This is a genomic window from Streptosporangium sp. NPDC051023, from assembly GCF_040689595.1.
Lineage (GTDB): Bacteria > Actinomycetota > Actinomycetes > Streptosporangiales > Streptosporangiaceae > Streptosporangium.
Genome location: NZ_JBFBCE010000002.1, coordinates 1 through 111,848, shown reverse-complemented (window position 1 = coordinate 111,848; position 111,848 = coordinate 1). Strand labels below are relative to the sequence as shown.

Below are 111,848 nucleotides of genomic sequence, written 5' to 3'. Positions count from 1 at the left end.
GTGCCGCTGGTCGTCGCGCTCGGCTACGGAACCTCCCTGATGATCCCGTACGGCCCCATCACGGTCGTGATGTGGGGCGCCTCCGCGATCGCCCTCGGCTCCCTCGGCGTCAAGATGCTCCGCATGAGCCGCGATGAATGGGTGTCCTACTACCCCACCGCGACCCCCGCCGCGAGCGCCCCAGGCCCGTACGCGAACACCACCGCCTGACATCCTCCCGGCCCCCAAAGGGGCCGGGATTCCCGGCCGAAATCGGGTGGTTCACGTTCACAGCCCCGCGGGTGGGGCAGCGCGGTAACCCCCAGGAGTCGCGGGGAGGCCGGAAGGCTCCGTCGCCCCCAGGAAGGCTCCACCCGTCAACAAGGACCCGTTACCCCGCGAGAGGGATGGCGGGTCCTCCCGCAGGTGGACGCCCCGGGAGGGGACGGGTCCCTACGATTTCCCGCAGAACCCGCCAGCCCCCCAGAGAACCCGCCAGACCACCCGGAGAACCCGCCCGGCCACTCCGCCGGAGCGTTTCCGACAACCTGCCCGGCCCCCGCCCGCCCCCCGAGACCTATCCGATCGCGGCTCCGGGCCGCACCACGCCCGACTCGTACGCGAAGACCACAGCCTGAGCCCGATCCCGGAGATGAAGCTTCATGAGAACCCGCGCCACATGGGTCTTGACCGTGGCCTCCCCGACGAAGAGCTCCCCGGCGATCTCGGCGTTGGTCAGGCCCCTGGCCAGGAAGCGCAACACCTCCAGCTCGCGCGGGGTGAGCTCGGCGAGCTGCGGCGGAGGCGCGGGATCGTGACGCCCCGCGAAGGAGGCGATGACCCTGGTGGTGACGGCCGGATCGAGCAGGGCGTCGCCGCCGACGACGACGCGGATGGCCTCGACGAGCTGCTCGGGCGGCGAGACCTTCAGCAGGAAGCCGCTGGTCCCGGCACGAAGCGCGGCGTAGAGGTTCTCGTCGGTGTCGAAGGTGGTCAGCATGACGACCTTCGGCGGGTCGGGCCAGTCGAGGAGCTGCCTGGCCGCGGTGAGGCCGTCCATGCGCGGCATGGAGATGTCCATCAGCACGATGTCGGGGCGGGTGCGGCGGGCCACGGCGACCGCCTCGAGCCCGTCCGGAGCCTCCCCGACGACCTCCATGCCCGGCTCGCTCTCCACGACGAGCTTCAGCCCGGCGCGGACCATCGCCTGGTCGTCGGCGATCACGATACGGATGCTCATCTCTCCCCCTCCTCTGGCCGTTCTCCGGCCACACAGACCCGCCACGTCACCGGTTCGCGTGTCACCGGCTCATTTGATCCGCTCATCGGCGAACACCTCCTGGTGGGAGATCGGCAGGGACGCGTGAACGCGGAAGCCGCCCTCGGGGCGCGGGCCCGCCTCGAACCTGCCGCCGAAGAGCGCGGCGCGCTCACGCATGCCGACGAGGCCGTTGCCCGTCGACAGCTCGGACGGGGCGCCGCCGCCACCGTCCAGGACCTCCAGCTCGACGCGGTCGACATGGTAGGTGACCGTGATCCGGATCTCGGACTCGCTCGCGTGCTTGACCGCGTTGGTGAGGGCCTCCTGCACGATGCGGTAGGCCGACAGGTCCAGGCCTGGCGGCAGCCGTACCGGGTCGCCGACGGTGTCGAGGGTGATCCGCAGACCGGAGGAGACGAGCGTGCTCACCATGCCGGACAGCAGGTCGAGACCCGGCTGCGGGATGGCCTCGTCGAGCGGCATGCGCAGCGCGCCGAGCATCACGCGCAGCTCGTCGACCGCCTCACGGCCCATCCGCTCGATGCCGAGCAGCATCTCCTCGCTCGCGCTGCCCGTACGGCGCAGCACCCCCGCCTGCATGACCATCATGCTGACGCTGTGCGCGACCACGTCGTGCAGTTCGCGGGCGATACGGGTCCGCTCCCGGGCGACCGCCTCCGCGGCCTGGCGTTCCCTGTCGCGTTCCAACTGCACGGTGTGTGCGGCCAGGCGGTGGACCCTGGCGGCGTAGGCGTGCACGGCGAGACCGGTCAGGTAGGCGGCGCCGAAAATGACCGTGAGGAAGATGACCTCGTCAAAGGGGAGCCAGCGGTGGTCGACGGCGCCCGAGTCGAAGACCAGGACGCCGGTCACGGCCCAGGCGAGGCCCGGTTTGAAGGGCAGCTCGGCGGCGACGGTGTGAAAGACGATCAGCAGGGAGGCGAGCTGCCAGGTCTGGCAGCTCTCGTAGCCCTGCCGGTGCCAGACGTACTGGGCGAGGATCATCAGGATGAAGACCGCGACCGGCGACCGGCGCCGGTACCACACCAGCACACCGGTGACGAGCGCCTGGCCGATCCACCACAGTTCCGGGGTCTCGGTCGCGCCGTGCTCGGTGGCGACGGTGAACGCCTCCAGCGTGCCGAGGGCGATGATCGCGAGGCCGATCAGGAGGTCGGCTCTCGGCACCGCGCGGAGGTGCCGGGTGACCGACGCGACGCCGAGGTGCCGCAGGGACGACGGCGTGCGGGCACGTCGGCCGGACGGCACCCTGCGGGGGTGCCGGAGGAGGGGAGAGGGAACCGCCATGCGGGGAGACTAAACCCTCGCGTCCTTCGTGCATACAGGACAAAACGCCCAGACAAGTGGCTTACAAGTGGGTCACAAGTCAGGACGTCCCGAAGGACACGCTGCGCACGAATCTGTTGGCCAGCGTGGCGTCACATGTGCCCGGTGCGCAGAAATAGATCATAAGGGCGGGTTCGTCCGGTCGTTCCACCGCCCAGCCCGTGAAGTCCAGTTTGCCGCCGCGCTGCGGATCGGTGATCGACCCCTCGATCCGTACGGCAGGCTCCCCGCCCACCCGCACCTGGACCACCTCGGAGAAGACGTTGACCGTGCCCGGCAGCGAGGACTGCAGGGTCTCCTGCAGTTGCTGGGCCCCACTCCTGGGGTCGAGGGTGTCGAGGGTCTGCGCGTAGATTCCGGTCGCCTCCGCCGGGGAGCTCTTGATGATCTCGTTGACCGCCGCCCAGTCGGCGGTGACCGGTGTGCCGAACAGCGCGTCGAACTCCTCCGCCTTCGGCGACGTCACCACGAACACGTCGGCGTGCGGGCGCAGGGTCCAACCGCCGGGATGCTCGAAGGCGATCGGCACGGCGGACGAGCCTGGGTACGAGGTCCACGCGTCACCGCCCCGCAGGACCGTGGCGAGCACCGCGACCAGCGCGACGACGGCCGCGACGGCGACCCCCGCGCCGATGAGGATGCCCCGGCCTCCCCGTCTGGGCGCGCTCTTCCTCCGCTCCCTTTTCTCCCGCTTCGCCGCGTGGGTCTCCTCGCCCCTCGTCTGCTGGGCTGAGGACTGGGCAGGGGGCTGGGTGAGCTGGTACGACTGGCCGCTGATCGCGTCCCGCAGCTCGGCGACGAACTGCGTGCAGGTGTCGTAGCGCTGCTCCGGCGCCTTGGCCAGCGCCCGCATCATGACGCCGTCGACCTCGAGCGGAAGCTCGGGCCTGAGCGTGCTGAGCGGGGTCGGCGCCTCCGCCAGGTGCGCCCACAGGAGCGCGATCTCGTTGTCACGCTGGAACGGCAGCCGCCCGGCCAGCGCCTCGTAGACCACGCAGGCCAGGCCGTACTGGTCGCAGCGGCCGTCGATGTGCTCCTTGTTGATCTGCTCGGGGGACATGTAGCGAGGGGTGCCGATGAACTGGTCGGTCTGGGTCAGCCCGGAGATCGAGGTGCGGTGCTTGGTGATGCCGAAGTCGGTGAGGTAGGCGTGATCGCCCTCGGTGTGGCCCGCGATCAGGATGTTGGCGGGCTTGACGTCGCGGTGGATCAGGTCGTGCGCGTGCGCGGTGTCCAGCGCCGCCGCCACCTGGGCGAAGATCCGGTTGACCTGGCTGATCGGCATCGGCCCCCGGTCGTAGAAGAGGCGGCGCAGGTCGGGGCCGTCGACGTAACGCATCGCGATGTAGAGCGTGCCGTCCTCCGCCGAGTCGGCCTCGTAGATCGGGATGATGTTGGGGTGGTCCATGCTCGCGACCGTCCGCGACTCCAGGACGAAACGCTGGCGGAAGCGGTCGTCCTCACCGAGCAGCGGGTTGAGGATCTTCAGCGCCACCCTGCGGTTCAGCCTGGGGTCGACGGCGAGGTAGACCACGGCCATGCCGCCCTTGCCGATGAGGTCCTCGACGTAGTATCCGGCCACCTCCTGGCCGATCAGGGCTCTGTCGTTGGGAGCCATCACGTCTCCGACGGGTGACCGCAGTAGCCGCAGAAGCGGTGCGCGGGACCCAGCCGCATCCCGCACGCGGTGCAGTACTTCTGCACGACCTCGGTCGGCTTGGTGCTGGTGTCCCGGACCGCGGGAGCGGGCCCGCCGTCCCGCGCGGCCGGTCCGGCCCCGGGATCGCGCGCGACCAGCACGGGCTGACCCGGCTGACCGGGCTGACCGGCCCGACCGGGCGAGGTGGACGAAAGCGGCGAGGAGGGCGTCACCTTGGGCAACGCGGGGAAGGAACGGCCGACCACGACCGTGAGGTCGGCCCCCTCGTCGAGCAGCGGCCGCCGGGGCACCGGCGGAGGGCCTGGCGGGGGCGGCGTGACCGGCTCCTCCCGCCGCTCCGGCTCTGGTTCCTCCTCCGCGGCTCCCCTCCTGCGCCAGAGCAGGAACGCTCCAGCCAGTACGGCCAGCACCAGCAGGCCGCCCGCGACGAGGAACGGCCACAGGGGAAGCCCGGCGCGAGCGCCACGAGCGGCGGCGTCCGCCTTCCTGGCCCCCTCGTCCTCCGCGGTGCCACGTTTCTGCTGGGCCGTCTTCAGGTGGGCCGCGGCCACGGTGTGCCCGGGGTAGAGGTCGAGGACGCGCTGGAAGGCGGGCACCGCGTCGCCGTAGTAGTGGGTGTGGAAGCGGGTCAGCGCCTGCTCGAAGGCCGCGTCGATCGGCCCTCTCCTGGGCGTGACCTTGGCCTCGGCCAGCGCCTTGGTGATCTCCCGCACGCCGATCATCCGGGCGTCGTTGCCACCGCCGACCAGCAGCCCGACGACCTCGCCCTTCTTGTCCTCGATCACCGGGCCGCCGAGCAGGCCCCTGTCGACGAGCGCGCCCAGCTTCTGCGGCTCGTCGACCTTGCCCTGCGGGTCCCTGAACTGCCTGCCGCCCTCGCCCGCGCCTCCGGCCCTCAGGTGGCCGATGTCCACGGTCTCCTGCAAGCCCGCGGCGGGCCGCCCGGTGAAACCGGCGACCGCGACCGGGGAGGCGTCCTTTTCCGGCACCTGGGCCGCGAGCGGCGCCGTCGGCAGGCCCGCGCTGCCGTCGGCACGGCCGACGGGCATCAGCACGGCGGGACTGTCCGGCTTGTCTCCCGCGCGGACGACCTCGGCCTTGAACCCCTCCTCGTCCGGCGGGGAGATGTTGGGGAAGACGCGGATCTCGGTGGTGACGTCGATGATGCAGGTGGCCGTCGGCAGCTTGGGCGGGTAGCACTCCTGCAGGTGGTGGTTGAGCAGACGGTCCTTGATCGTGTGCCGCTCGAAGTCCTCGGGGATCTTGACCTTGTGGTGCTCGGCGAAGATCTTGTTGGCGGCGTAGACCGCGACGTCCTTGTCACTCTTGACCACCCGGGTGAGGGTGACGATGCCGCCCTCGGGGTTGACGACGGTCCCGGTGCCGTCGCCGATCGGCACCTCGTAGCTGCGCTCCACGTGGACCAGCTCGCCGATGTGGTCGAGCAGGGTGATGTCGACGTGCGCCTTGGCCTCGACCCTGACGACCGCGGGAGTCACGAGGTCGGTGATGCCGCTGGGATGCTCGTGTGCCAGCGCAGGGGTCGTCACGGCGGTCGCGAGAGCGAAACCGCCGAGGAGCGCCAGAGCCAAAACGAACCGCCGCATAGCCACTCCATAGGGGGGATAAGGACAAGCGTGGCAACCGTAGTGCAGAAGTCAATAGAACAGCACACGGATAAGCGTTTGATAGACGAACAGTCGCCGTTTGGCCAGCGCACACGGCGGAAGATCCATCGGGCGCGGCGGCCACGATGGGGTCGCCAGCCGACAAAACGTCTATATCGGACAGTCCTTCAGGGGAGGAGAAGGCCTCCGGAGGCCGGAGCGGTCACGGCCTCACAGGCGACGGCCCTGTGACGTCACAGACGATGGCGGGCGTGCGGACGCCGGGAGTCATACCCGGCGGCCGAGCACGGAGAGGTGAACGTGGAGGGATGGGAGACGAGAGCACGCGCGGAGAGAGGCGGCCGATCAGCCGCGAGGACGCACCAGCACGGCGGGATCGAAGCTGAGCTCGAACGGGGCGACCAGATCGGCCGGTTTGCCCGCGGCGTGCTTGCTCGCGAGTTTGTAGTCGTCTCCCACGAGCTCGAGGACGTGCAGGCACGGCCCCTCCGACAGCTCGACCCGCCAGTACAGCTCGATGCCCGCCGCCGCGTAGGCGGAACGCTTCATGTGCCTGTCGCGCATCTGAGTCGTCGGGCTGACGATCTCGACGGCCAGCAGGATGTCGTCTGGCGTGAACATCAGCTCCGTCTCCGCGACGGCCTCCGTGGGCACCACAACGAGGTCGGGGATGAAGAAGTCGCGGGGACCCACCCGGAGGTTGACCTCCTGCAGCGGCTGGAACTCCGGCGGCGCGGCGTCTTCGAGAATCCGCGCGAGACGGAGACTGGCGAACTGATGCAGGGGGGTTGGAGAGGGACTCACCAGTAGGCTCCCGTTGAAGAGCTCGTAGCGGTTCCCGTCGTCGGGAAACTTGAGCAGGTCGTTGACGGTGAACGGCGGCTCTCCTGGAAGAACCGTCCGCCTGGTCGTCGGCTCCGTCGTTGCCATCGCGGTCACCTGCTCAGTATCGGGAGTCTCGCCTCCGTCCACATGCTACTTCCCACAATTCTCTAACCCGAAGTAACCGCTCCATCACGATTCACCCAGTCGCGGGTGCCCTGCCGTACGGCGGCGTGCACCGCGCGGGCGACGCGGGCGCCCCAGGTCGACCTGGGACCGCCGAACAGCTCCTGGGGGCCCTCGTCCCGTACGGCCACGCAGACCGCGTCGGAGGCGGTTCCCGTGCCGGGGAAGCCCTCCTCGGCCAGCGCCTGTGTCTTGGCCTCGGTGACCGTCATGACGGCGTTGACCAGGGCCGCGTCGGTCATCGCCACCGGGAGGGCGACGATGATGTTGATCGTCCCCGGGAGATACATGGGTGCCAGCTCGGGGTCGGGGACGCCCTCGGGGGCCGCGGCCCAGGTGGGGACGCGCAGGCCGACGGTCACCGCCGCCTCGACTCCCCCGTCGGCCGCCGTGGTGAACCGGTCGACGGAGGCCGCGGTCAGCATGCCGACGCCGGGGCCCGGCGGAGCCAGCTCCAGCAGGTGCTCGACCGGGTCCATCCGCGAATAGCCGCCGACCACCTGGGCGTTGAGGACCCACTCGACCGGACCGATGCCGCCGCCGACCATCGCCGAGGAGATCGCCCGCCAGCCGGGGCCGAACTCCCACAGCAGTGAGGCCAGCCTGGCCCCGTCCTCCTCGCGGTGGCTCAGCCTCATCGTCTGCTCCGAATGTTCGTCCGCCTGCCGGAAAGATCCATTGTGCGCCTGAGGACTCCCCGACCCGCCCCGATCGTGGAGAGCTCGCCACTCCGCCCCCGGCGGCGATCCGGGCCCGCCGCCCCTCAAGGACGCTCCAGGTGGACCTCTGGCCTGCCGCCCGTGCCGGTCGCCATGCGGACCCGGGCGCCGAAGTGCTCGCCGATCAGTTCCTCGGTCAGGACCTCGGCCGGGGTGCCCGAGGCCGCCGCGCCGCCGTCCGCGAGGAGCATCATCGAGTCGGCGTACTGACCCGCGAGGCTCAGGTCGTGCAGGGTCGTGACCACGGTCAGCCCGTCGGCCAGTCTGAGACGGTCGAGGAGTTCGAGGACCTGCTGCTGGTGTCCCAGGTCTAGGGCCGTGGTCGGCTCATCGAGCAGGAGTACGGGCGCCTGCTGCGTCAGTGCCCTGGCGAGTACGACCCGCTGGCGCTCGCCGCCGGACAGGTTGCCGAGCGCGCGCGAGGCGAACGAGGACAGGTCGAGCCGCTCCAGCACGGACGCGGTCACCTCCCGGTCCCGGCGGCTCTCCCTGCCGAGATTGGGAATGTACGGCGTGCGGCCCAGCAGGGCGTAGTCGAAGACGGTCATGTCGCCGGGAAGCGCCGGGGTCTGCGGGGCGTAGGCGAGCAGGCGGGCCCGTTCTCTCGGCTTGAGCCCGCGCACCGGCATGCCGTCGACGAGCACGTCGCCGGAGTGGGGAAGCACCCCGGCCAGCGCTCTGAGCAGCGTTGACTTGCCCGCCCCGTTGGCCCCGATGACGGCGAGCCAGTCGCCGCCGCCGACCTCGAACTCGACGCCGGACAGCACGGTCCGCGTCCCGAGGGCGACGGTGAGGCCCCTCACCTCGACGCGGCTCATGTGTCCACCCGCCTGGTCAGGCGGAGCACGGTCACGAAGAACGGCGCCCCGACGAAGGCGGTGACCACGCCGATCGGCAACTCGGCCGGAGCGATCACGGTCCTGGCGATCAGGTCGGCCAGGACCAGGAAGGCGGCCCCGCCGACCAGCGAGAGCGGGAGCACGACCCGGTACGACCCTCCGGCCAGGCGGCGGACCACGTGCGGGACGACGATGCCGACGAAGCCGATGAGCCCGCTGACCGCGACGGCGGAGGCGGTCGCCAGGGAGGCGGCCAGCAGCACGACGAGCCTGACCTTCGCGACGTTGAGGCCGAGGCTGGCCGCCTCGTCGTCACCGACCGACAGGACGTCGAGCAGCCTGCCGTACAGCAGCATGACCGCCACGGAGACCAGAGCGTACGGCAGGACCAGCCAGACCTGCTCCCAGCCGCCGCCGACGTTGCCAAGGATCCAGCTGTAGACACGCTGGAGCTCCTCGACGTTGAGCTGCTGCAGGAAGGTCTGGATCGCGGTGAGGAAAGACGTGACGGCAACCCCGGCCAGGACCAGGGTTGCGGTGCCGCTGCCCCGGCCCGCGACGTTACCCAGCGCGTAAGCGAGCAGGACGCCGCCGATCGCCCCCGCGAACGCGGCGGCCGGCACGAGGAGGGAGTTGCCGTCGCCCGTCGTGAACACGATCGCCGCCGTGGTCGTCAGGCCCGCTCCGGCGGCGGCCCCCAGCAGGTAGGGGTCGGCCAGCGGGTTGCGGAACACGCCCTGGTACCCGGCCCCCGCGCAGGCCAGCAGCCCGCCGACGATCGCGGCGAGCAGCACCCTGGGCACCCTGAGCTCGAACAGCAGCGCCCGCTCGACCGGTGCCAGTCCCGAGTCGATCGAGACGAACGGCAGCCAGTCGAGCAGTTGCAGCGCCACCTTCTGCGGCGCTATGTCCGCCGCGCCGACCAGCAGCGCGGCGAGCATGCTCGCCAACAGGACGCAGCAGGCCACGAGCGCGGCGAGCGGGCCGAGCCTGGTCGCCCGCGGCGGGCTCAGCGGTTTCGCCCGCGACGGGCCGGGCCGGGACACCCCGGGTCCGTGCCCCGCCGAGCCTTCAGCCGTGGCGGCAGGGGCTCCTGGAGAGACGGAGGAAGGGGAGAGGTCGGTCACTTAACTCTTCGCGGCCTTCTTGACGGCGTCGCCGACCTGCTCCGCGAGGTCGGCGATCCGGGGACCCCAGCGGGAGGCGATGTCGTCGTCAAGGGCGACGACCCGGTCATTCTTGATCGCGGAAAGTCCGGACCAGCCGGGACGCTTGGCGAGGGTCTCCCTGGACTGGCCGCAGCACTTGGTGTCCCCGAGGAAGACGATGTCCGGGTCGGCCTTGGCGACGAACTCGGCGGAGAGCTTGGGGTAGCCGCCCGCCGCATCGGGAGCCTTGTCGGCGATGTTGGTCAGGCCGAACAGACCGTAGATCTGGCCGATGAAGGTGGTGGAGGTCGCCGAGTAGGGCGTGTTGTCCAGCTCGTGGTAGTAGGTGAGCTTCTTGTCCCGGGGGGCCGCGGCGGCGATGGCCTCGATCCGCTTCCTCATCCCGGTGGCGACCTCCTCGGACTTGGCCTTGTTACCCGTGGCCGCGCCGAGGTCGGTGATCTGGTCGTAGGCGTCGTCGAGCTTGGTCGCGGCGGGTTCGAGCAGCACGGGGACGCCGAGCGTGCCCAGCTTGGCGACGATGCCGTCGATGTCGTTGGCGAGCACGATCAGGTCGGGCTTCCTGGCGACGATCGCCTCCACGTTCGGCTTGAAGCCGGACAGGGTGCTCTTCGGCGCCTCCGCGGGGTAGTTGGACTGGTCGTCGGCCGCGACGACCTGGGGGCCCGCGCCGACGGCGAAGAGTCCCTCCGTCGCGGTCGGCGACAGCGAGACGATCCGCTCCGGCCTCCTCTGGATGACGACCGGGCCGTTGCCCGCCTGCACCGTGACGGGGAATCCCGCCGCCCCGGAGGATCCCGCCGTGGACGCCGGGGAGGGCGCCGCCGAGGTCGCGGTCGTGATCTGGGCGGTCGCGTCCTGGGGGGCGGGCGAGTTCTGACCGCATCCGGCCAGGCTCAGCACACCGAGCAACGCGCCGATGAAGGCGGTACGTACGGGCCTCACGCGAGGTCCTTTCGGTCATCGGAACAGAGAGACCCGGAAGGGACGAGGGTCACCCTTTTCCACGAGGGTTGACGACGTCGGCACAGCGGAAGGCGACCTGGCTCGGTCCCCGGGCACTCGGCCCTGGCACCATGACAGTTGCGGGACAGCGCCGGACTCACACCGGACTTCGCTACGCGCTGCACGTCAGACAAACGCTATCAATCCCCTTGCACAGCTCAGCGTCAAGGTTCGGACACCAGGTTTTCACCAGGTGTGCACCTCACCAGAACACGGCAAAGCCACGCAGGCACCCCACCGCACAGCGCGCGGACGGGGCCAAACTCTTTAGCCGAGCTGCCGTTCCGCGGCGGCGATGATCTCCTGTAGGCGCAGGCCGTGCGCGGCGTCGAGGGGATGGCCGCCACCGCGTTCGACGGTCTCGGCGAACTCGGCGAGCATGACGGCGAAGACGTCGGAGCCCAGCCGGCCCCCGTCGATGTGCTCCCTGCCGAGGCGGCCGTAGACGTCCACCTGGGAGGGGGGCGTCTCGCCCGGGACGCTCATGCACAGCGAGGCCTCGCTGACCGCGCCCGTCTCGTGTTCCAGCAGCAGGCCGACCCAGCCCCGCGGGTTGCCGTGGGCGCGGACCTCGGTGACCCGGCCGAGCGCGGCGTCCAGCATGTCGATCATGTGCGGGCCGACATCGAGGATCGCGCCGCGCTCAAGGCGCCACGGGGTGGCGAAGTCGCCGCCGAGCATGGATCCCGAGACGCTGACGGCGTGCCCTCCGAAGGGTTCGAGGGCCGAGACCCTGGCCAGGAACGCCCTGGTCGCCTCCGAGTAACGCCAGGTGAGAACCATCTGGGAGGGCACGCCCGCCTCGGCGACCGCCTCGGCCAGCCGCCGTGCCCCGGCCAGGTCCGCGGCGAGCGGCTTCTCCAGCAGCAGCGCCTTGCCCGCCCTCGCGGCGAGCACCCCCAGCTCGGCCTGTACGGCGGGCGGCACGGAGAACGCGACCGCCTCGCAGTTGTCGAACAACTCCTCGATCCGCTCGAAGACCGGGACGCCGAATCTGGCGGCGGCCGCGGGACGCCGGGCCCACACGCCCACCAGGCGCGTGTCCGGTCCGGCCGCCAGCATCGGCGCGTGCACCATCTCCGCCCACGGCCCCGCGCCCACCAAACCCACAGATATCGTCACTGCCCCAGCTTCTCACGGCTCCCTTCCCCGATCGCGCGTTCACCTGCGGAGCGTCGTGTCCCACCACCATGCCTCACCGGGGCGTCCGCGTCCGCACCTCCATGCGCCCGCCGGGGCGGGCCGTACCGGCAGGGCGCGAGAGGGGCGGTGCGGGCCGTACCGGCATGATGGGTCCCAATGAACGAGATGATTCTGCTGAGGCACGGCGAAACCGAGTGGAGCAGGGACGGCCGCCACACAGGCCGCACCGACCTGCCGCTGACGGACAGGGGCGAGGACCAGGCGCGGGCGCTCGCGCCGCTGGTCAAGGACATGTCCTTCGATCTGACCCTGGTCAGCCCCGCCCTGCGGGCCCGCCGTACGGCCGAGCTGGCCGGGCTGACGGCGTACGAGATCGACCAGGACCTGTGGGAGTGGGACTACGGCGGCTACGAGGGCATCACGACCCTGGAGATCCGGCGGACGCGTCCCGGCTGGTACCTGTGGCGCGACGGGGTGATCCCCGGTGACGCGGAACATCCCGGCGAGAGCGCGGAGCAGGTCGCCGCGCGCGCCGACCGGGTGGTCGCCAGGGCGAGCGCCGCGGACGGCGAGGTCGCCGTGGTGGCCCACGGGCACTTCCTGCGGGTGTTGTGCGCCCGGTGGCTCGGCCTGCCCCCACAGGACGGCAGGCTCTTCCGCCTGGACACCGGAACCTACTCCAGGCTCGGCTTCGAACACGGCGAACCGGTCGTGCTCACCTGGAACTCTCCCGCCTGAATCGGGAGCGGGACCTGCCTGGGCGGGGACGTCGGCGGCCCGGGACCGGGCCACGACAGATAAGACGCCCCGCTCGGGTGTGAGCCTCCCTCAGGCGGCCGTCACTCCGGGCTGCGGCCCGCGGCCGGTCAGCCATTCGAGAACCCTGCGGTGACCGCGGCAGGCCTCTTCGAAGTGGCTCCACCGCCAGTAGCGGGGCTGGTCGCGTACTCCGGTGACCCATGTGCGGTAGGACACCGGAGTGGTCGCACCGTCGCCTGTGGCCTGCGAGGCGACGCCATAGGTGCGGATCACAACGCGACCGCCCGGTGCGAACAGCACGTCGTCGGCCACGGGATACAAGGTCATCTGGTCGAGCATGGCGTGAGCCCCCATTCGCTGTTGGCTCACACTCTTTCCTGCCGACCCGCTCCCCGAGTTACGTCATCGGCGCACCGAGGTTAACCACTCGGCCGCGATGTAAAAACGGCGTTACACCGTAAGGCTGTCGAACTCCCCGTCTTTCACCCCGAGCACCAGCGCACGGATCTCGTCGCGGGTGTAAATCAGTGCCGGACCCCCGGGAAAGCGGGAGTTCCGGACCGCGATACTGCCATCGGGCAGTTCGGCCAACTCGACGCAGTTGCCCGTCGAGTTACTGTGACGACTCTTCCGCCAGCTCGCCTCGGCCAGGTCCGTGGCGGGCATGCCGTTGTAGGTGTGCTTCATTTAGATCTCTCTGAGAAGGTCGCCGAGGATCTCGGCGGTGCCCCCAGGCGTGGTGCTTTCCACGCACAGCTGCTCCATAGCCGTGAGGTATGGATCGATGTCCTCACGTTTGTCCAGGTAAAGGGCACCCCAGAGCTGCTCGACATAAACGACGTCCGACAGGTCGGACTCGGGAAACCGCAAGATGCTGAACGCACCCCCCTCGGCTGCGTGCATGCCGAACCGGAAGGGCATCACCTGGAGGGTGATGTTGGGCAGCGAGGCCACCTCCAGCAGGTGCTGGAGTTGTTCCCGCATGATCTCCCGTCCTCCGATAGGACGCTTCAGGGCCGCCTCGTCGATGACCGCCCACAGGCGCGGGCTGTCCTTCTTCGTCAGACGCTCCTGACGCTGCATGCGCATATGCACGCGACGCTCGATCTCCGCCTCCGGCACGTCCGGGTAGCCCAACCGGATGACGGTGCGCGCGTAGGCGGCCGTTTGCAGCAGGCCGGGAACGAACTGCACCTCATAGGTGCGGATCACGTTCGCCGCCTCCTCCAGTCCCACATAGGTGGTGAACCAGTTCGGCAGGAGATCGCCGTATTTGTGCCACCATCCGGGGGTGTTCGCCTCGCGGACCATCTCCAGCAGGCCGCGCCGTTCCGCGTCATCGAGCACGCCGTACAGGGTGAGCAGGTCTTCCACGTCTCGTGTCTTGAAACCGACACGGCCCAGCTCCATCCGGCTGATCTTGGACTCCGAGGCCCGGATGTGGAATCCGGCCACCTCGCGGGGAAGTCCCTTCTCCTCACGCAGGCGACGCAGGCTTGCGCCGAGCATGATGCGCCGAACGGTGGAACCGGTACCGGGCGGGTCCATGGACACGTGGTTGCTCCTCGCTCGCTTTCCTGATCGACAGTCTGTCACTTCGCGGCACAAGATTCCTAAGCCGCGGACAAGATCCCCTTTCTGTCCTGATTGCCGAATTCATGGGTAACCGTAGCGGTTGCACACACCTTATGCACGTGCATTCGCTCTTGCACCTGCACGGGAGTTTGCACCATGATGATCGCTGTGCAGTCCGCCCAAACCGCGCTCTCCCGAACCTCCTGGACGGCGCTCGACTGGTGGCCCCCCGTCGGCTGGTGGCCCGATACGGCTCGTGACCTCCTCTCCGGGTCGACGGCCATGGCAAGCGCCACCTTCGTGCTGCCCCCGCAGGCCGAGTCCGTGCACTCGGCCCGCAGTTTCGCGACGGGGACGCTCACCGGTTGGAAGCTCACCGAGCTGAGCGAGAACATGGAGCTGGTCGTCTCCGAGCTGGCCACCAACGCCTTCAGGCACGGCCTACGGCTTGCCGAGTCGCGCGCGAAGGAGCCGATCAGGCTCTCGCTGCTGCGCCGCGGAAGCCTGGTCGCCTGCGCTCTCAACGATCCCGGATCGGGCTTCCCCGCGCTACGCGATCCGTCACCCCTGGACATCGGCGGGCTCGGACTGCACATCGTCGAGTCGCTGAGCGTGCGCTGGGGCTGGGCACCCCTGGCGCCTTATGGCAAGATCGTCTGGGCCGTTCTCGGATAGCGGCTCCAAAGCACCCGTCCCGCGCGGGCAACTGATCCTCCCTGGAAGGCGCCGCCTCTTCCCCTCACCTGGCGCCGATCGGTTCCCGGGGCCCGCCACGTACCCCCACGGGCGGCCCCGGGGCCGGTCAAAATCCGCAAGGACATCCCGAGAACATCGCCGGAACCAGTCGCATTCTGCGCGGTGCATCCCGTCAGCAACGCCCTCTGCATTACCGTGGATGTTTATGGCTCACGGAGAGTCCCCGCGCGAGATTCCTGCAGAGAGCTGCGAGATGGACGATCACCTGCTCGGCTGGTTGAAAACCCTCGACGAAGAACGGCTCACCCGGGTTCTGGCCAACCGGCCGGACGCCATCGCCCCGCCCTGGCCACGTCGCCTGGACACCCTGGCACAGCGGCTGAGCGCCGGACCCGCGGTTTCCGCCGTCCTGCGCGGTCTTCCGCTGCCCTCCCTGGAGGTCGCGCAGGCGGCGCTGGCCCTGGGCGACGGCGTCGACCTCGAGGCGCTGGCCCGGTTCATGGGCGTGCCGGAGGCCGAGACGGCCCCCTGGGTCGACCTGCTGTTCGACCATGCCCTGGCCTGGCCGGACGACGAGGGACGGATCCGGATCGCCGGAGGCGTCGCCCGCTGGTGGACGGCTCCGTGCGGTCTCGGCGAGCCGCTCACGCACTACCTGAACTCGTGGACGGTCAGCGCGGACGCCCTGCGCGCGCTGGCCAGGACGCTCGGCCTGCCCAACGGCCAGAAGCGCCAGACGATCGCGAAGATCACCGAGGTGCTCTCCGATCCGGGACGGCTGGCCGCCCTGCTTGAGCGGGCCCCGAAGGGGACGAGACAGCTGCTCGACGAGTTCGCCTGGGACGGCCCCGCCCGCGACGTCGACGGCGGCCGGTTCGTGCTCCCCGGCTCCCCGCAGAAGTGGGCGAGCGACCACGGGCTGCTCTTCCGGCCGGGCTGGAACGCCGCCGAGATGCCCAGGGAGGTGGCGCTCGCGCTGCGCGGCCCCGACTACCACCCTCCGTTCACCCCCGCCCCGCCCGACCTGGCGACCGTCCCCGTCGACCCGGAGGCCGTCGACCACCTGATGACCCTGGCGGCCCCGCACGTGGTCGAGCGCTGCGCCGCGATGCTGGAGAACACCGCCAAGGTCCCGTTGCCGCTGCTGAAGGCGGGCGGGGTCGGGGTGCGCGAGGTGCGCAGGCTGGCCAAGGACACCGGCTGCGACGAGGACGAGACCCGACTGCTGTTGGAGATCTGCGCGGTCGCCCGGCTGCTGGCCTGGGACGACTCGGCGGGCGGACTGGTCCCGACCGAGAAGTTCGACCGATGGCGGCTGGACGACGCGGCGGCGAGACTGCGGGTGCTGCTGTCCGCTTGGTGGCGGATGGAGCGCTCTTCGCTGCGCAGGGTCGACGGCAAGTACGGCACGGTGCTCGGCGACGACCCTGCGGGGACCATGGTCGCCAGGGCCAGGCGGGCGGTGCTCGGCGTGCTGGCCCGCCTGCCCGCCAGCACGGCGTGCGCCGACCGGGCCGGGCTCGTCGGGTCGGCACACTGGCACGCCCCGCTGCTCGACCAGCCGCTCCTGGGCGAGTGCGCCCCCGCCGTGCTCGAGGAGGCCGGGATGCTCGGGCTGATCGCCTACGACACGATCACCGACCTGGGCCGCGCGCTGGCCGCCCTGCAGGCCGCGGGGGACGAGAACGACGACTCGACGCCGCTCGTCGAGAACGACCCGGCCCTGGTCGAGTGCTCGACCAGGGCGCTGGCCAGCGTACGGCGGAGCGCGCTGTTCGGCGCCGACCTCACCGCCGTGGTGACGGGCCCGCCCTCCGCCGAACTGGCGGAGCTGCTCGACCGGGCCGCGGACCGCGAGTCCAGGGGCGCCGCCTCGGTGTGGCGGTTCAGCCCGGTGAGCGTGCGGCGGGCGATGGACGCCGGATGCTCGGCGGAAGACCTGCTGGCCGACCTCGCCGAGGTCGGCACGGTGCCGCAACCCCTGGAGTACCTCGTGCGCGACGTCGCCAGGCGGCACGGCGAGGTCACCGTGTCCACGGTCGCCTGCATCGTGCAGGCCTCCGACCCGGTGCTGCTGGCCGAGATCGCCGGGCACCGGCGCCTCGGCAGGCTGGGCCTGCGGCTGCTCGCGCCGACCGTGCTCGCCAGCGCCATGCCCGCGGGCAAGACCCTGGCCGCGCTGCGGGAGAACGGCTACGCCCCGGTCCCGATCGAGGACACCGGGGAGATCACCGTCCGCCGCGCCCGGATCGAGGAACCTCGAGGCGGCCGGCTGATCCTGCTGCCCGGCGGCCGGGTCGCCGAGTTCGAGCAGCCGCCGTACTCCCTGTTCGAGACCCCGCCCGACCCGCACGAGCACGCCCAGCGGCTGCTCTCCGCCGAGGGCGACGCCGCCCGGCAGAACGGCAGGACATGGGCGGTGATCGGCCGCATGGCCTCCCGGCTGCCGACGGCCCAGCAGTCGCTGCTCGGCTTCGTGGTGGACCGTGGAGTGCGGGCGGCGATCACGCTGACCGACGGTCTGACCGCGACCATCAGCCACGGCGAGCTGCACAGCGGGATGCTGGACGCCTGGTGCGAAGAGGCCGGAGACTACCTGGAGTTCCCCCTGGCCGACATCGTCGAGGTCCGCGGCGCCTACGCCTGAGTACGGGCGAGGAAGCCCTCAGCCCAGGGCCAGGGTCCGTATCGCCTGCCTGGCGCGGGCCTCGCCGTACTCGGCGACCAGGGCCGTCACGTGCTCGGCGGACAGCGCGGCGAGCACGGCGTGGGCGAGGGGGCCCGCGTCGCATCCTGGGCGGGCCTCGACGAGCATGATCGTCACGTGGCGGTGCCAGAACCGGTAGGAGCCGATGCGGTATCGGGCGCCGGGGCTCGCGGTCTCCGACATGCGGACCAGGTCGAGGTGGCCCAGCAGGTAGTCGACGTAGGCCTCGACGAACGCGGCCAGCCGTTCGGCGCCCCCGGCCCCGGGGCCGAGCGGGGCGGGGCCGGTCAGGATCGCCTCCTGGAGCTCGCGCTCCCGCTCGTCCAGGAGCGCGACGGCGAGTCCCGACTTGTCGCCGAACCTCCGGAAGAGGGTGCCCTTGCCCACCCCCGCCGCGGCGGCGACCGCGTCCATCGAGACGCCGTCCACGCCCTTCTCCCGGAACAGCCTCGCCGCGGCGGCCAGCACCTTCAGGCGGTTGCGCGCGGCGTCGGCCCGCTCCTTCTGAGGCTCGTCCAGCAGCATGCGCAGCGACTCGGTTGACGAAGCGGACTGCGGTCCGTTAGATTCCAGATCACTCACATAAACGGACTATAGTCCCCTTAGGCCCTGGAGGCCAGCCATGACCACATTGATCACCCGCGACGAGCTGAAGGCCGCGATCGAGGCGGGCACCGTCGTCGTCCTGGACACCCTCGGCGGCGACTACTACGCGCAGCAGCACCTGCCCGGCGCGATCGCCCTGGTCGAGAGCGAGGTCGCCGAGCGCGCCGCCGAGCTGCTCCCCGACAGGGACGCTGACATCGTCACTTACTGCTCGAACGCCGCCTGCGGCAACAGCGAGGCGGTGGCCAGGCGGCTGACCGCGCTCGGCTACACCAACGTCCGCAAGTACCGCGACGGCATCCAGGACTGGGCCGAGGCGGGGCTGCCCGTCGAGTCCGGCGTGCCCGCCCTCTGACGCCTCCGACGCCCGTGCGAACGCCGGACGCCCCGCTGCCGGGACGTCCGGCGACACGGGCCGCCGCCGGACGCCGGGGACCTTTCGAGGGTTCCTCGACGTGTGAGGCTCAGTCCCTGACCCCGCAGCGCCGTACGGCCAGCAGCGCCAGCGCCCTGCTGACCTCCCGCAGCTCCCGCAGCTCGACCCGCTCACGCGGGGCGTGGGCCAGCCGCACGTCGCCCGGCCCGTAGTGCAGGGCGGGGATGCCGCCCGCGGTGTACAGGCGCAGGTCGCTGCCGTACGGCGCGGCCGTCTCCACGGGGCGCGTCCCCGTCACGTCGGCCACCGCGGCGGCGACCTGGCCCGGCAGCTCGTGCCCCGCGGGCACCCGCCCACTGGCGAACTGCCCGCCCGGCCAGCTGACCGCGGGAGGATGCTCCCGCAGCCACGGATGATCCAGCTCCGCGACCACCGTCTCCAGGGCGAGGCGGGCCACCGCCGGGTCCTCGTCCAGGCGCACGCCCAGCCTGCCCTCCGCGACGAGCAGGTCGGGCACGCTGCTGGCCCAGTCTCCCGCGCGGACCGTGCCGATCTCGATCGGGTACGGCAGCGGGTTGCCGGTGAAGATCGGATCGGGGTCGCGGTTGCGGTCGGTCTCGAGGCGCCTGATCGCCTCGAAGACCGGCCAGAAGACCTCCAGGGCGTTCACCCCCTCGTAGCGGGTCGCGCCGTGGGCGGCCCGTCCCGCGACCTCGATCCGGAACGTCAGCGCGCCCGCGGTCGCGGTGATGATCGTCCCGCCGGTCGGCTCGGTGATCACCGCCGCGTCGCCCCGGTGGCCGCGGGCCAGGGTGGCGAACGCGCCGAGGCCGCCGTCCTCCTCGCCCGCCACGCAGTGCACGGCCAGCGGTCTGGCGAGCCGTACCCCGGATCTGCGCAGCGCGGCGACGACGGCGAGGTTCGCCGCGAGCCCGGCCTTCATGTCGCAGGCTCCCCTGCCGTGCAGGACGTCGCCGCTGATCCCGGCGCCGAAGGGGTCGGCCCCCTCCCACCTGGCCGGGTCGCCGATCGGCACCACGTCCACGTGCCCCTGCAGGACGAGCGCGGGATCGCCCTCGCCCTCGGTGACGCCGACCACGCCGTAGGCCTCCGTACGCGGGGCCTCGGTGCCGGGGAAGCCGGGGGCTGCCCTGAGCGCGTCGAGGTCGAGCCGCCAGAGGTCGACGTCCAGCCCCGCCTCGGTGAGGAACCTCCCGCAGCGGTGCTGCAGCTCCGACTCGGCGTCGGTGCCGGTCACGCTCGGCACCCGCACCAGCTCGGCCAGCAGCGCGACCGTCTCCCCGTCGTCGAGGGCGTCCAGCACCCTCGCCTCGGTGTCCGGCAGGCCCTCCGGCGCTTTCTCCGGCATGTTCCTAGCCTTCCAGGGCCACCCTGCGGGCCAGGCCGAGGGGGAGCCCGCCGGAGCCCGCCAGTGTGTCGTGGAAGGCGCGCAGGTCGCCGCGCCCCGCGGCCAGGTAGTCGTCGCGGATGCGGTCGATCTCCAGCGCGCCCGTGAGGTAGGACGGTGCCTGGGTCGGCCACGCGCAGTAGCGGTTGACCTCGCCCGTCGAGGTTCCCGGCGTGAGCGACGACTTGGTGGTCATGAACTCCTCTGCCTCCTCGATGCTCATGTCACCGCAGTGCAGCGAGGTGTCGACGACGATGCGGGCGGCCCTGAAGAGGCGGAAGTCCAGGTGGGCGAGTTCCTGGGCGGCCGTGGTGAAGTAGCCCTGCTCCCGCATGACCTTCTCGACGTACAGGCCCCACCCCTCGACGAAGTACGGCGTGCGGAACAGCTTGCGGGCCTTGCGCGGGCTGCCCGCCAGCCAGGACAGGTGCCAGTGGTGACCCGGGTAGGCCTCGTGGACGGCGATGGAGGGCATCTGCGCCCTGGCGTTCGTGCGCAGCCGCTGGCGCACCTGCTCCTCGGTGAAGGAGTCGGGCGTGAAGGGCACGAAGAAGTGCCCGACCCGGGAGGTGGACAGGGGCGGGGGCTGCATGTAGGAGGCCACCGCCAGGATGGGCCGCTGGAACTCGGGCGACGGCACCACCCGGCACTCCTCGCCCTCGGCGAACGTCACCAGGCCGCGCTCGCGCACGAACTCCCTGGCCCGCTCCGTCTCGGACTCGTACTCGGCCCGCATGTCCTCCAGGGTCGGCGCGTGGTCGTCCTGGAGCGCGGTGATGGCCGCGTGCCAGTCGTCGGAGCCGCCGGGCAGCCGCCGGGCGACCTCGCGCATCTGCGCGTCCAGCTCCTCGTAGGCCGTCTGGCCGCGCTTGAGCAGCTCGCCGGCGCCGTAGCCCAGCATCTCGCGCTCGCGCAGCAGCGTCGAGTAGAGCTCCTCGCCCATCCGCCAGGTGCCCGTCGCCTCGAAGCCGTCGAGGAATCCGACCAGCTCGTCGAAGGCCGCGGCGGCGGGCTCGGCGGCCTCGGCGAGGCGGGCGCGCAACCGCTCGTCGCCGACCTGCCCGGGAACCGTCTCGGTGAGGAAGCGCCGCGCGGTCCGCGCCTGGCCCAGGCCACGCTCGACCAGCAGCCCCGCGGCCAGCGCCGGGTCCAGGTTCGCGCGGCAGGCCGCGAGGACTCCCGGCACCTCGGCCAGCCGCGCCACGGCCGCCTCGACCAGTTCGGCCTCGGGTGCGAGGCGCTGCAGGAACGGGCTGAACATCGAGGCGAAGATCGCTCCGACGTAGACGGAGGGGTCGCGCCGCCAGGTCGGCCAGGCCTCGTAGGCCAGGGCGCCCCGCAGCGTGGACATGACGAGCCCGCGGTCGATCTCCTCCTCGAAGCTCTCCGCCTCCCCGCTGTCGCCCACCGCCTGGAAGCGCTCAAGCCAGCTCCGCGACTCCCGCTCCCTGGCGAGAATGCCCGCCTCGGTGAAGTCGCCCAGGGTCCGGTCGTAGCCCTCGGCTCCGAGAAGGGTCGCCTGGATGGGGTTGGCCGCCAGATGCCAGCTGAGGAAGTCGCTCACGAGCTCAGAAGACGTCATAGCGGGAAATCCTACTTTCCGCGCCACGGGGGTTATCAATGCCTGCCGACGCGTCTCCCGCCCCCGGAACAGGCGTGGTCATCCGCGTGCCCCCAGGCCTCTCCGGACGGGGCCTCGCGTCCCCGGGTTTCCTGGACTTGCGACATCAGCCGGTCCGGTGGCGCCGTTCCCATAAGCTTCTACCGTGGGTGACCCGAAGTTCGAGATCCAGATGCTCCACGACCGTGTCATGGTCAAGATCGAGCAGGAGTCAGAGGAACGGCGCAGCACCGCGGGCATCGTCATCCCGGCGACGGTGAAGATGGCGAACCGGCTCGTCTGGGGTGAGGTCTGCGGCGCGGGTGCGAACGCCCGGTCCGTCAAGGTCGGCGACAAGGTCCTGTTCAATCCGGAGGACCAGTACGAGGTCGAGGTCCACGGGCAGCTCTACCTCGTCATGCGCGAGCGCGACCTGCACGCCATCGCCACGCCGCAGACCGACAACGGCACCGGCCTGTACCTCTGACCTGCAGCGTGACCTTCCGCCGGTCTTCCGCGCTCGCGGCCCGTCCCTCGCGGCCGGATCACGGATCGGGCCCGCCCGCGCCTCCTCGCGGTCCGGTCACCGCGAACGAGAGGGCATGGGCGGGCGACGCCGGGAGTCTCTGGGAGCTCGCCCGCCGGGGCGGTCAGCTACGGGTGTAGCTCAGATAGATCTTCTTGTTCCAGTCGGCGGCGGAGACGTCGGCCAGGACCCGCAGGCCCTTGCCCTTGACGTCGACCACCACGGCCCGGTAGCCGCCCGAGCTGGGCACGACGGCGATGAAGCTCCGTTCGTCCCACCAGCCGAGCAGAGCCTTCGGCTTGATGTTCACCTTGAGCGCGAGCTTGCCGGAGCTCCGGTCCCAGACGCAGACGTCCTCGGTGTAGCTCGCCGGGCACCAGGTCATCAGCCCCTTCCCCGAGGGGGAGAAGACGTCCTCTCCCCCGGCGGGGGCACCGGTCTTCGCCAGAGTGCGCCTGACCGCGCCGTCCTGGCCGTAGAAGCGGACGCCCCCCTGGTAGGCGGCGATCAGCTGGGCGTTGTCCGGGGTCCACCGGAATCTCGCGGTCTTGTCCACCCCGGAGACGGTCACGGTGCGGGCGGTCTTCGCCGTCGCGTCGACGATCACGAACCCGGTGGTCTCCCAGCCGGTCCCCACCTTCCGCTGGGCGGTCAGAACCACCTTGCGGCCGTCGCGGGACCAGTGGGCGAAGTGGGCGACGAGCGGCTTCTGGACGGTCTGGACCTTGACGGCCTTCGCCGCGACCAGGTCGGCGAGCAGCACCGAGTCGTGCCCGGAGCTGTAGGAGCTGGGGATCGCCAGCGCCTTGGCCCCTCCGGGCGCCACCGTGATCTCCTGGTATCCCGTCTGCTTGGCGAACGCGTCGCCCCTGCGCAGGTAGGCCAGGTTGTCAAAGGTGTAGGAGGACACCGTGAAGGGGTCTCCGGGGCTCTCACGGACGGTCACCCTGGTGTCGGGCAACGTGACGTCTGCGGGCAGGGCGGCATGGGCGGCGGTCGGGGCCAGCACGGCCAGACAGGCCATGGTGACAGCGCCGCCGAGCAGTCGGTGAATCCCAGAAGTCACAGGCACGGCCGCAGCTTAGGGTGGGAGGTCGTCATAGCTTGTGATCTATAACGAATCGGTTGGCCTGACAAGGGCGATCGGGTACGGCCACCGCCCGCCGTACCGGATCATGAGTTCCCGGCGGTCCGCATCCGCCGGGAATCGTCTCGGTGTTCGCGATCCGGAAATCGACGGCCGACGCGATCCTTGACTTCCGACGTCAGCGACCGCTGCCCGCGACGCGTGTTCGGCACCTGCCGGAGACGCCGAACCTGCCGACTGTGTCGAGGAGGAGGCGTTCGAGCCGGAAAAGGGCAATCTCGGACACCGAGAGGTCAGACGGTGGTGAAGCCGAGACTTTCCAGCAGGACGTAGACCCCCGTTGAGGGATCCCTCTTCAGGATCGGGCAGCGGTCGTCGTGGGGCACTCGCCCACCGTCCGTGCCGACAGGGGCAGGACCGCAGAACCCGCTCTCGCAACGCCCGTCCAGGCTCCGGGCCAGCCTGATCGCCTGACCTATGCCCGGCAGGAGGGCGTTCTGCCGGGCCGGGTCTTTGAGCCGCTTGTTCCCGTCCGGGGCGTAGTTCGCGAACCCGGTGACCCCCTGGAGCCTGGAGACCAGGAACTCGCTCTTGCCTCCCTGCCCGGCAGGACAGCCGCGAGCGAAGTGCAGCCAGAGCCACAGGTCGAAGGAGGGATGGGAGAAGGCGACCTTGATCTTGTTCTTTCTGGCGAGGGTCACGGCCTGCTCGATGTCGAAGTGCTCGTCCCGGTCGAAGATGACCCAGACGTTCTCACGCTCGGCCTTGTAGAGCTCTTTCTGCTTCTCGACGGCGTATTCGACCGCACCGAGGGGCTTGAAACCCTTGGACCTGGTGTACGGGTTGATGTGAAAACGCTTCTCCCTGCCGAAGCGATCTTCGAGAAACCTGAGGTAGTCGCCCTCGGTCTCCCCCTCGCACACGACGGTGACGACCTTCTGCGCACGGTTGACACCCAGCCTGCGGCCGGTGGGCACGTCGCCGGGGATGACTCTGCGGGAGCTCACGCGCTGTACTCCCACCGCTCGGCACGCACACCGTCGTCCGGTGTGTAGGTGATCGCGTCGGCGACGTCGCCGTCGTGCACCCGCGGGATGCCCCCGTAGGCACCGGACAGGTAGCGGCGGGCGAGGGGCTCGTCCTTGCGGGGCCTGGCGTCGGTGAGCGGATAAAGCTCGGAACGGCCTCCGGCCGCCTTCTCGGTGATCCACACCTGGTCGCGGTCGAGAGGCTGCTGGGGATGGAGACCGCTGATCAGCGTCACGTCGTGCAGGGTCGCGACGAACTGGGCGTGACGCGGATTGGCCTGTTCGTTCTGGAAGGTACGCACCACCTCGGCGGCGAGCAGCGGATGCAGGCAGGCGTCGAGTTCGTCGACGAGCAGGAGCGCTCCCTTGTCCAGGGCCTCCAGCATCGGTCCGATGAACGCGAACCACGACTGGGTACCGGCGGACTCGTCCTGGAAGTCCATGTCGATCGGCCCCGAGATCCCCTCATGGATGAGGCGGATGCGTGGCACGCGCCCTTCGTGCTCGACCTCGGCGCCGACGATCCCGAGATCGGCGACCTTCAGCAGGCTCACGATCTGCCGTCTGCGGACCGGGTCGCGCAGCATCGACGCGGTGAACCTGCGGCGTGCCTCCTGGTCATGGCTCAGGCTGACCCACCAGAAGTTGCCCCGGAACCAGTCCCGGATCGGAGAGAGCTGCGGATGGTCGTAGTCGGCGGCGACGGTGAGGAAGAGCGCGGTGTCCTTGGTCCGGGGGACCAGGCTCTCCTTCGCCCCCTTCAGCCCCTCTCCCGGGAAGCGGAACGGCTCGGCGGTGTCGGCCTCGCGCTCGAACCAGACCTGTCTGCGCGCCTGGCCGCCCGGGTAGGCGTGCAGCCACTCGGCCTCCACTCGCTCGTCGGAGACCTCGAAGCCGTAGACATAACGATCGCCGTCGAGGACGAAGTCCACCTCGTAGTGCGAGGTGCCCAGCCGCGCCTCCAGGTCGAGCATGAACGGCTCGCGCGGCACCGGACTGCGGTGTTGCCAATCGTCGGCGACCGAGCCGGCCGACCACCGGTCGACCGAGTGCAGGACGGCCTGCTGCATCCAGCGCATGGCCGTCAGGACGTTGGACTTACCCGATCCGTTGGCACCGTAGACCACGGCGGCCGGGACGTAGGCGAGATCCGGCTCCTCCAGCAGCCCCGCCCGTCTCGCCGACCCCTGGTTGAACTTGGTCGCGGTCAGATGCAGCTCGAACTCGTCGCGGAAGGACCGATGGTTGGCCGCTTTGAATCTCAAGAGCATGGAGAGCTCCCTAGTACGGGTATCGGATCCATACTAAGAGGTTCTATGCAGGAAACTCACACAACTCGCCACTCAATCCGCATGATGTCTGAGCTCATCCGTACGACGGGATACCGAAGTCCTAGGTCCGCGACCGTCGCCCGTTGTTCGATGCCTTCGGCGGGGACGCGGTGGAGCTGTTCGCCGAATGGGACGCCGACTACTACGACTTTCCCCTGGAGGGCTGGGAGGCCGTGGTCGAGCGGATCCCCGAGCCGGTCTCACCGATGGAAGCCCGGCCGGGCTCGTCGCTCGACCATCCTCAGATCTCGCGACCGTCCTTCTTGATCGCCTCCAGGAAGGCGCCCCACCCGGAAGGCGAGAAGAGCAGGGCCGGACCCGCGGGGTCCTTACTGTCACGCACAGCGACGATCCCGGGAAGATTGCTGGCCACCTCGACGCAGTTTCCGCCGTTGGTGCTGCTCAGGCTGGACTTCCGCCACTCGGCTCCCGTCAAGTCCATTACGCGACCATCCTCGCTATCAGCTCCAGCGACGCTCTCTGCGGGAGTGCCTCCGCGCGAAGGGCGTCGAACACGTACGTGACTGTCTCGATGTCCTCACGGCGCTGGACGATGTGGCCGTGTGCCGCCGTTTCCAAGTAAACGACATCCACCCCGTTCCGGAAACCCGCAATGACGAAGGCCCCCGCAAGCCCCGGGTGGGCGGCGGTCTCCTTCGGAACGATCTGGATCGTGATCTTAGGTTGCCCGCCCAGGTCGATGAGCCGGGCGATTTGGTTCCGCATGACTTCGGGGCCGCCTATGGTTCGGTGCAGGACTCCTTCGTCGAGCACGATCCAGAGCGCCGGCGGATCACTTCGTTCGAGAATCGCCTGCCGCTCGATCCTCGCGGCCACCATCTCCTCGATCTGCTCCGGCGAATCTCCGGGACGACCTCCCAGAAGCATCGCTCTGGCGTAGGCCTCCGTCTGGAACAACCCCGGGAGCACCATGGGCTCGTAGCCCTTCAAGCTGGTCGCCTCGCGTTCGAGTTCCACGAACGGCCGGAACCATGTGGGATACGCCTCCCGGCTCAGGAGTGGCCACAGCCGGGTCAGTGCTCCGCCGGTCTCCAGGGCCTCGTCGCACCGGGCGGTGAAGTCGCGCGACGGGACGCGTTTGGCGGTCTCGATCATCCCGACCAGGGCGATCGAGTAGTTGATCTGCTCGCCCAGTTTCTCCTGGGACCAGCCTTTCTCGGCTCGGTAGCGTCGCACCTCGGCGCCGAAGAACGCCAGGGGGCTCGCGCTCGGGTCGAGATCACGCGGTGCGGGCATCGCGCTCTCCTTCGACTGCACGCTCGGGGGAAGCGGATCCGAACTCCAGAACCAGTTGGCACCCCACATGCGATTCCGTGTTCGGTCACTTACACACCGTAGCGTCACATGTTCACAATGTGAAGGGGGATTCCGAACACCGGGGAACTCCCCCGACAGCGGGGCCGCCCCCGGGACGGTTCCGCCCGCCGTACGACATGGTCGCGCCGACCACGCGCCGGTCTCCGGCGGTCACGGTTCCACACGGTCACACAGATCCCGGCGCCCCTTCCCACCGCCGGAACGTCATGGCCGGTTCGCTACTCCCCGTGTTCGCCGGTCTCCATCGTGGAGGGCATGAACCCACCCCCGCGTGGCCTGGGCGGCCTGCGCCCCTACTGTCCCTCACCGTCCCCCTCGCCGGAGGCGCAGCCGTCGCCCGACGACCGCTGGGCCATCCCCGCCGTGGGAGCCGCCGAGCGTCTCAAGCACGCCTTGGCCGACCTCTGGGTGACCGCCGACGTCCATCTGGGCTTCGGCGTCGCGCTGGTCAGCGTCTGGACCGACCTGCTCGTCCTCACCGACGGCCGGTGCTTCCGCTGGTGGACCGGCGAACTCGACCGCAAGGGCAACCGCGTCTACGCGTACTGCTCGGCCGACTCCCCCGTGACCGCCGCCCACGACGTCGCCAAGGTGCGCGAGATCCTGCGGGCCCGGCGTCCCGAACGCGGCACCCCGCCCGCCCATCCGGTGTGATCGCCCGCGTCGGCCACACTCCCCGGAAACCCCGATGGGCCCGGCCGATCCGGGCGGTCGATCGGGAAGGGCGGAGGGGCGCGGGCCAGGCGACCGGACCGGAGTTCGCGCAACCGGAGGGCCCCGCATCGGGCGGCTCGCATCCATGGGCCGGACGGACCCGGGCGGCGCGGCGGAATGTCAGGAGGACCGGGAAAACCCGGCCAGGAAGACCCCCGGCCGGGACACGCCTCGGCCCTGGGAGGGGCCCGGCTCGGGAGGGTTCCGGCCCGGGAGGTTCCAGGCCGGGAGGGTTCCGGGCTGAGAGACCGGCGCCGAGGCGACCGGGGCAGCCCGGAGGTTACCGGGTTAGAAGTAGCCCGCGCCCGTGACGGTGACCGGGGCGTCGCCGACGTTCTTCAGCCTGAACCGGACGCACTCCGGAGCCGGGGAGTCGGTGGCCGCGACGTAGGCGGCGTGGTCGTTGGCGGGGATGGCGACCTTGCCGATGGACCGGCCGCGGCAGTTAATGATCTTCACCTCCGTCGGTTCGGTGTTGTTCTCCAGCTTGACCAGCACGTGACCCTTGTAGGGGGCCGTGGGGGCGAGCTGGGGGCTGAGGAAGGTCGCGTCGCCGGGGTTCACGGTCGCGCTCAGGTTCACGCTGTCGGCGTTGGCCGTACCGGCCATGACGACCACTCCGGCCGCGACCAGCGCGACCATCGAGGGCAGGGTGCGCATCGAGCGTCACTCTCCTTGGTGTCCTTGGGGATGAGACGCAGAGGACACTACGGAGGGTCACGCATCGAAAGCTTCACGTGACCGTCGGTCTCGGGTAAAGGATCGAGTGCGGCGTCAGCGGCTCAGGAAGGCGCGGGCCTCGGCGATCAGGTCGAAGTGGAGGCTGAGCCTGAGGCCGTAGTAGATGATCGTCAGGGCGGCCAGGGCGGCGACGAGCACCACCAGGACCTTGACCGCCCAGTTCTGGCGCCCGAGCCAGACGGTCCAGGCCGCCAGCGTCCGCTTGCCGAACTCCAGGAGGCGGTGGGCCCAGTGGAACTCGGTGGCGAGCACGGCCAGGCCCGCGAAGACGACCAGCCAGCCGGGCCCCGGGAAGGGGATCATGATGAGGCCGACGGCCACCAGCGCGGAGCCGATGACGCCGATGACGATCTTGAGGGTGAGCCGTCCCGCGCTGGTCGACCTGATGCCGTCGAGCCAGCCGTGGATGCTCGACCGCCGGGCCGCCTCGTCCTTCAGGACGTCGGCGTCGCCGGTCTCCAACGAGCGCCCGGACTCGTCACGGGCACCCCGCACCTCGTCTGAGATAGCCACACACTCCCCTGGCCTGTCGGTTCCACCTAAGAATGCCTAAGAATATGGTTGCGCGTCCCATCTGCGGTCATTGTGCGGCACATGACACGCTTACGATCTGGTCACCCGGATGCGACCGGTCGCATCCGGGGGAAGCGGCCCCTCGATGAGGTGCCGGTCGGTGGAGATCCCGGACCGCCGTTCTCCGATGATCCTTCGGCCGGTTTCCCGCGGTCGCCGAGCGGCGGGGAGTCACCGCGGACGGTCCCGGATGTCCCGCACACAAAGGCGTTGAGGCTCACGCGGCGGGCCCGCGCCTGTCAATGGTTTGAAAACGCAACCGACAACCACAAGGTAAAACCCTGTGGACTTGGGTGATTTTCACACCAAAAGTGGGTTAATGTCCGTTCATGTCTGAGGCTCCACTTGTCAAGACCGTCAGCGTCAGGACTGTCAACGGCCCCTGCGCCGTGTCCGCCATCGGCGGATCGGTCCTGCCTCGCGAGCACCTCCGCACCGACCTGCGCTGGGCGGCGGGCGCCCCGTCCGACCCGCACCGCTGGCTGGACGAGGAGGACGCGGTCGCCGGAGAGCTGCGCGAGCTGCGCAGGTCCGACGGGCTCGGCCTGGTGGTCGAGCTGAGCTGCATCGGCACGGGCCGTGACGCCGCAACCCTGTCCAGGGTCGCGGCGTGCAGCCGGGTCGCCGTCATCGCCGGAACCGGGTTCTTCGCGGGCCCGTTCAGCCCCTCCTGGACGCTGAACGCCGACGTGGACACGCTCACCGCCTACCTGATGGACGAGATCGACGACGGCCTCGACGGCACCGGCTCCCGCCCCGGCGTGATCGGCGAGATCGGCATCTGGGGCGAGGAGCCGACCCCCGCGGAGGAGCGCTACGCGATGGCCGCCGCCAGGGCGTCCCTGGCCTCCGGCCTGCCGGTCGCCGTCCACCACCGTGGCGGCCTGGTCCTGATGGAGATCCTGCTCTCCGAGGGCCTGCCCGCCCACCGGATCAGCGTCGCCGACGCGGGAACCGACCCGGTGACCGCACGCAAGATCGTCGAGTCCGGCGGCTACGTCTGCCTCGCCTCCCTGGGCGAGGACCGGCTGCGCGACGCGCTGGACCTCATCGAGGCCGGACACGCCCGCAACCTGCTGCTCAGCAGCGGCCTGTCCCGGGTCTCCGAGATCGAGCGGTACGGCGGCGCGGGCTACAGCCACCTGTTCCGCACCTTCCTGCCCAGGCTGCGCGAGGCGGGTGTCGGCGAGGGCACCATCCACATGATCACCCACGACAACCCCATCCGCTGGCTGACCTGCACGGAGTAGGCCATGTCGATCAAGGTCGCGAACGCGCCCGTCAACTTCGGAATCAAGCGGGCCGACGGTGCCCTGCCCAGCCCCGACCTCCTGCTCGACGCGCTGGCCGAGGCCGGGTACGAGGGGGTCGACTCGGGGCCGATCGGCTATTTGGGCACCGGCGGCGGGCTGCGGGAGCGGCTGGCCAGGACCGGGATGGGCCTGGCCGGAGGCCAGGTCGACCTGCGCTACGACGACGAGGACGCCTTCGCCGCCGGTTTGGCCGGGCTGTACACGGCGCTGGCGGTGTTCGCGAGCGTGCCGGTCGCCGACGGGCGTTTCGCTCCCCGGCTCACCCTCGCCTGTCCTCCCCACCCGAGGAGGTTCGCGCAGGGAGTCGCCCCCGGCCTGCCGGGTGAGGCCTGGATCGACTTCGCCGCGCGGGTCCAGGAGGCGGCGGACCGCTGCCGGGACCGCGGCCTCGAACCCGTCTTCCACCACCACCTGGGCACGCTCGTCGAGACGCCGGAGGAGGTGGAGAGGCTGCTCGAACTCACCGACGTCTCGCTCTGCCTGGACACCGGCCACTTCTGGCTCGCGGGCGGCGACCCGGTGATCGCGCTTCGGCACTGGGGCGACCGGATCAGGCAGATCCACCTCAAGGACGCCAGCAGGCGGGCGCGTGACCGGGAGAGGGCCGCGGGCGGCGACCTGGCGGCGGTGATCGCGGGCGACGCCTTCCCCGCCCTCGGGGCCGGGGAGGTCGATCTGCCGGGCGTCCTGCGCGAGCTGCGCGGCTACGAGGGCTGGCTGGTCGTCGAGCAGGACGCGCCCTGCCCTGGTCAGGACATCGGGCGCGTGTTGGCCGACCAGCGCGCCAACCGGATCTGGCTGAGCGCCCACGGCCTCTGAGCACCCGGAGCCCGCACCCGCGCCGGCCGCCCGGTGCCGATCAGCACGGTCGGCGTGCTCTTCCCTGGGCCCGCACCCGCACGGGCCGCCCGGCTACGCGCAGGAGGAGACTCCCTGGCCCGTTCCCGAGCACGCCGGAGCGTGGTCACGCGACCGGATCATCAGGCGCGAGCCGGGCCCTCGGGCCGCCGCCACGTCGTCGGGGTTGGCCAGCGCGCAACGGTCCAGGGACAGGCAGCCGCAGCCGATGCACTCGGTCAGGCCGTCGCGGAGCACCTGGAGCTGCCTGATCCGATCGTCCAGCTCGCTCTGCCACTCCGCGGACAGTCTCGCCCAGTCCTCACGGGTGGGGGTCCGTTCGTCCGGCAGGGCGGACAACGCGTCCTGGATGGTCCTGAGGGGGATCCCGACCCGCTGCGAGACCCTGATGAAGGCGATCCTGCGCAATGTGTCACGGGTGAAGCGGCGCTGGTTGCCCGCCGTACGGCGGCTGCGGATCAGGCCTTTGGCCTCGTAGAAATGCAGCGCGGAGACGGCGACCCCGCTACGCGAGGAGAGCTGGCCGACGGTCATCTCCAGGTTCTTGGACACGTTCCACCTTAGCTTGACCTCGACCGGGATTGAGGTTGCACGCTGGGATCATGACCTTCACACAGGCAGAGCTCGACTATCTCTCGGGCCAGCTCCTCGGGCGTCTGGCGACCGTCGGCTCGGACGGCATACCGCAGAACAGCCCGACCAGCTTCTCCGTCGACCCGGAGACCGGCACGATCGACATCCGCGGCTTGGCGATGGGCACGACCAGGAAGTTCCGCAACGTCAGGGAGAACGGCAGGGTCGCCTTCGTCGTCGACGACATCGCCTCCCACAAGCCCTGGAAGGTCAGGGGGGTGGAGATCCGCGGGGTCGCCGAGGCTCTCGAGGACGTGGATCCGCCCGCGCCCTACCTGAGCCGGGAGGTCATCCGCATCCATCCCCGGCGGATCATCTCCTGGGGGCTCGACCCCGGTCAGGAGGGAATGAGAGGCCGTGACGTCTGACCCCGGGCCCGCCGTGCCCCTCAGGCCCTCTCGGGCCCCCTCGGGCCGCCGAGAGAGGCCTTGAGGAGGTACGGCGCCGCGTGAGCGCAGGTCCTGGTCGCCCGCCCACGGAACCGTCCGCGTGGGCGACGCGGAAGGTGACAATGGGCGCATGACGAGAGCACTGGTGCTGGGCGGCGGCGGTATCGCGGGGATCGCATGGGAGGCGGGGATCGTGACCGGCCTGCGGCGGGCGGGCCTCGACCTGGGAGAGGCGGACCTGGTCGTCGGCACCTCCGCGGGATCGGTGGTGGGGACACTGATCACGACCGGGGCCGACCTGGAGGACGTGGTCGGCGTGCAGGCCGAGGCGGAACAGGCCGCGGCGGCTCCCGTGCCCGACATGAAGGCGGTCATTGAGGTCTTCGGCCTGCTCAACGACGCGTCCATGGATCCGGAGGAGGCCAGGCGACGGGTGGGCGCGCTGGCCCTCGGGGTCGGGGACACCGGGGCCAGGACGGAGACGATCGGCGAACGGCTGCCCGTGCGGGAGTGGCCGGAGCGCCGCCTGCTGGTCACGGCGGTCGACACCGCGACCGGCGAGTTCGTGGTCTGGGACCGCCATTCAGGGGTCCCTCTGGTGTCCGCCGTCGCCTCCAGTTGCGCGGTGCCCTGCGTCTTCCCGCCCGTGAGGATCAACGGGCACCGCTACATGGACGGCGGGGTGCGCTCGGTGACGAACGCCGACCTGGCTGCGGGTAGCTCGGCGGTCGTCATCGTGGAGCCACTGGCCCACCTCGACGCCAGGCGGCGTCTCGAGACGGAGATCGCCGCGCTCGGAGACGCGGCGGTCGCCCACGTGGCACCCGACCAGGCCTCCGTCACCGTTTTCGGCGCCGACATCCTCCACCCGGCCCTCTGGCGGCCCGCCTTCGCCGCCGGTCTCGCCCAGGCGCCCGGCACGGCGGAGGCCGTGGCCAGGGTCTGGCGGGTCTGACGTTCGTGGGAGGGGACGGGCGGCCCCTGGCGGGCCTGGCGGGCCCGGCGGGTCCGGCGCCGCTGTGGGTGGTCAGCGGGCCGCCGGGGGCGGGCAAGTCGACCGTCGCGGCCGCCTTGCTCTCCCGGCTCGACCCGGTGCCCGCGCTGCTCGACAAGGACACCGTCTACGGCGGGTTCGTCGAGGCGGCCCTGCAGGCGCACGGGCGTGACCCGGGTGAGCGGGAGGGGCCCTGGTACGACGAACACGTCAAGCGGCACGAGTACGCCGGGCTCACCCGCCTCGCCAGGGAGATCCGCTCCCACGGGTGCCCGGTGATGCTCGACGGGCCCTTCACCTCCCAGGTGCACGACGCCACGCTCTGGGCGCGCTGGGTCGCGGAGCTCGGCGGGGCGCCGGTGCTGCTGGTCTGGGTCAGGTCGGACGGCCCGACCCTGTGGGCCCGGCTGCGGAGCAGGGGACTGCCCAGGGACACGGGGAAGCTGGCCCGCTTCGAGGAGTATCTGAGGGCGATCCGGGTGGACGAACCACCCGCCGTGCCGTACCTGGAGATCGACAACCGCCTCGGAGCACCTCCCCTCCGTGATCAGATCGTTACTATTCGGGAGGCAATAGAACGCGCGTCGCGGCCGAGATGACGATGTGATGTAGGTCACGGCCCGGAATGGCGGCCCGCCCGGTCAGAGATCGGGCTGACAACGGGACATCCGTCCGGGCCCATGTCAGGGCACCCGGTAAACACCGGAGGGCGGGACGCCACAGCCCACCGGGACCGCCGCACGCCACGGCCGCGCACCACAGCCGGACATCCGGTGGACACCCGATGGATACCGGGGCCCGGTGTCAGCCGCTCCACCCCCCACCGGTGAGGACCGAGGACGTAGGCGGCCCCGGCCGCCTTGAGCCATCCCGCCTCGGTCAGGGTCTCCAGGCTGCGCCGTACGCTCTCCTCCGGCAGAGCGGTCGCGTGGATCACCTCGTCAGCCGTGGCGGTCCCGCCGTCGACGGCGAGCATGGCCACCGCCTCGTAGACGCGGGTGTCCGCGTCGGACAACGCCTGGACGTCCCGCGGACGTTCCTCGCTCATGTGCGCCTCCCATCCGGCCCGGGCAGATCTTCCACTTCCCGCCCACACCCTTCCCCGGCCCCTACGGGGCCCCTGGCGGCCCCTGCGGGCCTCTCACGCCCCTGTCGCGCCTTCCCGCTCCCTGACAGCCCCCCTTACAGCTCCGGGACAGTCACGGCCTCCTGACAGCGCGTCTAACGGCGCCGCGCGCCGTCGCGCAGCCGTTCGGGGTCGACGTCCCGCTCGGGATGGCGGCGGAGGTACTCCCGCTCGAGTTCCTCGGTGCGCGTGGTGTGGTTGGCGAGCGCCTCCGCGGAACCGTGCAGGAACGTCTCAGTCCGGGTAACGTGCAGATGTCGCAGCTCACGGAGCAGATCTTCCTCGGCGAGATCCTTCGGATCGATTCCCATCGTCATATGGGACCGCCTACCCCGTCAGAGCTCCAGCGCACCTCTTCGCATCATCACTTCTGTCGCGTTGGAACGCTTTCACGAAATTGAGTCAGATTTCGTGACTAGTTTGCATTGCGGCCATAACGTCTTAGCCTTACCTTCCCGGTATGGATCTCGAGCTCCGACACCTCAGGATCGTGCGCGCGGTCGCAGAGGCCGGGAGCGTCACGAAAGCTGCCAGCCACCTCGGGCTGGCACAGCCCGCGCTGACCGCGCAGCTCAAACGGATTGAGCGAGTGCTCGGGGGAGCTCTTTTCGAACGCGACCACAATGGCGCGCGACCAACACCTCTCGGGGAACTGGTGCTGTCCAGGGCGATGGTGCTGCTGCCCGCCGCCCGGGAGCTCCAGGAGGAGGCGGTCAGGTTCGCCAACGCCAACGGCGACATCCCCCGCTACCGGCTGGGCGCCACCAACGGGCCCATCCTGGGGGGGCTGGTCGACCGGCTCGCCACGGCGTGGCCGTCGACACCGGTGAGCACGTACACGTCGTGGTCGGCCAGAGAGCTGACGACGATGGTCATGCTCGGCCGGATCGACTTCGCGCTCATCGGCGCCTGCGGGGAGAGCGCCCCGCCGGTCGAGGGGCCGGTGGTGTGGCTGACCGTGGGAATGGACCCGGTCTTCGTCCTGCTCAACGAGGACCATCCCCTGGTGGATCGAAAGGAGGTGACACTGGCTGAACTGTCCGGCGAACGATGGGCCGTCACCCCGGGCGACAGTTGCTTCGGCGACTGCTTCGCCACGGCGTGCGCCCGAGCGGGCTTCACGCCGCAGACCATCTACGAGACGGACGTGGCGACGTGCATGCATCTGGCGAAGGTCGGCCGCGCGGCCGTACTGTGCCAGGCGACCTTCCAGCCCACGTCGGGAGTGGCGATGGTGCCGCTCGCGGACGCGCCGCTGCGATGGAGGCAGCTACTGGGCTGGCATCCGGAAGGGCCGGGTGCGCGAGCCGCCGCCTCGATCGTCGAGCACGCCAAGGCCGCCCACGCGGACGCGGTACAGCGCAGCACCCGCTACGCCTCCTGGCTGGCAGAGAACCCACGTTTCGGCACCGCTCCGTGACCCGGCGATGAGGCATTCCACGCGGACCCTGCGGCGACCCCGTCTCCCCCGCGTTCACCACCGCTCCGGCCCGAACGGCCGGACGACAGCCCCCGTGACCACCACCGAACGCCGCCGCCCCTCCCAGAGGGACGGCGGCGTCCTGACGTCCGGCGGGCCTCCCCGTGCCGGAGGTCAGGACGCCGCCCGAAGCCACGCTCCGAGGTCATCGAGGTCGTGCCCCGGGACCGCGCCCTGAGGTCATGCACTGAGGTCACGCACTGAGGTCGTGCTCTGGGACCGCGCCCCGAGGTCGTTTCCTGAGATCGTGCCAGGTCAGGCCGGATCAGGCCGGGGCGGCCCGGCGCGCCGACTTCCGGACACGGTGTCGTCGTGTCCGGAAGTCGAGAACAATGGATGGGTGAGCGAGCTTCTGACGTTGAGCGAGGGCGCGGTGCTGACGCACCTGGCCACCAGGGCCGAGTTGGCGGCGGGCGCGCTGAAGGCCGTCGACGACCTGCGGCTGTGGGCGCGTCTCGCCGACGGCGACGGAGTGCCGTTCGCGGGAGGCGGGGTGGTGCGCACCGTGGTCGAGGCCGGCGAGCCCAGCCTGACCGGCCCCGAGGGCTGGCTGGCGGCGGTGCGGCCGGAGGACGTGGTCGCGCTGCGCCTGCGCGAGGGCAGGCTCGAACTGTCGACGACCACGCTGGCGGACTTCTCCGCCGAGCGGGCGATCCGGGTCACCGAGGAGTTCGCCGAGCAGGCGCTGGAGGCGCTGCGCGCGTTCGCCGAGGGGCTCGAGCCGAGTCCCGGGGTCTCGATCGACGTCGCGGTCCTGGAGCTGCTGATGAAGGCCCCCGAGACGTTCTCCGACCCGCTGCCGCCGCTGGCCCCGCTGCTGCGCGGGACCTCGCTGGAGGTACGGGGCGGCCGGGTCGGCATCGTGGGCGCGCCGTGGGACACCGAGTCGGTCGCGGGCCTGGCCCCGCTGGACATCGTCAGGCTGGCCCTGGTGCGCAGCACCCTGCGCGCCTACGAGGAGGGCGCCGACCTGTCGAAGGCGATCACCTACCTGTCCCGCTCAGAGACGGTGCTGGCGCGGATCGCCGACGAGGTGGAGCGTGAGCCGCTCTCCCCGGCCCTGGTCGAGGCCCTGCCGCGCACCGAACCCGCCGCGCTGCTGCTGGCGGCCAGGTCCGCGGAGGGCGAGGGCCGGTCGTTCGAGGCCGCCGGGCTCATCGCCGAGGTTCTCGCCCTCTCCCCCGGCCTCGCTCCCGCCGAGCGGGACGCGGCCGAGTACGCCGCGTGCCGTACGAACCCGGCCGACCCGCTGCCCGTGCGGGCGGCGCACCTGTTCCGGCAGCTCCTCGCCTACGGCTACCGTCCGGCCCGGCGCCGCTTGATCGACGACCTGGTCGCGCTGAGCATCCGGGTGGCCGAGCCCGCCCTGGCGGACCTGGCGTTGTTCGAGAACGACGTCGTCGGCGAGTTCCTGGACGCGCGCGGCGAGTGGCTGCGCGAGGACGAGGCACGGCTGCTCGAGTCGTGGCGCAGGACCCCGCTGCGTCTGTGGGAGATCCTCGGCGTCGCCGGGGACGAGATCACCCTGCGCGAGGCGGGAGACGAGGGGCGGGAGCCGGTCACCCTGGCCGACGAACTGCTGCCGAGCCAGGCCAGGGCGGGCGATCTGATGCTGACCAGGCTGCTGGACGACGGGACGGGGCCGCACGTGTTCGGCCATCCCTTCAAGGTGGATCCGGCCCGCCGGGACGAGATGCTCGCCCTGCTCTCCGATCCCGTCGACCCCTACGCGGTCGCGGCCTTTTTCAGGCGTGCCGCCCGTCCCGAGCCTCCCCGGTGATCCCCGGGGAACGCCGTCCGCGCCCTTCCCGGACGACGTCCCGGCTCGCGGCAAGCTCCCGGCGACGACGCCCGTCCCGCGACGGGCTCCATGACGGCGTCGCGCGCCACCGGGACGGTCCCCTTATCGGTTAATACCAGCCACTGTTGTCACCGCTCCGCCACCTGTAGCACTGCCGCCTCGTCATGGGATCGTTGTACTGCCAGCAGGGCTTCACAGCCGAGAGGTGGCCGGAGGCGACGCTCCCCTGCGGCAGGGGCGCGGCGCTCGCGGACTGGGCCGACATCACCATGGGAACGGTGAGGGCGGAGGCCACCAGCGCACCGGCGGCGAGAGCGTTCCTGAGACCGGTCATGAGATCACTCCATGTCGCGTCGGTTGCGTGCCGGACGGCGCCCGTGCCCGCGTAACGCAGAATCGATTTCACGGAGACGCCCGAACAGCGTAAACACGAATACCACGGTAGTTGGGCGGAACTTCGACGGTCATTCCAGAGAGACCAAAGGCATCTGTTCGACAGAATTACTTTCCACTCCACAGCGGAAACCGAAAATAATCAGTCGACCACTCTCTGCTACACTGCTCCTCCAAGCACCTGTTTTCCAGAGGTTCAACCTCGCCCGGAAACCGTATTTCCCGGTAGATCCTCACGGAATGATCACCTCAATTACCGGTAGTCGCCGCGAAAAAGAATCCGGCCCGGCGTTCCCGCCCCGGTCGCCAGGCGTGTTTTCCCGCTTTCCGCCGGGCACCGCCGCACGCTCCTTCTCCGCGTTCTCCGTGCCCGTCCGGCCGGGTGGGAAGAGGGCGGAGCCGTACGGCGAAAGCGGAGGATCGGGTCACATGGCCGCTCTGGCGGCGGCGATCAGGTTGGTCGTCGACCGTCCTGAGACCTGGGGCAGGATCACGGTCTTGCCCCCCGTCCTGCGCACGGTCTCCGCCTCCGGCATGTCGATCGCCGCGTAGTCGCCGCCCTTGACCCAGACGCAGGGGCGCAGCCGCTCGATCACCCGGGCGGGGGTGTCCTCCTCGAAGACCACGACGGCGTCGACGCACTCCAGCGCGCGGAGCACCTCGATCCGGTCCTGCTCTCCGACCATGGGGCGGCCAGGCCCCTTCAGGCGTCGCACCGACTCGTCGGAGTTGAGGCAGACGACCAGCGCGTCGCCCAGCGCCCTGGCCCGGCGCAGCAGACTGACGTGACCGGCGTGCAACAGGTCGAAACAGCCTCCGGTCGCGATGAGCCTGCCCCCGGTCGCGCGGACCGCCTCCGCGACCTCCAGCGCCGTGCGCACCCCGTCCGTGAGGCCGGACGAGGACAGCCTGAGCGCTGCCGCTCCCCCGCCCTCCACGAAGCGTGCCGCCTCCCCGACTCCGGAGACGACGGCCTCCTCGACGGTCGCCCCCCCGCTCAGGGCAAGCGCCGCGGCTCCGGCGAACCGGTCGCCGGCGCCGCAGGTGTCCTGGCCCGCCGGGCGGACCGGCGGTGGCACCCGTACCGACCTGCACTCCCGTTGTGCGAGCACGGCTCCTCTCGCGCCCAGCGTGACGGCGACCGCCTTCGCGCGCAGGGCGCCCACGAGATGGCAGGCCGCCTGGTCGGGCGAGACGTACGGCCTGCCGCCCAGCACCCGCGCCTCCGCCTCACTCGGCGTGACCAGGGAGCAGTCAGGCGGCGGGACAGGGCCGCGTGGATGCGGGTCCCAGACCAATGGCGCGGCCAGTTCGCGCAGGGCGCCACCGAGCACCCGGGCCACCCCGAGCCCGTAGTCGGACACCAGGACCGCGCCCGCGTCCCTCAAGAGGTCGGCGATCCGGCGGGCCTGGCCGCTCTCGACGGCCGTTTCCGCCCGCCCATCACCGGTGTCGACCCGCAGCAGGGTCTGCCCACGCGCGCGCACCCTGGTCTTGGTCGTGGTCGTGCCCGCCATCGGCAGCCTGACCACCTCGACCAGCCCGGACAGCAACCCCATCACGCACCTGCCAGGCTGGTCGTCGCCGACCGCGCTGACCAGCACGACCTCCGCGCCCGCCTGGGCGGCGAGCATCGCGGCGAGACCGGCCCCGCCGGGCCTGCGGTGCTCGCGGCCGTCCGCGACGACGGGGACGGGGGCGTCGGGGCACAGGCGTTCCGCCTCCCCCTCGACGTCCACGTCGAGCAGTGTGTCCCCCACGACGACGATCGGCCGGGCGCTCATCGGAGGGCCTCCTCTCCGGCGTCACGGAGCACGGGTGTCCTCCGCCCCGGGCACGGGCCCGCCTCTCGTCTGTACCACCATAACTACCGAGCGAAGCGTGTCCGGAACAGTGCGTGAGGGAAAACTCCTGCTAAGAGCACCGAATATCGCCGTACGGCACCTGCTGGAACCGCACGCCGTGGATCAGCCGTCCAGCCTGACTCCGGCGGATCAGCCGTTGTTCTGCGGGAGGATCGGGCCCTCACTGGCCTGGACCAGGACGAAGCCCTGTCCCTGGAACGCGAGCTGCGCGGCCTCGCCGCTCCCGCGTCCGATGAGCGCCCCGGCCTTGAAGGTGCGGTTGACACCGACCCGGAGGCCCGCGCTCCAGCACACCGCGGACTGACTGTCGGCGAAGGTGGGCATGCGGGAGGTGTCGAGCAGCACCGGTGCGCCGTGCGCGGTCACGGCGACCCAGCCGGTGCCCTGGACCGTGGTGTTGAACAGCCCGCCGGTGGCGATGCCCGCGCCCTGCACGCGCTGGATGTCCCAGGTGAGCTGCGGGTCGAAGGCCAGGAGGTTGGTCCCGTTGACGGTGAGCGCCTCGTTCTCCAGGTAGAACAGGTGCACGTCATCGGCGTTGTCCGCGAGGAAGAGCGCGCCTTGGCCCCGGACGCGCATCAGGGGCGCCCCCTCACCGGTGACCATCTTCTTCAGGAACCGCCCAACGCCTCCCGACCCCTCGTAGTCGAAGTCCATCTGGCCCTGGAAGGCGACCATCGACCCCTGCCGCGCCAGCACCTCTCCGTTCAGATGCACGCGCAGCATCTTGGAGTTCTGCAGGGCGAAGTGGCCGGGCACCTGACCCTGGTCCATGTTTCCGAAGAACGAGCTACGCACGGAAGATGCCTCTCAGCGTCGGGGGAGTTACAACGGAGGTGACGCACGGGACAGCGGAGGAGTTCCCCACGGCGGAGCGTCCGGACGCGGGACGCGTCCCCTGAAATCACGCCGGCGGAGCCGGGAGAGCCGACGTCCCGAGCAGGCGCAGGCTAGCAGGCGCGGAACGAGACCGCCCGTATATCCCCTGATAACCAGATGAACCTACACAAAATCTGCACGGCGGTTCGCTACCCTGCCGCTTCATGATCAAGTCAAGATGGGTGGGCGTGCCGGTCTGGCTGGTGCTCGCGCCGTTCACGGCGTGCGCGCCGCGGTACGACTACAAGGCACAGTGCTGGGCCGACGGGCTGGCCGCGCTGCCGAGAGGAGGCGACCGGCTGCACGTGCTCGCGGGCGATTTCAACGCCACGCTCGACCATCCGCCGATGCGGGCCCTGCTGGGCGCGGGCTACCGCGACGCCGCGGACGTCACCGGGCGCGGGCTGACCCCGACCTGGCCTCAGCAGGGATGGGAACCCGTGCCCGGGGTGACGCTCGACCACGTGCTCGCCGACTCGGCGATGGCCGTCGGCGCCTTCGGCGTCTACGCCCTTCCCGGCACCGACCACCGTCCCGTCTTCGCCGAACTCACCCTGCCCCGGTAGGGCACGGAGCGCGATGCCCGGAGGCATCCTTCCCGTCCGCCCCCCTGACGCCGGATGACACTCTCAGGTCATGCCGCCGGACGGCGACGCCTCCTATCGACAGGACCGGAATCGCGATTAATGATCGTAAATAATCGCGGCTGCCATCGGGGCAGCACCTCGTCCAAGGAGATGACTTGACCGCCGAGATCGCGGACTGGCTGTTCCACACCATCAGGCGTGAAGTCACCGGAGCCGAAACCCTCGCCGCGGAGACCGACCTCGTCGCCGTTCTCGGCGAGAGGACCCTCGGCCTCGGGGAAGGCGGGAGGTTCATCGACCACATCCGGTCGAACAGCGAGGCGAAGATCAGGATCGTCGAGTTGTTCACCAGGAACCGCGCCGTCCTCGACGGCTTCGAAGACCGCATCCGCGAGGGCGGGAGCCTCACCGCGGGTGAGGCGCACGCCCTGGCCGTCGCCGCCATCCGGGACGAGGTACTGTCCGAGGCACTCGCGGAGACCGCGTACGGCTACCGCCTCCGTCCCGGCTGGAAGGAGGAGTGGAAGCCCTGATCCCCGGTCCCGGCTCCCCCGCTCAGGCCCCTGCCTGCGGGGGAGAGCCCGCCGCCCGCGGGGCGCCGCTAGGAGAACGCGTAGCACTCGACCTCGGCGCGCCGGTACGTCAGGCCACCCTCGACCGAGCTCCGCACGCACCGGCGCTCGGCCGGGCTGAGCGGCAGCGGGCCGCACACGGCGACCCCGGAATATGCACGGCAGTCGAGGTTCGGGTTGGCCTCGCTGGAAACCTCGTAGTTCTCCCTGACCGTGGCACGGCAGTCGGCCCTGCGTTGCCCGGTGTTGGCGTACCCGCACTGGTTGAGGAGCGTTTGGTACTGAGCTTCACTCACCGGTGTCTTCTTGTCGCTTGGCTGCGCCTGCGCCGTGGTTCCGGTGGCGACGAGCCCAGCTGTGGTGATCATGACGAGCGCCACTGCGGCGATGATGCGTTTCATGATGGCCCCCCTGAACCAGCCCCCTGGATCCACAGTATCCGGCGCAAGGCAAAGAACATTCCGGGCATGGGGTGCCCGGAGAAACGGACCGGCGAGCCGCCGCACGGTCAGCCGGTCCGGGCGGGGACGGCGTCGCTCTCCTCCACGGGCCGCTCACCGGACTCCTGGGCAAAGGGCTCGCCGGAACGCGTGCCGCCCGACGACGCCGACCAGGCCCGGCGCGGCGCCCGTGGTGTGCGAGCCCCGCGCGGCGCGGGCGCACACGGGGACGTAGGGTTACGGAACCGCCCCGCGGACGAAGAGACGCCGGGCGGGCACCGGGGACGGAGCGGGAGGCGGGACATGGGCGAACGTCCTTACGTGCTGCTCAGCTGCGCGATGTCCGTCGACGGGTACATCGACGACGGCACACCGGACAGGCTTCTGCTCTCCAACGAGGAGGACTTCGACCGGGTCGACGCGCTGCGGGCGAGCTGTGACGCGATCCTGGTCGGGGCGAACACCGTCCGCCGCGACGACCCCAGGCTGCTGGTCAGGTCGCGGGCCAGGCGGCGGGAGCGTGTCACGCGGGGCCTGCCGCCCTCTCCCGCCAAGGTGACGCTCAGCACGAGCGGGGACCTCCCGCCCGCCAGCCGTTTCTTCACGACCGGCGAGGCGGAGAAGATCGTTTACGCCGCGTCGCCCGCGTTCGCCGAGCTCGCCGGGCGCCTCGACGGGGCCGCCTCCGTGGTCGACGCGGGAGACCCCCTCGACCTGGACGGCGTCCTGGCCGACCTGTCGGGGCGAGGGGTGCGCAGGCTGATGGTCGAGGGCGGCGGCTCGGTCCACACCGCGTTCCTGCTGGCAGATCTGGTCGACGAGCTGCAGCTCGTCGTCGCGCCGTTCTTCGTCGGGGATCCCGGCGCGCCGCGATTCGTCCACGACGGCGAGTTCCCGCGAAACTCCCGCAGGCGGATGGACCTGACGGACGTCCGGCGAATCGGGGACGTCGTCCTGCTGCGCTACCTGCTGCGGTGAGGGCCCCCGCGTCCCGGATACGCTTTCCCGAACCTCCCGAACCTCCCGAAGCCGACGAGGTCCCGGATCTCCGTACCCGAGGAGGGCGATGAACGACCACGACTGGCTGCGGCTCGCGTGTGACCTGGCCTGGCTCTGCCCGCCGTCCCCCGCCGCCTTCTCCGTGGGGGCCGTGGTGGTCGCCGCGGACGGGCGGGAGATCTCCCGCGGATACTCACGGGAGACCGACCCCCACGTGCACGCCGAGGAGTCCGCGCTCGCCAAGCTCGCCCCCGGCGACCCCGGCCTGCGGGGGGCGACCGTCTACAGCAGCCTGGAGCCGTGCAGCGTGCGCCGGTCCCGGCCGCTTCCCTGCAGCAGACTGATCATCGGCAGCGGCGCCTCGCGGGTCGTGCTGGCCTGGCGGGAACCCCTGTTGTTCGTGGACTGCCACGGCGCGGAGGACCTCGAGGCCGCGGGCCTCACCGTGGTGGAGATCCCGGAGCTGGCCGAGGCCGCGAAGGAGCCGAACGCGCACCTGCTCGCCGGGGGACGGGCCTGCTGACGTTCCCGGGAGCGGGGACGGCTACGACCTGATCGCGGCCCGCGCGCGGGCGAGCCGTACCGCGGAGGAGAGCGTGTCGATGTCGTAGGCGCCCTGGTGCCGCCGCCCGTTGACGAAGAACGTCGGCGTGCCGGAGACGCCGCTCAGGTCGGCGGAGTCGACGTCCTCGGCGACCCTGGCCGTGCCGACGTGCGCCCACAGGTCGCGGTGGAACCGCTCGGCGTCGAGTCCCAGTTCCTGCGCGTGGCGTAGCAGGTCGGACGGCTTGAGATCGCCCTGGCTCGTGAGCAGCCGGTCGTGCATCGGCCAGAAGGCGCCCTGCGCCGCCGCGGCCTCGGCCGCCTCAGCGGCCAGTTGCGCGCGCGGGTGCACGTCGTTGAGCGGCAGGTGCCGCCAGACGTAGCGGAGGTCGCCGAAGTCGGCGAGCAGGTCGCGGACGATGGGTTCCGCCTGGCCGCAGTACGGGCACTCGAAGTCGCCGTACTCGACCAGCGTCACCGGCGCCTTCTCCGGCCCGCGTACGTGGTCGCGGTCCGGGTCGACCGGGACCGCCAGGTCCACGATGGCCTCGGACGTCCCCAGCAGTGCGCGGATCCGCGCGGGCTTCGGCAGGAGCGCGGTGGCGCGGGAGAGCACCCAGGTCAGGGCGGACGCGCAGAGCGCCGCACAGAGCACGCCGACCTTCGCCTCCTCCAGCTCGGCACCGCGGAACGCGATGGTCGCGACGAGCAGCGAGACGGTGAAGCCGATGCCCGCGATCGTGCCGCCCCCCACGACCGTCGCCCATCCCACCGGGGGCCGCAGGCGCCCGCCGCTGAGGCGGGTGACGAGCCACGCGGTGCCCGCGATGCCGATCGGCTTGCCCAGCACGTAGGCGAGCAGAACGCCGAGCGTGATCGGCGAGGTGAGGGCGCGTGCCATGAGGTCGCCGTCGACTTCGATCCCGGCGTTGCAGAGCGCGAACAGCGGGACGATCACGTAGCTGGTCCACGGGTGGTAGAGCCGCTGCAGCCGATCGTTCGGCGAGATGGCCGACGCGAGCCCGACGCGCACCGAGCGTTCGAGCTCGGGGGTCGGTTGCTCGCGGAAGAGCCGGAACAGGCCGCTCGCCCGCTCGAGGTCGGTGCGCGCCGCGGGGTAGGCGTAGGTCAGCAACCCCATCGCCAGCCCGACGACGAGCGGATCGACGCCCGAGGCGAAGAGCGCGACCCACGCCGCCATGCCGAGCAGCATGTACACCAGCCCGTAGTGCACGCCGAGGGCACGCACGAGCAGAACCACGGCGAAGATCGCGAGCGCGGCCAGCAGTGCGGGCAGCATGATGGAACCGCTGTACACGGTCACGATCACCGCGAGCGCGACGATGTCGTCGACGACGGTGACGGTGAGCATGAAGACGCGCAGGCGGTCCGGGAAGCGCGACCCGACGAGGGCGAGCATCCCCAGCGCGAACGCCGTGTCCGTCGACATCGCCGCGCCCCAGCCGTAGGCGGAGGGCAGACCCGCGTTCACGCCGAGGTAGACCGCGATGGGGACGGCCATCCCGCCGACTCCGGCGAGCACCGGCAGCGCGGCCCTGCGTCGCTCGCGCAGTTCGCCCATGTCGAATTCGCGGCGCGCCTCGAGCCCGACGACGAAGAAGTAGAACGTCATCAGCCCGCTGTTCACCCAGCCGCGCAGGTCCTGGGACAGGATCGCGTCTCCCACGCTGATCGCGAGCGGGGTCCGCCAGAGGGCCTCGTAGCCGACAGGGGCGACGTTCGCCCAGGTGAGCGCGGTGAGCGTCGCGGCCAGCAGAACCGCGGAGCTGCCGGTCTCGGTGCGCAGGAAGTCACGCAGCGGCGTCTGGAGGTTGCGCGCCCAGGCCGTCCGCCCGGAAAAAGATGATCTGGGTTCTTGCGATCCCGTCATCCGGTAATTCTGTCCCATCGAGAGAACGGCGCCGCGGCGCCCCACCCCCTGAGGTCCGCGCCGGGAGGAGGCCTCCCGGTGACCGGCGGATCGAGCGCGTCGATCGAGGACCGCCTTCCGGGCGAGGTCCTTTCGGGTTACAGTGAATCCAGTTTTCAAACTAACTGCTGCCCGCACGAGGCCGCCCGAAGGAGACGCCCATGCGTGACGCCGTCATCGTGGAAGCCGTACGCACTCCCATCGGGAAGGGCAAGCCGGGCGGCACGCTGGCCTCGGTCCACCCGGTCGAGTTGCTCGCCCGCACCCTCGACGCCCTCGTACGGCGCAGCGGCGTCGACCCGGAGCTCGTCGACGACGTGATCGGCGGCTGCGTCGACCAGGTCGGCGAGCAGGCCATGAACACCACCCGCTACGCCTGGCTCTCCGCGGGGTTCCCCGAGTCCGTCCCCGCGACGACGGTCGACCGGCAGTGCGGATCCTCCCAGCAGGCCGTGCACTTCGCCGCCCAGGGCGTTATCTCCGGGGCATACGACCTGGTCGTGGCATGCGGGGTCGAGTCGATGAGCCGGGTGCCGATGTGGTCGAATGTGCCGCCCGGCACCGACCCCTTCGGGCCCGGCGTCGCCGCCCGCTACCCGGAGGGGCTCGTCCCACAGGGCGTCAGCGCCGAGCTGATCTCCGCGAAGTGGTCGATCAGCCGGGAGCGGATGGACGCCTTCGCGACCACCTCGCACCAGCGGGCCGCCAGGGCGCACGCGGACGGACTGTTCGCCGCCGAGCTGGTCCCCGTGCGGACGGACGCGGGTGAGGTCACCACGGACGAGACCGTACGGCCGGGCACGACCCCGGAGGTGCTCGCGGGCCTGCGCCCCTCCTTCGCCGACCCCGCTCTCGCCGAACGCTTCCCGCAGATCGACTGGTCGGTCACCGCAGGTAACAGCAGCCCTCTCAGCGACGGGGCGTCGGCCGTGCTGATCGCCTCCGGCGAGACCGCGGCCAGGCTCGGACTGCGTCCCCTGGCCCGGCTGCACAGCTTCGCCGTGACCGGCTCCGACCCGCTGCTCATGCTGACCGGCGTCATCCCCGCCACCGAGAAGGTGCTGCGCCGCGCCGGGCTCCGCCTGGAGGACATCGACCTGTTCGAGGTCAACGAGGCGTTCGCGAGTGTGGTCCTGGCCTGGCAGCAGGAGACCGGCGCAGACCCGGCCAAGGTCAACGTCAACGGCGGCGCCATCTCGCTCGGTCACCCGCTCGGCGCCAGTGGCACCCGCCTGATGACCACCCTGGTGAACGCCATGCGTCAGCGCGGTGCCCGCTACGCGCTGCAGACCATGTGCGAGGCGGGCGGCCTCGCGAACGCCACCGTCCTTGAGGCCCTTTGACGAGCACCGACGCTCCCGCCAACCCGGCCCGCAGCCCCCGCGAGCCCGGCCGCCGTCCCGGCCCGGCTCCCGCGTCGGCCCGGGTGGGGTCCCGCCTCAGGCCAGACAGCGCAGGGCGGCTCTGATCCTGCGGTCGATCGGGTAGTCGTCGGGCAGCCTGCCGACGGTCGCCTCGACGAAGACGGAGACGGGCAGTTGGACGCTCGTGTCGTAGGCGTGCACCCAGATCCGCTCCGCCGTCGGCTCGACCTGGGCGTGCGAGCCCTGCTCGCCGAGCACGAAGACCGCGACCCTGGCCCGCCACCAGGCGCGCTCGTCCGCCTCCTCCTCAGAGACGGGCGCTTCCACGTCGTCGGCATGGGTCGCGTACTCGGAGTCGTAGTGGAAGGTCTGCAGTCCGGCCGGGTAGGGCCCGGCCAGGGTCTGCAGCAGCCCGTCACGGCCGAGCGCGCGCATGCGCGCGCGTGTCTCGCCATTGGCGCTCCGCCACTCCTGGAGCACCTGCTCGACGGGCAGGTGCCTGCGGCGGCGCACGCACCAGTCGTTGAAGGCGTTGAAACCGCCCTCGACCCCCTCGCGTTTGAGCATCGCGGAGAACCCGTCGAGGTCGTCGTCGAGGCAGGCGTGGTTGTACAGTTCCTCTCCCGCCAGGTGCCCGAGAACGTCGCGTACCGACCAGCCCGCCGCACGGGAGGGACGGCTCCAGCCCTCCTCGTCGAGCCGGGAGAAGTGCCGGTCCAGACGGTCCGCCTCGGTGTCGAAGATGTCGAAAGGGTCGAGACCCGGCAGGGGGTCCTTCGATGATGAGCTCATGCCAGGAGCGATACCCCGCGGGCACCACGCGCAACAGCGCCCCCCGCAGCCCGTCACACGGGCGTGTTGAGAGGTTCAGCCAGGTCAGCGGGGTTTCAGCCAGGTCAGCGAGGCGAGGTGAGGTATGCGACGCTGGCGCGCGAGAGCTCGTCCCGCAGCTGCCCGACCGACCTCGGCAGGCCCTCTCCGCCGCCCAGGCTGTGCGCGGTGAGGAAGCTGCCCAGGCACATGTGGAACACCGTGAGCAGGGCCGCCTCTGGGTCCTCGTGCCGGATCTCATCCTCGTTGCGGAGCACCGCCTCCCTGAACGAGGCGAAAAGCCGCTCGCGGGCGCGGAACTTGCGGGTCTTGAGCCGCTCGTCGTCCGTCGAGTGCTCGGCGAGGGGGTGTACGGCCTGGCGGGCGATGTCCTCGGACAGGCAGGTGACGAACGCGCGCACCACGTCGGCCAGGGCCATGTCAGGGTCGCGCAGCCGTTCGGCGAGGTTCTCCTCGAGGTGGGTGAGGACCATGTCCCTGACCGCCCGCATCAGCCCCTGTTTGCCGTCGAAACGGCCGTAGATCCCGCCGATGGAGATCCCCGAGGCCTCGGAGATGGCGGCCATCGTGAACCCGTCGACGCCGTCGCGCGCCAGCACGGTCCTGGCCGCGTCGAGGATCTGCAGGGCGGAACGACGGCTGCGACGCTGCTGGGGCTCCTCGAGAAGGCCCTCGTGCAGACCGGGCAGCCAACTGCCTCCCACGTGGTCCTCGTGACCGTCTTCTCCCTGGGCGGTCTCCTGGCCTCCCGACATGCCAATCCCCTCCGCCCACCGTGAAAAATGCGAGGGTCGTCGTGAATCCTCAGGGCACCCTCACCACGGTATCAGGATCCGAAGCCTCGTTCTGATGTGCGCCGCGTGGCCCGAGGGGACCGGGGACAACGCCCTGTCCGCAGACCTCAAGGCCCACCGTCCGCAACTGGGACAGCACCCGCTCGTCCGGGATCCATCCGAGCCCGTCGCGGCCCTCGGCGGCATTGATGGCGGCCCCGAGGGGAGTCGGCCAGCCCCGCAACGCGTGCACGATGGTTCGCAGAGTCTGCAGCGTCGTGACGGCCGCCTGCCAGCCGTACGCCGTGGCGACACACCCGACCGCCCTGCCCGCCAGGTAGGGCCGCGCGTCGTCCCTGAGCTCCTCCGCGTAGTCGAGGGCGTTCTTGACCAGGCCGGAGACCGACCCGTGGTAGCCGGGAGAGGAGACGATCACGCCGTCCGCCGCGCGCAGCGCCTCGACCAGGCGCAGGCCGGAGGTTCTCGCGGGGCGATCGGGATCGTACATGGGCAGCCCGGCGAGATACTCCGCGCCGAACAGCTCCGTGCGGGCACCCGCCGCCTGCGCGGCGTCGAGCGCGACGCGCAGCGCGGTCTCGCTTGAGGAGGAGGCGCGGAGCGTGCCACCGAGCCCGACGACGAAGGGGGGCATCTTCAATGTCTCCTCGGCTCAGCGGGGTTTCCGACCGGTCGTGCGGGACAGGACGCCCCTGGGCCGTGACCGGGCCGCAGCGCACCGTCACCAATGCGAATCAATATTCTTCTTCGAGTATCCGGCGACCCTCTCCCACCGTCAAGGTCGCGTCGCCCCCTTCTCCGATGAGCCTCAAACCTTGACCAAGAATCCGAATACGGATTTTACTTATCTCGATGCGCGAGTACGGCTCTCGCGTGGCAGGCCCCCCGGACGGTCACCTCGACGTCCGGGAAGAGGCCCCCTGAGCCACGCGACCGCGGGCCGGTTGACGATGTCCCGGCTCCGCGGCAGGCGCATATCGAAGATCCGGATTCGGATGCTCGTCGGCGGTTTTCGACCTTAGGACAGGAGAAGTCATGAGTGTTCAGCAAGGCGGGGCGTCCCTGGGCGCCACCGGGGCGGAGGAGAACGGCGGGGGCGGCGAGGGCGGCGCGGGCGCGATGGAATCGCGCATCGCCGAACTCGCCCACAGGGCCGCGGCCCTGCGCAGGGAACTACCGGACAGCGCCATGGAGGCCGACGCGAAGAACATCGACACGGCGTACGGGATGCGGCGGCTCTGGGAGGAGGGCCTGTTCGCCTTCTGCCTCCCCCTGCGGTTCGGCGGGGTGAACGACGCCAGGGTCGAGCTGTACACCGAGGACCTCTTGAAGATCATCCTTGACATCATGGCGGGTGACTCCTCGGCCGGGATGAACTTCGTGGTCCAGACGCTCACCACCCTGGAGATCTTCAGGGAGGGCAACACGCTGCCCGAGGCGACGAAGGAGGAACTGGCCCGCCTGATCCGCGACGAGGGCGTCAGGTTCTGCGCCTCCAACTCCGAGGCGGGCTCCCCCGGCCCCGTGACGGCCAGGCGCGTCGAGGGGGGCATCGTCGTCAACGGCACGAAGGCGTTCAACAGCAACAGCGGCGGGGGCGGGTGGGCCGACGTCGGCCTCACACTGGAGGGGAGGAAGGGGCGCTACAACGCGCTCCTCCCCCTCGACCAGCCCGGCGTGACCATGAAACACGACTGGGACACCATGGGCCAGCGGGGCACCCACAGCCAGACCATCGTCTACGACGAGGTGTTCGTCCCGGACGGCTACCACTTCACCTCGAACGGGATGCCCCCGCTCTACCTGTCCTACGTGTTCCTCCTGCATGCGACGATCATGCTCGGGCCCGGCCTCGGCGCGTTCGACGCCGCCCTGGACTACGTGAGGAAACTGGACCGGCCGAGCTTCCCCGAGTTCGAGAGCGCGGCGGAGGACGTCCTCCTCCGCCGCCGCATCGGCCACTGCGCGGTCGACCTGCAGTCGGCTCGCGCCTTCCTCCTGCAGACCGCCCGCAAGATCGAGCAGTACGGTCCCGAGGGGGACACGACGGAGCTGTTCGTCGAGGCGTTCGGCGTCAAGGTCGCCTGCATCAGGGCGGCGCTGGCCGTCACCCAGGAGATCTTCGATCTCACGGGCGCGCGCAGTACCGCCAACAGGTACAGGTTCGACCGTTTCTGGCGCAACGCCCGCACGTTCGCCACCCACGACCCGACGGACGCCAAGGAGGTCTGGATCGGCGACTGGTACCTCAGCGGCAAGGAGCCGCCGATGGCGGCGATGCTCCGCGTCTGAGGCCCCGGGTTCGGGGACACGGGCGCGGGGTCCGGGGCACGGGTCCGCGCCCGATCCCGGCGGCTCCAGGGCGCGGGAACGGCGGCTTCCGAATGCGGAAGCCGCCGCTTCCGGGTGCGGAGACGACGGCCGGGCACGGAAACGGACGGGAAGAGCGCGGCCGATCTCGGTTCACAGGCGGACGGGTGTTGTTGTGAAATATGTTTAGCTGGAGCGAACAAAGCGGCGCGCCGCTCGACGGAGGAGGGCACCGGTGAGCATGTCGGAGTACCAGAGCGGCGAGGGACCGGGGCTCAACGACGGCGTCGGCGCCCGCATGCGGCGTTTCCGCAAGGAGCGCGGCCTGACGCTGCGCGGTCTCGCCACCGCCTCCGGGCTCTCGATCGGATTCCTGTCCCAGGTCGAGCGGGGCATCTCCGCCATCGGCCTGACCGCGCTGAACGGCGTCGCCACGGCTCTCGACCACAGCGTGGCGGACTTCTTCGGCGACGAGCCCGACAAGGAGAAGCAGGCGACGGTCACCCCGTTGCCGAGCCACTTCACCCTCACCCGCTCCGCGACCGCCGCCACCGAGTACATCTCGGGCCAGCAGACCTACCGCATGCTCTCCGTCCGCGGCCAGAACCTTGTCCTCGAACCACTGCTGGTGCACATCGCCCCCGGAGGCAGGCGGGAGGACTCCTACGGCCACGCGGGCGAGGAGTTCGCCTTCGTGCTCGACGGCGAGCTGCTCTACGAGGTCGACGGCGTCGAGCACCGCCTGTACGCCGGTGACAGCGTGCACCTGAGGTCCACGGCCCCGCACAGCATGTACAACGACACCGACCGGGTCACCACGGTCGTCTCCGTGGTGACCCCGCGACTGTTCTGACGGCGGGGACGCGGTTGAGCGCTTCGACAGGCGCCCGCTTGCCCTTCCACACCGCGCCTGTCCCTCTGGCCTGCGCCTGCCCTCTGGCCGGGGCCTGTCCCGGCCCGGCGGCCGCCGTCCCGGCTCAGTGCCTGCGCGCCAGCCTGGCCGCCACGGCGACGGCGGTCAGCGCGCCGAGCGCGCCCGCGATGACCGCCCTGTGCTGGCGCGTGATCCGCCGCTGGACCTCGGCGTACGGCACCGTGCTGAAGGAGACCAGCTCGTAGCGGGACACATAGCGGCCGGGCAGCAGCCGCTCAAGGCCGTGCTCGACGCGTTTCTGCAGCAGGAACGACCTGGAGGCCACCTTGTCCCGCATCTCGACGAAGTTGGCCAGCGCCAGCTCGGCGATGGTGTCCGCGTGCTCCTTGCGGCGGGAGCCGTACCTGGCGAGTGCCTCGGGAAAGTCGTCCCCGGTCTCCTCAAGGCACCGGTCGAGCTCGACGCAGTCCTCGAAGCCACAGTTGGCGCCCTGCCCGTAGAAGGGGACGATCGCGTGGGCCGCGTCGCCGAGCAGGCCGACCACCGCGTCGGCGCCGCGCACCTGCCAGGGGGCGGCCCGCATCGTGACCAGGTGCCCGATCGGGTTGTGGGCGTAGTCGTCGGCCAGGTCGGGCATGAGCGCGCGGGCGTCGGGGTAGTTGGCGGCGAAGAACCTCTCGAACCGCTCGGCGGTGTCCAGATCCTCGAAACTGCCCGGCCCCGACTTCGGCCAGAACAGCGTGCAGGTGAAGGACCGGTCCGGGTTCGGCAGGGCGATCATCATGGCCTGGCCGCGCGGCCAGATGTGCAGGGCGCCCGGGTCGAGGGCGAACTCGCCGTCGCGCGCCGGGATCGTCAGTTCCTTGTAGCCGTAGTCGAGGTACTGCTGGCTGAAGTCGAACCCGGGCAGGAGCTGCAGCCTGCCGCGGACCGCGCTGTAGGCGCCGTCCGCCGCGAGCACGACCGGGGCGGTGGCCGTCACGGGCCCCGCGGGCGTCTCGAAGTCCATCCGCCCCGAGTCGACGTCGAGGCCGGTGAGCCGGTGCTCGAAGAGGGCCCGCACGCCGGGCAGCGCGAGGGCCGCATCGAGCAGGGTGCGGTTCAGCTCGGAACGGCTGATGGAGTTGATGGACCGCCGCCCGTCCGCGCTGTAGGGCTGGAAGCTCAGTGCGCCGTCGGGGGCGTGCATCATCCGCCCTGGCATCGGCAGCGCGGCCTTCATGACGGCCTCGTCCAGACCGACGCGGCGCAGCGCGTCGATTCCCCGCTCGGAGATCGCCAGGTTGATCGAGCGACCCCGTTCGGGGGCGGCCTGCCGCGGGTCGGGCCTGCGCTCGTACAGGGTGACCGCGTATCCGCGGCGGGCCAGGTAACAGGCGGTCAGGCAGCCGACCAGACCGGCGCCGACCACCGCGACCTCGTGACGGGATCTCATGGATGGCTCATCTCCCCGGCGAGGGTCTCGGACACCCGCCGGCAGTCATGGAAGGTGGTACACGGCGCCGAGCACGAGGCTCGGAAACGGAAGGGGAGAAAACGAAAGGGGGAGGAAAGGCACGGGCGCGACGGCGCGGGCCGTCACATCGCCGTCCTGGCCGACCACAGCTCCGGGAAGACCTCCCGGCGCAGGCTGCGCTCGAGCCAGCTCAGCCCGCTGGACCCGCCGGATCCCGGTTTGGCTCCCATGGACCTGCGCACCGCCATGAGGTGCCGGTACCGCCAGTCGGAGAAGCGCTCCGACAGATCGGTGAGGGCCTCGCCGAGGCTCCACAGCTCCTCGCCTGGCCCCTGCTCGGCGTAGACCGTGACCCAGGCCGCCTCGACCAGCGGGCTGGGAACGTACTCGGCGGCCGGGTCCTGCCCTGAGGGGATCTCGAAACCCCTTCTGGCCAGCAGGGACAGCACGCTGTCGTAAAGGCTCGGCTTGCCCAGCGCGTCGAGGAGCTCGCCGTAGACCTTCGGGGCCCGCCGGTGCGGGCGCGTCAGCGCCTCCGACTTGTTGCCCAGCAGGAACTCCAGGTGCCGGTACATCGCCGACTGGAACCCCGAGGCCTCGCCCAGCTCGTCGCGGAAGGAGTTGAACTGGGCGGGGGTCATCCAGCCGATCGACGCCCAGGCCGCGTTGAGCGCCTCGAAGTGACGCACACTCCTGCCGATCGCCGTGGTCGCCCCGGCCACGTCGTCCTCGTCGAGCAGTCGCTGGGCGAGCGTCCACTCCGAGCGGAGCAGCCCGAAGTAGAGCTCCATGACCTGGGTGGTCACCAGGAACGCCCGTTCCTCAGGGGCGTCGGTGATCGGCCGCTGAAGGTCGTGCAGGACCGCGGTGCCGACGTAGTCGTCGTAGGGGGTCCCGGTCTCGAACTCCAGGGTCGGCAGGCCGTGGTTGGCCACCGCCCGGTCGGCGCGTTCCCGGCCACCGATCGCCCTGACCTGCCGGGCCACCGAGCCCTTGATGCGCCTCGTCGTCATGTCGCCTCCTTCTTTCAGCTCTATGTTCACGTCTACGGAACTTTTCTGAAATCGGGAGTATGAGGCGATTAGGGCTTCCGGCTTTAAGTCCGGAAGGTTATCGGCGGATCAGGCTTCGATGTGACGGAACGTAACCTCCTCCTGCTCAGCGGGCCACAGCGCGGGGAGAACGGTCGAGCAGCGGCAGTACGGCGGTGCCGAGCAGCTCGACGCCGCCGTCGTCGGTGAGCCCGTGCGGCGTGCCGAACTCCACGCGGCGCACCCCCGCGTCGATGAGCGCCTGGGCCTGCGCGGCGACCCGCTCCGGGTCGCCGGAGAAGGCGAACAGGTCGAGCAGGTCGTCGGGGATCAACCGCCCGGCGTCCACGTGCCGCCCGGCGTCGACAAGCTCCTTCACCCGGGCCAGCAGGTCGGCGGGAACCTCGGCGGTCGGGTCGAGGTCGGCGACGACCGCGAGATACATGGCGACCTCGGTGCGGGCCTTGGCCCGTGCGGCCGCCCCGTCGGTGTCGACGACGGTCACCGCACCGAAAACCAGGCCGATGTCCTCGGGGTCGCGTCCCGCCCGCGCGGCGCCGTGCCCGACCCGCCCGCGGATCACCGGGACCATGGCCGGGTTGGCGCTCCCGCCGACCTTGATCTCGTCGGCGATCCGCCCGGCCAGCGCCGCGCCCTTCGGCCCCCACGCGCCGAGCAGCAGCGGCGGACGTGGCCTGTGCACGGCGTAGCGCAGCGCGGTGCCCGGGGCGAGACGGAACATCTCCCCCTCGAACCCTTCCCGGTCCCCCGCCAGCAGCAGATAGACCACCTTCGCCGCCTCGGCGAGCGCGGTCAGCGGCCTGGGCTGGGCGATACCGACCGCGCCGAGCCAGGTGCCCCGGGCCAGCCCGAGGTAGGCCCTGCCGTGCGAGGCCAGGTCGAGGGCCGCGAGCTGCCCCGCGATCTCGTACGGCGCCGCCGAGTAGGGGTTGAGACAGGCCGCGCCGAGCCGTACCCGCTCGGTGGCCGCCGCCATCTCCAGCAGCGGGAAGATCGGCGGCTGGTACATCAGGTCGCCGAACACGCTCAGCACGTCGAAGCCGTGCTCCTCGGCACGGCGCGCGAGCCTGGCGTAGTCGCCCGCCCGCTTGTCGCTCTGCAGGCCGAGGCCGATCTCGGCAGCGGTCATCGGGACTCCTCAGGTCAGGTCGGCGGAGTTCATCCGGCGGCGGCGGGTCCGCTCGACCCGCATCACCAGCCGCTCCTCGGGGTCGGGGCAGGTGAACAGGGAGTCCTGGGCCAGCCAGTCACCCGCGGCGAGGTCGCGCTGCTTGGCCGCGAGGAACGGCAGGACCGAGGCGAGCGCGTACACGCAGAAGTGCTTGCCGTCCGGCAGCCGCAGGTGCGCGCTGTTCTCCAGCTCGAAGCAGTCGCCGACCTCCATCCCGCAGACGGACCTGCCCTCGATCCGGTCGACCACGACCCGCAGGTCGTACAGTTCCATGTCACCGTCTTCCACGGCGCCTCCTTCAGGATCCGAGCAGTTCGGAGTGGTGGTGCACGATGAGCCACTCGCCGCCCGTCCGCCGCAGCACGTCGGTCACCCGGCTGTACTCGGCGGGACCGTCGGACGGCTCGGCGACGAGCACGTAGCGGGCGACCCCGGTGTCCCCCCACGCGTCGATCCGCTTGTCCTGCGCGCACAGCCGGGCCAGGGCGGGGCGGGCGCCGGAGCGGTCGCGCTCCTCACGATAGGCGTCCAGCTCGGCGCGGGTGCGCAGCGGCCCCGGCAGGTGGCTCTCCCAGGTGGTGACCTCGGCGTGCAGGTGGCCGTCGAAGCGTTCACGGTCCGCCTGAAGGAACGCGTCGTACATGTCGTCGATGCCCGCGGCGATCGCCTCGGCATCGGTCGCAGCATCGGTCGTCGTGTCGGTCACGCTGGCGGTCACGGTGGAGGTCACGGTGGAGGTCCTCGTTTCGGGCACGTCGGCGGCGTGGTTCGGGGCGTCAGACATGGGTTCCCTCTCCGGCCCTGTCGTCGCGGACGACCCGGCCGCCCTTCATCACCCAGCGGATCGTGCGGAAGGCCGAGGTCGCGGCCAGCGGGTCGGCGTCCATGGCGACGAGGTCGGCGTACCGCCCCGGCTCGACGGTGCCGATGTCCTGGTCGGCGCCGAGCCAGCGCGCCGGGCCGAGGGTGCCCGCGTACAGCGCGCGGGCCGGACCGAGGCCGCCCTCCGACATGTACTCCAGCTCCCGCACCGTCGCGCTGGTCCCCTCGAAGTCCCAGAACGGCGGCATGTCGCTGCCGAGCAGCACCTCGACGCCCGCCGCGAGGGCCATGGCGTAGCTCTCCAGATGCCGGGGGCCCGCCCCGAGGGAACGGCACTGCATCCACTCGGGCACGCCAAGCTCGTCGAAGAACTCCTTGCACCTGGTGACGAGCAGGGTCGGCACCAGGGCGGTACCGCGCTCGGCCATCCTCGCCACGACCTCGGGGGTGAGCTGGTAACCGTGCTCGACACAGTCGAGGCCCAGCTCGACGGCCTCGGCGATCACCGAGGCGGGACCGGCGTGCGCCGTGACCTTACGTCCCCAGGCGTGCGCGGTCGCGATGACGGCGGCCATCTCGTCGGCGAAGAGCTGCGGGGTTTCGATGCGCTCGTGCTCCCCGGCGATCCCGCCGGAGATCATTACCTTGATGAGGTCGGCGCCCGCCTTGACCTGGGTGCGGACACCGCGTCTGAACCCGTCGGCGCCGTCGCACTCCAGGGTGTCCGACCCCTCGTGGCCGTGGCCGCCGGTGCAGACCAGGGCCTGTCCCGCGGTGAAGATGCGCGGCCCCGTCGCCATGCCCGCCTCGATGGCGCGGCGCAGGGCGAAGTCGGCGTGGTCCTTCTCCGCGACGCACCGCACGGTGGTGACGCCGCAGTGCAGGGTGCGCCGGGCGCCGTCGGCCATGTAGAGGGCGAGTTCGTGGGAGGTGAGGCCCTTGACGCTCTCCCCTCCCCTGCCCGGCAGCGACAGCGACAGATGGGTGTGCATGTTGACCAGGCCCGGGGTGACGTACGCGCCGCCCAGGTCGATCTCGGTCGCGCCCTCGGCCTGCCGTACGACCTCCTCGCGGGGTCCGGCGAGCACGATGCGATCCCCCCTGACCAGCACGGCCGCGTCGGTGACCGGCTCAGCGCCGTCAGCGCCGTCAGCGCCCTCCGCGGCCCTGCCGTCGGCCACGGTGCAGTTGACGATGACGAGGTCGTTCATCGCCCGTCCTCCATGGCGGCCCCGCCGGGCCGGAGCGCCGGGTGACGGAAGGAAACGGGTGATCCCGGGCCGTCCGGGCGAGCGAAGGCGGGCATGGCAGTCCTCCAGAGGCCGCGAGGGAACAGGCCGTGGGGTGGGCGGCTCGTCTCCTGTGACGGCCCACCTGACCTGCCTATGCCGTTTGTTCTATCAGACATGAGTTTCATGAACAAGAGATGACCCCTGTTCACCAGCGGAATCGCTGCTGGTAACGGATATCGATCACTCCACACACCGGCTCCCCAGGAGTTGTTCACCGAATTTCACAGAGGCGTCAGGCGGAGGCGCCCGGCGCCCTCCGACGACGCGCCGTCCCCCGCCGGATGCTCGGCACCACACAAAAGCCGGATGCTTGGCACCACGCAAAAAGGGCAAGCGGCTAACACAGGGACTCCCGACCGGGAAGGACTCGCACACATGACCAAGCGGCAGAGGGTCGCCGTCGTGGGAGGGGGGTTCGCGGGCTTCACCGCGGCACGCGCCCTTTCCAGGATCGCCAGAGGCGCGATCGAGATCGTCCTGATCAACCCGACCGACTACTTTCTCTACCTGCCACTGCTGCCCGAGGTCGCGGCCGGAATCCTCGACCCCCGCAAGGTCGCGGTCCCGCTGTCCGGCAGCTGCCCCGGAGTGCGGCACCTGCTGGCCACCGTGAACTCGGTCGACGTGCGCAACAGGCGGCTGCGCTGCACCGACGCGGACGGCGGGCGGCGTGACCTCGGCTACGACCGCCTGGTCCTCTCCGTCGGCAGCGTCAACAAGCTGTTGCCCATCCCGGGAGTCGCCGAGCACGCGCACGGTTTCCGCAGCCTCGCCGAGGCCCTCTACCTGCGCGACCACCTCATCCGCCAGATCGAGCTCGCCGACGCCTCCGACGATCCGCGGGAGCGGGAGGCGCGCTGCACGTTCGTCGTCGTCGGCGCCGGGTACACCGGCACCGAGGTCGCGGCGCAGGGGCAGTTGCTGACCCTGGACGTGCACCGGCACAGGCCCGGCCTGCGCGACCGGCCGATCCGCTGGATCCTGGCCGACCTGGCCCCGCGCATCCTGCCCGAGCTGGACGAGCGCCTGTCACGGACCGCGCACCACACCCTGGCGGAACGCGGGGTCGAGGTTCGCACCGGCACCAGCGTTGCCGAGGCGACCTCGGACGGGGTCAGGCTGTCCGACGGGGAGTTCGTACCGACCCGCTCGCTGATCTGGTGTGTCGGCGTACGGCCCGACCCCCTGGTGGAGTCGCTGGGGCTGCCGACGGAGAAGGGCAGGCTGCTGGTCGACGAGTACCTCAACGTGCCGGGCCACCCGGAGATCTTCGCCTGCGGGGACGCGGCGGCGGTGCCGGACCTGACCAGGCCCGGCGAGTACACCGCGATGACCGCCCAGCACGCGAGCCGCCAGGGCACACGCGCCGCGCACAACGTCGCCGCCTCGTACGGCAGGGGCGAACGCGAGCCGTACAGGCACCACGACCTCGGGTTCGTCGTCGATCTCGGCGGGCTCAAGGCCGCGGCGAACCCGCTGGGCGTGCCGCTGTCCGGCTTTCCCGCCAAGGTGGTCACCCGGGGGTATCACCTGCTCGCCGTACCGGGGGGCAGGGCGCGCATCGCGGGGAACTGGCTGCTGGACGCGCTGCTGCCGCGCCAGACGGTACAGCTCGACCTGGTGCGCGGACAGGCGGTCCCCCTCGCCTGCTCCGCCCCGCAGGACGACAAGAGCCAGGAGGACGGCAAGGAGCGGCCCAGCCGGACCGCCTCCCCTGCCGTCGGCGACCGGAGGCGTGGCATCAATTAAATGACCAAATAAGGAGATCTGGTCAAACTTCTACGACGCCGGGGGCGGAGCCATGGAGCAGCGGGCCAGAAAAGCGGGACGCCCTCCCCGGGACGCCACCCACCGGCTGGAACGCGCGCACCGCATCCTGGACACCACCGCCGACCTGATCCTGCGCTGGGGATACGACAAGACCACCATCGAGGACATCGCCCGGCGGACCGGGATCGCCAAGGGCACGATCTACCTGCACTGGCGGACGCGCGAGGAGCTGTTCGCCGCGCTGCTGCGCCGGGAGCGGGCCGAGATGCTCTCCGAGGTACGGCGGCGCGCCGAGGACGGCCCCGGCAGGCTCGGCGACCTGCTCGGGCTGCTCGCCTCCGAGCTGATGAGCAGGCCCATGATGCGGGCGAGCGTCCTCGGCGACTCGGAGGTGCTGGGCAAGCTCGTCCACGTCAAACGCGACGGCGAGGCGGGCGACGAGCTGCGCACGGGCCTGGGGGCCTACCTGGAGACGCTGGCGGAGCACGGAGGGGTGCGGACCGACCTCTCCCCCGCGGATCGGGTGACCTCACTCGTCTCCGTCCTCTACGGATTCCTGATCGTCTCCCGGATGCTGCCGCGGGACTACCGGCCGCCGGACGAGCGGCTGGCGGAGCTGCTCGCCGCACGTGAGATGCCCCGGGAGACCGCGGAGGAGATCCGCGAGGCGTACGCGCGGCTCGGCGAGGACGTGCCGGTCGCCGTGCGCTCCTCCGCGACGGCGGAGGACCTTCCCGGGATGTCGTTCGCCGGGCAGCAGGACACCTACCTCAACGTGCGGGGCGACGGCCTGTGCGCGGCGGTCAAGCGCTGCTGGGCCTCGCTGTGGACCGCGCGCGCCATCGCCTACCGGGCGGGAAACGGCGTGCCGCACGAGGACGTGGCCCTGGCGGTCGTGGTCCAGGAACTGGTGCCCGCCGACGCGGCCACGGCGGAGGAACTGGCCCGGCTGTGGGAGGAGGAGCTGCTGCCGTACTTCGTCGAGGCCTGCCAGGTGCTGGAGGCCGCGGGACGCCAGGGCGGCGGCTCCCTGGTCTGGACTCGCGACAGGCTGCGCCGGATGGTGGGCGAGATCGACGCGGAGACCATGCTCACCGGAGCGGGCTCGGACGGGGAGCTGGCCAGTCTCGGGCCGATCATCGGCCTGGGGAGGCTCGCCAGGGGCGAGATCGACCGGGAGGAGTTCGCCCGCGACTACGGGCACCGCGGCGCGCACGAGTTCGAGGTCTCCATCGCCAGGCCCGGTGAGGACCAGGGGTGGATCGACGCGCAGCTGGCGAGCCTGTCCGATGGCAGGCACCGCGCCGACACGCTGTTCGCCCGCCGGCGGGAGGCGAGCGAGGCGGCGTGGCGGCGGTTCGAGCGGCGCGACCCCCGCAAGGCCGCGAAGACGCGGCTGCGGGTGCACCGGTGGAACGGGATCGTCCGCGACCGGGAGACGACCCGCTCCGAGGTGATCCGCGCCTTCTGGGCGCTGCGCGCCTTCGTCCGGCGCGCCGGGGAACTCACCGGTCACGGCGACGACCTGTTCTTTCTGTCGATCCAGGAGACCGTCGCCGTGCTGCGCGGTGACGAGAGGCCGCCGGCCGAGGTCGCGGTCAGACGGGCGACCTACGAGCGGTACGCGGCCCTGCCCGCCTACCCCACGCTGATCGTCGGCCACTTCGACCCGGTCCGCTGGGCCGCCTCCCCCGACCGGCGCGGCGACATCTTCGACGCCAGGGGCAGCGCTCCGGTGAGCGAGACGGTTACCGGCTTCGCGGGCGCGCCCGGCGTCGTCGAGGGCGTGGCCAGGGTCATCGCGGGCCCCGAGGACGGCGCCCGGCTCGCCTCCGGCGAGATCCTGGTGACGACGCTGACCAACATCGGCTGGACCCCGATGTTCCCCCGCGCCGCCGCCGTCGTGACCGACATGGGCGCGCCCCTGTCACACGCCTCGATCGTCGCGCGCGAGCTGGGCATCCCCGCGGTGGTCGGCACGGGGAACGCCACCATGCGCCTGCGCGACGGCGACAGGATCAGGGTCGACGGCGAGCGCGGCACGGTCGAGCTCCTGAGCCCCTCTTACTCGTCCCCGAGCCAGAGGTCGGGGCCGAAGACCTCGTAGTGGATGTCGCGGGGCGCGACCCCCGCCCCGATGAGCTGGGAGCGCGCCTGCCGCATGAAGGGCACGGGACCGCACAGGTAGGCGACCGCCCCCGGAGGAACCTCGACACCGGTCAGGTCCATCCGTCCTTGGCGGGCGCCGTCCCCGGCCCCCTCCTCGTACCACAGGACACTCCGCGCCGTGGGCAGCGCCCCGACGAGTTCCTCGGTGTCCCGGCACAGCGCGTGGCCGTCCGGGGAGCGGTCGGCGTGCAGCAGCAGGACATCGCGCGCCGACCCGGTGGCGACGAGGTTCTCCAGCATCGCGGTGATCGGGGTGCAGCCGATGCCCGCGGAGACGAGCACGATCGGGGAGTCGCCGTCCTCCAGGGTCACCTCGCCGAACGGCGCGGACAGGGTCAGTTCGTCGCCGACCCGCACGGTCTCGTGCAGCAGGGTCGAGACCTCGCCCTGCGGGGTTGCGCCGCCGCGTACCCGCTTGACGGTGATCCGCCGGAGCCCGTCCCGCTCACCGCCGGACAGCGTGTACTGGCGGAGCTGGTGCACACCGTCCGGCATCCGCACCCGGACGCTGACGTACTGACCGGCGAGCGCGGGCGGGACCGGTTCCTCGCCGAGCGGACGCAGCTGGAAGGAGACCACGTCGGCCGTCTCCTCCCGACGCCCGACGACACTCCACTGCCGCCAGGTGCGCCCCTCCTTCGCTCCGGCCTCCGCGTAGATGCGGGCCTCCAGGGCGATCAGCGCACCGGCCATCAGCCAGTACACCTCGTCCCACGCCTCCGCGACCTGCGGGGTCACCGCGTCGCCGAGCACCTCGGCGATGGCGCCGAAGAGGTACTTGTGCACGATGACGTACTGGTCCTGGGTGACGCCGACGGCGGTGTGCTTGTGCGCGATGCGGGCGAGCAGTTGGTCGGGACGCTCGTCCGGCCGCTCCAGCAGGGCGGTGGCGAAGGCGGCGATGGACCCGGCCAGCGCCCTGCGCTGCTCGCCGTTGGCCTGGTTGCCGCGATTGAACATGCCGTCGAGGAGTTCCGGGCGGTCGGCGAACATCGTGGCGTAGAACCGCGTGGTGATGGCGTCGAGCGAGGCGCCGACGACGGGCAGCGTGATACGGACGATCTCGGCGGACTCCGGGGAAAGCACGTGGCCTCCAGGTGCGGGGATGGAAGGGGACGGAGGGGTTAAATATGCATCTGATATGCAAATTAACGTCCGTACCCGCTCCCCGCTGAGAGCCGAAAGCCACCTTCCCTAGGGACGAAAGTCCTTCCCCGCGGACTGAGCCTTCTTCGCGGCCTCCTGCGCGGCCTCCTGCGCGGCCTCCTTCACCGGCCCGAGGAGGACGAGGGCGGGCCCGGTCGGCGAGGCGATCAGGGAGTCCACGGTGACCGAGTCGAGTGAGACGAAGAACGCCTCCCTGGCCTCGGCGAGCGCGGTGCGGAGCCTGCAGGCCGCCCGCAGCGGGCACGGCGGGTCGTCCTCACAACCGACCAGGTCGCCCCCGCCCTCCAGCTCACGGACGACGCCGCCGATGGACGCGTGCCGTCCCGTGCCGGTGAGCCGTAGCCCGCCTCCGCGCCCCCTCCTGGTCTCGACCAGTCCCAGCTCCCCCAGGCGCGCGACCGCCTTCGCCGCGTGCGTGTACGGCACGGCCAGCGCTCCGGCGACCGAACGAGTCGTGAGCAACTCGTCATCACGCGCCACGGCCAGCCGCATCACGATGCGGAGCGATATGTCGGTGAAAGCGGTCAGGCGCATGCTCTCACCGTAGGCCGTCTCCCGAGATCAACCGTATGGGGAAGCGATCCACCCCTCCCCTCGGCGGCATCGCCCCGCGCCCCGATCGCGTGAGCGCCCCCGCCCCGAAAAGCACGGGACAGGGGCGCTCACGCGGACGAGGCGGGGAACGCGTCAGCCGGTGAGACGGTCCCAGACCTCCCTGTCGCGCTCCGGGGTCCAGATGGCCGGAGCCTCGCCGTGCAGTTCCTCCCAGGCTCGCTGGGTGTCGAAGACCATCGCGTGCTCGAACACCGGCATCCCACCGTAGATCGGGAGCAGCGCCTCACGAGCCGCCACGTATGCCTGCTCGACGGTGCCACCGGCCGACTTGACCTTCTCGACCGCCGTCATCAGCGTGGTGAGAAACTCACGGGTGAGCTCGATGGCGCGCAACGAGGCCTCCCTGCCGTGCGCGATCTCACCGCGCCCGCCGACCAGGATCTCGATGTCGAGCGTTTTGACGCGGTCGAGCGTGGTGGTCATCCACTCCCGGTGGTAGGCGTCACCGGTGTAGACCGCCGAGCCGTTCTCCACCAGGTCACCGGCGAAGAACACCTTGGACTTGGGAACGTAGGCGTAGATGTCGCCCGAGGTGTGGGCCCTGCCCGTCCAGGCCAGCTCGACCGTTCCCCTGTCACCGCCCAGCTCGATCGACATGTGGTCGTCGAAGGTCAGCGTGGGCCAGGTGAGCCCGGGGATGCTCTCCTGACCGGCGAAGAGCCGGGGCATCCGGCCGAGCTCCACGGCCCAGTCCTGCTGGCCTCGCTCCGCGATGAGCCGCTTGGTCTCGGTGTGGGTGATGATCTCCTGCGCCTCGAAACCCGCGGCTCCCAGCACCCGGACCGCGTGATAGTGCGACAGGACCAGGTAGCGCACCGGCTTGTCGGTGTGCTCACGCAGCTGATCCAACCAGCGCCTGGCCATCACCGGCGTGGCCCGGGCCTCGAAACAGACGAGGAAGTCCTCGCCCTCGATCGCGCCCACATTCGGGTCTCCGCCGGTGGTGAGCGCGTAGACGCCGTCGGCGAGGACTTCCAGGGTCTCTGTCTTCTCCGCCGTGTCGCTGGTCGAGGCGAATGGCTTGGCCACGGTGTGCTCCTCTTGTTCGTGATCGTTCTCGGAAAACGCCGGTCTCGTCGGTGCGGGTGTCAGGCTTTGCGGAATCCGTCCAGGGCGTCGGCGTCCCACGCCATGCCGTGGCCTGGCCGGTCCGGCGGGGTCGCGACACCGCCGTCAACGGTCAGGGTCTCGGTGAGCACGTCGTCGATGAGCGGGAAGTGCTCAATGTAGGCGCAGTTGGGCACCGCGGCCGCCAGGTGAACGTGGAGCTCGGGCAGGAAGTGCGGGGTGAGCACGGCTCCGAAGACCTCGGCGACCGCGCTGATCCGAAGCCACTCGGTGACGCCGCCGACCAGGGGCACGTCGGGCTGCAGAACGGCCGCCGCCCCCGCGCGCAGGTAGTCGGCGAACTCGAACCGTCCGTGCAGGTGCTCGCCCACCGCGACGGGAACGCTCGTCTGGGCGGCGAGCCGCGCGTGACCGGCCAGGTCGTCGGAGGGCAACGGCTCCTCCATCCAGAAGACCGACAGCTCCTCCAGCCTGCGGGCGAGCCAGAGCGCGGTCGGCAGGTCGAGCCTCTCGTTGCAGTCGACCATGATCCGCACGCTGTCTCCAAGCGCCTCGCGGACCGCCCGCACCCGGGCCACGTCCTCCTCCGCCCTGCGGGCGCCGACCCGCAGCTTGACCGCGTCGTATCCCTCGGCCAGGTACAGTCGCGAGCCCTCGACCAGTTCGTCGACCGTCATCTGGTGGGTCGACCTGCCGCTGCCGTAGACGGGCACGACGTCGGTGTGCGCGCCGATGAACCGGTACAGCGGCAGCCCGGCACGGCGGGCGCGCAGGTCCCAGACCCCGATGTCGGCCGCGGACAGGGCGGGCAGCGCCATGCCCCGTCCCAGGCGGCGGGTCGCGGCGGCGATCTCGTGCCAGCGCCTGGGCCACTCGTCGAGCGGGGCGCCCACGGCCCTGTCCCTGACAAGACCGGTGAGCAGGGCGTAGAGGCCCTCGGCGCCACCGGTCAGCGCGTAGGTGAAGCCGGTGCCCGTCGCGCCCTCGTCGTCGGAGACGGTGACGTGCAGCAGATCCACCTGGGTCGCGCCCGAGCCTCCGCGGCCCGCGCCCAGCGGGATCCGTGCCCAGGTCGTGCTCAGGTCGGCGATACGTGGACGGCTCACAGCACCTTCTCCGTCCAGCCGATCAGGGCGTCCGCCATGATCTCGGTCAGCTCGGGCTGGCCGTTGAGATAGTGGCGGCCGCCTTCGACGGGGGTGAGGGCCTTGTTCTCGTGCGGCACCGCGTCGTAGAGCTGGCGGGCGTGGGAGGGGAAACACGCCTGGTCCGCGGTGCCGTAGATGACGTGAACCGGCACGTCGACCGTGGCCAGCCTGGCCGGGCCGTCCCCGTTGGAGGTGCGGATGGACCACTGTGACAGCCACGAACGCAGGCTGGTCAGGTGTCCGAGCGTGGTCGGCTGCAGGTTGGCGGTGTGGGGTTCGCCCCACAGCGTGCCCCGCGCCCTGTCGGACGGATCGATGGACAGGTCCGTGTTACGGGGGTCCGCGCAGGTGGCGTGCACCGTCAGCGGCAGGTCGGTGACCCTGCCCCCGGTCTGCTCGGCCAGCAGCTCCAGCCTGGCGACGACCCGGTCGGTGATCCGCTCGTTGCGGTCGCGCTGCGCCCGCCGGTAGCGGGCCAGCCAGTCGGCGTCGTACGGCGGACCGTTGCGGGGATCGAACATGTCCAGCTCGGCGTCGCGGTCGAACGGGTCGTCCTCGTCGCGCACCGCGGGGTCGAGCCACTCGACCAGCAGGTTGGCCCTGCCGGGATGGGCCATCAGCATCACCAGCGCGTCCGCGGGCGGCAGGTACGCCTTCGTCAGGTCGGGGCCGCCGCCGTACGGGGAGGAGGTGATGGTGGGGTTGCGCGCCTGCTCCTGGTAGAGCGCCACCAGGCCCCCGCCGCCCGAGTTGCCGACCAGCACCACCCGCCGGTACCCCTCCCCTCGGAGATGGGCGACGACGGAGGCGATGTCCAGCACGCAGTTCTCCAGCAGCAGGACCGAGTCGTTGCCGAGGTAGCGAGTCGTCATGGCGACGGCGTCCACCCCGCGCGCGGCCCAGGCGTCCAGCGCGTAGTGGCCGAGGAAGTTCGACGACGGGTGGAGCACCACGACCGCCACGTCGGCCAGTCTGCCGGGGTTGGCCCGCACCCGGGAGCACCACAGCACGCCCGCCATCCTCGCCACCCCGGAGTAGACCTCTGAGGCCACGGCCGCTGTCCCTATCGGAACCGTGAGGAGTTCCCGCTCACCCATGTCCTAATCGTTCCTTCCACTTCGTGAATCGTCGCGTTTCGCCTGGCAGAGGGCATCGGCCCGGAGTCCGGGCGGGGCACGGAGGCTTCGCGGCGAGTCACCGATTAACGGTTGCCGTAACCATTTATCGAATTTTGCTCACTGTAGCGCACTCCCCCGGCGCACACCCCTCCCCCCGGCCGCCGATTTCGCGACCGGCCTTGACAGCGGCCCCGGTCGGTTCCGACGATGCGTCTGCGGGATAGCGCAAAATACGAACACAACAACCGACTATCGGTTACGGAGGTAGCATGGCTACCGAGTCACAGTTGCCCTCGCTCAACGAGATCCTCGCGGCCAAGGCCGCGTCGGTGCAGCGGCCAGAGGAGGCCAAACAGGCCATCAACGAGGCGTTCGCCGAGATCGAGGCCGCGGGCCTGGTTCCCGGCATCGAGATCGGGGAGAGTGCGCCCGACTTCGTCCTGCCCAACGCGGTGGGAGAGAAGGTCAGGCTCTCGGAACGGCTCGCGGAGGGACCCGTCGTACTGATCTTCTACCGCGGGTCCTGGTGCCCGTACTGCAACCTGGAACTGGCGGCCTATCAGAGGGCGCTGCCGGACTTCCAGGCGGCGGGAGCACGCCTGATCGCCGTGAGCCCCCAGGTTCCCGACGACGCGCTGTCGATGCAGCAGAAGCACAATCTCGCCTACGACGTGCTGTCCGACGTCGACCAGGAGGCCCTGAGCGCCTTCCGGATCCGCTTCGAGCTGCCCCCGGAGGTCAAACCCCACCTCCTCGACGAGACCGTCGCCTCGCTCGCCAGGCAGCAGCCCGACGGGCGATGGAGCCTGCCGGTGCCCGCGACCTTCGTCATCGACTCCGGGGGCGTCGTACGCGCCCGATACGTGTCGATGAACTACCGCACCCGGATGGAGCCCTCCGAGGCGCTCCGGGCCGTGCGGGACATCGGGGGAAACACCGCCTGAGCCCTCGCCCCGGATCCGCGGGCCCCTCGGGGCGGTGAACCGAACGGTTCACCGCCCCGCATCATTCCGGTTGCCGTTTGTACCGCCTCTTGACAGGCCAGATGGCCCAAAGCACGATAGTCGCACTGCATAACCGAATATCGGTTATCGATACTCTCTCTTCGCCGTCGTGTTCCGCCCCGATCCCCCACAGTCGACGTGACCTCTACTGCCCGGGCCGCGTGCGCCCAATGGACGCGCACCCCGCACCGGCACGAAAGGGGATGTATGCCCTCCCACAAGACCCGCCTCGCCGCCGCTCTGGGCGCGGCGACCCTGACGCTCACCACCCTCGGCGCCTGTTCGACCAAGACGGAAGAAGCCGCAACGGGTGCCTCCGGCGGCCTGGCCACCGGCCCCGGGGTCGACGACACGGCCATCAACCTCGGCATTCTGACCGACATCACCGGACCGTTCGCCGCCATCGACAAGCAGCAGAACCTGGGCGTACAGCTCTACTGGGACGCCAAGAACGCGGCCGGAGGGGTCTGCGAAGGCCGCAAGGTCAAGCTGGTCACCCGCGACCACAGCTACGACCCGCAGAAGGCGGTCTCGCTGTACTCGGACATGTCCGAGCAGGTGCTGGCCCTGCAGATCACCGTCGGTTCGCCGACCACGCTCGCGGTGCTGCCGAAACTGGAGCAGGACGGCATGCTCGCGGTGTCGATGGGCTGGTCACCGAGCCTGCGCGACAGCGCGTCCATCGTCATCCCCGGCACCACCTACGACATCGAGATGGTCAACGCGGTCGACTACCTGATCGACCAGAAGAAGCTGGCCAAGGGCGACAAGATCGGTTACATCTACCTCAAGGGCGACTATGGCGAGCCCGGCCTGAAGGGCGCGACCTTCGCGGCCGAGGCCCACGGCATGACGGTGGTCAGCCAGCAGATCGACCCCAGTGTCAGCGACCTGTCCGGGCAGGTGAAGCAGATGCGCGACGCCGGGGTCAAGGCGCTGTTCCTCAGCGCGGCGGGACGCCAGGTCTCCTCGGCGGTCGCGGTCGCCGACGTGGAGGGGCTGCACGTGCCCATCGTGGTCGCGTCGCCGGGCTTCTCCCCCGAATCGCTGTCCACCGCCGCGGGCAAGGCCATGGAGGAGCGCATGCTCGTGGTCAGCTCCGTGGCCCCGTTCTCCGGTGAGGGCACCGGACCGGCCAAGGTGCGCGAGCTGTACGCCAAGGCGGGCACCTCCTCCATCACTCCGAGCCTCTGGACGACGCTGGGGTACGGCGCGGCCAGCGTGATGGACCAGGCCATCACCCAGGCGTGCGCCAACAAGGACCTGACCCGCGCGGGCCTGTCCAAGGCATTCCGCCAGAAGGGAAGCTACGACACCGAGCAGACCACGGTGCCGCTGGACTTCTCCAAGCCCGGCCTCTCACCGTCTGCCCAGACCTTCGTCATGAAGCCCGCCAAGGACGCCGAGGGCGGCCTGAAGCTGGTGGAGAGCGGCTACACCGGCGCCGACGCGAAGACGTTCCTCGCGCGATGACCGAAGTCCGTTCAGGCGACCGCCTGCTGTCGGTGCGCCACGTCGCGGTGCGTTACGGGGACGCCGTGACCGCGCTGCGCGACGTCAGCGTGGACGTCCGCCCCGGCGGCATCGTCGCGGTGCTCGGCAGCAACGGCGCGGGAAAGTCCACATTGCTGCGCGCCATCTCGGGTGTCCTGGCCCGCCAGGCGGGCCGGATGACCGGCGGCGAGATCTGGTTCGACGACGCGCGCGTGGACGGGCTGGGAGCCGAGCGGCGGGTGAAGTCCGGCATCGTCCAGGTGCCGGAGGGACGCCGGATATTCCAGCGGCTCACCGTGGAGGAGAACCTTCGCGTCGGGCGCTACGGCAGGAAGGGAAAGCGCGACGGTGACCTGGACCGGGTCTACGGCCTGTTCCCCGTGCTCGGCGAGCGGCGCGGACGGACCGCGGGCCTGCTGTCCGGTGGCGAGCAGCAGATGCTCGCCATCGGACGGGCACTGATGGCGGAGCCTCGGCTGCTTCTGCTCGACGAGCCGTCCCTGGGCCTCGCCCCGAAGATCATCGATCGGATCGTGGATCTCCTCCGTGAGATCCACCGTCAGGGAACCGCGATGCTCATCGTCGAGCAGAACGCGGCGGTGGCACTGGAACTGGCCGACTACGCCTACGTCCTCGCCGTCGGCGAGGTCGCGATGGCGGGCCCCGCCGCCCGGTTGCGCGGCGACGACCGGGTCCGCCGCCTGTATCTGGGCGGAGAGGCGGAACAGGACCCCGGCGGCGCACCTCGACCGGAGGCCGGTGCCGGGCCGGGCGAGGTGTACGCCGAGCACACCGCATCCAATGCCGGACCCATGAGAGGAGATGCTCCATGACGGTTCGGGGAGCGCGGCTCCAGGTGCGCGACATCACAGTACGGTTCGACGGCGTGGTGGCACTGGACGCCGTCGCCTTCACCGCCGAGCCCGGTTCCATCCACGCGGTCATCGGCCCGAACGGAGCGGGAAAGTCCTCCCTGTTCAACGTGCTGTCCGGTATCTACCGACCGGCGCGGGGCAGCGTGCTGGTCGACGGCGAGGAACTGGTGGGCCGGGCGCCGCATCGGGTGGCGGCGCTCGGCGTCGGCCGAGCCTTCCAGAACGGCTCGATGTTCGCCGGGCTCACCGTGGAGGAGAACCTCCTGCTCGGCAGGCACCGCCTCGGGCGCGGCGGCGTGCTCGGGGCGGGGCTGCGACTCCCCCACGTCAGGCGCTCGGAACGGGAGTCACGCGCCAAGGTACGCGCCGTGGCCGAGTTCCTCGGAGTCGACCACCTTCTCCCGCTGCCCGCGGCCGAGCTGCCCTACGGCGAGGCCAAACGGGTCGACATCGCGCGGGCACTGGCCACGGAGCCCCGGCTGCTGCTCCTGGACGAGCCCGCGGCCGGCATGCACACCCACGAGAAGGTCGCCATCCGCGACACCATCCGCCGCATCGCCGCCGAGCAGGCCGTCACGGTGCTGCTCGTCGAACACGACATGGGATTGGTGATGGGCATCGCCGAGCAGGTGACCGTCCTCGACTTCGGGCAGGTCGTCCTGACCGGGCCACCGGAACGGGTTTCGACCGACGACCGGGTGATCGCCGCCTATCTCGGCCGTGCCGGTGCGGCCGAGAAGGAACGTTCCCGGTCGCGGGCCCGGCCCTCTCCCGCGCTCGAGGCCCCAGCGCCCGAAGCCTTCTCACCAGAGCCGCCGAAACCCTAGGAGCCGGTATCCATGACATATCTGTTCTCGATGCTGGTGGAGGGCGGGTCGATCGGTGCCGTTTACGCGCTGGTCGCGCTCGGCATCGTCGTCGTCTACAAATCCTCCTCAGTGGTCAACTTCGCCCAGCCGAGCCTGCTGATGCTGGGCACATACGTGGTCGCCAGCGCCCACAGCCTGCACGGCCTGCCGTTCTGGCTGGCACTCTCGCTGGGCGTCGCGGTCACCGCCGCGCTGGCGGTGCTGATCGATCGCGTGCTGATCAGCAGGTTCAGGAAGACCAACGCCGTGGTCGCCGCGAGCATCATGACCATCGGCCTGGACATCGTGCTGGTGACCGAGACCGACCGGCGCATCGGCTCGCAGATCCTCACCACGGGGGATCCCTGGGGGAACGACGTCACCAGGTTCCTCGGCATCGGTGTCGCGGAGGCGCGCATCGCCGCGCTGGTCATCGGTGTTCTGCTCCTGGTGCTCTTCCAGTTGTGGTTGCACCGCAGTGACTTCGGTGTGGCGATGCGGGCCACGGCGGAGGACCCGGAGACCGCGTCGTTGATGGGCATCAGGCTGGGCCGGGTCTCGGCGACCGCCTGGGGCATCGCGGGTGCTCTGGCCGTGTGCGCGGGGCTGTTCCTCGTGGCCTACCCCAGCCCGGGCCTGGACACCTCGGTCGAGGCGGTCGCCCTGCGCGCGCTGCCCGCCGCCATCATCGGCGGCCTGGACTCGACCGCGGGCGCCATCGCCGGCGGGTTGCTGGTCGGGCTCAGCGAGGTGCTGGTGCGGGGTTACGCGGAGCAGCTGGCCTTCCTCGGGCGGGGCTTCGAGGACGCGGCGCCGTACGTGCTGATGCTGGTGGTACTGCTGGCACGGCCCTCCGGTCTGTTCGGGCACAGGGAGGCGGTCCGTGTCTGACCTCAACCTGTCCGGCACGACCGTGTCCGGCCTCAGCCCGTCCGGTACCGTCGCGTCCGGTCCCTCTGTGCCCTCCGTCCCCGGCTCCGCCGTGAAGGGCGGGGCCGGTCCGGCACCGGGCGCCCGGTGGCGGCGACCTGTCGCGGCGCTCGGCGCGGGTGTGATCCTGTTCGCGATCCCGCTCTACGCCGACCGTTTCTGGCTCAACCTCGGCGCCTTCGCGTTCGCCGCGGCGGTGGGCGCCATCGGCCTGATGATCCTGCTCGGGCGGGTCGGCCAGCTCTCGCTCGCCCACTCGTTCTTCCTGGCGGTCGGGGCGTACGGCTACATCTGGCTGGCCTCTCCCGCGTCGGAGAGCACCTGGGGCCTGGGACTGCCGACGCTGCCCGCCGCAGTGATCGCCGTCGTGCTCGCCGGGCTCGCCGGGCTGGCCTTCAGCCCTCTCGCCGGGCGCCTCAAGGGCATCTACCTGGGAGTGGCCTCGCTGGCGCTGGTGTTCATCGGCCAGCACGTACTGTTCACGGCCGAGCCGCTCACCGGCGGCTACAACGGCCGCGAGGTGCCACCGCTGACGGTGGGAGCGTTCCAGGTCCTGGGGTCGGAGCCCGGACTGTCGCTGTTCGGCGTGCCGCTGCGTCAGGCGGAGCGCATGTGGTACACCGCGCTGATCGTCCTGATCCTGGCCACGGTCTTCGCCGTACTGGTACTGCGCAGCAGGGTGGGACGGGCGTTCGCGGCGATCCGCGACGGAGAGGTGCACGCCGCGGCACTCGGCGTGCGGGTGGCGCATTACAGATCTGTCGCCTTCACACTGTCCAGCGTGTACGCCGGGATCGCCGGGGTACTGCTCGCCCTGCTGTTCCAGCGGGTGGTCCCGGAATACTGGGACCTGATGCTGTCCCTGGAATATCTGGCGATGGTGGTGATCGGCGGCCAGGCCTCCGTGGCGGGCGCCGTCGCGGGCGCGGTGTTCGTCTCGTCGCTGCCCCTGCTGCTGCAGCGCTACAGCGACCTGGTGCCGGGAATGAGCGCGACCTCGGACTTCGGCCCCGCCTACGTCGCCCAGATCCTCTACGGCACGCTGGTGGTCGCCATCCTCTTCTACGAGCCCAAGGGGCTGGCGGAGGTGGCCCGCCGCGCGCGCCGGGCACTGGGGGGCCGGGCCGCGTCCACCCCCCGCTGAAGCCTGAAGCCCTGCTGAAGCGCTGCCTCGACTGAAGGCCTCCGACTAAACCCGTCCCAGTCGGAGGCCTTCAGCGCGAAAGGCCCTGTGGCGCAAAAAGCCACAGGGCCTGAAAGCGTGCGGGGGTCGCTCAGATGCCGATGCCGACACCGCGGGCCCAGGACCACGGATAGTCCGGATCCTCCGCCTCCTCCGCGCCCGGACCGAGGTCCAGCGGCCTGAAGGTGTCGACCATGACGGCGTACTCCTCGGTGCGGGTGGCCGACAGGCTCTTCTCCGCGCTGCCGGGCTGCGGGCCGTGGATGTAACCCGCGGGGTGCAGGGATATGGACCCCATCCCGACACCCGTGCCCGCCCTGCTCATAAAGTCACCGCCGCAGTAGAACAGGACCTCGTCCGAGTCCACGTTGGCGTGGTTGTAGGGCACCTTGACGGCCCCGGGGTGATAGTCGAACAGCCGGGGAACGAAGGAGCAGATGACGAAGCCCGGCCCCTCGAAGGTGACGTAGGTGGGCGGCGGCAGGTGCAGCGCGCCGGTCGAGGGGGTGTAGTCGCGGATGGAGAAGGCGTAGGGATAGTTGTAGCCGTCCCAGCCGACCACGTCGAAGGGGTGGTAGGCGTAGGCGTAGCGGGTGACGCCTCGGCGGTGCCGTACGAAGACCTCTGCGGGTCCCTCCGCCGACGTCAGCTCCTCGGGGCCGCGGATGTCGCGCTCGTTGTACGGCGAGCCGTCGAGGAACTGCCCGAAGGGCGACATGAACCGCTTGGGCGGCCGGATGTGGCCTCCCCCGCTGGCGGTCACCACGAACAGCCGAAGCTCGTCATCGACCTGCGCCCAACGGTGGGTGGTCGAGGTCGGGATCACCACATAGTCGCCCTCGCCGACCTCCAGCCTGCCGAAGGGGGACTCCAGTACGGCGGTGCCCGCCTCCACGTAGACCAGCTCGTCGCCCACCGCGTTGCGGTAGAGCGGGCTGTCACCGTCGGCCGCGACGTAGGAGATGGTCACATCGGAGTTGCCCATCAGCACCTGGCGGCCCAGGACCGGGTCCCCGCCCCGCTTGAGGTCGTGCGTCCGGAAGTGCCTGGGCAGCAGCGGGTCGTTGGCATGCAGGGCAACCGCGCCGTCCGGGTAGCTGTCCGCGGCCGTGATGACGGTCGGAAGGTTGCGGTGGTAGAGGAACGACTGAGTCCAGCTGAACCCCTCCTCCCCCTGCATCTCCTCGTGGTAGAGCTCGCCGTCCGCGCCTCGGAACTGGGAGTGCCGCTTTCGGGGAACCTCGCCGAGGCGTCTGTAGTAGACCATCGCCGCTCCAAGCGTGAGTTCTATTATCGGTTGCATAGACCGTATATCGGCGATCCTCGCGCACCCTTTGGGGCTTGTCAACGTCGTCGGGGTCCCCCAGCACAAAGAAGGCCCCGGAGCCGACGGGCTCCGGGGCCTTCTTCTCTGGCGCCTTGTCTCAGGCCAGCGACGCCTTGTCTCAGGTCAGCGCGAGGGCGATACCGTTCGCCAGGGCGATCACTTCGCGGGCGAGGGACTTCTCGTCGTGCTTGCGCTCCTTGGGGATCACCACACCGACACTGGCGTCACACCAGCCGTTGACCAGGATCGGTGCGGCGATCCCGGTGAAGTTCGGAACCAGCTCACCGGTGGTCACGACGTAGCCCTGACGGCGACCCTGAACGACCTTGTCGTCCTCCCCCTGCACCGGGGGACGACCGGCCAGGATGGCGATGCCGGTGGCGGCGGTGCCCAGCGGGTGTCGCGAGCCGGTGCGCAGGCCGATGTGGAAACTGGCTCGCTTGGGCTCAACGGAGGCCAGGGTGACCGCGCCGTCCCCGTCGGCGACGTGCATGACGGCGGTGGCGTCGAGCCGCTCCGCGATCTCGGTCAGCAGCGGCCCCGCGACCACCAGGAGGTTCTGTGAGACATGGCGGGCCAGGCTGAACAGCCCCATGCCGAGCAGGTAGCGCCCCTCACGGTTACGGCGGACGAATCCCCTGCGCAGCAGGGTCACCAGCAACCGCGCCGCGATGGAGCGGTGCACGCCGAGCCTGGCCGCGGCCTCGGTCGGCGACAACCCCTCGTCCGCGTCCGCTTCCGCCAGGATTTCGAGCAGGCGCAAACCACGGTCGAGAGTCTGAGCGATCTCACCCGGTTTTGCTGCTTCCTCGGCCACGGTGTCACTCCCCAGAGACAGGGCGGCGCACTTTCTGACCGCCAGTCAAAAATCGGCGTATGCGATCGATTATCGCCCTTCACGCCCGCCAATGCCAATACGGCCGTCCGCGCGCCTCCATGATCGCGCACCCCGCTCCCCGGTGCACCCAAAGCAAGCACACCGTCCCTTTCATCCCCTCCACCCCTTGCAGTCCGGCGGCCGGCAGGGCACCCTATGACCTATAGACGGTGATGATGACCGTATATCGGTTAAATGGAGGTGGCGATGGCTGTCCCTGGGAATACGGGTTCTCCGGGCCACGTGGTGATCGTGGGCGCCGGTCCGGTGGGCATGGCCACCGCGCTCCTGCTGGCACGGCAGAACGTGAGTTCCGTGGTGCTGGAGCGCCGTGACGATCCGAGCTGCCGACAGTCACGGGCGGTGACCGTGCAACGTGACATCCTGGCGCTCTACGACCGTCTGGGGGTGGCCGAGGAGATCATCCGAGATGGCGTGAGCTGGTCGCTCGGGCGCACCTACTACGGCGACCGGGAGATCCTCCAGCTGAGGTGGCCGACGCGGGGCGAGGAGATCTACCCGCCGTTCGTCAACTTCCCGCAGTTCCGCATCGAGGAGCTCCTGTACGAGGCCGCGATGGCCACCGGGCTGGTGGACCTCAGGCTGGGCCGTACGGCGGGCGAGGTCGAACAGGACGACTCCGGGGTGCGTCTGAGCGTCACGGGGCCGCAGGGCCCGGAGACCTACACGGGCGACTACCTCGTCGCGGCCGACGGCATCGGCAGCGGCATCCGGCGGCAGCTCGGGATCACCTTCGACGGCTGGCAGACCGAGGGACGCTTCCTCGTCGCCGACTTCGAGGCGGACCTGCCGTTCGAGCGGGAACGCCGCCTGTGGTTCAACCCGCCCTTCCACCCCGAGGGGATCGTGCTCATGCACGGCGTCATGCGGAACGTGTGGCGACTGGACTGGCAGATCCCCTTCGACCTCGACGCGGACGTGGAGACCGAGCCCACACGTGTCGAGGCACGCGTTCACACGGTGATCGGCGACCATCCGGTGCGGGTGATCCGCAGCAACGCCTACACCTTCCAGCAGCGCCGCGCCTCCGAGTTCCGGCGGGGACGGATCTTCCTCGTGGGCGACGCGGCGCACGTGGTCTCACCGTTCGGCGCCCGCGGCATGAACAGCGGCATGGAGGACGCGGAGAACCTGGCGTGGAAGCTGGGCTTCGTGCTCACCGGCCGGGCCGAGGCCTCGCTCCTGGACAGCTATCACACCGAGCGGGCCGCCGCCGCCGACCATCACCTGGAGCTGACCGGCGCGTCCATGCGGTTCATGACCCCCGACGCCGACACGGGGCGCCAGGCGCGCGACGCGGCGCTGGCCGCGGCCGCCGCAGACAGCGCCCAGGCTCACCGGGTCGACAGCGGCAAACTCTACGAGCCCTTCCCCTACAGTGACTCGGCACTGACCGTGCCCGCGACCGCCCTGGGGACGACGCCCCGCGTGCAGCCCGGTACGCCCCTGCCCGACCTGCGCTGCGCGCACGCGGGTGCGGGTGCGGGTGCGGGTGCGGGTGCGGGTGCGGGTGCGGAGAGCACGTTGCGCGCCGCTCTGGCCGGTGAGCTCACCCTGCTCGCGGTGCCGGGAGCAGGCGGTCTCACCGCCGAGCTGGTGGACAGGCTCGCCGCCACGACGGCACCGGCGTGGGTCAGGCGCTCCGTCCTGACGCACGGCGCCGCGACACCCCCTGCCGGAATCGACGTGCTCACCGTCCCGTCCGAGGAGATGTGGGACGTCTACTCCGGCGAGCGTGACCTCCTCTATCTGGTGCGTCCCGACTGCTACGTGGCGGCCGTGGCACCGCTGGACGGCGACGGCGACCCCGTGGTGTTCGGCACCCTGCTGAGCGATGTGCCCGCGACGGCTCACTGACCGCACACGACTCACCAGCCGCACTCGACCAAGGAGCAAAATGATCGACAACAACACCGTCGTCGAGGTGTCACGAGTGACCGTCGAGGCCGCCGCGGGGCGGACCAAGCTGGTCACCGTACCCGTGGACGGCGGACCGGTGCCGATGGGCATGCACGGACCGGTGGCCGAGCACTACGGGGTCCCGCTGGACACCATCGAACCGCACGCCACCACCCTCGACTACGTCGTGGGGGCGACGACGGCATGCCTGACCGGAACCCTGTCCGGCATGCTCGCCAAGCTGGGCCAGCCGACCACCGACGGCGCGCTGACGGCCGAGGGCGAGGGAACGATCGTGAAGGACGGCGGGGTGCTGCGCATCGCCGCGATCCACGTCCGCTACCGGGTGCGCCTCGCGGAGGACGTGAATCCGGCAGAGGTGGCCCGCGCGCACGACCGGCACACCCGGCACTGCCCCATCGCCCGCACCATCAGCGGCTGCGTCGAGATAACCACCGACCTGGAGCTCGCAGAGGCATGACGCCCTGACAGGCGGTCACGACGGGAGCGTGAGCTGTTCCGGCCCGCTCCCGAGACGCCCGGCGGCATGCCTCGGGACCGCCGTCGGGCGGACCCGCGCGGGCGGAGGACAATCGTGGGTGTGGAACGGACCGATCCCAGCGAGGGGCAGCAGGAAACCGTCATCCGCCCGGGGACGCTGCCCCGCGAGTGGAGTCCCCACGGTGAGGCACCCCACACCACCACATCCCGCATCGACGCCCCCCGCACCGGCGGCTCCGTGAAAACGAGCGGGCGCGGCGGATGCTGAGACTGGACCGGCTGGTCAACGTCCTCGGCGGCTATGGGGCCCGGCTGTGCTGCGCTCCGGCGTCCCGGGACGTCGAACTGCGCAGCGTGGTCGTGCACGACCCGACCGACACGCGCCCCGCGACCGGCGACGTGTTCCTCTCCGTCGGTGTGGACTCCGCGGCCGAGGCCGTCCGCCTGGCGCGGGCGGCGCGCGCCGTCGCGATGCTGGTGCGCGGGAGTCCGCCGTTCGACGAGAGCGCGCTGGCCGACGCCGTCGACGGCGGCATCGCCGTACTGCTCGTCGAGCCGGAGGTGTCCTGGAGCCAGCTGTCCGGGGTGGTCTACGGCCTGGTGCTCGAAGGCCGCGAGACCGAGGCGGGGCGGGGGCCGACCGACCTGTTCGCCTTCGCGGACACGCTCGCCGCGGAGATCGGCTCCGCGGTGACGATCGAGGACCAGATGTCGCGTGTCCTGGCCTACTCGGGCTCGCAGCAGACCGCGGACCCGGCCCGCCTGGAGACGATCCTGGGCAGGCGGGTGCCGGACACCGTGCGGCGGTTGTTCGAGCGCGAAGGCGTCTTCGCGCATCTGGCGACCTCCGACGAGCCGCTGTTCGTCGGTCCCTCCCCCGCGCACGGCCTCAGGGGCCGCGTGGTCGTCGCCGTCCGCGCGGGACGCGAGCTGCTCGGATCGATCTGGGTCGAGTGCGAGCGCCCGCTTCCCGACGAGCGCAGGACCGCCCTGGGCGACGGGGCGCGGGCGGTCGCGTTGCACCTGCTGCGCTCCCGGGTCAGCGCGGACCTGGAGCGTCAGGTGGAGTCCGACCTCGTCATCCGGCTGCTGGAGGGCACGGCGGACGCCCCCGCCGTGATCACCAGACTCGGCCTGCCGAGGGGACGGTTCCGGGTGATCGCGCTCCAGGCGCACATCGCGGAGGAGAGGCACGCCGCGGTCCTGCTGGCGTTCGAGCGCGCGACCACGGGTTTCGGCTGGTCGCGTCCCGGGCGCAGCACGCTGTTCGGCAACACCCTGTACACACTGCTGCCCTGCGACAGCGACGTGACCCCCGCCCTCGACTGGCTCGCCGCGATCGTGAACGTGCTGCCGCGGCAGGTCACCGTCCTGGCGGGCGTCGGCGGGCCCGCGGACCCGGCCCAGCTCCCCTCCTGCAGGCAGGAGGCCGACGAGAGCCTCGCCCTGCGGGCGACGCGGCAGGGCGGCGCCCCCGCGGTCGTCTACGACGAGTCGTGGGACGAGATCCTGCTGCAGCGCCTGCGGGCCGCCGCCTCAGCGGGGCGCGTTCCCGCGCGCGGCCCCGTCGCCGACCTGACCCGGCACGACGCGGAGCACGGCACCCACCACATCGCGACGCTGCGCGCCTGGCTTGAGGCGCAGGGGGACCTGGCCGTCGCGGCGAGCCGCCTCGGCGTCCATCCGAACACCATCCGGTACCGGCTCAGGAGGATGGCGGAACTCACCGATCTGCGGCTCGAACTGCCGGAGAAACGGCTGGCGATGATCATAGCCCTGGCCGCCAGCCGGTCCTGAACTGCCGATCTCCGTCGATCGCCACCGGTCTTTGTTGGCTTCGGCCAAACTCACCGCCACTGCTTGTCCGGGACGCACAGACCGTTTCCGTGTCGCGGCGGCGATGCTCAAGTCACGCGCGCGACAGGATCCGTCCCGGACCTGTCAGAGGTCGCCGGAAGGCTGTCAGAGCGGAGAAGTGATCATGGGTGTCGATGGTGGGCCGCGCACGGCCGTGGTGATCGGTGCCGGCGTGGTGGGGCTGTCCACCGCGTGGTTCCTGCAGGAGCGCGGCGTCGAGGTCACCGTGGTCGACCGCGACGGGGTCGCCGCGGGTGCGTCGTGGGGCAACGCGGGCTGGCTCTCGCCGGGGCTGGCGATCCCGCTGAACGAGCCAGGGATCCTGCGCTACGGCCTGCGTTCCCTGCTCGACCCCCGCGCCCCGCTGCACGTGCCCGCGACTCCCGACCTCAGGCTGTGGTCCTTCCTCACCCGGTTCGCCGTGAACTGCACCTGGGGGTCGTGGAACCGGGCCGTGCAGGCGAACCTCGCGTTCAACGAGGAGTGCCTGGAGGCGTTCGACGTGCTGACCTCGAACGGTGTCGAGGCCCCGACCGTCGAGGCTCCGATCACGGCGGCGTTCGAGAACGTACGGCAGGCCAACGGGCTCCTGCACGAGCTCAGGCGCATCGACCGGTCCGGGCTGAAGATCCGCTACACCGCGCTGAACGGCGACGCCCTCCGCGAGCAGATGCCGCAGCTCTCCTCCCGCGTGAGGGCGGGCATCCGGCTGGACGAGCAGCGCTACGTCGATCCGGGACAGTTCACCCGGTCGCTGGCCGGGTCGGTCGTCGCCAGGGGGGCCACCATCAGGTCCGGCTTCAGGGTGACCGGGGTGCACGAGGAGGCGGGCGGGCTCACCGTCCGGTCGGGCGCGGGAGAGTCGGTCACGGCGGACGCCGTCGTCCTGGCGACCGGCGCCTGGCTGAACGACCTCGGCGCGGCGTGGGGAGTACGCGTGCCGGTGCGCGCGGGGCGCGGCTACTCCTTCACCGTCCCCCTCGACCGGCCCGTCTCCGGGCCGGTCTACCTGCCCGCCGTCCGGGTGGCCTGCACGCCGTACCAGGGCGGGTTGCGCGTCGCGGGAACGATGGAGTTCCGCGACCCGGACGCCCCGCTGGACCGGGCTCGCATCGACGCGATCATCGCCTCGGCCAGGCCGCTGCTCACCGGCGTCTCGTGGGACGGGCTCACCGACGCCTGGGTCGGCCCGCGTCCCGTCACCCCCGACGGGCGGCCTCTCGTCGGGGCGACGCACGCTCCCGGCAGGTTCGTCGCGGGCGGGCACGGCATGTGGGGGCTCACCCACGGACCGGTCACCGGGCGTATGCTCGCCGAGCAGATCACCACGGGAAAGCAGCCCGCCGCGCTGCGAGACTTCGACCCCACCCGCTGATCCCACCCGTTGACCCCACCGCGAGCCCACCCGCTGACCCCGCCTGCGATGTCCGGCGCACCGGCCGCACGTCCCGGTCTCGGCTACCGGGACGCCGCCCACGGCACCGCCCTGCCCCCACTCCCCGCGCCGGTACGGCGAGACGGGACGCGGGGCGGGGCGGCGCCGTGGGCGGCGCGCACCCCGCTGGGTGCTTCCCGGTCGCGGTCTCAGGCTCAGGATCAGGATCAGGCTCAGGCTCAGGCTCAGGCTCAGGCTCAGGCTCAGGCTCAGGCTCAGGCGAGGGTGACCGTGACGGGCAGGTTCTTGATGCCGTTGACGAAGTTCGAGCGGACGCGGCGAGGCTCCCCCGCCAGCTCGATGCCGGAGATGCGGGGCAGCAGTTCCTCGAACATGATCCGCATCTCGAGCCTGGCCAGCGCGTTGCCCAGGCAGAAGTGCGGGCTGCCCTTGCCGAAGGTGATGTGGTCGTTGTCCTGCCGGGTGACGTCGAAGCGGTAGGGGTCGTCGAAGACCCGCTCGTCCCGGTTTCCCGAGGCGAACCACATGACGACCTTGTCGCCTTCGGCGATCTTCTTGTCGTGGAGCTCAACGGTGCGGGTGGCCGTACGGCGGAAGTGGTAGACAGGGGACGCCCAGCGCAGGAACTCCTCGACCGCCCCCGGCATGAGCGACAGGTCCTGGCGAAGCTTCTCCGCCTCGCCCGGGTTGTTGATCAGCGCGAGCATGGAGTGCGAGATCGCGTGCCGCGTGGTCTCGTTGCCCGCGACCACGAGCAGCAGGAAGTAGTTGTCGAAGTCGCGGCCGGAGAGCGGCACCCCGTCCGAGGTCGGCTCGTTGACCAGCTTGCTGACCAGGTCGGTGCCGTCGCCGCCGAGGCGCTTGCGGGCCAGCTCGCGGCCGTACTCGAAGACCTCGAGCGAGGCCGGGCTGCGGAACGGGAGGTCGCGGTACTTCTCGCTCTCCTCGCTGTGCAGCAGCACGTCGGCGTAGTCGGGATCGGTGTTGCCGATGATCCGGTTACCCCAGTCGATCAGCTGCTGGGTGTCCTCCTGGGGGACGTCCAGCATCTTGGCGAGCACGTTGATCGGGAAGTCGGCGGAAACCTCCTTCACGAAGTCGAAGGTGCCCTTGGCCAGCGCGGCGTCCAGGGTCCTGGCGGTCAGGCCGCGCAGGAAGACCTCGTAGCCCGCGATCGCGCGGGGCGTGAACTGGCGCTGCAGGATGCGGCGGAGCACGCTGTGCCGGGGGCCGTCGGTCTCCAGCAGCGAACGGCGGATGGTGGCCTGACGGTCGTCCACCTCCTCCAGGTTCGTGAACTTGGAGGAGGTGAAGGTCTCCGCGTCACGGTCAACGGCGACGATGTCGGCGTGCCGGGTGATCGACCAGAAACCGCTGCCGTACTCGCCCTCGTCCTGCCAGTGCACCGGCGCCTGCGCCCTGAGCACATCGAACATGCGCCACGGGGTTTCGCCGTCGAGGAACTTGTCGTTGTCCGCCAGGTCGACGTCGTCCAGGCGCATGGATCCTCCAAATGATGCTCGGGATGAACTACACGGGTGGTCTCGGGAAAACCGAAAGTGATCTGGGAGCGGTTACAGGTGCTCGACGGTCCGTTCCACGGACTCCGCGCTCACTGGGCCTCCTCGGCTCGTCCTGACACTTCGCCCGGGCGCACGCTTCGCTTGGGCGCGCATTTCGTTTGGACACAAACCATATGTCCGAAGTCGATCCAGAACAAGACTCCGCCGAAAGAAAAGGATTGACCTTGGTTGCGACTTCCCGCAGCTCAGGGCATATCGTAAGGACCCAAACAAACATGGGCCGCCTCCGCGAAGGAGGCAGCGCGGCACCCCCTGCAGCGGGCTGGAACGCCACGCGTGAAGGGTCCGTACGGCGGTCGCGACCGCCGTACGGACCCTTCACGTCCGGCACAGGCCCCGCCCACGTGTGACCGCCCGGCCGGCCCGCGTGCGAGGGTCAGTCCTGCGGTGGCGCGCCCTGCCCGATCCGGGCGTACGCCGCGGGGTCGGCGGACTTCAGGTAGGCGCCGTAGCCGAGGCCGACGACGCCGACCAGCACCACGATGGCGGGGATCGCCCAGTTGAGCACGGAACCGGGCGGAGTGCCGAGCAGCGCGGAGAAGTTGGTGAACGCGATGTACAGGACGGCCAGCAGCGCGAGGCCGGACAGCACCGGGGCGACCACCCTGCTCCAGGTGCTCTCACCACGCGTCTCACGGCGGAAGAAGCCGACGACCGCGACCGAGGTGGCGACCAGCAGCAGGATCACGCCCAGCGCGCCCAGGTTGGTGAACCAGTTGAACAACGTGCCCATCGGGTCTCCGCCGAACAGCCCGAAGGCGAGCACGACGACGACCGCGAAAATGGTCTGGCTGACCGATCCCACGTACGGCGAGCCGTGCCGGGGGTGCGAGAGTCCCAGCTTCGGCGGCAGCACGCCCTCTCGGCCGAGCGCGAAGAAGTAACGCGCGACCGCGTTGTGGAAGGAGAGCGTCGCGGCGAACACCGCCGTGATCAGGAAGATCTGGCCGAGTGTGGAGAAGGTCGAGCCGAGCGTGCGCTCGCCGAGCACGAAGACCAGCTCCGGTCCGTGCTCACGGGACGCGGCGATGACGTTGTCCACCCCCGCGCCCATCGCGGTCGCCCAGGCGGTGAAGGCGTAGAAGACGCCGATGACGGCGACGGCGATGTAGGTGGCCCGGCTGACGGTCTTGCGTGGATCCCTGCACTCCTCGCTGTAGATCGCCCCGGACTCGAAGCCCATGAAGGCGGCCATCGTCCACAGGAGGGCGGCCCCCACCGCCCCCGTGGTCAGCGCGCCCCAGCTGAACGGCTCCAGCGACAGGCCCTGCGGGGCGGAGGAGATCTGGGAGATGTCGAAGACCAGGACGAGCAGGCTTTCGCACACCAGCAGGACGGCGAGAACCTTGGCGTTGAGGTCGATCCGGCGGTAGCCGAGGAAGGCGATGATCGCCAGGAAGACCAGCGAGACCACCCACCAGGGCAGGTCGACGCCCAGGGTGGCGGACAGGAAGCCCGCGGCGCTGAAACCGAGCAGGCCGTACAGGCCGACCTGCATGGCGTTGTAGGCCACCAGCGCGACGAACGCGGCACCGACACCGGGGATACGCCCCAGACCGTGGGTGATGTAGGCGTAGAACGCCCCCGCGTTGGAGATGTGGCGGCTCATCGCCGCGTATCCCGCGGAGAAGAGGGCGAGCACGGCGGCCAGGACGAGGAACATCATCGGCACACCGAGGACACCCGTGGTGGCGAAGTTCTGCGGGGTGCCACCCGCGGCGACGGTCAGGGGGGAGGACGCGGCGACCACGAAGAACACGATGTCGGGCACACCGATGCGTCGGCGTGACAACGTGGCCGGGGCGGCTGCCGATTCGTTGACGGTCATGGCAACCTTCCATTTGGGACAGAACGGGAGCATGGGACAGCACGGAAGCATGTTTCGTTCGTACCCATACGAACCGTGTGGCCGGGATCGTACGTGCTCAAATGAAGATGGCGCAAGAGCCTGTTCTCGCAGGTGGGCGACTGTGAGAGTTTTGTGATGCCCTGAGCATGGGCGCCCCACACGAGGACATTCCGCTGACGAAGTGCAACGCGGTTGCGACCAGCGGGTATCAAGACGTTCCAGACTTCTTAAAATCTTTGTTTGGCACCAAACGATAAGGTAACGTCACAGGTCACACCTTGACCGTCGTCGCGAACTCCTTCTAGATTGTTTGGAGTCAAACAATCAGGAGAAGCGGATGACCCCCGTCGCCGGCGTCCCCATCAACGGCGATCGCTGGATCGGCGACGACTGAGAGTTCCGCGTCCCGGCGCCGACTCACCACGTCCATCAGGTTCATCGGATTCACCAGGAGTTATGCAATGAAGGTCATCGTCGACATGGACGTCTGCAAGGACCACGGGCAGTGCGTCTTCGCCGCGCCCGAGGTCTTCCAGCTCAACGACAGCGGCCGTCTGGTCTACGAGTCCGACGTCGACGAGGCGCTGCGCGACGCCGTCGAGGAGGCCGCCGACGTGTGCCCGCTCCAGGCCATCACGGTCGAGGGCTAGGTCCTTTCCAGGACGGCTCCCGGGCGGCCCCGGGAGCGGTTCCCCGCACGGCCCACTCAGGCGGCCAGAAAAGTGAGGATGGCGATGAGCCAGCGCATCGTGATCGCGGGCGCGTCCATGGGCGGCCTGCGAGCGGCCGAGCGGCTACGGGCGGGCGGCTTCACCGGTGAGATCGTCGCGGTCGGCGACGAGGCGCACCTGCCGTACAACCGGCCGCCGCTGTCGAAGGAGGCCCTGGCCTCAGAGGTCACCCATGAGGCGGTCGCCTTCAGGCTCCGCCCCGCGGTGGCCGACGTGACCTGGCGGCTCGGCGTCCCGATCGCCGCCGCCGACCTGGCCGTGCGGGCCGTACGGCTCGCCGACGGCACCGAGCTCGCCTACGACGGGCTGGTCGTGGCGACCGGGATGCGTCCGAGGCGGCTGCCTGTGCCCGGCCCGGTGGCGGGGCGGCACGTGGTGCGGACGCTGGAGGACGCGGCGACGCTCCGCGCGGAACTCACACCGGGGACCAGGGTGCTGGTGATCGGCGCCGGGTTCATCGGCTGCGAGGTCGCGGCGACCGCCCGCGTGCTCGGCTGCCCGGTCACCGTCGTCGCCCCCGAGGCCGCGCCGATGCTCCGCCCGCTCGGCGCGGAGCTCGGTGCCGCGCTCCAGCGCCGCCATGAGGCGGAGGGCGTCAGCTTCCTGCTCGGCCGTACGGTCAGGCGGTTCCTCGGCGACGGCCCCCAGGCCGCTCAGCCAGCTCAACCGACTCAACCGACTCAACCGACTCAACCAGCTCAGACCGCGAAGACCGGGGGCTCCGGGACGGGAGCCGGGCGGGTGAGCGGCGCCGAGCTGTCGGACGGGACCGTGGTCGAGGCCGACGTGGTCGTGGAGGCCGTCGGCTCCGCGTCCAACACCGAGTGGCTCGACGGCAACGGCCTCGACCTGTCCGACGGCGTGCTCTGCGACAACGCGCTGCGCGTCGAGGGACGCTCACGCCTGGTCGCGGTCGGCGACGTGGCCCGTTTCCCCAACCCCCGCTACGACGAGGTGGCGCGGCGGGTCGAGCACTGGAGCATCCCCACGGACACGGCCAAGCGCGCGGTGCCCAGCCTGCTGGCCGACCTCGGTCACGCCGCGCACGACCCGGTTCCGTTCGCGCCGCTGCCGACCTTCTGGAGTGACCAGTACGGCTTGCGGATCCAGTCCTTCGGCGCTCCCGCGCTCGGTGGCGACGACATTCGGGTGCTCGAGGGCGACCTCGGCGGGGAGGTCGTCGTCGGTTACCACGACGGCGGCAGGCTTGTCGGTGTCGTCATGATCGGCCTCCCGTCGGCGGTCGCCCGCTACCGCACCGAGCTGATGAACACGCCGACGGCGGCCTGACCCGCGTTCCGGGCAACGGTCCCCGGCCTGCCTCGTACGAGCGGGCCGGGGACCGTCGCAATTTCTTGGCCGGGATTTCCGGCGGGGATTCGGACCGGCCCGCCGTCCTCTCGCGAGGGGATTCCCACCCCACGGTCCATCACTAAGCGCCAGGCAGAACGGCCGCCTCCCCGCCCCGGCCCCCTCATCGGCGGGCACGGGCACTTACGGGCGCCCGTCGACGTCTATCCCGGTCATCCATAACCGTCTGTTCCGGTAGGAAATAAATGGATATGCTCATGAGATGAGCGGGACACCGGTCCCGCCCGGTGACGTGTTCACCGCTACGAAGGACTGTGCATGCGAACCACCCCGACGCTCTCCCTGCTCGCCCTGCTCGCTGTGCTCTCCCTGACGCTCACCGCGTGTGGCGGCGGGACGACCGGCGGCTCCGCGCCCGCCGCGAAGTCCGTCATCCTGATCACGCCCAACCCCGCGGGCACCAACAGCTTCCTGCAGCTCAGCGTCAAGGGCGCGGAGGCGGCGGCCAAGGAGATCGGCGCGTCCTTCAAGCTGTACGAGAGCAAGGACCCGACCAGCATCGCGCAGAACGTCGACGCGGCGGTGCGGGCCAGGCCGACCGTGATCGTGGGCGTCAGCTTCTCGTTCGACGACGTGTTCGCCACCGTTCCCAAACAGCACCCGGACCAGCAGTTCCTCCAGATCGACTCATGCGCCAAGAACCAGGCGGCGAACCTCACCTGTGTTTCGTTCAAGGAGCACGAGGCCGCCTATCTAACGGGCATCGAGGCGGGCCTGCTCAGTAAGAGCGGCAAGATCGGCGTGGTCGTCCCGATCGACTCCCCCTTCATTCACCGGTGGACCGACCCGTTCATCGCGGGCGCGAAGGCCGTGAACCCCAAAGTCACCGGCACGACCCTCTACGTCGGCGGCAACACCCCGTTCAGCGATCCCGCCAGGGCCAAGTCGCAGGCGCAGGTACTCACCGGTCAGGGTGCAGACGTCGTCGCCGCCTTCGCATCCGGGGGAAACCAGGGGGTGTTCGAGGCCGCGGCGACGGCTCACGCGAAGTCGTTCGGCGTGGACATCAACCAGTGCCCGCAGAGCGCGGGAACCGTGATCGACAACGCGCTCAAGCACGTGGACGTGGCCGAATCCGCGGCGATCAAGGACATCGCGGCGGGTAAGACGGGCGGTGTCAAGGTGTACGGCCTGGCCGAGGGCGGCGTCGGCGTCAACGCGCTCAGGGACGACCTCGCCTCATCCCAGTGCACGGTCGCCTCGAGCCCCGAGATCGTGGCCAAGGTCAAGCAGGTCCGTGACGACATCGTGGCGGGCAAGGTCGCCGTCGCCGACCCGCTGGCGGGCTAGGCGTGCCCGCGGTCGAGCTCGTCGGCATCACCAAGAGGTTCGGGGACGTCGTCGCCAACGACGGGATTGACCTGTCGGTCGAGGCGGGCGAGATCCATGCTGTCGTCGGCGAGAACGGCGCGGGCAAGTCCACCCTGATGTCCGTGATGTATGGCATGCATCAGCCGGACGCCGGTCACGTGCTGCGCGACGGCGTACGGCTGCGGATGCGCTCCCCCGCCGACGCCATCGCAGGCGGCCTCGGCATGGTCCACCAGCGCTTCCGGCTCTTCCCCGAGCTGACCGTCACGGAGAACGTCGTGATCGGCGCCGAGCCGACCCGTCGTGGCGTGCTGGACACCGTCGCCGCCCGACGCGAGGTGGAACGGCTCGGCGAGCTGTACGGCCTGCGCGCCGACCCCGTCGCACGGGTCGGCACGCTGCCCGTCGGCGTGCGCCAGCGAGTGGAGATCCTCAAGGCCCTGTACCGCGACGCGCGGGTGCTCATCCTGGACGAGCCGACGGCGGTGCTGACCCCGGGCGAGGCGGCCCAGCTCTTCGAGGTGCTGCGCACCGTCACCGGGAACGGGGCCTCGGTCGTCCTGGTGACGCACAAGCTTGGCGAGGTGCTCGCCGCGAGCGACCGCGTCACGGTCCTGCGCCACGGCCGGGTCACCGGACGGTTCACCACCGCGGAGACGACGGCGGAGGAGCTGGTCGTCGCCATGATCGGCCGCTCGCTCGCCCCCGGACCGCGACACACCCCGCCGCGCGGCCATGAGGCACGGCACACGTCTCCGCACGACCGCGAGGCGCGGCACTCCTCGCCAAACGGCCCCGGGAGCCCCCCGCCGCACGGCGATGGGCCCACCGCGCGGGAACCGGACGCGCCGGGGGTGACGCGCGAGCCGTATCTGCTGGAGGTCGAGAACCTGCGCGTGCTCGGCGGCGAGGGGCCCGCGCCGGTTGACGGCGTCTCGTTCGGCGTGCGCCGGGGGGAGATCGTGGGAATCGCCGGGGTCGCGGGCAGCGGCCAGCGCGAGCTGCTCGACATCGTGACCGGGCTGCGTGCCCCCGACGAGGGTCGCGTGCTGCTGGCGGGCCACCCCGTACGGCGCGGCCGCGACCCGCGCGTCGCCTACGTCCCCGAGGACCGGCACGGCAGGGCGACCGCGCCCACCATGTCACTGGCCGACAACCTGCTCATGGGCGAGCAACGTGGCTCGCGCTTCTCCCGCGCCGCGGTGCGGGAGCGGGCGCGGACGCTCGTCAAGCGTTTCGGCATCCGCACGGCCTCGGTCGACGAGCCGATCTCCGGCCTGTCCGGTGGCAACGCGCAGAAAGCGGTGCTGGCCCGCGAGCTGTCGCGCGGCAGACCCCTCATCGTGGTCGAGGAGCCGACGCAGGGGGTCGACGTCGGCGCGCAGGAGCGGATCCACGCGCTGCTCGCCGAGGCCCGCGACGAGGGTGGGGCGGTGCTGTTGCAGTCGAGCGAGCTGCCGGAGCTGCGTGCCCTGGCCGACCGGATCCTCGTCATGTTCGAGGGCCGGATCGTCGCCGAACTGCCGTCGGACGAGGCGAGCGACGCCCGGCTCGGCGCCGCGATGACGGGAGCCGCGGCGGGCGACGCCACCGCAGACACCGAGGGAAACACTGAGGGAGACACCGGGTGACCGGCACGCCCGCACCGCCCGTCACCACGGACCGGTCGCCTCGAAGTCCCGCGCCGGGCCGTACGGCGCTGCCGCGCGCGGCCGCCGCCGCCCCGGTGCTCGCGCTCGTCGCGGCGCTCGCGCTGACCACCCTCGTGATGCTCGTCACGGGCGTCGACCCGTCCCTGGCCTACCCCGCCCTGATCAGGGGCGCGGTCGGCGAGGGGAACCTGGAGTACACGATCGCGGCCTATGTACCGACCCTGGGCATGGCGCTGGCCTTCGCGATCCCACTACGCACCGGCGAGTTCAACCTCGGCGGTGACGGCCAGCTCGCCCTCGGCGGGGTGGCCGCCGCGGCGATCGCGCTGCTCGTGCCGCTGCCGCCGGTGCTCGCGGTGGTGCTTCCGCTGGTCGCCGCCGCGCTGACCGGCGGGTTCCTCGCCTGGCTGGCCGCGCCGCTGCGCGCCAGGCTCGGTATCCCGGTGATCGTCACCACGCTGCTGCTCAGCACCCCCGGCGTGGCGCTCGCCTCCTATCTGGCGCGCTTCCCGCTGGCCGAGCGGGGGACGGGCGTCGCACAGACGCCGGTGCTGCCCGCGGTCGCCCACCTGCCCGCGATCGGCGACAGCGGCTACCTGACGCCCGCGCTGCCCGTGGTCGCACTGCTGGCTGTGCTCTGGCTGTACGTCGACGCCAGAACCGCGCTCGGTTACGAGATCAGGGCGACGGGCGCCAACCGGGAGTTCGCGAGGTACGGCGGCGTCGGGATCGAGCGGCTGGGCGCCATCACGCTCGCGGCGGGAGGCGCCTTCGCCGGACTGGTCGGCGGGCTGACGGTGCTCGGCCCGCCGTACCGTTTCGTGGACGGCGCGCTGACCGCGCCCGGCTACACGTTCACCGCGATCGCGGCGGTGCTGCTGGCGACCGGCAGGCCCGCGCTGGTGCCGATCACCACGGCGTTGCTGACGGTCCTGCAGGTCGGCGGGCAGGGCATGGAGCGCGAGGCGGGCGTGCCGAGCCAGCTCACCCAGATCGTGCAGGGGCTGGTCATCGTGATCGTCGCGGTGCTCGCCCTCACGCGCCGCCGCGGAACGATCCGCCGCACCCCGAAGACCGCCGCGGAGCCCGCGAACCCACACGAGAAGGCCACACCATGAACACCGCCGGATCCGCGGGCCCGTCCTGGGAGGCCGTCCCATGAGCGTCTTCGACGTCGCCTTCGTCTCCGCCGTGCTGACCGCGAGCACGCCCGTCGTGCTCGCCGCGCTGGGCGGGCTGCTGTGCCAGGCGGCGGGGGTGTTCAACATGGCGCTCGAGGGCCAGGTGCTGTGGGGCGCGTTCAGCGGGGTGCTGTTCAGCCACCTGACCGGCAACGCGTGGCTGGGCGTCGCGGGCGCGGTCGTCACGACCACCGCCTACGCACTCCTGCTGTCGGTGCCCACCGTCGCCTTCCGCGCCGACCCGGTCGTGGTCGCGGTCGGCGTCAACCTGCTGGCCCTCGGGCTGACCGCGTTCCTGATGCGCGGCCTCCTCGGCGTCGGAGGCACCTACACCTCTCCCGAGCTGCGGGGGCTGCCCACCTTCGCCCGGCTCGGCCTGGACGTGCCGGTCCTCGGTCCCCAGTCTCCGCTGGTCCCACTCGCGCCGCTGCTGGTCGCGGCCGCGGCCTGGTGGCTCGCGCGCACCCGTTCGGGTTTACGGCTGCGCGGCATCGGCCGGCATCCCGAGGCCGCGCTGTCACTCGGCCTCAAGGTCGGCCGCTACCGTCACGGCGTGGTGCTCGGCGCGGGCGCGCTGTGCGGACTCGGTGGGGCGCAGCTGGCGCTGGGCAACGTGACGCTGTTCAGTGAAGGTATGAGCGCGGGCAGAGGCTGGGTCGCCGTCGTCGCGGTGATGCTGGGCGGCGCGCGGCCGTGGCCGGTGCTGGCCTCGTGCCTGTTGTTCGGCGCGGCAGAGGCGCTCGGCTTCCGGCTGCAGGGACTCGGGCTGCCGCAGCAGGCCGCGGACGCCGCTCCCTATGTGATCACCCTGCTCGCCCTGGTCGTGGCCGCCGCGGCACGCGGGCGACGACGCTTGCTGGAGGCTTCATGAGTGACGTTCCCGTCCTGGCCGACTCCGTCAGGATCACCGGTGACGCGGTGGAGATCCTCGATCGGCGCGTCTACCCGTTCGAGGTGCGCTGGGTGCGGTGCGCGACGAGCGAGAAGGTGGCGGTGGCCATCGAGCAGATGGTCACGCAGAGCTCGGGACCGCTGTTCGCGGCGACCGCCGGGCTCGTCCTCGCCGCCCGCGAGGCCCGTCACGAACCGCCGGAGGCCGCCGCCGCGTACCTGCGCGGGGCAGGTGCCAGGCTCGTCGCGACGCGGCCGACGAACAACCACATCCGCGACGCCGTACAGGGAGTGCTGGAGGCCGTGGATGAGGAGTGGAGCTCGGGTGAGGAGCTGGCGGAGGCGGTGACGGAGGCGGCCCGCGCGCACGACGCCGCCTACCGGGCGCGCAGCGCCACTCTGGGCCGACACGCGGCAGGCCTGCTCGGCGACGGCGCGCGGGTGCTCACCCACTGCTGGGCGGACGCCTTCCTCGTCGCGACCGTCCTGGCCGCGCAGGAGTCGGGCAAGCAGCTGGAGTTCGTCTGCACCGAGACCCGCCCCTACCTGCAGGGCGCCAGGCTCACCGCGGCCACGCTCGTCGAGATGGGCTATCGGCCGACTCTGATCACCGACGGGATGGTGGCCACGGCGCTGGCCGAAGGACTCGCCGACGTGGCGCTGACCGCGGCCGACCGGGTCACGCTCGACGGCCACGTGGTCAACAAGGTCGGCACGCTGGGCGTCGCGCTGGCCGCGAACGCCTTCGGCGTGCCGTACCACGCGCTGATCGACGCACCCGACCCGCAAGCGCGGACGATCGAGGACGTCGTGATCGAGCGGCGCGACGGTGACGAGGTACTGCACGTGCTGGGGCGGCGCACCGCGGCCGAGGGGGTCACGGGCTACTACCCCGCCTTCGACGCCACCCCACCCCGGCTGGTGACCAGCATCGTGACCGAGCACGGCGTCTATGAACCCTCCCGCGTCGCCGACCACTTCACCACCGATTACCCCCCCGCTGTTCCCCTCTATCCCGCCCCCGACGATCCCAAGGAGAGTTGATGGTCCGCCGCATCGTCGTCGACACCGACACCGGCATCGACGATGCCCATACCCTGCTGTACCTCGCGGGCAGGCCCGACGCGGAGATCGTCGGTATCACGTCGGTTTTCGGCAACTGCGTCGAGGAGGACGCCGTACGCAACATCGGCTACGTCGCCAGGCTGCTCGACCTGGACGTGCCGATCGCGCGCGGCGCCGCCGAACCACTGGCCGGGGTCTCGCACATCGCGGGCTACGTGCACGGCAAGGACGGCCTGGGCGACCGGGGCTACGAACGGCCGCTGCCCGAGGTGACCGGCGAGTCGGGAGCAGAACTGCTCGTACGGCTGGCACACGAGCGGCCGGGTGAGCTGGACCTGCTCGCGCTGGGACCGCTGACCAACCTTGGGCTCGCGCTGCGACTGGACCCCGACCTGTTCACGAGGTATCGCTCCGTGGTGCTGATGGGCGGCTCCGGCCCCTACGCCGAGCCAGGAACGCTGCTGATGGTCGACGCCAACATCGACAACGACCCGGTCGCCGCCAAGGCCGTGTTCGCCGCGCCCCGCGAGAAGCTCGTCATGGTCGGCGTGAACGTCACCGCCGCAACGATCCTCGACGAGCGGGCGATCGCGGCCCTACGGGCCACCGACACGCCCCGCGCCCGCTTCGCCACCGAGATCCTCGAGTCGTATCTGGACTTCTACCAGAACGAGTGGGGCCGCAGGATCATCCCGCTGCACGACCCGCTGGCCGCGGGCATCCTGCTCGACCCGGGCTTCGCGACGGCCGCCGTCGACGGACCCGTCAACGTGGTCAGCGACGGGTTCCTGTCGCGGGCGCGGCTGATGCGCACCCACGACGGGCTGCCGCCGTCATTCGCCTACGAGCCCGCCCCCGACACGCATGTGATCACCGCGGTGGACTCGGCGAGGTTCGTCGCCGACTTCGTGGAGGTGCTGACCCGATGACCGGATGGACCGTGCTCGACATCGAGGGGACGACGAGCTCCACCGAGTCCGTCCATGTCGGGCTCTACTCCTTCGCCAGGCCCAGACTCGGGCCCTGGATCGACGCCAACCGCGACGACCCGGCGGTCCGCGCCGCCGTCGAGGACATCGGCGGCGGCACGACGGACGAGATCGTGAAGGTGCTGCACGACTGGATGGACCGCGACGTCAAGGCGACGCCGCTGAAGACACTGCAGGGTCAGATCTGGGCGGCGGGATTCGCCGCGGGTGAGCTGACCGCGCACTTCTTCCCTGACGTCGCCCCCGCCCTGCGCGCCTGGCACACCGCGGGCAGGCATCTCGCGGTGTTCTCCTCCGGCTCGGTCTCCGCCCAGCGCCCGTGGTTCGCGCACACCCCGGACGGCGACCTGTCGGTCCTGGTCGAGCGGTGGTTCGACACGGTGAACGCGGGGCCGAAACGCGAGGCGTCGTCCTACCACCGCATCGCGGCCGAGCTCTCGGGGACGGACCTGCTCTTCCTGTCCGACGTCCCCGCCGAGCTGGACGCCGCCGCCGCCGCGGGCTGGCGCACCACGGGCCTGCGCCGCCCCGGCGAGCCGAGCGAGAACGCCGACTTCGGCCTCCATCCCGTCGTCACGTCTTTTGGAGAGCTGGCGTGAGCGGCGAACCTCGGGCAGGAACCTCCGTGCCAGATCTTCGTGCGTCCGGGGGCGGCCAGACGCTCACCTCGGAGCGGGTCTTCGAGGCCGGTGCCCGGCTCGCGGTCGAATCCGCGCGTTTCAGCGGCTTCGGCTGGATGCGCGGCACCTCGGGCAACATCTCCGAGGTCGTCGGCCGTGATCCGCTGCGGCTCGTGGTCACCGCCAGTGGACTGGACAAGGGTGAGCTGACGGCCGCCGACGTCGCGGTCGTCGGCCCGGCGGGCGAGGCGGTGCACGTCGAGGGCGTCGAGCCGCGCAGACCCTCGGCGGAGGCGGGCCTGCACGCCCGGGTGGCGGCGCTGACCGGCGCGGACGCGATCGTGCATGTCCACACCCTCAACTCCGTCGTCGCCGGTCATCACTGGCCCGGCGGTGTGCCGCTGCGCGACGTCGAGATGCTCAAGGGCATCGGACGGCTGGCGCACGACGACGAGGTGGTCGTGCCGGTGATCGCCAACAGCCAGGACATGGCCGAGCTCGGGGACCGTTTCGAGGAGGCGTACGCCCCGCGCACCCCGGCCGTGATCGTCGCCGGTCACGGCCTGTACACCTGGGGACGCGACCTCGGGCACGCCCGTCACGTCACCGAGTGCGTCGAGTGGCTGCTCGCCTACGCCGTCGCCACCCGCTGACCGCCGGAACGCGGCACCCCGCTCCGGCCCCGGTTCCCGGAGCGGACCGCGGAACCCGCTCAGGGCGGCCTCCCCTGCCCGGCGCGAGAGCCCGTCCCAGCCAGGCTCCCTGGCCGGGACGGAAACCGGCGGGGCCGCGGGGACGGAAACCGGCGGGGCCGCGGGGCTGGGAGCCTCGGGAGGCCGGGGTCACTCCTGGCTTTCCTGCTCCTCGCGCTCGGCTTCACGCGCGGTGTCGCGCTCGTCGCGCACGTCGAGGGCGAACTGCCGCGCCCACCGCAGCCGCTCCTCCTTCGGCAGGTCGAAGTATCCCTCTGGCAACCGCGTCTGGACCTTACGGGCCCGCTTCGAGAAAGCCACCCGCGCCTCCTGTCTGGATGTAGTCGCCGGTTCTCACATCGTAGATGGCGATCTGGTCGGTGCTCCTGGCCAGCGCCACGGCCTCCTCGCGGCCGGCGATGTTGCGCGAGGGTTCCAGCCACAGTTTGCCGTCCTCGACCCAGCCGCCCAGGTGCATGTCGGGGGCGTTCTCGAACACGCCGCGGTGGCTCATCAGGTAGTCGTCGATCGCCGCCGCCGCGGCGTCGGGGTCGTCGAGGATGTGCTCGGGGAACTGCGCGGTGTGCCCGGTCGTGGCGACCATGTAGCCGTCGGTCGGCCGGGTGCCGGAGGTCGGCGACCAGCTGAACCCCTGGCGTGCCCCCGGTGCCCGCAGCACGTCTCCGAGGGCGATGGGCTCCGGTTTCCTGGCACGGCGGAACCGCTGGCCGACCCTGGCGAACAGACCGCCGCCCATACCCGCGACGAGCCTGCCCTTACGCAAGGAGCACCCTGGCCGCCTGGCTGAACGACAGGTTGAGCAGGCGGTCCGCGACCTGCTTGTACGCCGGGATCTTCAGCAGGGAGAGGTTGCCGGTGAGCGGGGCGGCCCTGAGAGCCTGGACGATCTGCGTGAGCAGCACGGTGAGCTGGACGGTGACCACGATCTTCAGGGCCAGGACGAGCACGGCGCACACGGCCAGGCAGGCCGCGAGGACCTGGGCTCCGTGGGCGCCGTCGACGGCCACGGCGTGCGGCGCGTCCTGGTGTGTCCACTCCGCCGTGAACCCGGCGATCGCGGCGCCGTCGTTGTGCTCAAGGAGCCTGCGGACCAGGGCGGCGGCGCGCTCGGCGAGGGCGTCGATGTCGAAGCCGAAGGCCGTCCACTCGCCCGAGAGGGTGTGGATATGGTCCTCGTTGGCCTGTAGCCAGAGGTAACCGAGGTCGTAGAGCAGTCCGGCGAGGCCTTCCGGCAGGTCCAGCGCCATCTCACACCGCCTTCGCGACGGCCTGCTCGACGGCCTGCTCGGCGGCGGCGTAGGTCGTCCGCATCCGCAGGACGCCGTCGCCGTGGCGCGACAGGCCGTCGACGGCGGAGCCGATCGACTCGACGGCCATGGCGTGCACCGACCGGTAGCCCTCGCCGATCAGAGCGCTGATGTCGTCGTCGCCGCCGACGCCGGTGAGACTCTGGGCGGAGGCGGTGAGCCGGTCGAGCCTGAGGCGCAGTTCCTCGGCGACGGCGCGGAGGTCGGAGCCCGAGCTCAGCAGGACGTCGCCCGCTACGGTGACCTCGGGAAAGCCCGCGCTCACCTGCTCCGCCCCTCGATGCGGGCGAGGACGTCGCCGATCGTGTCGGTGAAGGCGCCGAACCTGTCCAGCGCCTCCTCCTGCAGCTTTTCCAGCTCTCCCGCCAGTTCGGCCGGTCCCTGAGCCGGAACGGACGGCTCGACGCCCGCCCTGGTCCGCAGGTCGAGCAGGGCCGCGTTGACCGCCTCGACGATCTGCTCGGCCAGCTCCTGCGAGCCCGCCCGCAACGCGCGCGGGTCGATGCGCAGCGACTCCAGCGTGCCGACGCCGCCCGCGGTCGCCCCGACCAGGCCTCCGGCGGACTCTCCCTCTCCCCTGACGTCGGGGACGGGCTCGCCGGCCGCCCGCAGGGCCTGCCTCGCGGAGTCGAGGAGGTGGCCGAACCCCTCCGCTCCGAGATCGACGTTCACGGTTCCCTCCTTACGATGATCACATTTGTGATCATCACGAGGAAGATACCATATTTTCCTACCAATTTTATGGGTTTTGGCTGGCCAGTACGCCGCCGACCCGCTCGAACAAGCCTGGCCCGTTCCCCTCGACCAGCAGCAGCCTGGCCGCGCCGAGCACCCCGCGAACCGCCCCCGCCCGCAGATCCTCGGGCAGCGTCTCGATGTCGGACACGCGGGAGAAGCCGATGACCCTGCGCGCGGCCTTCGCCGCGGCCACCGCGACGGCGTCGCCGTACACCTTGGCCAGGTACGGTTCCAGCTCCCCGACGCGCGGGTCGGCGCGGTCCGGCCACAACCGGGTGAACTCCTCCTCGAACGCCTGCCAGGTCTCACCCGCGAGGCCGAGCACCCAGGCGGCGTGCCCGTCGTCGCCGAGCGCGAAGGCACGGGCGGCGGCCAGCACGTAGTTGCCCCACAGCGCGCCCAGGTCGAATCCGACGGGGCCGTAGAAGGCGAACTCGACGTCGAACGCGCGGGTCGAGTGCGGCTCCTCACGCACGAGCACCGAGCCCGTGTGCAGGTCGCCGTGGACGAGCGCCTCCGCGTGCGTCATGAACGTCAGCTTGGCCGTGCCGATCGCGGCGCGCACCCGGGGGTCGCCCACGTAGGCGGCCACGTCGCGCTCGTTCGCGGGCGGGATCCGGTTGTGCTCGTGGGTGATGTACGGCTCGGTGAAGACGAGGTCCTCGGTGATCTCGCACAGCTCGGGGTTCGTCGAGGCGGCGACCGCCGCCTTGTGCCCCCTGGCGCCAAGCCCGAAGACCGAGGTGCCGAACCCCACGCGTGCGACGTAACGGCCGAGGTCGGCGGCGACGCCCTCGTGTCTGAGCCCCTCGTTGAGGGCGCCGCGCCAGACCCGGTGGTCCGACAGGTCCTCCATCGCCACGACGTGCCAGGCGGGGTCGGCGTCGTAGATCTCGGGCACCAGGCCGGGCGCGACCGCGTTGTGCGCGCGCAGTGCCCTGACCTCGCGACCGTTGCGCTCGGGCGTCATCGGCCAGGTCGGATCGACTCTCACGTACGGCAGCGCCTGCTTGAGCACCAGCCCCCGCTCACCGCCCTCGACGACGAACACCAGGTTGAGATTGCCGTCGCCCACCTCCCGCACGGCGGTCACGGCGCCGGAGCCGATCAGGGCGCGCAGCGCGGGCCTGGCCGCGATGTAGGCGGGCACCGTCTCCGCGGACAGTGACTCGTAGGGCTCGTAGTCCTTTGCTGTGCTGACGGTCACTGAAAGGTCCTCCCTCTTCGCCCGGCACGGGCGAGCCCGAAGCTCATCACGAGCGAGCCGACCAGCAGCGCGCCCTGAACGAAGGTCTGTGCGTAGTAGGGCGCGTTGAGCATGGTCAGCCCATTGATCACCACGCCGATGAACAGCGCGCCGACGACGGTGCCCAGCGTGTTCGGCCGGTTGGCACCGAGGACGGCGAACCCGATGAGGGCGGCGGCGACCGACTGCAGCAGGTAGGGGTCACCCGCGCCGACGTCGCCGCGGCCGAGCCTGGCCGACAGCAGGATGCCGCCGAGCGCGGCGCACAGGCCGGAGACCGCGTAGGCCAGCGCCCGGTAGCGGGCGACGCGGATCCCGGCGAGCCTGGCGGCCTCGGCGTTGCCGCCGATGGCGTACAGCGCCCTGCCCCAGCGGGTGTGGTCGAGCAGGACGTAGACGGCGACGGCGAGCAGCGCGAAGACGACGACGGGCACCGGGACCGAGGCGATCCTGCCGCCGCCGAGCCAGGCGAAGCCCTCGGTGTATCTTCCCGGAGCGGGTTCGCCGTCGACGGTCATGCCCGCCGCGACCGACTGGCCCGACGTGGCGATGAGCGCCAGCCCCTGGAACAGGAACATCGTGCCGAGCGTCGCCACCAGGTCGGGCACCCGCGCGACGACGGTGAGCAGCGCGTTCACCCCCGCGACGACGAGCCCGGCGAGCAGGCCCGCGGCGATCGCGGTCGCGCCGGTGAGGTTGTACCTCACCATCGCCAGCGCCGTCACCATGACGACGGTGCCGACGCAGGCTCCCGCGGACAGGTCGAACCCCCCTGTCGTCATGGAGACGGTGACGCCGAGGGCCACGACGCCGACGACCGCGACCGACTGCAGGACGATGAGCGCGTTCCCGTAGGTCGCGAAGACGGGCCGCACGAGGGAGAAGACCACGAGCAACGCGGCGAGCACGGCGACGAGGCCGTAGCGGTTGGCCGCGTTCCTGATCCGCCCGGCAAGGAGTCCGCGCCCCGCGGGCGGCGTGGCGCTCTCCGGGACGGCGCTCATCGCGTCTCCCCGGCCGCCGAACCGCCCGTCGAACCGCCCGTCGAGCCGCCCGCCATGAGGTCGGCGAGCCGCTCCGCGGTCGCCTCTGTCGCGCGCAGCTCCCCCGCCAGGCCTCCCTCGTGCAGCACCAGGACGCGGTCGGCCAGTTCCAGGACCTCCTGCGGATCGGAGGAGGCGACGATCACCGCGAGCCCGTCGGCGCGCTCGCGCAGGACGCGGCCGATGTCGGCGCGCGCCCCCACGTCCACGCCGCGGAACGGCTCGTCGAGCAGGAGCAGCCTGGGCGAGCCGACCAGCCACCTGCCAACGACGACCTTCTGCTGGTTGCCCCCGGACAGCGTCTCGACGGCCGCGTCGACGCCGGAGGCGCGCACGCCGAGCAGCCGCACGACCTCGGCGGCCGAGGCGCGCTCGGAACGGCGCGACAGCACACCGGCCAGAGCGTGCGCACCGAGCCTGGGCAGGCTCACATGGGCCCGCAGCGACCAGCCGGGCACCACGGCCTGCGCGGCGCGTTCCTCTGCGACCAGCGCGACGCCCGCCGCGACCGCGGCGTGCGGATCCTTCGGCCGGTACGGCGTGCCGCCGAGGGTCAGCGTGCCCGACAGCAGCGGCCTGGCACCGAAGAGCTGTTCGAGCAGCTCCGTCTTGCCCGAGCCGACGAGCCCGGTGACGCCGAGGATCTCGCCGGGCCGTACGCGCACACCGAACGGCTCGCCGCCGGGACGGGCCGTGACCCCCGCCGCGACGAGCACGGCTTCCCCGATGGCCCCGGACGCGGACCGGACGGCGCCGGAGGAATCCCCCTCCCAGCCCGCGCCTGCCCGCCCACCGGCCCACGCTTCCCCGTCACCCCGTGCTTCCCCGTCGGCACGCGCCTTCCCGTCGGTTTCCGGTGCCCGGCCCGCGTACGCTTCCCCGTCAACGGGCACCTGGCCGCCCGCGTGCCGGTCGAGGTCGCCCAGCATGGCGGCCACCACGGCGCGGCGTTCGACGGGGGCGGCGAACGTCCGACACACCCGGCCGTCGCGCAGCACGACGACGCGGTCGCAGAGGGCCTCGATCTCGGTGAGCCGGTGCGAGACGTACAGCACGGCCACGCCGTTTACGGCCAGTTCACGAACCTTGGGCAGCAGGGCGTCCGCCTCGGCGGCCGACAGGGTCGAGGTCGGCTCGTCGAGGATGAGCAGCTTCGGCGTGCGCGACAGCGCGCGGGCGATGACGACGCGCTGACGCTCGCTCGGCGGCAGCGACTCGACCGGATCGTCGAGTTCCGCGGCGAGCCCGGCGGCCGTCGCGACGGCCCTGGCCCGCTCGCGGACCCGCCCGCGGGTGACGAACCACCCGGACCCGCCCCTGCCGAACCCGTCGAGGGTGAGGTTCTCCGCGACGGTCATGCCGGGGACCACGCCGTCGTCGATGTTCTGGTGGACGGTCTGCACCCCGGCCGCCTGGGCCTCCAGCGGCCCCGCGGGCTCGAAGGGCCGCCCTTCGAGCCTGACCGATCCCGAGGAGGCCCTGGTCACGCCGGACAGCACCTTGATCAGCGTGGACTTGCCCGCGCCGTTGGCACCGATGAGCCCGAGGACCTCGCCCCGCGCGAGGTCGAAACCGACCCCGCGCAGGGCCCTGGTCGCGCCGTACGTCTTCGACACCTCGGAGACGGACAGCACCGTCACGACGACGCCGCCCACGGGACCTTGGCGACCTCGGGGGTGCGCAGGCCGGGGACCGCCCGGATGAGCTGCTCGATCCCGGTGATGCCGCCGTCGCGTAGCTGCTTCTGGGTGATGAGCGCGGGCGGCACGGTGAGCGTGCGCTCGACCTTCTCCCCGGCGACGAGCAACGCGGCCGCGCGCACGGCGACCCTGCCGACGTTCGACGGGTCGGTCGCCGAGGTGGCGGCCCACGGGCTGTTCGGCTCGGTCATGACGCCGATGTCCGCGGTGGAGACGTCCGCGCCGTAGATTTTGATCTTGTCCTGCAGTCCGAGCTCCTTGACGGCCAGCGCGGCGCCCTTGGCGAACTCGTCGTAGGGCGCGAAGATCGCCTTGACGCCGGGGTTGGCCTGCAGCGCGGCCTTGGCCTGGTCCGCGACGGCCGAGGCCGTCGAACTGTTGACCACGCCGATCTGGGCGACCTGCTTGATGCCCGGGTTGTCCTTCTTGAACTGGGTCCAGGTCTCGTTGCGCTGGTCGAGCGGGGCGAAGCCCGCCACGTAGACGTAGACGACCTCGCCGCTCCCCCCGGTGTCGGCCTTGAGCTGCGCCAGGCCCTGCTCGGCGATCTTGTGGTTGTCCTGGGTGATCAGGACCGCCTCCGGGGTGCCCGGCTCGACGTCGAAGGCCACCAGCGGGATGCCCGCGGCCACGGCTTTCTTGATCGCGGGCTGGACCGTGTCGGCGAAGCCGTGGTCGACGATGATCGCGTCGGCCTTCCGCTGTACGGCCTGCTCCAGGTTGAGCGCCTGCTTGTCGTTGTTGCCGTCACCGCTGGACAGCTCCAGCTTGACGTTCAGAACCTTGGCCTCGGCCTGGGCTCCCGCCAGCCACTGCTCAAAGTAGTCACCCGACGAGAGCTGGCGCACCAGCGCGACGGTGACGCCGCCGGCGAACTTCGGCGGGACGGGGGCCGTCGTGCCGGCCGTCTCCGAGGGGGCTGTCGAGGGGGCCGCGGCGGCGGACGACGCGGCGGGGGCGATGGTTCCCTGGGAGCAGCCCGCGAGCGCGAGGGCGCCCAACACGAGTACGGCTCCGAGGACTCTTGCGTGGATCACATCCGGATGCTAGGCACCTCGGGTCATAATTGTCTACTTTTCATACATGAATACTAGGTTTTAGCTTATAATCGAGGTCATGACATACCTGACCGTCTACACCGACGGCGAGGCTCCCGAGACGCTGCTCGCGACGGCCGAATCCGGCGAGATCGCCGCTGCGCTCAAGGGAATCGACGTACGGCTGCGCCACTGGAGGGTGGCCGAGGACCTGCCCGCGGGCGCCTCGCAGGAGGAGATCCTCAAGGCCTACCGCGAGGAGGTGGACCAGGTCGTCGCCGAGGAGGGCTACACCTTCGTCGACGTCGCCCAGCTGCGCCCCGACGACAGCGCCGACTGGCCAGAGCGGGCCGCGGGCGCACGGCGGAAATTCCTGGCCGAGCACACCCATGACGACGACGAGGTCCGCTTCTTCGTCGACGGCTCCGGCATCTTCTACCTGCACACCGAGGGCAGGGTCCACGCGGTGCTGTGCGAAGCGGGCGACCTGCTGAGCGTGCCGAAGAACACCACGCACTGGTTCGACATGGGCACCAGCCCCGACTTCACCGCGATCCGCTTCTTCCACGACGACGACGGCTGGGTCGGCGACTTCACCGGCAACCCGATCGCCGAGCGGATCCCCGACTTCGACACGATCACGGCGAGCCGCCCCAGAGGGTGACGCCACCGCCCGTCCCGGCCCCTGTTCCGGCTCCCGTCCCGGCCCCTGTCCCGCCACGCGGACAGGGGCCGGAGTCATTCCCCCCGCACGGAGACGCCCGAGGCCCCGCGCCGCTCCTCGCCGAGCCCCCGCCGAGGCACCCACCGTCCCGGAGACACCCGCCAAGCCCTCCGCACTCGTGCACCCACACGCCCCGCATTGTGCGTATAGCGCACACCTGTGCGACATGGTAACATTTCTCCCGTCGAGTGCCGGAAGGGCGAGCCGCGCGACGCGGCGAGACGACGTCGGAGGTGATCTCCCGGTGGTGGGATCCGTGAACAGAACGAAACGCTCCTGGAGCCAGGAAGAGTCGAGGCGATCCGAATGACCGCGGCGGACAGCGGGGCGAAGCCGACCCTCGTGCTCGTTCACGGCGCCTGGCACGGCGGCTGGGCGTGGGACTCCCTCATTCCGTTCCTGACGGAGGCGGGTGTCCGGGCGCTGGCCGTACAACTGCCGGGTGTCGGGCGCGGGCCCGGCAGGCACGACCTGACGGGGCACGTGGACTTCCTGCGCGCCGAACTCGAGGCCGTGACCGGCCCGGTCGTGCTGTGCGGGCACTCCTACGGTGGCGCGGTGACCACCGAGGCCGCCTCGGGACTGGACAACGTCGAGCGACTGGTCTACGTGGCGGCGTTCATGCTGGAGGTGGGCGAGTCCTGCGCGGACGTGATCGCGCTCACGCCCGCCCCGGCGCCGCCGGAGCCCCACCTCACCTCGGTCCTCGAAGGCGACTACCTGCGGGTCTCCGAGGCCGCCGCGGCGTACATGTTCTACGGCGACTGCGATCCCGCGCAGGCGCACGCGGCGGCGGCGGCCCTGACCCCGGAGCACGTCGGGACGGTCGGCTCGCCGGTCGCCCGGGCCGCGTGGCACGAGATCCCCTCGACGTACGTGGTGTGTGAGAACGACAACGCGCTCCCCCCGGCCGCGCAGGCCAGGATGGCCAGGCGGGCGACGCGGACGCTGACCATGGACAGCTCCCACTCGCCGATGCTGAGCAGGCCGAAAGAGCTGGCGGCGCTGCTCGCGCAGGCCGTTGGCTGAGGCGACCGCGGCAGGGACGGTCCGGCGGGGAATCGGCCCGGCGGGGCCGGGACGAGGGCCCCCTATGCTGAGAGCTCCGCCATGGATCTCCAACGGGGGCGGATCGTGACGGCCTCTTCGGCCGGGGAGCAGAAAGGTGAGGCGATGACGCGTACCGGCGCTGGCGCGGGCGAGGCCGAGCCGGAGGCGCGCAACGGCGAGCGCCCGGCGTACTTCGTCCAGTCACTCGAACGCGGCCTGAAGATCATAAAGGCCTTCGACGAGACCCGGCCCCAGATGACCTCGACCGAGGTCTCGAAGATCACCGGACTCGACAGGGCGGCCACGAGGCGCTTCCTGCTCACACTCGTCGACCTGGGTTACGTGGTCACCGACGGGCGCCTGTACGCCCTGCGGCCACGCATCCTGGAGCTCGGCTACGCCTACCTGTCCAGCCTCAGCCTTCCCGACGTCGCGCTTCCGCACATGGAGCAGCTCGTCACCGAGATCCACGAGAGCTGCTCCCTCGGGGTCCTGGACGGCGACGAGGTGGTCTTCGTCGCCCGCGTCCCGACCAAGCGGCTGATGACCGTGCCGATCATGGTGGGCAGCCGCTTCCCCGCCTACCCCACGTCCATGGGCAGGGTCCTGCTCGCCGGTAAGAACGAGGAGCGGCTCGACGAATACCTCGCCTCCGTCCAGCCGGAGGCGTTCACCAAACGCACCGTGACCGATCCGGCCAAGCTTCGCACCCTGATCGCCCGCACCAGGACGCAGGGCTGGGCGATCGTCGACCAGGAGTACGACGACGGCACGCGATCGGTCGCCATGCCCGTCCACGACTCGGCCGGACAGGTCATCGCCGCGCTCAACGTGTCGATGCTCGCGGGCCGGGGCACCGCCCAATCCATGCGCGACTTCCTGCCCGTGATAGGCCGGGCGGTCGCCCAGATCGAAGCAGACCTGCGCCCGGGCTTCCGTGGTCAGGAGATGGGACTCATCGGGTAGTCATCGCCTGGGCGGGGTCACGAGAGGACTTCTTACGATGATCACCGCTCACTACGCCGACCTCGGAGACACCCGGCTCTTCTATCGCCGCTGCGGATCGGGCGACCGGCTGCTGGTCCTGCTGCACGGATGGCCGCAGACCGGGTACTGCTGGCGTCACCTCATGGAACCCCTCGGCGAGCGCTACACGGTGATCGCCCCCGACCTGCGCGGCTACGGCCGGTCGGGCAAGCCGGGGTCGGGCTACGACAAGCGGACCACGGCCTCGGACATGTCCAGGCTCGTCAGGGCGCTGGGCTTCGAGACGGCCACCGTCGTCGGCCACGACCGGGGTGCCCGGGTGGCGCACCGCTGGTCGCTGGACCTCCCGCAGGACGTCGAGCGCCTGGTCCTGCTGGACATCCTCCCGACGCGGGAGGTCATGCGCACCTTCGACAAGGACTCGGCCGCGGCGATGTGGCACTGGTTCTTCCACCTGCAGCCGGACCTGCCCGAACTGCTCATCGCGGGCAACGTCGAGCCGTACCTGCGATTCTTCTTCGAGAGGCAGTCCTTCGTCGCCGACGCGATCGACGCGCGGGCGACCGCGGAGTACGTCACGGCGTTCAGCGACCCCGACGCCCTGCACGCGTCGCTTGAGGACTACCGGGCCGGGTTCCGGCAGGATCTGGAGGCGGACGAGCGCGACGCGCGCGAGGGAAACCGGATCAGCCAGCCGCTGCTCGTCCTTTGGGGCGCGCGGGGCGGCCTGGGGGGCAGCCGGGTGCCGGAGATCTGGGCGGACTACGCCGACCAGGTGACGGGCGCGCCGATCGAGGACTGCAAGCACTTCCTCCCCGAGGAGCAGCCTGAGCAGGTGTTGCGGCACCTGCGCGCCTTCCTGCCCGGCTGGGCCTGACGAGACCCGGTGGCGACGGTGCGGGCGTCCGGGTTCACCACGGACGCCCGCACCGGGCCCGGCCGCGTACGGTGACCTGCGCGAGTTCGCCACGGGGGCGTGGGACGGGATTCGAGCGGGCCACTCTCCACGGCGCTGTCCGGTATAGGCCAGCCGGGCGCCCTGAGAGATGGGTAGGATCAGAGGCCAGGCCGAGAGGCGCTGCAACGGGCTCCGGCCCGCCACGCTCGGCCTGCACGACAGTGACAAGGGCGCCTCCCGAGTGGTGGGAGGCCTCGAATGCAGGAATCAGCGCACGTCGTCCGGGAGCACGGGACACGCGAGGAGCGGACGCGGCAGCTGCGGGCTGTTCTCGATCAGCGAATCGCGGTGCTCGACGGCGCCTGGGGCACGATGCTCCAAGGCGCCGCCCTCAAGCCGGAGGACTACCGGGGCGACCGGTTCGCCGACCATCCGCTGGATGTCACCGGTGACCCGGACCTGTTGAACATCACCCGGCCCGACGTCATCCTCGACGTGCACCGGCAGTACCTCGCGGCAGGCGCCGACATCACCACGACCAACACCTTCACCGCCACGAGCGTCGCCCAGGCCGACTACGGCCTGCAGGAGCACGTGCGGGAGATGAACCTGCAGGGCGCGCGGCTGGCGCGGCAGGCCGCCGACGAGGCCGGTGGGAAGTTCGTCGCCGGGTCGGTCGGGCCGCTGAACGTCACGCTCTCGCTGTCGCCGCGGGTCGACGACCCGTCCTACAGGGCCGTCACGTTCGACCAGGTCAAGGCGGCGTACGCCGAGCAGATCGCGGCGCTGGCCGAGGGCGGCGTCGACCTGCTGCTCATCGAGACGATCTTTGACACGCTCAACGTCAAGGCCGCGATCGCGGCGGCCCAGGAGGTCGCACCCGACCTGCCGTTGTGGATCTCGGTGACGATCGTCGACCTGTCGGGGCGCACCCTGTCCGGTCAGACGGTCGAGGCGTTCTGGAACTCGGTCAAGCACGCCGGGCCGCTGGTCGTCGGCGTGAACTGCTCGCTGGGCGCCACCGAGATGCGCCCGCACGTGGAGGAGCTGGCCCGGCTGGCCGGCACGTACACCGCCGCGCATCCGAACGCCGGTCTGCCCAACGCGTTCGGCGGCTACGACCAGTCCCCGCAGGAGACCGGGCAGTTGCTCGGCGAGTTCGCGGCCGAGGGACTGGTCAACATCGTGGGCGGCTGCTGCGGCACGTCCCCCGCGCACATCGCGCGGGTCGCCGAAGCCGCCGCGGGGAAGGCGCCGCGTCAGGTCGCCAGCCCGCCGAGGCGCAGCCGCTTCTCCGGCCTGGAGACCTTCGAGATCGGCCCGGACACCGGCTTCGTCATGATCGGCGAGCGCACCAACGTCACCGGCTCGGCACGGTTCCGCCGCCTCGTCGAGGCCGATAACTTCCCCGCCGCCGCCGACGTGGCGTTGGAGCAGGTCCGTGGCGGTGCCAACCTCCTGGACGTCAACATGGACGCCGACCTGCTCGACAGCGAGCAGGCCATGACCACCTTCCTCAACCTCATCGCGACCGAGCCGGAGATCGCCAAGATCCCGGTGATGATCGACAGCTCGCGGTGGAGCGTGCTGGAAGCCGGGCTCAAATGCGTGCAGGGCAACGGCGTGGTCAACTCCATCAGCCTCAAGGAGGGCGAGGGCCCGTTCCTGGAGCAGGCCCGCAAGGTCAGGGGCTTCGGCGCGGGCGTCGTCGTCATGGCCTTCGACGAGCGGGGCCAGGCTGAGACGGCCGACCGCAAGGTCGAGATCTGCGGCCGCGCCTACGACCTGCTGACGCAGCAGGCGGGCTTCGCGCCCGAGGACATCATCTTCGACCCGAACGTGCTGGCCGTCGCCACCGGCATGAGCGAGCACAACGGCTACGCCAAGGAGTTCATCCAGGCGCTGCCGCGGATCAAGGAGCGCTGCCCTGGCGCGCTCACCTCCGGTGGCATCTCCAACCTGTCGTTCTCCTTCCGCGGCAACGACGTGGTCCGCGAGGCCATGCACTCGGCGTTCCTGCTGCACGCCGTCCGCGCCGGGCTCGACATGGGCATCGTCAACGCCGGCCAGCTCGCCGTCTACGCCGATATCCCGGCCGACCTGCTCGAGCACGTCGAGGACGTCCTGTTCGACCGCCGTGAGGACGCCACCGACCGGCTCATCGAGTTCGCGCGGACGGTCTCGGGCAACGGCACCGAGCGCAAGGTCGACCTGTCGTGGCGTGAGCAGCCCGTCGCCGAGCGCCTCGCGCACGCGCTCGTGCACGGCATCACCGATTTCATCGAGGAGGACACCGAGGAGGCCCGCAAGGGCGCCCGGCGCCCTCTCGAGGTCATCGAGGGCCCGCTCATGGACGGTATGAAGATCGTCGGTGACCTGTTCGGTTCGGGCAAGATGTTCCTGCCGCAGGTCGTCAAGAGCGCCCGGGTGATGAAGCGGTCGGTCGCCTACCTCGAGCCGTTCATGGAGGCCGAGAAGGAGCAGGCCCGCCTTGAGGGCCGCATCGACACCCGCCGCGGGCAGGGCAAGGTCGTGCTGGCCACGGTCAAGGGCGATGTCCACGACATCGGCAAGAACATCGTCGGGGTGGTCCTGGGCTGCAACAACTACGAGGTCGTCGACCTGGGCGTCATGGTGCCCGCCGCGAAGATCCTCGACACGGCCGTCGCGGAGGGCGCCGACGTCATCGGGCTGTCCGGGCTGATCACCCCGTCGCTGGACGAGATGGTCGCGGTCGCCGCCGAGATGGACCGGCGCGGGCTGAAGCTGCCGTTGCTCATCGGCGGCGCAACCACGTCCCGGCAGCACACGGCCGTACGGATCGCCCCGGCCTACACGAGCACGGTCGTACACGTCCTGGACGCGTCCAGGGTCGTCGGGGTGGTGTCGGACCTGCTGGACGCCGACCGGGCCGACGCGCTCGACATCGCCAACCGCGAGGAGCAGCAGGCGCTGCGCGAGGCGCATGAGAACCGCAGGCAGCAGCCGCTGCTCACCCTGGCCGAGGCCCGCGCGAACGCCGAACGTCCGGCGTTCGACGAGCTGCCCGTCCCGGAGTTCACCGGGCTGAAGGTCGTCAGACCGGACCTCGCCGAGCTGCGCGAGATGATCGACTGGCAGTTCTTCTTCCTGGCGTGGGAGCTCAAGGGCAAGTACCCGGCGATCCTCGACCAGCCCGTCGCCCGTGACCTGTACGACGACGGCCAGGCACTGCTCGACCAGATCATCTCCGACGGCTCGCTGCGTGCCGAGGGCGTCTACGGGTTCTGGCCCACGCACGCCGAAGGCGACGACCTGGTGCTGGAGGACGGCACTCGAATCCCGATGCTGCGGCAGCAGACGGTCAAACCCGACGGGCGTCCCAACCGCAGCCTCGCCGACTACGTGGCACCGTCCGGGGACCACCTCGGCGGGTTCGCGGTGGCCGTGCACGGCGCCGAGGAACTGGCCGCCCGATACGAGGAGCAGAACGACGACTATCGGGCGATCATGGTCAAGGCGCTCGCGGACCGGCTCGCCGAGGCGTTCGCCGAGCTGATCCACCTGCGGGCGCGCCGCGCCTGGTTCGAGCCGGACGCGCAGCCCGCCCTGGCGGATCTGCACGCCGAGCGGTATCGCGGCATCCGGCCCGCGTTGGGTTACCCGGCCTGCCCCGACCACAGCCGCAAGCGGACGCTGTTCGACCTGCTCGACGCGGGCGCGCACGGCCTGGCCCTCACCGAGTCGTACGCGATGACCCCGGCGGCGAGCGTCAGCGGGCTGATCTTCGCACACCCCGACTCCCGCTACTTCACCGTCGGACGGCTGGGGCGCGACCAGATCGAGGACTACGCGCGCCGGGCCGGGCTGAGCCAGGAGGAGGCCGAGCGCTGGCTGCGGCCGAACCTGGCCTACGAGCCCTGAGCCCGGGCGTTCAGGGGTGCCGGCGCAACCGGCGTTTCCACCTCCGTACGGGCGGATCAGCGCTTCGTGGCGCGCCCGCGGCCGGTGACACGCCTCGGTACACGGCTGGTACACGGCACCCCTGAATCGTCGGCACACGGCCTCCTGGGGCGACGATCACGCCGTACGGCGGATCGCGCCCTGCCGGGTGCGCGGGGCCGTACGGTGGCGGCCTTGGGAAACGTTCGCCCAGGGGGGTGGCGCACTCCAGCGTGAGGCCGTGCGGGCACGGGGAAACTCCTCGGCACGCTTGCGGCACGGCGGCGGGAGATGGCATGGTGTGCGGCATGGCTAACAGAATCGAGTCTCCCGTCCAGCGGTGAGCGTGGCTGACGAGCGCGGTGCGCTCGACCACCGGTTGTCCCTGTTCGACCACGCGTCAAGGCTGCACGAGCTGACGCCCGGCCTGCCGCTCCCCGACGGCGGCCACCCCTACCCCGACGAGGCCGATCATCGGGATCGGCCGTGTGACACCACCTCCCGCAGGAAACGCGGAAAACGTGGGAAACGCAGAGCCGCGGTGCCCGCGGTGCTGAAAACGTTCTTCACCTCCCCCTCCCCTTCCTTCGACGCGCTCCACGACGAGCTGCGTGACCTGTGGCTTCCCTCGTGGCAGATCGCCCTGGAGTGTCTGGACGAGCTGCCTCCGCCCGCCCTTGACCAGGCCCGCGAGGCCGGGCTCTGGCTCGCGCGCCACTCGACCGATCGCGTACCGGCGCTGGTCGGTCTGTGTCTCCTGGTGGGAAGGGCCAGACCCGCCGACGTTCCGCTCGTCGGAATCCTCGGCCTGCTCGACGACCTCGGCCTCCTTGCGGTGGAGGTCATCGCGGCGGTCCCCGGATCCGCGCCCGCGCTGATCTGGCTGGCCGAACGGGCGGCGCCTCATGTCAGGACCGGGGCGATCGCGGCGATGTGCAGGCTGGGCGACCCCGTCGCCGTCGCCTGGCTGCTACGGCGGGCCTGCGCCGACCACGACCTGGCCGGTCGCGGTGCCCGCGAGGTCGCCGAGGCGGTGTCCCTGGCGGACGTGCTCGAAGGCCGCGACGCCGACGACGAGGTTCTCGGCAACGCGGGGAGGCTGCTGCGGGCCCTCTGCTCCACCGGGGACTACTCCCTCGAAGGGCTCGCGTACGGCGACGCGTGCCGGGCCGTCGCGGCCTTCGCCGTACAGGCGGAGAAGGCTGCTCCCACGCTCGACCTGCTGGCCTCGGTCCTCTCGCTGGCCGAGGAGGTCCGCAGCGGTCATGCCGCCCTCCTCCCCTGGCCCGTCGGCTCACACGAGGCCACCCTGGACCGGCTGGAACGGCTGGCGGCCTCCCCCCGCTGGGCACCGATCCTGGCGGAGGGGCTGCGTTCATCCGACCAGCGGACCCGCTGGCGGGCGGGCTGGGCCGAACGGGCCACGGAGAACATCCGGTCCACTCCCAACCGGCCCGGCGGAAAGGATCCCGGGAGGCCCGGCGGAGGAGACCTCAACCATCTCGCGCTTCGCGTCGTCGTCCCTGATCCCGCCCTGCACTGGCGAGTCGAGACGCGGCTGCTGGTGGACGGCAGGCCGGTCATCGCCGAAGCCTTCCGCAAGGGCGCACCGTTCGGGCCCGAGCGTCTCCTGGACGGTCTCGAGCCCCTCGGGGAACCCCGGGAGGTACGGCTGGCCGAGGCCTACTGCACCGAGGGGTGCTGCGGAGCCCTCTACGTCACGGTAACCCGGGACGGCGAGAGCGTCACCTGGAGCGACTGGCGCGACCCCGACGGGACCGTCGTGCTCGAGCCGTTCCGCTTCCCCGCCGACGAGTACGCCGAGGTGCTCGCCCTGGCCAGGCGGGACCGCCGCTGGGAGTGGCCGGCCCGCAGCCTCGCCCGCGAGCTCGACCGGCTGCTGCGGGATGCCTCGGGCCCGCTCGCCGCCTGGGGATGTGAGCTCGACGGGATGTTCACGCCGGCCGACGAGCAGGACCGGGTACGGATGTTCTTCTGGCATCCGCGCACCCCCTCCGGCATGGACGACGACGAGCCGTGGCTGCAGTTCGAGTGGGTCGTCCCGGTCGACGAGACCACTCCGGAGAGCCAGGCCGCCCGCGTGGCCGACCAGCTGCGCGAGACCGATCCCAAGGCACACGCCAAGATCGTCGGCGGCTCCCGGGACTTCGCCGAGCGGCTCGGCTTCCCCTGGCCCGCCGCGGATCACTGACCGTCGAGAGCGGATCGCCGACGGGAATGGATCGTGACCGTCGGGACAGGACGCGGCCGGCGCGGTGACATGCGGATCGTCGCATGCGCAGCAAAAGGCGCGCTATGGGGCGCTGGTCCAGGCAGTCGTGTCGCTGACCGCCGCAGGCACCGCGGGTGGCAGATCCCCTGAAGA

General features: G+C 70.9%; 108 protein-coding genes, 2 pseudogenes and 1 riboswitch (1 of these 111 running past the window's edge). Of the genes and pseudogenes, 51 read left to right on the top strand and 59 right to left on the bottom strand.

Features of this window, described 5'->3' with window-relative positions:
- Positions 1–210: the 3' portion of a hypothetical protein gene (locus AB0395_RS01990; RefSeq protein ID WP_366276061.1), read on the top strand. It extends 495 nt beyond the left edge of the window; 210 of the gene's 705 nt are visible here — the last part of the coding sequence; its start codon lies beyond the left edge, outside the window; it ends in the stop codon at positions 208–210.
- 346 nt (positions 211–556) lie between these two features.
- On the opposite strand, the gene AB0395_RS01985 is transcribed toward AB0395_RS01990, so the two are convergent.
- From AB0395_RS01985 to AB0395_RS01940, 10 genes are all read right to left on the bottom strand, one after another.
- Entirely contained in the window at positions 557–1,219 is a 663-nt protein-coding gene (locus AB0395_RS01985; RefSeq protein WP_366276059.1) for a response regulator transcription factor, read from the bottom strand.
- 69 nt (positions 1,220–1,288) lie between these two features.
- Positions 1,289–2,548 carry a sensor histidine kinase gene (locus AB0395_RS01980; protein ID WP_366276057.1) on the bottom strand — a complete coding sequence of 420 codons (1,260 nt, stop codon included), beginning with the start codon at positions 2,546–2,548 and terminating at the stop codon, positions 1,289–1,291.
- A 79-nt stretch (positions 2,549–2,627) separates the two neighbouring features.
- Positions 2,628–4,205, bottom strand: coding sequence for a serine/threonine-protein kinase (locus AB0395_RS01975; RefSeq protein WP_366276055.1), 1,578 nt, complete (start codon positions 4,203–4,205; stop codon positions 2,628–2,630).
- Positions 4,205–5,854 (bottom strand): hypothetical protein, encoded by a 1,650-nt coding sequence (locus AB0395_RS01970; protein WP_366276054.1) that lies wholly within the window; start codon positions 5,852–5,854, stop codon positions 4,205–4,207. Before AB0395_RS01970 ends, AB0395_RS01975 begins: the two co-directional genes overlap by 1 nt.
- 366 nt (positions 5,855–6,220) lie before the next feature.
- Positions 6,221–6,805, bottom strand: a complete 585-nt coding sequence (locus tag AB0395_RS01965; protein WP_366276052.1) for a Uma2 family endonuclease — start codon at positions 6,803–6,805, stop codon at positions 6,221–6,223.
- Positions 6,806–6,867: 62 nt separating this feature from the next.
- A complete protein-coding gene (locus AB0395_RS01960; protein ID WP_366276051.1) occupies positions 6,868–7,521 on the bottom strand; it encodes an adenosylcobinamide amidohydrolase in 654 nt (217 codons plus the stop codon).
- Between the two features lie 125 nt (positions 7,522–7,646).
- The gene (locus AB0395_RS01955; protein WP_366276049.1) at positions 7,647–8,420 is read right to left on the bottom strand and encodes an ABC transporter ATP-binding protein; all 774 of its coding nucleotides are present in this window, start codon (positions 8,418–8,420) and stop codon (positions 7,647–7,649) included.
- A complete protein-coding gene (locus AB0395_RS01950; protein WP_366276224.1) occupies positions 8,417–9,382 on the bottom strand; it encodes an iron ABC transporter permease in 966 nt (321 codons plus the stop codon). The genes AB0395_RS01955 and AB0395_RS01950 overlap by 4 nt, the downstream gene beginning before the upstream one ends.
- Before the next feature lie 186 nt (positions 9,383–9,568).
- Entirely contained in the window at positions 9,569–10,555 is a 987-nt protein-coding gene (locus AB0395_RS01945) for an ABC transporter substrate-binding protein (RefSeq protein WP_366276048.1), read from the bottom strand.
- Positions 10,556–10,882: 327 nt separating this feature from the next.
- A complete protein-coding gene (locus AB0395_RS01940) occupies positions 10,883–11,737 on the bottom strand; it encodes a Gfo/Idh/MocA family oxidoreductase (RefSeq protein WP_366276046.1) in 855 nt (284 codons plus the stop codon).
- Between the two features lie 177 nt (positions 11,738–11,914).
- Between AB0395_RS01940 and AB0395_RS01935 the strand changes: the two genes are divergently transcribed.
- The gene (locus tag AB0395_RS01935; RefSeq protein WP_366276044.1) at positions 11,915–12,496 is read left to right on the top strand and encodes a histidine phosphatase family protein; all 582 of its coding nucleotides are present in this window, start codon (positions 11,915–11,917) and stop codon (positions 12,494–12,496) included.
- A 90-nt stretch (positions 12,497–12,586) separates the two neighbouring features.
- On the opposite strand, the gene AB0395_RS01930 is transcribed toward AB0395_RS01935, so the two are convergent.
- The 3 genes from AB0395_RS01930 to AB0395_RS01920 form a co-directional block, all read right to left on the bottom strand.
- Positions 12,587–12,886 carry a hypothetical protein gene (locus tag AB0395_RS01930; RefSeq protein ID WP_366276042.1) on the bottom strand — a complete coding sequence of 100 codons (300 nt, stop codon included), beginning with the start codon at positions 12,884–12,886 and terminating at the stop codon, positions 12,587–12,589.
- An 81-nt stretch (positions 12,887–12,967) separates the two neighbouring features.
- The gene (locus tag AB0395_RS01925) at positions 12,968–13,204 is read right to left on the bottom strand and encodes a DUF397 domain-containing protein (protein WP_366276041.1); all 237 of its coding nucleotides are present in this window, start codon (positions 13,202–13,204) and stop codon (positions 12,968–12,970) included.
- Positions 13,205–14,026 (bottom strand): helix-turn-helix transcriptional regulator, encoded by an 822-nt coding sequence (locus AB0395_RS01920; protein ID WP_366276223.1) that lies wholly within the window; start codon positions 14,024–14,026, stop codon positions 13,205–13,207. It lies immediately after the preceding gene.
- A 222-nt stretch (positions 14,027–14,248) separates the two neighbouring features.
- Between AB0395_RS01920 and AB0395_RS01915 the strand changes: the two genes are divergently transcribed.
- Both AB0395_RS01915 and AB0395_RS01910 read left to right on the top strand, forming a co-directional pair.
- Positions 14,249–14,767, top strand: a complete 519-nt coding sequence (locus tag AB0395_RS01915; RefSeq protein ID WP_366276039.1) for an ATP-binding protein — start codon at positions 14,249–14,251, stop codon at positions 14,765–14,767.
- Positions 14,768–14,993: 226 nt separating this feature from the next.
- The gene (locus tag AB0395_RS01910) at positions 14,994–17,435 is read left to right on the top strand and encodes a helicase-associated domain-containing protein (protein WP_366276038.1); all 2,442 of its coding nucleotides are present in this window, start codon (positions 14,994–14,996) and stop codon (positions 17,433–17,435) included.
- Between the two features lie 18 nt (positions 17,436–17,453).
- On the opposite strand, the gene AB0395_RS01905 is transcribed toward AB0395_RS01910, so the two are convergent.
- Positions 17,454–18,077 carry a TetR/AcrR family transcriptional regulator gene (locus tag AB0395_RS01905; protein ID WP_366276037.1) on the bottom strand — a complete coding sequence of 208 codons (624 nt, stop codon included), beginning with the start codon at positions 18,075–18,077 and terminating at the stop codon, positions 17,454–17,456.
- Positions 18,078–18,117: 40 nt separating this feature from the next.
- Between AB0395_RS01905 and AB0395_RS01900 the strand changes: the two genes are divergently transcribed.
- Positions 18,118–18,456, top strand: a complete 339-nt coding sequence (locus AB0395_RS01900) for a rhodanese-like domain-containing protein (RefSeq protein WP_366276036.1) — start codon at positions 18,118–18,120, stop codon at positions 18,454–18,456.
- 109 nt (positions 18,457–18,565) lie between these two features.
- Here AB0395_RS01900 and AB0395_RS01895 read toward each other — a convergent pair whose 3' ends face one another.
- Both AB0395_RS01895 and AB0395_RS01890 read right to left on the bottom strand, forming a co-directional pair.
- Positions 18,566–19,846, bottom strand: coding sequence for an ArgE/DapE family deacylase (locus tag AB0395_RS01895; protein WP_366276034.1), 1,281 nt, complete (start codon positions 19,844–19,846; stop codon positions 18,566–18,568).
- 4 nt (positions 19,847–19,850) lie between these two features.
- On the bottom strand, positions 19,851–21,467 hold the full coding sequence (locus tag AB0395_RS01890; RefSeq protein ID WP_366276032.1) for a DUF885 domain-containing protein: 1,617 nt from the start codon (positions 21,465–21,467) through the stop codon (positions 19,851–19,853).
- A 184-nt stretch (positions 21,468–21,651) separates the two neighbouring features.
- Between AB0395_RS01890 and AB0395_RS01885 the strand changes: the two genes are divergently transcribed.
- Entirely contained in the window at positions 21,652–21,972 is a 321-nt protein-coding gene (locus AB0395_RS01885; protein ID WP_366276031.1) for a co-chaperone GroES, read from the top strand.
- 163 nt (positions 21,973–22,135) lie between these two features.
- Here AB0395_RS01885 and AB0395_RS01880 read toward each other — a convergent pair whose 3' ends face one another.
- The 5 genes from AB0395_RS01880 to AB0395_RS01860 form a co-directional block, all read right to left on the bottom strand.
- Positions 22,136–23,083, bottom strand: a complete 948-nt coding sequence (locus AB0395_RS01880; RefSeq protein WP_366276029.1) for a hypothetical protein — start codon at positions 23,081–23,083, stop codon at positions 22,136–22,138.
- A 308-nt stretch (positions 23,084–23,391) separates the two neighbouring features.
- A complete protein-coding gene (locus tag AB0395_RS01875; protein ID WP_366276027.1) occupies positions 23,392–24,105 on the bottom strand; it encodes an RloB family protein in 714 nt (237 codons plus the stop codon).
- Positions 24,102–25,397 (bottom strand): ATP-binding protein, encoded by a 1,296-nt coding sequence (locus AB0395_RS01870; protein ID WP_366276025.1) that lies wholly within the window; start codon positions 25,395–25,397, stop codon positions 24,102–24,104. Before AB0395_RS01870 ends, AB0395_RS01875 begins: the two co-directional genes overlap by 4 nt.
- 301 nt (positions 25,398–25,698) lie before the next feature.
- Positions 25,699–25,899 carry a DUF397 domain-containing protein gene (locus tag AB0395_RS01865; protein WP_366276023.1) on the bottom strand — a complete coding sequence of 67 codons (201 nt, stop codon included), beginning with the start codon at positions 25,897–25,899 and terminating at the stop codon, positions 25,699–25,701.
- Complete coding sequence (locus AB0395_RS01860) at positions 25,899–26,714, bottom strand: helix-turn-helix transcriptional regulator (protein ID WP_366276021.1); 816 nt, start codon at positions 26,712–26,714, stop codon at positions 25,899–25,901. The genes AB0395_RS01865 and AB0395_RS01860 overlap by 1 nt, the downstream gene beginning before the upstream one ends.
- Positions 26,715–27,050: 336 nt before the next feature.
- Between AB0395_RS01860 and AB0395_RS01855 the strand changes: the two genes are divergently transcribed.
- Positions 27,051–27,449, top strand: a complete 399-nt coding sequence (locus AB0395_RS01855) for a hypothetical protein (protein WP_366276020.1) — start codon at positions 27,051–27,053, stop codon at positions 27,447–27,449.
- A gap of 348 nt (positions 27,450–27,797) precedes the next feature.
- Here the strand turns inward: AB0395_RS01855 and AB0395_RS01850 are convergent, their stop codons facing one another.
- Both AB0395_RS01850 and AB0395_RS01845 read right to left on the bottom strand, forming a co-directional pair.
- Positions 27,798–28,169: a hypothetical protein gene (locus tag AB0395_RS01850; protein ID WP_366276019.1), complete on the bottom strand. Its 372-nt coding sequence runs from the start codon at positions 28,167–28,169 to the stop codon at positions 27,798–27,800.
- 114 nt (positions 28,170–28,283) lie between these two features.
- Complete coding sequence (locus AB0395_RS01845) at positions 28,284–28,763, bottom strand: TIGR02611 family protein (RefSeq protein WP_366276017.1); 480 nt, start codon at positions 28,761–28,763, stop codon at positions 28,284–28,286.
- A 389-nt stretch (positions 28,764–29,152) separates the two neighbouring features.
- On the opposite strand from AB0395_RS01845, the gene AB0395_RS01840 reads away from it, so the two are divergent.
- Both AB0395_RS01840 and AB0395_RS01835 read left to right on the top strand, forming a co-directional pair.
- Positions 29,153–30,073, top strand: coding sequence for an aryldialkylphosphatase (locus AB0395_RS01840; protein WP_366276016.1), 921 nt, complete (start codon positions 29,153–29,155; stop codon positions 30,071–30,073).
- 3 nt (positions 30,074–30,076) lie between these two features.
- Positions 30,077–30,955, top strand: a complete 879-nt coding sequence (locus tag AB0395_RS01835; protein WP_366276014.1) for a sugar phosphate isomerase/epimerase — start codon at positions 30,077–30,079, stop codon at positions 30,953–30,955.
- A gap of 93 nt (positions 30,956–31,048) precedes the next feature.
- On the opposite strand, the gene soxR is transcribed toward AB0395_RS01835, so the two are convergent.
- Positions 31,049–31,528 (bottom strand): redox-sensitive transcriptional activator SoxR, encoded by a 480-nt coding sequence (soxR, locus tag AB0395_RS01830; protein ID WP_366276222.1) that lies wholly within the window; start codon positions 31,526–31,528, stop codon positions 31,049–31,051.
- 68 nt (positions 31,529–31,596) lie between these two features.
- On the opposite strand from soxR, the gene AB0395_RS01825 reads away from it, so the two are divergent.
- The 3 genes from AB0395_RS01825 (at position 31,597) to AB0395_RS01815 (ending at position 33,609) form a co-directional block, all read left to right on the top strand.
- Positions 31,597–31,995, top strand: coding sequence for a PPOX class F420-dependent oxidoreductase (locus AB0395_RS01825; protein ID WP_366276012.1), 399 nt, complete (start codon positions 31,597–31,599; stop codon positions 31,993–31,995).
- Between the two features lie 151 nt (positions 31,996–32,146).
- Complete coding sequence (locus tag AB0395_RS01820; RefSeq protein WP_366276011.1) at positions 32,147–32,971, top strand: patatin-like phospholipase family protein; 825 nt, start codon at positions 32,147–32,149, stop codon at positions 32,969–32,971.
- Between the two features lie 5 nt (positions 32,972–32,976).
- Positions 32,977–33,609 (top strand): ATP-binding protein, encoded by a 633-nt coding sequence (locus AB0395_RS01815; protein WP_366276010.1) that lies wholly within the window; start codon positions 32,977–32,979, stop codon positions 33,607–33,609.
- A 14-nt stretch (positions 33,610–33,623) separates the two neighbouring features.
- On the opposite strand, the gene AB0395_RS01810 is transcribed toward AB0395_RS01815, so the two are convergent.
- Together AB0395_RS01810 and AB0395_RS01805 are read right to left on the bottom strand one after the other, a co-directional pair.
- Positions 33,624–34,058, bottom strand: a complete 435-nt coding sequence (locus AB0395_RS01810) for a hypothetical protein (RefSeq protein WP_366276009.1) — start codon at positions 34,056–34,058, stop codon at positions 33,624–33,626.
- Between the two features lie 173 nt (positions 34,059–34,231).
- Positions 34,232–34,447 carry a DUF6158 family protein gene (locus tag AB0395_RS01805; protein WP_366276008.1) on the bottom strand — a complete coding sequence of 72 codons (216 nt, stop codon included), beginning with the start codon at positions 34,445–34,447 and terminating at the stop codon, positions 34,232–34,234.
- A gap of 149 nt (positions 34,448–34,596) precedes the next feature.
- On the opposite strand from AB0395_RS01805, the gene AB0395_RS01800 reads away from it, so the two are divergent.
- Positions 34,597–35,556 carry a LysR family transcriptional regulator gene (locus tag AB0395_RS01800; RefSeq protein ID WP_366276007.1) on the top strand — a complete coding sequence of 320 codons (960 nt, stop codon included), beginning with the start codon at positions 34,597–34,599 and terminating at the stop codon, positions 35,554–35,556.
- A gap of 400 nt (positions 35,557–35,956) precedes the next feature.
- Positions 35,957–37,396 (top strand): hypothetical protein, encoded by a 1,440-nt coding sequence (locus AB0395_RS01795; RefSeq protein WP_366276006.1) that lies wholly within the window; start codon positions 35,957–35,959, stop codon positions 37,394–37,396.
- A gap of 130 nt (positions 37,397–37,526) precedes the next feature.
- Here the strand turns inward: AB0395_RS01795 and AB0395_RS01790 are convergent, their stop codons facing one another.
- From AB0395_RS01790 to AB0395_RS01780, 3 genes are all read right to left on the bottom strand, one after another.
- On the bottom strand, positions 37,527–37,751 hold the full coding sequence (locus tag AB0395_RS01790) for a hypothetical protein (RefSeq protein WP_366276004.1): 225 nt from the start codon (positions 37,749–37,751) through the stop codon (positions 37,527–37,529).
- Positions 37,752–38,235: 484 nt separating this feature from the next.
- Positions 38,236–39,594, bottom strand: coding sequence for a D-glycero-beta-D-manno-heptose 1-phosphate adenylyltransferase (gene rfaE2 / locus AB0395_RS01785; RefSeq protein ID WP_366276002.1), 1,359 nt, complete (start codon positions 39,592–39,594; stop codon positions 38,236–38,238).
- 210 nt (positions 39,595–39,804) lie between these two features.
- Positions 39,805–40,449 (bottom strand): AIM24 family protein, encoded by a 645-nt coding sequence (locus AB0395_RS01780; RefSeq protein ID WP_366276001.1) that lies wholly within the window; start codon positions 40,447–40,449, stop codon positions 39,805–39,807.
- A 239-nt stretch (positions 40,450–40,688) separates the two neighbouring features.
- Between AB0395_RS01780 and AB0395_RS01775 the strand changes: the two genes are divergently transcribed.
- Positions 40,689–41,120, top strand: a complete 432-nt coding sequence (locus AB0395_RS01775) for an endonuclease/exonuclease/phosphatase family protein (protein ID WP_366276221.1) — start codon at positions 40,689–40,691, stop codon at positions 41,118–41,120.
- 176 nt (positions 41,121–41,296) lie between these two features.
- The gene (locus tag AB0395_RS01770) at positions 41,297–41,674 is read left to right on the top strand and encodes a hypothetical protein (protein WP_366276000.1); all 378 of its coding nucleotides are present in this window, start codon (positions 41,297–41,299) and stop codon (positions 41,672–41,674) included.
- Between the two features lie 68 nt (positions 41,675–41,742).
- On the opposite strand, the gene AB0395_RS01765 is transcribed toward AB0395_RS01770, so the two are convergent.
- Positions 41,743–42,114, bottom strand: coding sequence for a hypothetical protein (locus AB0395_RS01765; RefSeq protein WP_366275999.1), 372 nt, complete (start codon positions 42,112–42,114; stop codon positions 41,743–41,745).
- A gap of 342 nt (positions 42,115–42,456) precedes the next feature.
- Here AB0395_RS01765 and AB0395_RS01760 point away from each other — a divergent pair, with 342 nt between their 5' ends.
- A complete protein-coding gene (locus tag AB0395_RS01760; protein ID WP_366275998.1) occupies positions 42,457–43,131 on the top strand; it encodes a dihydrofolate reductase family protein in 675 nt (224 codons plus the stop codon).
- An 88-nt stretch (positions 43,132–43,219) separates the two neighbouring features.
- Positions 43,220–43,675 (top strand): dCMP deaminase, encoded by a 456-nt coding sequence (locus tag AB0395_RS01755; RefSeq protein ID WP_366275996.1) that lies wholly within the window; start codon positions 43,220–43,222, stop codon positions 43,673–43,675.
- Between the two features lie 21 nt (positions 43,676–43,696).
- Here AB0395_RS01755 and nhaA read toward each other — a convergent pair whose 3' ends face one another.
- Positions 43,697–45,586, bottom strand: a complete 1,890-nt coding sequence (gene nhaA, locus AB0395_RS01750; protein ID WP_366275994.1) for a Na+/H+ antiporter NhaA — start codon at positions 45,584–45,586, stop codon at positions 43,697–43,699.
- Positions 45,587–45,786: 200 nt separating this feature from the next.
- Here nhaA and AB0395_RS01745 point away from each other — a divergent pair, with 200 nt between their 5' ends.
- Positions 45,787–46,968 carry a thiolase family protein gene (locus tag AB0395_RS01745; RefSeq protein ID WP_366275992.1) on the top strand — a complete coding sequence of 394 codons (1,182 nt, stop codon included), beginning with the start codon at positions 45,787–45,789 and terminating at the stop codon, positions 46,966–46,968.
- A 96-nt stretch (positions 46,969–47,064) separates the two neighbouring features.
- Here the strand turns inward: AB0395_RS01745 and AB0395_RS01740 are convergent, their stop codons facing one another.
- The 3 genes from AB0395_RS01740 to AB0395_RS01730 form a co-directional block, all read right to left on the bottom strand.
- The gene (locus AB0395_RS01740; protein WP_366275990.1) at positions 47,065–47,781 is read right to left on the bottom strand and encodes a maleylpyruvate isomerase family mycothiol-dependent enzyme; all 717 of its coding nucleotides are present in this window, start codon (positions 47,779–47,781) and stop codon (positions 47,065–47,067) included.
- 104 nt (positions 47,782–47,885) lie between these two features.
- On the bottom strand, positions 47,886–48,575 hold the full coding sequence (locus AB0395_RS01735) for a TetR/AcrR family transcriptional regulator (RefSeq protein WP_366275989.1): 690 nt from the start codon (positions 48,573–48,575) through the stop codon (positions 47,886–47,888).
- A 49-nt stretch (positions 48,576–48,624) separates the two neighbouring features.
- Positions 48,625–49,245 (bottom strand): NADPH-dependent FMN reductase, encoded by a 621-nt coding sequence (locus AB0395_RS01730; RefSeq protein ID WP_366275988.1) that lies wholly within the window; start codon positions 49,243–49,245, stop codon positions 48,625–48,627.
- Between the two features lie 401 nt (positions 49,246–49,646).
- On the opposite strand from AB0395_RS01730, the gene AB0395_RS01725 reads away from it, so the two are divergent.
- Both AB0395_RS01725 and AB0395_RS01720 read left to right on the top strand, forming a co-directional pair.
- Positions 49,647–50,903: an acyl-CoA dehydrogenase family protein gene (locus tag AB0395_RS01725; protein WP_366275987.1), complete on the top strand. Its 1,257-nt coding sequence runs from the start codon at positions 49,647–49,649 to the stop codon at positions 50,901–50,903.
- Positions 50,904–51,162: 259 nt separating this feature from the next.
- On the top strand, positions 51,163–51,774 hold the full coding sequence (locus AB0395_RS01720) for a cupin domain-containing protein (protein ID WP_366276220.1): 612 nt from the start codon (positions 51,163–51,165) through the stop codon (positions 51,772–51,774).
- Positions 51,775–51,898: 124 nt separating this feature from the next.
- On the opposite strand, the gene AB0395_RS01715 is transcribed toward AB0395_RS01720, so the two are convergent.
- From AB0395_RS01715 to AB0395_RS01690, 6 genes are all read right to left on the bottom strand, one after another.
- Complete coding sequence (locus AB0395_RS01715) at positions 51,899–53,230, bottom strand: NAD(P)/FAD-dependent oxidoreductase (RefSeq protein WP_366275986.1); 1,332 nt, start codon at positions 53,228–53,230, stop codon at positions 51,899–51,901.
- A gap of 143 nt (positions 53,231–53,373) precedes the next feature.
- The gene (locus tag AB0395_RS01710) at positions 53,374–54,264 is read right to left on the bottom strand and encodes a tryptophan 2,3-dioxygenase family protein (RefSeq protein WP_366275985.1); all 891 of its coding nucleotides are present in this window, start codon (positions 54,262–54,264) and stop codon (positions 53,374–53,376) included.
- A 145-nt stretch (positions 54,265–54,409) separates the two neighbouring features.
- Positions 54,410–55,432: an LLM class flavin-dependent oxidoreductase gene (locus AB0395_RS01705; protein WP_366275984.1), complete on the bottom strand. Its 1,023-nt coding sequence runs from the start codon at positions 55,430–55,432 to the stop codon at positions 54,410–54,412.
- A 9-nt stretch (positions 55,433–55,441) separates the two neighbouring features.
- The gene (locus AB0395_RS01700) at positions 55,442–55,762 is read right to left on the bottom strand and encodes a TIGR04076 family protein (protein ID WP_366275983.1); all 321 of its coding nucleotides are present in this window, start codon (positions 55,760–55,762) and stop codon (positions 55,442–55,444) included.
- A gap of 10 nt (positions 55,763–55,772) precedes the next feature.
- Positions 55,773–56,258, bottom strand: coding sequence for a DUF4440 domain-containing protein (locus tag AB0395_RS01695; RefSeq protein WP_366275981.1), 486 nt, complete (start codon positions 56,256–56,258; stop codon positions 55,773–55,775).
- A complete protein-coding gene (locus AB0395_RS01690) occupies positions 56,251–57,507 on the bottom strand; it encodes an amidohydrolase family protein (protein ID WP_366275980.1) in 1,257 nt (418 codons plus the stop codon). The genes AB0395_RS01695 and AB0395_RS01690 overlap by 8 nt, the downstream gene beginning before the upstream one ends.
- A gap of 456 nt (positions 57,508–57,963) precedes the next feature.
- Here AB0395_RS01690 and AB0395_RS01685 point away from each other — a divergent pair, with 456 nt between their 5' ends.
- The 4 genes and pseudogenes from AB0395_RS01685 (at position 57,964) to AB0395_RS01670 (ending at position 61,465) form a co-directional block, all read left to right on the top strand.
- Positions 57,964–59,337, top strand: a complete 1,374-nt coding sequence (locus tag AB0395_RS01685; RefSeq protein WP_366275979.1) for an NAD(P)/FAD-dependent oxidoreductase — start codon at positions 57,964–57,966, stop codon at positions 59,335–59,337.
- Between the two features lie 52 nt (positions 59,338–59,389).
- Positions 59,390–59,590, top strand: a pseudogene (locus AB0395_RS01680) (helix-turn-helix domain-containing protein); the annotation flags it as partial.
- 339 nt (positions 59,591–59,929) lie between these two features.
- Positions 59,930–60,286: pseudogene (locus AB0395_RS01675) on the top strand (PEP/pyruvate-binding domain-containing protein); the annotation flags it as partial.
- A 132-nt stretch (positions 60,287–60,418) separates the two neighbouring features.
- Positions 60,419–61,465 (top strand): PEP-utilizing enzyme, encoded by a 1,047-nt coding sequence (locus tag AB0395_RS01670; RefSeq protein WP_366276219.1) that lies wholly within the window; start codon positions 60,419–60,421, stop codon positions 61,463–61,465.
- Here AB0395_RS01670 and AB0395_RS01665 read toward each other — a convergent pair.
- The 5 genes from AB0395_RS01665 to AB0395_RS01645 all read right to left on the bottom strand — a co-directional run bounded on the left by AB0395_RS01665 (position 61,423) and on the right by AB0395_RS01645 (position 66,622).
- Positions 61,423–62,613 (bottom strand): globin domain-containing protein, encoded by a 1,191-nt coding sequence (locus tag AB0395_RS01665; RefSeq protein ID WP_366275977.1) that lies wholly within the window; start codon positions 62,611–62,613, stop codon positions 61,423–61,425. The genes AB0395_RS01670 and AB0395_RS01665 overlap by 43 nt on opposite strands.
- Positions 62,614–62,721: 108 nt before the next feature.
- Positions 62,722–63,228, bottom strand: a complete 507-nt coding sequence (locus tag AB0395_RS01660) for an Rrf2 family transcriptional regulator (RefSeq protein WP_366275976.1) — start codon at positions 63,226–63,228, stop codon at positions 62,722–62,724.
- Positions 63,229–63,381: 153 nt separating this feature from the next.
- Positions 63,382–64,338 carry an MBL fold metallo-hydrolase gene (locus AB0395_RS01655; RefSeq protein ID WP_366275975.1) on the bottom strand — a complete coding sequence of 319 codons (957 nt, stop codon included), beginning with the start codon at positions 64,336–64,338 and terminating at the stop codon, positions 63,382–63,384.
- Positions 64,339–64,397: 59 nt separating this feature from the next.
- Positions 64,398–65,483 (bottom strand): mandelate racemase/muconate lactonizing enzyme family protein, encoded by a 1,086-nt coding sequence (locus tag AB0395_RS01650; RefSeq protein ID WP_366275974.1) that lies wholly within the window; start codon positions 65,481–65,483, stop codon positions 64,398–64,400.
- Positions 65,480–66,622 (bottom strand): alpha/beta hydrolase, encoded by a 1,143-nt coding sequence (locus AB0395_RS01645; RefSeq protein ID WP_366275973.1) that lies wholly within the window; start codon positions 66,620–66,622, stop codon positions 65,480–65,482. Before AB0395_RS01645 ends, AB0395_RS01650 begins: the two co-directional genes overlap by 4 nt.
- A gap of 290 nt (positions 66,623–66,912) precedes the next feature.
- On the opposite strand from AB0395_RS01645, the gene AB0395_RS01640 reads away from it, so the two are divergent.
- The 6 genes from AB0395_RS01640 to AB0395_RS01615 all read left to right on the top strand — a co-directional run bounded on the left by AB0395_RS01640 (position 66,913) and on the right by AB0395_RS01615 (position 72,938).
- A complete protein-coding gene (locus tag AB0395_RS01640) occupies positions 66,913–67,587 on the top strand; it encodes a peroxiredoxin-like family protein (RefSeq protein WP_366275971.1) in 675 nt (224 codons plus the stop codon).
- Between the two features lie 267 nt (positions 67,588–67,854).
- Positions 67,855–69,120, top strand: a complete 1,266-nt coding sequence (locus AB0395_RS01635) for an ABC transporter substrate-binding protein (protein WP_366275970.1) — start codon at positions 67,855–67,857, stop codon at positions 69,118–69,120.
- Positions 69,117–69,974 carry an ABC transporter ATP-binding protein gene (locus AB0395_RS01630; protein ID WP_366275968.1) on the top strand — a complete coding sequence of 286 codons (858 nt, stop codon included), beginning with the start codon at positions 69,117–69,119 and terminating at the stop codon, positions 69,972–69,974. The genes AB0395_RS01635 and AB0395_RS01630 overlap by 4 nt, the downstream gene beginning before the upstream one ends.
- Positions 69,971–70,843, top strand: coding sequence for an ABC transporter ATP-binding protein (locus AB0395_RS01625; protein WP_366275966.1), 873 nt, complete (start codon positions 69,971–69,973; stop codon positions 70,841–70,843). The genes AB0395_RS01630 and AB0395_RS01625 overlap by 4 nt, the downstream gene beginning before the upstream one ends.
- Before the next feature lie 12 nt (positions 70,844–70,855).
- Positions 70,856–71,755 (top strand): branched-chain amino acid ABC transporter permease, encoded by a 900-nt coding sequence (locus tag AB0395_RS01620; RefSeq protein ID WP_366275965.1) that lies wholly within the window; start codon positions 70,856–70,858, stop codon positions 71,753–71,755.
- Positions 71,748–72,938 (top strand): branched-chain amino acid ABC transporter permease, encoded by a 1,191-nt coding sequence (locus AB0395_RS01615; RefSeq protein ID WP_366275963.1) that lies wholly within the window; start codon positions 71,748–71,750, stop codon positions 72,936–72,938. The genes AB0395_RS01620 and AB0395_RS01615 overlap by 8 nt, the downstream gene beginning before the upstream one ends.
- 130 nt (positions 72,939–73,068) lie before the next feature.
- Here AB0395_RS01615 and AB0395_RS01610 read toward each other — a convergent pair whose 3' ends face one another.
- Entirely contained in the window at positions 73,069–74,244 is a 1,176-nt protein-coding gene (locus AB0395_RS01610) for a homogentisate 1,2-dioxygenase (protein WP_366275962.1), read from the bottom strand.
- Between the two features lie 178 nt (positions 74,245–74,422).
- Entirely contained in the window at positions 74,423–75,121 is a 699-nt protein-coding gene (locus tag AB0395_RS01605) for a helix-turn-helix domain-containing protein (RefSeq protein WP_366275960.1), read from the bottom strand.
- 267 nt (positions 75,122–75,388) lie between these two features.
- Between AB0395_RS01605 and AB0395_RS01600 the strand changes: the two genes are divergently transcribed.
- The 4 genes from AB0395_RS01600 (at position 75,389) to AB0395_RS01585 (ending at position 80,834) form a co-directional block, all read left to right on the top strand.
- On the top strand, positions 75,389–77,059 hold the full coding sequence (locus tag AB0395_RS01600; RefSeq protein WP_366275959.1) for an FAD-dependent oxidoreductase: 1,671 nt from the start codon (positions 75,389–75,391) through the stop codon (positions 77,057–77,059).
- A 40-nt stretch (positions 77,060–77,099) separates the two neighbouring features.
- Complete coding sequence (locus tag AB0395_RS01595; protein ID WP_366275957.1) at positions 77,100–77,582, top strand: OsmC family protein; 483 nt, start codon at positions 77,100–77,102, stop codon at positions 77,580–77,582.
- Positions 77,583–77,863: 281 nt separating this feature from the next.
- A complete protein-coding gene (locus AB0395_RS01590; RefSeq protein ID WP_366275956.1) occupies positions 77,864–79,399 on the top strand; it encodes a helix-turn-helix domain-containing protein in 1,536 nt (511 codons plus the stop codon).
- Positions 79,400–79,583: 184 nt separating this feature from the next.
- Complete coding sequence (locus AB0395_RS01585) at positions 79,584–80,834, top strand: FAD-dependent oxidoreductase (RefSeq protein ID WP_366275954.1); 1,251 nt, start codon at positions 79,584–79,586, stop codon at positions 80,832–80,834.
- Positions 80,835–81,109: 275 nt separating this feature from the next.
- Here the strand turns inward: AB0395_RS01585 and AB0395_RS01580 are convergent, their stop codons facing one another.
- The 3 genes from AB0395_RS01580 to AB0395_RS01570 form a co-directional block, all read right to left on the bottom strand.
- A complete protein-coding gene (locus AB0395_RS01580; RefSeq protein WP_366275952.1) occupies positions 81,110–82,357 on the bottom strand; it encodes a cytochrome P450 in 1,248 nt (415 codons plus the stop codon).
- Between the two features lie 457 nt (positions 82,358–82,814).
- Positions 82,815–84,266: an APC family permease gene (locus tag AB0395_RS01575; protein ID WP_366275950.1), complete on the bottom strand. Its 1,452-nt coding sequence runs from the start codon at positions 84,264–84,266 to the stop codon at positions 82,815–82,817.
- Between the two features lie 337 nt (positions 84,267–84,603).
- Complete coding sequence (locus AB0395_RS01570; RefSeq protein ID WP_366275949.1) at positions 84,604–84,726, bottom strand: hypothetical protein; 123 nt, start codon at positions 84,724–84,726, stop codon at positions 84,604–84,606.
- A 22-nt stretch (positions 84,727–84,748) separates the two neighbouring features.
- Here AB0395_RS01570 and AB0395_RS01565 point away from each other — a divergent pair, with 22 nt between their 5' ends.
- From AB0395_RS01565 to mtnB, 10 genes are all read left to right on the top strand, one after another.
- Positions 84,749–84,937 (top strand): ferredoxin, encoded by a 189-nt coding sequence (locus AB0395_RS01565; RefSeq protein WP_366275947.1) that lies wholly within the window; start codon positions 84,749–84,751, stop codon positions 84,935–84,937.
- 84 nt (positions 84,938–85,021) lie between these two features.
- Positions 85,022–86,308: an FAD-dependent oxidoreductase gene (locus AB0395_RS01560; RefSeq protein ID WP_366275946.1), complete on the top strand. Its 1,287-nt coding sequence runs from the start codon at positions 85,022–85,024 to the stop codon at positions 86,306–86,308.
- A 339-nt stretch (positions 86,309–86,647) separates the two neighbouring features.
- The gene (locus AB0395_RS01555; protein WP_366275944.1) at positions 86,648–87,679 is read left to right on the top strand and encodes a BMP family ABC transporter substrate-binding protein; all 1,032 of its coding nucleotides are present in this window, start codon (positions 86,648–86,650) and stop codon (positions 87,677–87,679) included.
- A gap of 2 nt (positions 87,680–87,681) precedes the next feature.
- A complete protein-coding gene (locus AB0395_RS01550) occupies positions 87,682–89,331 on the top strand; it encodes an ABC transporter ATP-binding protein (protein WP_366275943.1) in 1,650 nt (549 codons plus the stop codon).
- Positions 89,328–90,470, top strand: coding sequence for a hypothetical protein (locus AB0395_RS01545; RefSeq protein WP_366275941.1), 1,143 nt, complete (start codon positions 89,328–89,330; stop codon positions 90,468–90,470). Before AB0395_RS01550 ends, AB0395_RS01545 begins: the two co-directional genes overlap by 4 nt.
- Before the next feature lie 40 nt (positions 90,471–90,510).
- Positions 90,511–91,404, top strand: coding sequence for an ABC transporter permease (locus AB0395_RS01540; RefSeq protein ID WP_366275940.1), 894 nt, complete (start codon positions 90,511–90,513; stop codon positions 91,402–91,404).
- Positions 91,401–92,468, top strand: coding sequence for a s-methyl-5-thioribose-1-phosphate isomerase (locus tag AB0395_RS01535; protein WP_366275938.1), 1,068 nt, complete (start codon positions 91,401–91,403; stop codon positions 92,466–92,468). The genes AB0395_RS01540 and AB0395_RS01535 overlap by 4 nt, the downstream gene beginning before the upstream one ends.
- Complete coding sequence (locus AB0395_RS01530; protein WP_366275936.1) at positions 92,468–93,418, top strand: nucleoside hydrolase; 951 nt, start codon at positions 92,468–92,470, stop codon at positions 93,416–93,418. The genes AB0395_RS01535 and AB0395_RS01530 overlap by 1 nt, the downstream gene beginning before the upstream one ends.
- A complete protein-coding gene (mtnC, locus tag AB0395_RS01525) occupies positions 93,415–94,077 on the top strand; it encodes an acireductone synthase (protein WP_366275935.1) in 663 nt (220 codons plus the stop codon). Before AB0395_RS01530 ends, mtnC begins: the two co-directional genes overlap by 4 nt.
- Before the next feature lie 26 nt (positions 94,078–94,103).
- Positions 94,104–94,751: a methylthioribulose 1-phosphate dehydratase gene (gene mtnB / locus AB0395_RS01520; protein ID WP_366275934.1), complete on the top strand. Its 648-nt coding sequence runs from the start codon at positions 94,104–94,106 to the stop codon at positions 94,749–94,751.
- A gap of 189 nt (positions 94,752–94,940) precedes the next feature.
- Here the strand turns inward: mtnB and AB0395_RS01515 are convergent, their stop codons facing one another.
- From AB0395_RS01515 to AB0395_RS01475, 9 genes are all read right to left on the bottom strand, one after another.
- Positions 94,941–95,111: a hypothetical protein gene (locus AB0395_RS01515; RefSeq protein ID WP_366275933.1), complete on the bottom strand. Its 171-nt coding sequence runs from the start codon at positions 95,109–95,111 to the stop codon at positions 94,941–94,943.
- Complete coding sequence (locus AB0395_RS01510; RefSeq protein ID WP_366275932.1) at positions 95,086–95,574, bottom strand: hypothetical protein; 489 nt, start codon at positions 95,572–95,574, stop codon at positions 95,086–95,088. The genes AB0395_RS01515 and AB0395_RS01510 overlap by 26 nt, the downstream gene beginning before the upstream one ends.
- Positions 95,567–96,058, bottom strand: coding sequence for a hypothetical protein (locus AB0395_RS01505; RefSeq protein WP_366275931.1), 492 nt, complete (start codon positions 96,056–96,058; stop codon positions 95,567–95,569). The genes AB0395_RS01510 and AB0395_RS01505 overlap by 8 nt, the downstream gene beginning before the upstream one ends.
- Position 96,059: 1 nt before the next feature.
- Positions 96,060–96,383 (bottom strand): hypothetical protein, encoded by a 324-nt coding sequence (locus tag AB0395_RS01500; RefSeq protein WP_366275930.1) that lies wholly within the window; start codon positions 96,381–96,383, stop codon positions 96,060–96,062.
- Entirely contained in the window at positions 96,380–96,790 is a 411-nt protein-coding gene (locus AB0395_RS01495; protein ID WP_366275929.1) for a YbaB/EbfC family nucleoid-associated protein, read from the bottom strand. The genes AB0395_RS01500 and AB0395_RS01495 overlap by 4 nt, the downstream gene beginning before the upstream one ends.
- Positions 96,791–96,857: 67 nt before the next feature.
- The gene (mtnK, locus tag AB0395_RS01490) at positions 96,858–98,063 is read right to left on the bottom strand and encodes an S-methyl-5-thioribose kinase (RefSeq protein WP_366275928.1); all 1,206 of its coding nucleotides are present in this window, start codon (positions 98,061–98,063) and stop codon (positions 96,858–96,860) included.
- Positions 98,060–99,106 carry an ABC transporter permease gene (locus AB0395_RS01485; protein WP_366275926.1) on the bottom strand — a complete coding sequence of 349 codons (1,047 nt, stop codon included), beginning with the start codon at positions 99,104–99,106 and terminating at the stop codon, positions 98,060–98,062. The genes mtnK and AB0395_RS01485 overlap by 4 nt, the downstream gene beginning before the upstream one ends.
- Positions 99,103–100,800: a sugar ABC transporter ATP-binding protein gene (locus AB0395_RS01480; protein ID WP_366275924.1), complete on the bottom strand. Its 1,698-nt coding sequence runs from the start codon at positions 100,798–100,800 to the stop codon at positions 99,103–99,105. The genes AB0395_RS01485 and AB0395_RS01480 overlap by 4 nt, the downstream gene beginning before the upstream one ends.
- Positions 100,782–101,882, bottom strand: coding sequence for a substrate-binding domain-containing protein (locus AB0395_RS01475; protein ID WP_366275922.1), 1,101 nt, complete (start codon positions 101,880–101,882; stop codon positions 100,782–100,784). The genes AB0395_RS01480 and AB0395_RS01475 overlap by 19 nt, the downstream gene beginning before the upstream one ends.
- 79 nt (positions 101,883–101,961) lie before the next feature.
- Between AB0395_RS01475 and AB0395_RS01470 the strand changes: the two genes are divergently transcribed.
- The 6 genes from AB0395_RS01470 (at position 101,962) to AB0395_RS01445 (ending at position 111,674) form a co-directional block, all read left to right on the top strand.
- Positions 101,962–102,546, top strand: coding sequence for a hypothetical protein (locus AB0395_RS01470; RefSeq protein ID WP_366275921.1), 585 nt, complete (start codon positions 101,962–101,964; stop codon positions 102,544–102,546).
- 366 nt (positions 102,547–102,912) lie between these two features.
- The gene (locus AB0395_RS01465) at positions 102,913–103,635 is read left to right on the top strand and encodes an alpha/beta fold hydrolase (RefSeq protein ID WP_366275919.1); all 723 of its coding nucleotides are present in this window, start codon (positions 102,913–102,915) and stop codon (positions 103,633–103,635) included.
- Between the two features lie 144 nt (positions 103,636–103,779).
- Positions 103,780–104,622 carry an IclR family transcriptional regulator C-terminal domain-containing protein gene (locus tag AB0395_RS01460; RefSeq protein WP_366275917.1) on the top strand — a complete coding sequence of 281 codons (843 nt, stop codon included), beginning with the start codon at positions 103,780–103,782 and terminating at the stop codon, positions 104,620–104,622.
- Between the two features lie 37 nt (positions 104,623–104,659).
- On the top strand, positions 104,660–105,520 hold the full coding sequence (locus AB0395_RS01455) for an alpha/beta hydrolase (protein WP_366275915.1): 861 nt from the start codon (positions 104,660–104,662) through the stop codon (positions 105,518–105,520).
- Between the two features lie 187 nt (positions 105,521–105,707).
- Positions 105,708–105,784: riboswitch (S-adenosyl-L-homocysteine riboswitch) on the top strand.
- 15 nt (positions 105,785–105,799) lie between these two features.
- A complete protein-coding gene (metH, locus tag AB0395_RS01450) occupies positions 105,800–109,444 on the top strand; it encodes a methionine synthase (RefSeq protein WP_366275913.1) in 3,645 nt (1,214 codons plus the stop codon).
- Positions 109,445–109,802: 358 nt separating this feature from the next.
- A complete protein-coding gene (locus AB0395_RS01445) occupies positions 109,803–111,674 on the top strand; it encodes a hypothetical protein (protein WP_366275911.1) in 1,872 nt (623 codons plus the stop codon).
- Positions 111,675–111,848: the final 174 nt, after the last annotated feature.

Excerpts from the sequence above, each read along its gene's own strand:
- AB0395_RS01970 (WP_366276054.1), bottom strand. The coding sequence starts at position 5,854 with ATGCGGCGGTTCGTTTTGGCTCTGGCGCTCCTCGGCGGTTTCGCTCTC.
- mtnC (WP_366275935.1), top strand. The coding sequence starts at position 93,415 with ATGACCGGATGGACCGTGCTCGACATCGAGGGGACGACGAGCTCCACC.
- soxR (WP_366276222.1), bottom strand. The coding sequence starts at position 31,528 with ATGACCGTCGGCCAGCTCTCCTCGCGTAGCGGGGTCGCCGTCTCCGCG.
- AB0395_RS01915 (WP_366276039.1), top strand. The coding sequence starts at position 14,249 with ATGATGATCGCTGTGCAGTCCGCCCAAACCGCGCTCTCCCGAACCTCC.
- AB0395_RS01575 (WP_366275950.1), bottom strand. The coding sequence starts at position 84,266 with ATGACCGTCAACGAATCGGCAGCCGCCCCGGCCACGTTGTCACGCCGA.
- AB0395_RS01765 (WP_366275999.1), bottom strand. The coding sequence starts at position 42,114 with ATGAAACGCATCATCGCCGCAGTGGCGCTCGTCATGATCACCACAGCT.
- AB0395_RS01975 (WP_366276055.1), bottom strand. The coding sequence starts at position 4,205 with ATGGCTCCCAACGACAGAGCCCTGATCGGCCAGGAGGTGGCCGGATAC.
- AB0395_RS01600 (WP_366275959.1), top strand. The coding sequence starts at position 75,389 with ATGGCTGTCCCTGGGAATACGGGTTCTCCGGGCCACGTGGTGATCGTG.
- AB0395_RS01985 (WP_366276059.1), bottom strand. The coding sequence starts at position 1,219 with ATGAGCATCCGTATCGTGATCGCCGACGACCAGGCGATGGTCCGCGCC.
- AB0395_RS01710 (WP_366275985.1), bottom strand. The coding sequence starts at position 54,264 with ATGACGACGAGGCGCATCAAGGGCTCGGTGGCCCGGCAGGTCAGGGCG.
- AB0395_RS01900 (WP_366276036.1), top strand. The coding sequence starts at position 18,118 with ATGACCACATTGATCACCCGCGACGAGCTGAAGGCCGCGATCGAGGCG.
- AB0395_RS01740 (WP_366275990.1), bottom strand. The coding sequence starts at position 47,781 with ATGAGCTCATCATCGAAGGACCCCCTGCCGGGTCTCGACCCTTTCGAC.
- AB0395_RS01935 (WP_366276044.1), top strand. The coding sequence starts at position 11,915 with ATGAACGAGATGATTCTGCTGAGGCACGGCGAAACCGAGTGGAGCAGG.
- AB0395_RS01805 (WP_366276008.1), bottom strand. The coding sequence starts at position 34,447 with ATGGGAATCGATCCGAAGGATCTCGCCGAGGAAGATCTGCTCCGTGAG.
- AB0395_RS01960 (WP_366276051.1), bottom strand. The coding sequence starts at position 7,521 with ATGAGGCTGAGCCACCGCGAGGAGGACGGGGCCAGGCTGGCCTCACTG.
- AB0395_RS01715 (WP_366275986.1), bottom strand. The coding sequence starts at position 53,230 with ATGAGATCCCGTCACGAGGTCGCGGTGGTCGGCGCCGGTCTGGTCGGC.
- AB0395_RS01595 (WP_366275957.1), top strand. The coding sequence starts at position 77,100 with ATGATCGACAACAACACCGTCGTCGAGGTGTCACGAGTGACCGTCGAG.
- AB0395_RS01800 (WP_366276007.1), top strand. The coding sequence starts at position 34,597 with ATGGATCTCGAGCTCCGACACCTCAGGATCGTGCGCGCGGTCGCAGAG.
- AB0395_RS01485 (WP_366275926.1), bottom strand. The coding sequence starts at position 99,106 with ATGAGCGCCGTCCCGGAGAGCGCCACGCCGCCCGCGGGGCGCGGACTC.
- AB0395_RS01540 (WP_366275940.1), top strand. The coding sequence starts at position 90,511 with ATGAGCGTCTTCGACGTCGCCTTCGTCTCCGCCGTGCTGACCGCGAGC.
- AB0395_RS01610 (WP_366275962.1), bottom strand. The coding sequence starts at position 74,244 with ATGGTCTACTACAGACGCCTCGGCGAGGTTCCCCGAAAGCGGCACTCC.
- AB0395_RS01645 (WP_366275973.1), bottom strand. The coding sequence starts at position 66,622 with ATGGGTGAGCGGGAACTCCTCACGGTTCCGATAGGGACAGCGGCCGTG.
- AB0395_RS01685 (WP_366275979.1), top strand. The coding sequence starts at position 57,964 with ATGACCAAGCGGCAGAGGGTCGCCGTCGTGGGAGGGGGGTTCGCGGGC.
- metH (WP_366275913.1), top strand. The coding sequence starts at position 105,800 with ATGCAGGAATCAGCGCACGTCGTCCGGGAGCACGGGACACGCGAGGAG.
- AB0395_RS01465 (WP_366275919.1), top strand. The coding sequence starts at position 102,913 with ATGACCGCGGCGGACAGCGGGGCGAAGCCGACCCTCGTGCTCGTTCAC.
- AB0395_RS01835 (WP_366276014.1), top strand. The coding sequence starts at position 30,077 with ATGTCGATCAAGGTCGCGAACGCGCCCGTCAACTTCGGAATCAAGCGG.
- AB0395_RS01630 (WP_366275968.1), top strand. The coding sequence starts at position 69,117 with ATGACCGAAGTCCGTTCAGGCGACCGCCTGCTGTCGGTGCGCCACGTC.
- rfaE2 (WP_366276002.1), bottom strand. The coding sequence starts at position 39,594 with ATGAGCGCCCGGCCGATCGTCGTCGTGGGGGACACACTGCTCGACGTG.
- AB0395_RS01840 (WP_366276016.1), top strand. The coding sequence starts at position 29,153 with ATGTCTGAGGCTCCACTTGTCAAGACCGTCAGCGTCAGGACTGTCAAC.
- AB0395_RS01565 (WP_366275947.1), top strand. The coding sequence starts at position 84,749 with ATGAAGGTCATCGTCGACATGGACGTCTGCAAGGACCACGGGCAGTGC.
- AB0395_RS01820 (WP_366276011.1), top strand. The coding sequence starts at position 32,147 with ATGACGAGAGCACTGGTGCTGGGCGGCGGCGGTATCGCGGGGATCGCA.
- AB0395_RS01810 (WP_366276009.1), bottom strand. The coding sequence starts at position 34,058 with ATGAGCGAGGAACGTCCGCGGGACGTCCAGGCGTTGTCCGACGCGGAC.
- AB0395_RS01735 (WP_366275989.1), bottom strand. The coding sequence starts at position 48,575 with ATGTCGGGAGGCCAGGAGACCGCCCAGGGAGAAGACGGTCACGAGGAC.
- AB0395_RS01635 (WP_366275970.1), top strand. The coding sequence starts at position 67,855 with ATGCCCTCCCACAAGACCCGCCTCGCCGCCGCTCTGGGCGCGGCGACC.
- AB0395_RS01745 (WP_366275992.1), top strand. The coding sequence starts at position 45,787 with ATGCGTGACGCCGTCATCGTGGAAGCCGTACGCACTCCCATCGGGAAG.
- AB0395_RS01890 (WP_366276032.1), bottom strand. The coding sequence starts at position 21,467 with ATGACGTCTTCTGAGCTCGTGAGCGACTTCCTCAGCTGGCATCTGGCG.
- AB0395_RS01590 (WP_366275956.1), top strand. The coding sequence starts at position 77,864 with ATGCTGAGACTGGACCGGCTGGTCAACGTCCTCGGCGGCTATGGGGCC.
- AB0395_RS01505 (WP_366275931.1), bottom strand. The coding sequence starts at position 96,058 with ATGGCGCTGGACCTGCCGGAAGGCCTCGCCGGACTGCTCTACGACCTC.
- AB0395_RS01980 (WP_366276057.1), bottom strand. The coding sequence starts at position 2,548 with ATGGCGGTTCCCTCTCCCCTCCTCCGGCACCCCCGCAGGGTGCCGTCC.
- AB0395_RS01670 (WP_366276219.1), top strand. The coding sequence starts at position 60,419 with ATGGTGGGCGAGATCGACGCGGAGACCATGCTCACCGGAGCGGGCTCG.
- AB0395_RS01720 (WP_366276220.1), top strand. The coding sequence starts at position 51,163 with ATGTCGGAGTACCAGAGCGGCGAGGGACCGGGGCTCAACGACGGCGTC.
- AB0395_RS01470 (WP_366275921.1), top strand. The coding sequence starts at position 101,962 with ATGACATACCTGACCGTCTACACCGACGGCGAGGCTCCCGAGACGCTG.
- AB0395_RS01455 (WP_366275915.1), top strand. The coding sequence starts at position 104,660 with ATGATCACCGCTCACTACGCCGACCTCGGAGACACCCGGCTCTTCTAT.
- AB0395_RS01955 (WP_366276049.1), bottom strand. The coding sequence starts at position 8,420 with ATGAGCCGCGTCGAGGTGAGGGGCCTCACCGTCGCCCTCGGGACGCGG.
- AB0395_RS01755 (WP_366275996.1), top strand. The coding sequence starts at position 43,220 with ATGAACGACCACGACTGGCTGCGGCTCGCGTGTGACCTGGCCTGGCTC.
- AB0395_RS01725 (WP_366275987.1), top strand. The coding sequence starts at position 49,647 with ATGAGTGTTCAGCAAGGCGGGGCGTCCCTGGGCGCCACCGGGGCGGAG.
- AB0395_RS01530 (WP_366275936.1), top strand. The coding sequence starts at position 92,468 with ATGGTCCGCCGCATCGTCGTCGACACCGACACCGGCATCGACGATGCC.
- AB0395_RS01760 (WP_366275998.1), top strand. The coding sequence starts at position 42,457 with ATGGGCGAACGTCCTTACGTGCTGCTCAGCTGCGCGATGTCCGTCGAC.
- AB0395_RS01555 (WP_366275944.1), top strand. The coding sequence starts at position 86,648 with ATGCGAACCACCCCGACGCTCTCCCTGCTCGCCCTGCTCGCTGTGCTC.
- AB0395_RS01620 (WP_366275965.1), top strand. The coding sequence starts at position 70,856 with ATGACATATCTGTTCTCGATGCTGGTGGAGGGCGGGTCGATCGGTGCC.
- AB0395_RS01640 (WP_366275971.1), top strand. The coding sequence starts at position 66,913 with ATGGCTACCGAGTCACAGTTGCCCTCGCTCAACGAGATCCTCGCGGCC.
- AB0395_RS01705 (WP_366275984.1), bottom strand. The coding sequence starts at position 55,432 with ATGACCGCTGCCGAGATCGGCCTCGGCCTGCAGAGCGACAAGCGGGCG.
- AB0395_RS01895 (WP_366276034.1), bottom strand. The coding sequence starts at position 19,846 with ATGCCGGAGAAAGCGCCGGAGGGCCTGCCGGACACCGAGGCGAGGGTG.
- AB0395_RS01965 (WP_366276052.1), bottom strand. The coding sequence starts at position 6,805 with ATGGCAACGACGGAGCCGACGACCAGGCGGACGGTTCTTCCAGGAGAG.
- AB0395_RS01910 (WP_366276038.1), top strand. The coding sequence starts at position 14,994 with ATGGCTCACGGAGAGTCCCCGCGCGAGATTCCTGCAGAGAGCTGCGAG.
- AB0395_RS01570 (WP_366275949.1), bottom strand. The coding sequence starts at position 84,726 with ATGAACCTGATGGACGTGGTGAGTCGGCGCCGGGACGCGGAACTCTCA.
- AB0395_RS01690 (WP_366275980.1), bottom strand. The coding sequence starts at position 57,507 with ATGAACGACCTCGTCATCGTCAACTGCACCGTGGCCGACGGCAGGGCC.
- AB0395_RS01730 (WP_366275988.1), bottom strand. The coding sequence starts at position 49,245 with ATGCCCCCCTTCGTCGTCGGGCTCGGTGGCACGCTCCGCGCCTCCTCC.
- AB0395_RS01925 (WP_366276041.1), bottom strand. The coding sequence starts at position 13,204 with ATGAAGCACACCTACAACGGCATGCCCGCCACGGACCTGGCCGAGGCG.
- AB0395_RS01460 (WP_366275917.1), top strand. The coding sequence starts at position 103,780 with ATGACGCGTACCGGCGCTGGCGCGGGCGAGGCCGAGCCGGAGGCGCGC.
- nhaA (WP_366275994.1), bottom strand. The coding sequence starts at position 45,586 with ATGACGGGATCGCAAGAACCCAGATCATCTTTTTCCGGGCGGACGGCC.
- AB0395_RS01580 (WP_366275952.1), bottom strand. The coding sequence starts at position 82,357 with ATGCGCCTGGACGACGTCGACCTGGCGGACAACGACAAGTTCCTCGAC.
- AB0395_RS01920 (WP_366276223.1), bottom strand. The coding sequence starts at position 14,026 with ATGCTCGGCGCAAGCCTGCGTCGCCTGCGTGAGGAGAAGGGACTTCCC.
- AB0395_RS01855 (WP_366276020.1), top strand. The coding sequence starts at position 27,051 with ATGAACCCACCCCCGCGTGGCCTGGGCGGCCTGCGCCCCTACTGTCCC.
- AB0395_RS01790 (WP_366276004.1), bottom strand. The coding sequence starts at position 37,751 with ATGACCGGTCTCAGGAACGCTCTCGCCGCCGGTGCGCTGGTGGCCTCC.
- AB0395_RS01695 (WP_366275981.1), bottom strand. The coding sequence starts at position 56,258 with ATGTCTGACGCCCCGAACCACGCCGCCGACGTGCCCGAAACGAGGACC.
- AB0395_RS01865 (WP_366276023.1), bottom strand. The coding sequence starts at position 25,899 with ATGGACTTGACGGGAGCCGAGTGGCGGAAGTCCAGCCTGAGCAGCACC.
- AB0395_RS01660 (WP_366275976.1), bottom strand. The coding sequence starts at position 63,228 with ATGCGCCTGACCGCTTTCACCGACATATCGCTCCGCATCGTGATGCGG.
- AB0395_RS01560 (WP_366275946.1), top strand. The coding sequence starts at position 85,022 with ATGAGCCAGCGCATCGTGATCGCGGGCGCGTCCATGGGCGGCCTGCGA.
- AB0395_RS01585 (WP_366275954.1), top strand. The coding sequence starts at position 79,584 with ATGGGTGTCGATGGTGGGCCGCGCACGGCCGTGGTGATCGGTGCCGGC.
- AB0395_RS01535 (WP_366275938.1), top strand. The coding sequence starts at position 91,401 with ATGAGTGACGTTCCCGTCCTGGCCGACTCCGTCAGGATCACCGGTGAC.
- AB0395_RS01870 (WP_366276025.1), bottom strand. The coding sequence starts at position 25,397 with ATGCTCTTGAGATTCAAAGCGGCCAACCATCGGTCCTTCCGCGACGAG.
- AB0395_RS01825 (WP_366276012.1), top strand. The coding sequence starts at position 31,597 with ATGACCTTCACACAGGCAGAGCTCGACTATCTCTCGGGCCAGCTCCTC.
- AB0395_RS01950 (WP_366276224.1), bottom strand. The coding sequence starts at position 9,382 with ATGCTCGCCGCGCTGCTGGTCGGCGCGGCGGACATAGCGCCGCAGAAG.
- AB0395_RS01625 (WP_366275966.1), top strand. The coding sequence starts at position 69,971 with ATGACGGTTCGGGGAGCGCGGCTCCAGGTGCGCGACATCACAGTACGG.
- AB0395_RS01850 (WP_366276019.1), bottom strand. The coding sequence starts at position 28,169 with ATGCGCACCCTGCCCTCGATGGTCGCGCTGGTCGCGGCCGGAGTGGTC.
- AB0395_RS01860 (WP_366276021.1), bottom strand. The coding sequence starts at position 26,714 with ATGCCCGCACCGCGTGATCTCGACCCGAGCGCGAGCCCCCTGGCGTTC.
- AB0395_RS01780 (WP_366276001.1), bottom strand. The coding sequence starts at position 40,449 with ATGGACCAGGGTCAGGTGCCCGGCCACTTCGCCCTGCAGAACTCCAAG.